We start from the raw sequence: 91033 nt of genomic DNA, 5'->3' as shown, positions 1-91033 counted from the left end.
GGGGAAGCAAGAAGTCGAAGAATTTTTGACAGCTCGCCTGAGAACCGGAAACATCTTCCATCGCAAGGGACACGGATCATACCATGGCTTGCGGGCACATCGTCAAAGTTGCCACTTGGCCAGCAATTTTTCCGGACTCAGATTGTCATAAGCCTCGAAGGGCTGGTGGATCCAGGGGTTGGTCGGCAGGAACTCCACCGTGTAGTCCGGCGTGAACGAAGACACCCCTTTGGTCCAGATCACTGCACTGCGCAACTCCGTGATCGGTGCATAGTTGTTCTTGAGCATGTCAATCACCGCATGCAGCGTGTGCCCGCTGTCTGCCAGGTCATCAACAAGCAGTACGCGCCCTGCAATCTCACCTTTGGGGGTCGTGATGAACCGCGCGATGTCCAAGTGCCCGCGCACTGTGCCAGCCTCGGCACGGTAGGAACTGGTGGACATGATGGCCAAAGGCTTGTCAAAGATGCGGCTGAGGATATCCCCCGGGCGCATACCACCACGCGCCAGGCACAGGATGGTGTCGAACTCCCACCCAGATTGGTACACCCGCAGCGCCAGTTTTTCAATCAGGTTGTGGTACTCGTCGTAGCTCACGTAGAGGTGCTTGCCGTCTTCAGTCAACATGGTTACTCCTTTATTAATAGCACACAGCGCTTTTTAAACGCGGGAGATAGCCTCTTCACGACTGAAACGGATGCTGCATCACGATGGTGTGATCGCGATCCGGGCTGGTGGAGATGAGGGCCACAGGCACTCCGGTCACCTTCTCGATGCGTTGCAAATAAAGGCGTGCATTGGCAGGCAGGGAACCATACTCCGTTACCCCGACCGTGGACTCGCTCCAACCTTCCATGCGCTCATACACAGGCGTGCACCGTGCAATCTCATCGGCTCCCATAGGCAACAAATCGATGTATTCACCATCGAGCATGTAGCCGGTGCAAAGCTGCAGTTCTTCCAGGCCGTCCAGAACATCCAGCTTGGTGATGCACAAGCCGCTCAATCCATTGACCTGAGCGCTGCGCTTGAGTAAAGCAGCGTCAAACCAGCCGCAGCGTCGGCTGCGCCCGGTGGTCACGCCCTTCTCTGCACCCACCGTGCTCATGTGGTAGCCCGGGGTTCCAGGGGTTTGCCAATCCAGCTCCGTAGGGAAAGGCCCGCCACCGACGCGCGTGCAATAGGCCTTGGTGATCCCCAGGATGTAATGCAGCAAACCCGGTCCTACGCCCGCACCAGCCGCCGCGTTACCCGCGACGCAGTTGCTGGAGGTCACATAGGGATAGGTTCCATGATCCACATCCAGCAGTGTTCCCTGCGCACCCTCGAACAGCAGGTTCTGACCGCCGAGATGTGCCTCGTTGAGCTCGCGCGACACATCCGCCATCATCGGCAGGAGTTGCTGGGCATGCCGCATGGCCTCATCGAAGACGGGTTGGAACTGAATCCTGCCCTCTTGCACATAAGGCTGCAGTGTGGGACCAAAATCGAACTGAGTGGAGTGCAGGTAGGTCGCCAGTACGTGGTTGTGCAGGTCAAGCAGCTCCCGCAGCTTGGTGGCAAAGCGTTCTGGCGATTTGAGGTCCTGCACGCGCAGGGCGCGGCGCGCGATCTTGTCCTCGTAGGCTGGCCCGATACCCCTTCCGGTCGTACCGATTTTCTCGGTACCCCCCTTCTCTCGCGCCGCCTCGCGCGCCAGATCCAGCGCCACATGGAACGGCAGGATCAGAGGACAAGCCTCACTGACGCGCAGGCGCGAGCGCACCTCGACACCCGCACGTTCCAGCCCTTCGATTTCCTCGAACAGTTTGGCCGCAGAGAGCACCACACCGTTGCCGATGTAGCACTTGACGCCGGGGCGCATGATGCCGCTGGGGATCAGATGCAAGGCCGTCTTCACGCCATTGATCACCAAGGTGTGCCCTGCATTGTGGCCGCCCTGGAAACGGACCACGCCCTGCGCACTCTCCGTCAGCCAATCAACCAGTTTGCCCTTGCCCTCGTCGCCCCATTGGGTTCCCACCACGACAACGTTGCGACCTTTGGAAATGTTCATTTTCAACCCGTTTTGCAATTTCAATCCGTTCAACCCATAGGGCGCACAAGCCACCGGCCATCGACCTGCACCAGCTCACGATCGCACTGGAATTCGTCCACTTCGCTCTCGTGCCCCGGAAATACGCACACGACGGTCTGCCCTTGCGCCCGGAGATCGGCCACGGCCTGCCTCCATTCCACTGCATCCCCCCAGTACGCGCGGATCGCCGGCTGCAAGGGGCGTGACGGCGTGGCCATGGCGAGCTGCTTGACGTCCAGGCTGAAGCCTGCCGCAGGACGATTGCGCCCAAATGCGGAACCGACCTCGTCGTAGCGCCCGCCGCGAACCAGTGCGTCGCAGGCAGCATTGGCATAAATGGCGAATCGGGGCCCGCTGTAATAGGCATAACCACGCAAATCTGACAGATCGAAGAGCACCTGGCACCCTCCGATCCGATCGGCCAGCCAGCGCAAGCTGGTCAAGTGCGCTGCAATCCCTGGAATGTGCTGCAACACCCGAGCGGCTTCATCCAGCACGCTTCTGTCACCATAGAGCTGCATCAGCGCCAGCAAACCCTCTCGAACGTGAACAGGAAAGCCGCGCGTGACCGATGCAAGTTCACTGCCATCCTTGGAGGCAAGTGTTGCGTAGACACGGCGCAAGGTTTCGGGATCGGCCATTACGCCAGCGAGCAGGGATCGCACGATGCGTACATCCGCCATGTCCACGGTGTAATCACGAACACCGGCAACATCAAGACATGAACGAGCCAGGCCCAGTGCCTCCAGGTCGGCTTCCAAGCCGGCATGTCCATAAATCTCTGCGCCAAACTGAAGAGGCTCGCGCGTGGCATGCGGGCGGTCTGGCCAGGTATGCAGCACCGGACCGCAATAGCACAGGCGCGCGACACCCTGGCGATTGAGCAAATGCGCGTCGATGCGCGCCACCTGCTGGGTGGTATCGGCACGCAGCCCCAGCATGCGCCCGGAAATCTGATCGACCAGCTTGAAGGTCTGCAGGTCCAACGCCTCGCCAGCACCGGTCAATAAAGACTCCAGATGCTCCAGCAAAGGGGGCATGACAAGCTCATAACCGTAGCTGCGCGCAGTGTCGAGCAAGCTGCGACGCAGTTCTTCGATGTTTCTCGCCTCAGAGGGCAAGACATCGGCAATATGATCCGGCAGGACCCAAGCAGACATGGAAGGTGGAGGCTCTGTGAAAAGAGAGATTCTACCGGCTAGGGCTCAGCGCCCTGGGAGGGCGACAGGCGGCGCTCAGGCGATCAGTAGGATCGCCGCCCCGGCCAGGACACTCAGCAACCCCAGGAACCGGATCTGCCCATCGCGCAGTTCGATCATTTGCCGGAACCAGGCCCGCCAATGCGCCGGAAACGCGAGGGGCAGCACCCCCTCCATCACGAAAAAGAGCGCAAGCGCCAGCCAGATGGAATCTCCCCAGGGCATGGACATGTGCCACGGCTCCGCCACCATCAGCGGGCAGCCGCCCCCGTGGCGCCCGCCCCCCTGAGGGCCTTGAAGAAATCCGACGCTGCGGGATCCAGAACCAGGATATCGTTCTTCTTGCCCAGGCTGGCCTTGTAGGCGTCCAGACTGCGCCAGAACTGGGCAAACTGCGGATCCTTGCCAAAGGCCTCAGCGTAAATCTTCGCAGCCTCGGCGTCGCCTTCCCCCTTGACCTTCTGGGCATCCCGGTAGGCATTGGCGATGGTGATTTCACGCTGGCGATCGGCATCGGCACGGATTTTTTCGCCCTCAGCGGCGCCCGTCGAACGCAGCTCGTTGGCTACCCGCTTGCGTTCCGCCTCCATACGGCGGTAGACGGATTCGGTAATGGTCTCCGCGTAGTCCACACGGGTGATGCGGACATCCACCACGTCCACGCCCCAAGGCTTCGCACCCTTGACCGCCTCCAGCACCTCTCGCTTGACATCCGCCATCAAGGCTTCCCGCTTGAGCGAAATCAACTCCTTGACGGTGCGCTTATTGATCTCTTCCTGGAAAGCATTGCGCACCACACGATTGAGCTGCATGGCCCCTGCACTTTCATCCAGCCCCACATTGCGGATGTAGTCGGAGGGATCCGTGATACGCCAGCGCACATACCAATCGATCACGACACGCTGCTTTTCGGCCGTCAGGACTGGCTCGGTATCCGAGCTGTCGAGCGTGAGCAATCGCTTGTCGATATAGGAAACGTTCTGGAATGGTGGCGGTAGTTTGAAGTTCAACCCCGGCTCGGTGATGACCTCCTTGATCTGCCCCAAGGCATAAACCACACCGAACTGGCGCTGGTCAACCACAAAGACCATGGAGCTGAGCAAGGCCAGCAGCACCAGAATGGATGTCGCGAAAAAACCAAGCTTGTTCACATTGCTCTCCTAGCGGGATTCCCTGTCACGCGCACGTCCCAGGTCGCGCGATCGGGCGTCCGTGGATGAAGGTGTCACGGCAGGCACGGCGCCTGCAGCAGTGCCCGATGGGACGGCTGCAGCCTCCTGCGGAAGGACCGATGGCTGCGATGCGCTTTGCATGATTTTGTCCAACGGCAGGTAGAGAAGATTCCCCCCCTGACGCGAGTCAACCAGAATCTTGGTCACATTGGCGTAGATCTGCTGCATGGTGTCCAGGTACATGCGATCGCGCGTGACCTGCGGAGCCTTCTGGTACTCTGCCAGCACAGCACTGAAGCGCTGCGCATCACCCTGCGCCTGGGCCACGATACGCGCCTTGTAGGCCTCGGATTCCTCTTTGAGGCGTGCCGCAGAACCCACGGCACGGGGCACCACATCATTGGCATAGGCCTGGGCTTCATTCTTGGCACGCTCACGTTCCTGCCCCGCCTTGAGCACATCGTCGAAAGCAGCCTGCACCTGCTCAGGTGGCCGCACGCCTCCCTGCTGCAGGTTGATGCCCACAATCTCAACCCCGACCTTGTAACGGTCCAGAATGGTCTGCATCAGTGCACGCACGCGGGGCGCAATCTGGTCGCGCTCCTCGGCAAGTGCCGAATCCATGCGCATCTTGCCCACCACCTCGCGCACCGCAGTTTCGGCGGCGTGCACGACCGCATCTGCAGGATTGCGGCTCTCGAACAACCAGGCGCGCGCATCGTTGAGCCGGTATTGCACGGCAAATTTGATTTCGACGATATTCTCGTCCTCGGTCAGCATGGCCGAATCCCTCAGACCGGTGGCCTTGATGATGGTGTCGCGACCGACGTCCACCGAACGGATTTGGGTCACGAAGACGAGTTCATGGCGCTGGATCGGATAGGGCAAGCGCCAATTGAAGCCCGCCCCAACGGTTCCCTTGAACTTGCCGAACTGGGTGATCACCGCCTGCTGTCCCTCCTGCACGATGAAAAAGCCCGTGCTCAACCAGATCAGCAGTGCAATCGCGGCAATCAATCCCACACCGACGCCAGCACTCTTCATATCGGGCTGGTATCCATTGCCACCATTGCGCTCGGGGCCACGGCCACCGCCGTTGCGGTTGCCAAAAAAACCGGAGAGCTTGCGGTTGAGATCACGCCAAAGCTCATCCAGATCAGGGGGTTGTGCCCCGGGTCGGGAATCCCGCCCGCCCTTGTCGCCCTGCGATTCTGGCGTAGGTCGCGATCCCTCGGGACGCCCTTCAGCACCCGAACCATCCTCACCCCTGCCCCACCTCGGATCATTGAGGTTGAACATCCCACGCAGGCGTTGAGGCAAGGCAGCCCAGCGACGGACACTCGATTCTGAATTCATGCGCAAGTCTCAGGTTCTCGAATCAATCAATACAGGCGGATTGTGCCGAATCAACGGACATCCCCCTCCAAAGGGGCAATAAACCCTGTGGACATATCCCCGCCCCGCGCCTGGAGCACACGGCGCGCCAATTCCGCGCGCAAGCCATCCAGTCCATCGGATCGGCGAGCGCTGACGTACAAGCGCGTCAACTGCCGGCCCTCCACCTCGTAGGTGTCCCCAAGCACCGCCGGACGCAAGGCCGGCGCAAGTGCATCGAGTTTGTTGAACACCAGAATCTGCGGAATGGCATCAGCGCCGATCTCCTTGAGGACACTTTGCACCTGAGCGATCTGCTCTGGGAAATGGGGGTTGGCAGCATCCACCACATGAAGCAGCAAGTCAGCGTCCACAGCCTCCTGGAGGGTCGCCTGGAACGCCTCAATGAGGCCATGCGGCAGATCGCGGATGAACCCAACGGTATCGGACAGGGAGACTGAACAGCCTGCGGCCGCCAGATATAGCTGGCGTGTCGTGGTGTCCAAAGTCGCAAACAGTTGATCCGCGGCATAGGCACGCGCCTTGACCAGCGCATTGAACAATGTCGACTTGCCGGCGTTGGTGTAACCCACCAGCGAAATGCTGTAGACCGCTCCCCGCTCGCGTTGACGCCGCTGGGTCGCGCGCTGGCGCTTGACTCTGAGCAGCCGCTCCTTGGTGCGCTTGATGGCCTCGTCGATCATGCGCCGATCAAGTTCGATCTGCTTTTCACCCGGCCCACCACGCAGGCCTGTTCCTCCGGCCTGCCGCTCTAGGTGCGACCAACGCCTTACGAGGCGAGTGCTCAGGTACTGCAGTCGCGCAAGCTCGACCTGCAATTTACCTTCATGGCTGCGGGCACGCTGGGCAAAGATCTCCAGGATCAACAGAGTGCGATCATTGACCGGCAGAGATAGATGCCGCTCCAGATTGCGTTGCTGCGCTGGACTCAGGGACTGATCGAACAGAATCTCCTGGGCGCCATGCATTTGCGCCAGCAGACGAATCTCTTCTGCCTTGCCGCTCCCGACAAACAACGCCGCATCCGGCGCCTTCCGCTTGCAGGTCAGACGCGCCACGGGATCCATGCCCGCCGTTTGAGCAAGCAAGCTCAACTCTTCCAGTTCCGCATCGAAATGCGGCAAACCGAAATCCACCCCGACCAAAAGCACCGGCACGGACTGCCGATTGGAAGTCAAAGAGTCGCTCAAATCAGCAGGAAGAAAAATGTCGGCAGCGGCCCCGCGCCTTCGGAGCAATCAACGATGCGCTCACGCACCGCCGCTGGCGGTCTCGGCGCCATCGCTCACCGAAAAATTGACGGCACGGCCCGGCACAATCGTGGAAATGGCGTGCTTGTAGACCATCTGGGTCACGGTGTTGCGCAGCAGCACCACGTATTGATCGAATGACTCGATCTGGCCCTGAAGCTTGATCCCATTGACCAAGTAGATCGAGACCGGCACATGTTCCCTGCGCAAGGCGTTGAGGAACGGATCTTGAAGAAGTTGGCCTTTATTGCTCACGATATTCTCCGTGTTCAAAAATCATTTTTGGATGTACACCTTACCACAGCCCGGGCCCAAGGCACGAAAGTACCGGTGCGCCCCGGACCGCTGATAAGGAAGAATCAGGAACCCGCCCCATCCGCGAACGGATTGTGCGAGGTTTTCAACTCGATGCGTAAGGGGGTGCCGATGAGCTGGAACTCTTTGCGGAAGCGCCCCTCCAGGAAGCGCTTGTAGGCCTCCGAGACATGCTCCAGGGAATTTCCATGGATCACGATCACCGGTGGATTCATGCCTCCCTGGTGCGCATAACGCAGCTTGGGGCGGAACATGCCAGAGCGCTTGGGGCTCTGAAATTGCACTGCCTCCTGCAGCAAGCGGGTCAGCACCGGTGTCGGCATCTTGCACATGGCCGCCCGGTAGGCCTGGATGATTGAACTCCACAGCGGCCCCAGGCCTTGGCGCTTGCTGGCCGAGATGTAGTGCACCGCAGCAAAGCGCAGAAAGGCCAGGCGTGTTTCGATGGAGCGCTCCACCAACTGCTTTTGGTAATCGTCCACCACATCCCATTTGTTTACCGCCACCACCACAGCACGGCCACTCTCCAGGATGTAGCCCGCAATGTGCGCATCCTGGTCCGTGATGCCCTGGGTGGCATCGAGCAGCAGCAGCACCACATGCGCGGATTCGATGGCTTGCAGAGTTTTCACGACCGAAAACTTCTCGATGGCCTCGAACACCTTGCCCTTGCGACGCAAGCCGGCAGTGTCCACCAGCTCAAAGCGCTGGCCTTGGCGTTCAAAAGGCACGCTGATGGCATCGCGTGTGGTTCCGGGCAGGTCGAAGGCCACCAAGCGCTCCTCCCCCAGCCAGGTGTTGATCAAAGTCGACTTGCCGACATTGGGACGGCCAGCCACCGCCAGTCGAATGGCCGTCTTGTCCGATGGCTCCTCGTCGTCGGGGGGGTCCTGCAAATCCAGTTTGTCGAGGGCCATTTCCACCAGGCTGCGGATACCCTGCCCATGCGCTGCAGAAATGGGATAGACCTCTCCCAGCCCCAGTTCGTAGAACTCGCTGAGCTGCGCCCCCTCCTGCATGCCCTCCGCCTTGTTGGCGACGAGGATGCAATGCTTGCCCAGGCGCCGCAAGTAATTGGCGATGTCGTGATCCTGTGCTGAGAGCCCGGCACGGGCATCCACGACAAAAACCACCACATCGGCTTCGGCAACGGCTTGCTGCGTCTGCCGGGCCATTTCCCGGTAGATGCCGCTGGTGGCTTCAGGCTCGAATCCCCCGGTGTCGATGACGATGTACTCATGCTTGCCCAATCGGCCATTGCCGTAATGGCGATCCCGGGTGAGACCGGCAAAATCAGCAACGATGGCGTCGCGGGTCTTGGTCAGGCGATTGAAAAGCGTCGATTTGCCGACGTTGGGGCGACCGACCAGTGCGATAACGGGCTTCATGCGGGGAGAGTTCCGTTCAATCTGGCCGGTAGCCAAAAACATTGCCATTGCGCGTGACCACCACCAGGGTGTCGGCTGCCACGACCGGTTGAGCGGCAATGGCGCTCCCGTCGGGGCTCAGACGGTTCAGTGGCGCACCATCTTCGCGCGACAGCAGGTGCACCCAACCCGTATCGTCGCCTACCACAACCGAGCGACCCAACGCCAGTGGCGCTGTGAGGCGGCGATGCTGCAGACGCTCGGACGTCCACAGGCGCGTGCCATCGCTGCGCCGCCAAGCGATCAGCGTGCCATTGCTCTCGGTGCCATAAACGGCAATGTCATTGCCGCCAAGGCCCTGCCCACCGCCGGCCCTTTGCGCCCACTGCAAGTTTCCGCGCGCAGCGTTCACACACCCCACTGCTGCCTGGAACGCACGGACGCACACCGCATCGTCCATACGGCTGGCCGGTCCAACCAGCTCCACGAGCCGCTCCACGTCGTTCGTTCCGCGCGAACTGGCCACCGGAGCTTCCCATCGCACCACTCCTGTGTCCGGGTTCATGCCCACCAGACGACCGGACTGACCGACGACCAGGGTATCGCCTACGGCGAGCAGGACACCCTGTTGCCGCAGGACCAAGGGATCCCCTGGACGTACCTGGTTCCACAGACGTGTACCGTTCTTGGCATCCCAAGCCGATACGGATCGGTCGGAGCCGAGTACGAACACGCGCGCGCCCGCCACCAACGGAGCCGTGAAGACCTGCGCCCCCAGCCGTTTGCGCCAGATCACCCGGCCGGACTCCAGCACGATGAGTTCATTGTCCCGCGAGACCACGGCAGCATAGCGGCCGTCACTTCCCACCCCCGCGGACAGAGGCACCCCTAACGCAGCGCGCCACACATCACCACCGGTCCGCGCATCCAAGACGGCGACGACCCCATCTGCCGACGCCAGCGCCAGTTGACCGCTCCCGGCGTGAACGGCCAGAGGCATCTCCTGCACGGGACCGATCCTGGCAGTCCAAGCCTGCCGCACACCCAGGACAGGTATATTGGGCCCCAGATCAGCAGGCTTGGGTTTGCCCGAATCGCCACCCCACAGCGAGCACCCTGCGAGGGATGCGCCCAGCGCCAGGATCAGCCAGGCGCGCACCAGGCCGCGCCTCGCGCTCACTTGGCCACCTCCGCGGTGGCAGGCATTTTCGGTTGCTGCCCCAGGGCATTGAGCTTGATTTCCACAAGACGCCGGTATTCCGCAGCGTCCTGGAAGGCGCTCCAGGCGCGCGCGTATTCTTCGGCGGCCTCCTGCGTCTTGCCCTGCTGCAATAGCACGTCACCCTTGCGGTCAGCAACCAGGGCGGTGTACTCGGGTGCCATCGGAGAAGACAACTGCTTGAGCGCTTCGTCGTAGGCCTTTTCTTCCATGAGAAGGGCTGAGAGACGCAACCGGGCCAGGGCCTGGTGTCCGTCATCCCGCGCATTGTCGGCGACCCATGTCAAGGCTGCCTTGGCCAGCGCGGCATTGCCCGCCGCCGAGGCTGCCTTGGCCACCGCCAGGCCTGCCAGGCCTGCCTGCGTCGTCCCGGCAAACTTGCTGCGCATATCGCTGAAGGCCTGCTCCAAACGGGCCGAGTCCTGGGTCACCGTGGCAGCATCAATGGTGTCGAGCAAGGCGGCGGCCTGCCCTGCCTGCCGGCCTTGCCAGAACTGATAGCCATTCCAACCCGCCAGCGCCACGGCAACCGCCAGCGCCACAGAGCTGATGGTATTGCCCCAGGCATTCCAGAAATGCTTGAGCTGATCGAGCTGTTCCTGCTCTTCGAGATCGAGATGATTTGCCATGGCTTGACTATGGGTTTAACGCTGGGATTGTAGGTGGCCCGCCCAGGCAGCCAGATCCTGCAGGGAATACTCGCTCTGCTGGCCTCCCGCGCCGTCGCGCAGCGCCTTGACCAGCACGTTGCCGCGCGCGAGCTCGTCTGCACCAAACACCAAGGCGAACGCCGCTCCGCTGGCGTCGGCTTTCTTGAACTGGGATTTCATGCTGCCCATGCCCTCGGAGGGGCCGGAAGGACTGTGCATCTGCACGCGCACATCCAGGGCACGCAGCCCCTGCAAGGTGCGCATGGCCACAGGCAGGGCGCTGGCATCGGGAATCACTGCATACGCATCCAGAACCGGCGCCCGGAAACCCGTCTCCTGCTCCTTGAGCAACTCGAGCACGCGCTCTACACCCAGCGCCCAGCCGACTGCGGGGGCCGGCTTACCGCCAATCTGCTCGATAAGGTAATCGTAGCGCCCACCACCGCATATCGTGCCTTGCGCACCCAGGCGATCCGTGACGAACTCGAACACCGTGAGGTTGTAGTAGTCCATGCCGCGCACCAGGCGCGGATTGAACCGCCAGGCCACTCCATTGGCATCGAGAATCGCCTTCACGGCGTTGAAATGCGCCAGCGATGCCTCCCCCAGGTAATCCACCAGGCGCGGCGCAGCCTCCACGACGGCCTGCATCGCCGGATTCTTGGTGTCAAGAATGCGCAGCGGGTTGGAATAGAGCCGCCTGCGCGCCTCTTCGTCGAGTTGGGATGCGTTCTGCTCCAGGTAGGCGATCAGCGCCGCACGGTGGGCCTTGCGCTCATCGGGTTGCCCCAGACTGTTGATTTCCAGCCGGACATCAGCCAGCCCCAGCTCCTTCCACAGGGCATCGGCCAGCAGGATCATCTCGGCGTCGATTTCAGCCCCATGAAATCCCAGCGCCTCCGCACCGATCTGGTGAAACTGGCGATAACGCCCGCGCTGCGGCCGCTCATGGCGAAACATCGGGCCCATGTAGTACAGCCGCTTGCCGCCGTCATAGAGCAGCGAATGCTCCACCGTGGCGCGCACCACGCCAGCCGTGGATTCGGGACGCAGTGTCAGTTGCTCTCCATTGAGGCGGTCCTCAAAGGAGTACATCTCCTTCTCCACGATGTCCGTGACTTCGCCCAGTCCGCGCACGAACAATGCCGTGGGCTCGACGATAGGGGTGCGGATGTTGCGGTAGGCATACCGGGCCATCAGCGTACGGACCTTTTCTTCCAGCCACTCCCAGCGGGCCGAATCAGGGGGCAGGATATCGTTCATACCCTTGACCGCGACCAGTTTCTCGGCCTTGGCGACAGGGGCTGCCTTGGTGTTTTCTATATTCACAGCGTCGATTGCTTGGATAGGGGTTGCGTCGGGGTGCCGTCCTGCTGCGGAGCACCGTCCTGGGTGGGCCGGGGCGCATGGCCCACAGCCTGGCTTTAGTGCTGCTCCGTGGTCTGGCCAAACCGCTTTTCGATGTAGTCCTGCACGATCTGGTGGAATTCCTGAGCAATATGGTCGCCGCGCAGGGTCAGGGCCTTTTCGCCGTCGATGTATACCGGCGCCGCGGGGGCTTCGCCCGTGCCGGGCAGGCTGATGCCTATGTCTGCGTGCTTGCTCTCGCCAGGGCCATTGACGATACACCCCATGACCGCGACCCGGAGGCCTTCGACCCCCGGATACTGCTCACGCCAGATGGGCATTTGCGCCCGCAGGAAGTCGTCGATCTGCTTGGCCAGTTCCTGGAACGTGGTACTCGTGGTACGGCCGCATCCAGGGCAGGCCGTCACGCTGGGCACGAACATGCGCAAGCCCAGTGCCTGCAGGATCTCGGAGGCCACCACGACTTCCTGTGTGCGCGCCTCCCCGGGTTGCGGCGTCAGCGAGACACGGATCGTGTCGCCTATGCCTTCCTGCAGCAGCACGGACAACGCCGCCGCAGAGGCCACCGTGCCCTTGGTGCCCATGCCTGCCTCGGTCAGCCCCAGGTGCAAAGAATAGTCACAACGCCGCGCCAGCTCGCGGTAGACGGCAATCAGGTCCTGCACGCCACTGACCTTGCAGGACAGAATGATCTGGCTGCCATCCATCCCCATGTCTTCAGCGCGGTGGGCCGAGCCGATGGCCGAAGCAATGAGCGCCTCATACATCACCTGCCTGGCATCCCAGGGGTTGGCACGCTGGCTGTTGGCGTCCATGAGGCTGGCGAGCAGCTCCTGGTCCAGGCTGCCCCAGTTCACGCCGATGCGTATGCACTTGTTCCAGCGCATGGCCGCCTCGATCATCTGGCCGAACTGGCGGTCGCGCTTGTCGCCCTTGCCGACGTTACCGGGGTTGATGCGGTACTTGGACAGCGCCTGCGCGCAATCCGGGTATTCCGTCAGCAGCTTGTGGCCGTTGTAGTGGAAGTCGCCCACCAGAGGCACATCGACGCCCATGCGGTCGAGCTGCTCCCGGATGTAGGGAACCGCCTGGGCGGCCTCGGGAGTATTGACGGTGATACGCACCAATTCGGAGCCCGCCTGCGCCAGCTCCTTGACCTGAATGGCGGTGGCAATGGCATCGACCGTATCGGTGTTCGTCATGGACTGCACGCGCACGGGCGCGCCGCCCCCCATGGTGACCACGCGTGCGCCCCAGACGGCCCGCGCCTGCCGCGTGATCCTGCGCAGCGGCGCAGCGATGGCAATAGGGTGGTTGTCTTGCGTCAGCATCAGGGTTTGACCTCGAACCGTGCCACATTCTCGCGTGCCACCGCGGCCAGGTCGAAGCGCTGTCCACGGACAAACACCTCAGTGACATCGGCCTTGCCGATGACGACCGCATACGGGGGCTTGCCCTGCACCTTGACGCCTTCTCCGGCCTCCACGATGCGCTGCAGTATGGTCGCACCCGTCGCATCCCGCACCTGGACCCAGGAGGGGCCGCGTGCGCGCACCACCAGCAAATCATCGGCACCCGGGCTGAGCGCCTCGCCCGACGGTGCAGCTGCGGCCGGCGCTGCCAGGGCCTCGGGCGCAGGTACAGCCGCCACCGGCTCTGCCGACAATACCGCCACGGAAGCAGCCCCTTCAGACGCAGCGGGCGCCTGGGCTACCGCGGCCTGCGCCGCCGAGTCCAGCGCTGGCGCCCCCGACTGCACGGGCGCAGACTGCGCCACAGGCTTCTCGGGTGCTCCCGATGTACGGATCAGGCCCGCCATTTCCACCACCAGACCCGGGGAAAAGAAAAGCAGCGCCGCCGCCGCAAGCAGGGTGGCGACCGCCAAGGTCACCGGACGCCTGAGCAGACCAGCGACAGGCTGCCAGCGCGAGGGCTCGGAGCCATCCCGGAAGGCCGCATTCACCGGCGTGACCTCCGGTTCAAGGCGTGGTGCCTTGCTCGTGGGCATCAGGGCGAGCACAGGTGCGGCGTCGATCTTGAGCGAGCGGCACAGACTTGCAGCCAGGGCACGGGCAAACACCGCATCGGGTAACGCTGCGTAGTCGTCGGATTCAAGGGCCCGCAAACGGCTGACGGGCACCTTCAGCGCCACGGCCAACGCTTCGATGTGCACGCCCGAAGCTTCGCGCGCCGCCCGCAGCAAAGCGCCCGGAGAAGATGCCGGCGCCCCGCCGCCCCCCACAGAAGCCAAGTCCTGGGGCAAAGATGCGCTCGCCTCATTCATTGAATGCCCCCCGGTCCAGTGCGGCCGCTTCCCGTGATTGCGGATAACGCTTGCGCAACTGATCGGCCAGTTGGCGCATCGCCACGGTCTCACCCAAGGCGCGCTCCACCTTGATGCCCAGCCACAGCGACTCGGCATTGGCGAAGTCGTTGTTATTGATGCGGCGGATGTAGAACTGTGCGCGCGTGAACTCACCCTTGCGGAAAAAGAGATCCGCGAGGTTGTAGCCCACCATCGGATTGCCCGCGTCAATCTCGTAGGCACGCAGCAAGGTCTGTTCGGCCTGCGCCGCCTGACCGGCACGCGCCTGGCACAGGCCCTGGGTCATCAGCGTCTTGCTGCGCGCCATGTAGGCAGGATGGGCCAGCGCCTGGGCAAACCGCTGGTCGGCTTCGGCATACCTCTGTTGCTGGCACAGCAACCAGGCCAGGTTGTGCTGCACGTTGGGGTCACCCGACCGCTGGCTCAAGGCCTTGAGAAAGCTCTCCTCCGCCGCCGGCAACTCGTTGAGCTGCATGTAGATGAGCCCGCGCAGGTTGTAGGCATCGGCGAAGCTGGGATCCGCCGCCAGGGCCTGCTTGACCTCATCGAGCGCCACCGCCACCTTACCGGCTTCGAAATAACCCACGGCGAGTTCCAGCCGGATGCGGGCGCGGCGCCGGGCATCGGTTTCATCCGACGGCGTGACGATTTCCGGCCCGGCCCCTGTGACAGGCGCCCGCGCTGCACACCCCTGGAGCCACAGAACGCAGACCCACGACACCAGCGCGAGCGCCAGCCGCCTGCCCCACGGCCCCGCCAGGGCCCTGCCTGCATTCATGTCATGTCTCCTTATGGTTATCGGGTTGCGCCAGCACAGGCGCAATCGGTATGGTGCGCCTCCTCGCCATGCGCTCCGCAGCGCGCGTGCGATCCTGCACTTCTCCGGCAAGCTGTCCGCAGGCAGCATCGATGTCGTCGCCCCGGGTCTTGCGCACAGTGGTGACGATGCCCGCATCGCTCAGGATGCGCGCAAAGGCGGCAACCTGGGCCGCGCCGGAGCGGCGCAGCCCGGAAGCGGGAAAAGGATTGAATGGAATCAGGTTGAACTTGCACCAGACACCCGTGCCGGCGTGCCTGCGCACCAGTTCCACCAATTGCTGCGCATGCTCGGGCTGGTCGTTGACGCCATCGAGCATGCAGTATTCAAAGGTAATGAAATCGCGGGGCGCATGCACGAGGTAGCGGTTGCAGGCGTCCATGAGCTCATCGATCGGGTACTTGCGATTGAGCGGCACCAGCACATCGCGCAAGGCATCGCTGGGGGCATGCAGCGACACCGCCAGGGCGACCGGACAATCCGCCGCCAGCCGGTCCATCATGGGAACCACCCCCGAAGTGGAGACCGTCAGGCGCCGGCGCGAGATGCCGTAGCCATGGTCGTCGAGCATGACGCGCAAGGCCGGCACCAGCGCCGAGTAGTTCTGCAGCGGCTCACCCATGCCCATCATCACCACGTTGGAGATGACGCGCTCCTGAGTATGCAGCCGCTGGCGTAGCGTGTGCTCGGCAAACCAGAGCTGGGAGACGATTTCGCCAGTGCTCAGATTGCGGCTGAAACCCTGGTGGCCCGTGGAGCAGAAGCGGCAGCCGACCGCGCAACCCGCCTGCGAGGAAATGCACAGCGTGCCTCTGTCGTCCTCCGGGATGAACACGGCCTCCACGGCATTGCCGCCCCCCACATCGAACAGCCACTTGACCGTTCCGTCTCCCGACTGATGCTCGCTCAGCACCGGCAGGGACTCGATGCGCGCGCAGGTCTTGAGCTTTTCGCGCAGGGATTTCGCCAGATCGCTCATCTGGTCGAAATCATGGGCGCCGCGCTGGTGTATCCAGCGGAACAGCTGGGTGGCGCGGAAGCGCTTTTCACCCAGCCGCTCGCAGAATGCGGCCAGACCGTCGAGATCGAAATCCAGAAGATTGACCGTCATGCACCCATTTCCGAAGCAGAAAAGAACAGGGCACGCGCGCGCAGGCGCCGGAGCGTGAGGCGCAACGTGCCCGGCGCCATGTCAGCGCGCGTAGATGTTCATGCCGGCGAAGAAAAAGCCCACTTCCACCTGCGCGGTTTCGGCGGCATCGGAGCCGTGCACGGCATTGGCGTCGATGCTGTCGGCGAAGTCGGCGCGGATGGTGCCCGGAGCCGCCTTCTTGGGGTCGGTGGCACCCATCAGCTCGCGGTTCTTCAGGATGGCGTTCTCACCCTCGAGCACCTGGATCATGACCGGGCCGGAGACCATGAAATCGACCAGATCCTTGAAGAAGGGGCGCTCCTTGTGGACGGCGTAGAACTGCTCGGCCTCGCGGCGCGAGAGGTGCTGCATGCGGGCGGCCACGACCTTGAGGCCGGCAGCCTCGAAACGGGCGTAGATCTGACCGATGACGTTCTTGGCAACGGCGTCGGGTTTGATGATGGAGAGGGTGCGTTCGATGGCCATTTTTTGTTCCTGGACGGGTGGTTGATATTTTTTTGCCTTGCTGACAAAACCTTAGATTTTACTCTGACGAAGAAACCCGCACCGCCATCAGCGGCCGCCGCGACGCGCGCCCTGGCCGCGCCCCTCACGCCTTTGGGCCTGCCTCTGGCGCTGCAGGCTGTCCGAGCCGATGTACCCCAGCGAGGTCTTGAGCGGATCGGGCTGCCCGCTGCCTGCCGTGCGCTGGCCTTGCCGGGCGCCGGCGCCCTTGGCGGACCTGCCGGGCTCGCGGGACGCATCGCGCGGACCCTGGCTCCAGCCGCGGGCATTGTCCTTGCCGGGGCGGGCGCGGCGCGCAGCCCCATCACCGCGGGGTGCGGCCGGCGGACGCGCCTGCACACCGGCAGCACGCATCAGGGCGGCGATGTCTGCAGCGTCGAGCTCCATCCAGGTGCCACGCGCCAGGCCCCGGGGCAGCACCATGGCGCCATAGCGTATGCGGATCAGCCGGCTCACTGCATGGCCCACAGCTTCAAACATGCGCCGCACCTCGCGATTGCGGCCTTCGGAGATGGTCACGCGGTACCAGCAGTTGACCCCCTCGCCGCCGCCGTCTTCGATGGAGCCGAACGCGGCCGTGCCATCGTCCAGCGCCACGCCCTCGAGCAGGCGGGCGCGCTCGTCCTCGCTGAGCGCGCCGAGCACGCGCACGGCGTATTCCCGCTCCAGGCCGAAACGCGGGTGCATGAGCTTGTTGGCCAGCTCACCCGAATTGGTGAACAGCAGCAGCCCCTCGGTATTGAGATCCAGGCGCCCCACGGACTGCCATTTGCCCTGCTGCAGGCGCGGCAGACGGCGAAACACCGTGGGCCGGTTCTGCGGGTCGTCGTGCGTGACGACTTCACCCACGGGCTTGTGGTAGGCCACTACGCGCGGCGGCGGCGGGTCGATGCGCACCCGGATGGGCTTGCCGTTGATCTTGATCTGATCGCCGTACTGGATGCGCTGCCCGATGTGCGCCGGCTCGTTGTTCACCGAGATGCGCCCTTCCAGGATCATTTGTTCCATTTCCAAACGCGACCCCAAGCCGGCCTGTGCCAGAACCTTGTGCAGCTTGGGGGTTTCCGCCTGCGGCTGGAGCACGCGCTTGGGCGGCGCCGCGCCTTCGACCGTGGCGCCATCGGCGTCGAACTGGCCGGAGACCACGTCGGCGAATGCATAGCCGGGTACCGCCGGCGGTGCACCGGCATCCGCCCCGGCACCTCCCTGCGGCTTGCGCCGCGCGCGCGCTGGCCGCGCCCCCTCGGGCGGCACGGAAGGCTGGACCGCTGCCTCAGAGGCGGCAGGCTGGGGCGGCAGGGGTTCAGAGGGCGAAGTGTCAATCGTCATGGCAGTGGTTCCGTAAGGCGGGCAGCGGCGGGAGCGTCGTCGGTGGGCGTGTCTGGGTCGGCAGATGGCTGGGGTTCGGCGTCGTCCGGAATGGGCAACGGCACGTCGGCCTGCGCCAGCAGGTCATCGCCCTGCAGGTCCTGCAGCAGGCGCGCCTGCGCCGCGGGATCCTCCAGCATGGGCAGTTGATCGAGCGATGCCAGCCCCAGATCGTCAAGAAACTGGCGCGTCGTCGCCAGCAGCGCCGGGCGCCCCACCGTCTCGCGGTGGCCGATCACCTCGACCCAGCCACGGTCCTCGAGCTGCTTGATGGTGAGACTGTTGACGGTCACGCCACGGATGTCCTCGATGTCGCCGCGTGTGACGGGCTGGCGGTAGGCAATGATGGCCAGCGTCTCCAGCGTGGCGCGCGAATAGCGCGGCGGCTTCTCGGGGTGCAGCCGGTCGAGGTAGACGCGCATCTCCGGCCGGCTCTGGAAGCGCCAGCCCGAAGCCACCTGCACCAGTTCGACACCGCGCTGCGCCCATTCGTGCTGCAGATCCTGGAGCAGCGCCTTGAGCGTATCGGCACCCAGCACGTCGTCAAACAGCGCACGCAGCTCGCGCAGCGGCAGGGGCTGCGGCGCGCAGATCAGGGCAGTTTCAAGGACCCGTTTGGCATCCACCGTGTTCATGGTCAGCGGTATTCGGGAAAAGGGAACTCCCCGTCCGTGCGGGGGCACTCAAGCCACAGAGGGCAAAGAGAAACGGGGGGCTGCGGCCCATGGGGATCAGGCAGCGTCGCCGTGCGGCAAAGGCGCAGACCCGGCAACAAGAACCTGCGCCAAAGCCAGCATGCGCAAGTCGTCGCGGTCATTGTAGCCCAGGGGCATCGCACCGCCACTGGGCGCGGCGGCGCGGCGGCCTAGGACGGGCGTGGCGGCAGCGCCCCCACCGGCACCGCCCCGTCCAGGCCTGCGACGGCCAGCGCCGCGCACAGGTCGGGCGGCAGAGGTGCCAGGAATTCCAGCATCTGTTCCCGCATGGGGTGCGTAAAAGCGAGCCGGAAGGCATGCAGGGCCTGGCGCTGCAGGCCGAAGGCAGGATGCCCGCCGTACAGCGTATCGGCCACGAGCGGGTGCCCGTGATGCGCCATGTGTACGCGGATCTGGTGCGTGCGGCCGGTGTGCAGGGTGCAGCGCACCCAGGACGCCTGGGCGGTGCTGGCCAGCAATTCGAAGTCGGTACGCGCCGGCTTGCCCGCGTGCAGGGCCAGGTCCACGACGGCCATGCGCAGCCGGTTGCGCGGATCGCGCCCGATGGGCGCATCCACGCGCAACTGCCGCTCCCCGCGCCAGGGCCCATGGGCCAAGGCCAGGTACTGGCGCTGCACCTGGCGCTGCGCAATCATGGCGACCAGGGCATCCATGGCAGCGCGCGTCTTGGCCACCACCATGAGGCCGCTGGTGTCCTTGTCCAGCCGGTGCACGATGCCCGCGCGCGGCACGCGGGTGCAGGCCGGGTCGTGGGCCAGCAGGCCGTTGAGCAGCGTGCCGCCCCAATGGCCGGGCGCCGGGTGCACGACCAGGCCGGCGGGCTTGTCGATGACCAGCAGGTGCGCGTCTTCGTACACCACCGCCAGCGCCATGGGTTCGGGACGAAAGGCCTGGCTCTCCTGCGTGGGGCGCAGTTCCAGCCGCAGGCTGTCGCCCGCCTTGACCCGGTGCGCCGCCTTGGTCACCGGCGTGCCGTGCAGCAGCACGGCGCCCTGGTCGATGAGCTGCTGCAGGTAGCTGCGGGAAAACTCCGTCACCGCACCCGCCAGCACGCGATCGAGCCGCTGGCCATGCTCGGCCATGCCGATGGTGAGGCTGCGCCATTCGACCTCGGGCGCCTCCGTTGCCTCGTCTTCGGCCTGATCGCCGGCAGGATCTGGCACGGGGCCAGGCTCCCGGTCTGGCACTGCCGGGACGGGCATGTCAGTGATCCACAGCGCTGCGCGCCCCGGACCACATGGGGCCGCGCTGCAAGCGGCGGGATAAGGCCCGCAGGGTCATACCGGGGTGTTGTTTCATGTCAGCGCGCCGGCAGGAAGCGCGCCGGATCCACGGGCTTGCCCTGGCGGCGGATCTCGAAGTGCAGCTTCACGCGGTCCGCATCGGTGCTGCCCATCTCGGCAATCTTCTGGCCCTTGCGCACGTTCTGGTCTTCCTTGACCAGCAGCGTCTGGTTGTGGGCATAGGCCGTGAGGTAGGTGTTGTTGTGCTTGAGGATGACAAGATTGCCGTAGCCGCGCAGGCCGGCCCCCGCATACACCACCCGCCCGTCCGCCGCGGCATGCACGGGGTCGCCGGCCTTGCCGCCGATGTCCAGCCCCTTGTTGCGGGCCTCGTCGAAACCGGCCAGCACGGAGCCGCTGGCCGGCCAGATGAAGCCCATGGCGTCGTCACCCGTGGCTGCAGGCGCGGCAGCAGGCGCGGGTGCTGCCGCGGGCGCGGCGCTGGCCTCGGCCGGCGCCGAAGCGGCAGGCGCGGGCGCAGGCGCGCTGCCTGCCGCCGCCGGCTTGGACGCCGTGGCCACCGGGGCCACGGCCAGGGTGGAGGAAGCCACAGGCCGGGTCACCACGCCCGAGGGCTCGGCCACTGCCACAGCAGCCCCCACGGGCGCCACGCGCAGCACCTGCCCGACCTCGATGAGGTTGGGGTTCTCCAGGTTGTTCCAACGGGCGATGTCCTTCCAGCTCTGGCCGTTGTCCAGCCCGATACGGATCAGCGTATCCCCGGGCTTGACGGTGTAGTACCCCGGCTTGCCGGCATTCTCGGCGCCCGGCAGGGGCTTGGCCGGAACGACTTCGGCGGTTTGCGGCTGCACCGGAACGGTCAGTGCCGTACCCCGGTCCTCGACCGGCGCCCTGGTCATGCGCGTGCTGCAAGCGGCCAGCGCCATGCTGCAGACCGCGACACCCACCCACAGACCTCGACCACGGGAAAAAAACATATGCGCTTCCAACATCCTTCAGGCAACGCCCGATTTTAGGGGGACAAAATGCACGGGCTCCAGCACGGTTTGTTTCAGCCCCTGTGCCGTCCGGTCCACCACCAGCAGCACCTGCTGTCCGTTCGCGCCGGCCATGGGCGCCACCAGGCGCCCCCCGGGAGCCAATTGCTCGCACCAGGCCTCGGGCAGTTGCGTGCCCCCGGCCGCGGCCACGATGGCTGCATAGGGTGCACCGCGCGCATAGCCCTGCATGCCGTCGCCAAAGAGCAGATGCACATTGGCCAGGCGCAGGGGGCGCAGGTGGGTGCGCGCCTTCTCGTGCAGGCCGCGCAGGCGCTCGATGCTGTAAACCTCGCGCGCCAGGCAGGCCAGCACCGCCGCCTGGTAGCCGCAGCCGGTGCCGATTTCCAGCACCCGGCCCAGGCGGCCGGTGGTGCGCGCGGTCTCCGCGCCCAGCAGCAACTGCGCCATGCGCGCCACGATGCTGGGCTTGGAGATGGTCTGGCCCAGGCCGATGGGCAGGCTGGTGTCCTCGTAGGCCTGGTTGACCAGGGCGCTGTCCACGAAGCGGTGGCGCTCGACGGCGCCCATGGCGGCCAGGACGGCAGGGTCGGTCACGCCGCCCGCTGCCAGGCGCTGCACCATGCGCGCGCGCACTGCGGCCGAGTCCAGTCCCAGGCCCGCAGGTGGGGCCATGGCGACGCTCAGGCGCGCGCTCGGGTAGGGTGCGGCCGGCGCCGCGCCCGGGCGCGCCTTGACCGGGGGCGCGGGTGCGATGCGTGCAGGAAAACCGGGGCGGCGCTGCTGCATGCCTGTGGCGGCCTCAGGCCGAGAGCCGGGCCGCCGTCTGCGCCCAGTAGCCCAGGTTCTGGTGGTCGGTCAGGTCGATCTTCAGCGGCGTGACCGAAACATGGCCCAGCGCCGTGGCATGGAAGTCCGTGCCCTCGCTGGCGTCCAATGCCGCACCGGCACCGCCGATCCAGTACATGGTCTCGCCGCGCGGGCTGACCTGGGTGATGACGCGCTCGGCGGCATGGCGCCGCCCCAGGCGGCAGAGCTTGATGCCGCGCAGGGCTTCCAGGGGCAGGTTGGGAATGTTCACATTGAGCAGCCAGGGCGCCGGGCCGATGAGCTTCTGGGTGGTCATCTGGCGCACCATGTCGGCCGCCTTCTGGGCAGCGGCTTCGAGCTCGCCCCAGCCCTTGTCCACCTGCGAGAAGGCGATGGCGGGAATGCCGAACAGGTAGCCCTCCATGGCGGCGCCCACGGTACCGGAGTAAATGGTGTCGTCGCCCATGTTGGCACCGTTGTTGATGCCCGAGACCACGAGGTCGGGCCGGTAGCCCAGCAGGCCGGTGAGCGCGATGTGGACGCAGTCGGCCGGCGTGCCGTTGACGTAGCGAAAGCCGTTGGCCGCCTGGTGCACGTACAGAGGGGCGTTGAGCGTGAGCGCGTTGGACTTGGCGCTGTTGTTGTGCTCGGGGGCCACCACCTCCACCTCGGCGACCTGCTGCAGGGCGCGGTGCAGGGCCACGATGCCCGGGGCCTGGTAGCCATCGTCGTTGGACAGAAGAATCTTCATGGTTCAGTGCGCAATTCGCGGCGATTGTAGGCGCCCGCTCCCGGCGCGGCGCCGGAGCGGCCTGGTGCCGTCGCCCGAGGGACACGACCGCCCTGGAGCGGCGCCTATGATTTTGTTTTCGATTTTCTTGACCGGAGACAAACCATGCACGCATGGCTATGCACCACCCCCACGGGCGTCGATGCCCTGACCTGGACCGAACTGCCCTCCCCTGCGCCCAAGGCCGGGGAGGTGCTGGTGGAGATCAAGGCCGCGAGCCTGAACTTCCCCGACCTGCTGATCGTGCAGAACAAGTACCAGATGAAGCCCCCGCTGCCCTTCGTGCCGGGCTCGGAATACGCGGGTGTGGTGCAGGCCGTGGGCGAGGGCGTGACCCACCTGCAGCCCGGCCAGAACGTGGCCTGCCTCTCGGGCACCGGCGGCTTCGGCACCCACACCATCGCCCCGGCCGCGCTGTGCATGCCCCTGCCCCCCGGCTTCCCGCATGTGGACGCGGCCGCCTTCATCATGATCTACGCCACCTCGCACCACGCGCTGGTGGACCGTGCCCAGCTCAAAGCCGGCGAGACCGTGCTGATCCTGGGCGCGGCCGGCGGCGTGGGCACGGCGGCCATCCAGATCGCCAAGGCCATGGGCGCCAAAGTGATCGCCGCCGCCTCTACCGACGAGAAATGCGCCCTGTGCACCTCGCTGGGCGCGGACGCCACCATCAATTACGGCAAGGAAGACCTGCGCGAAGCCATCAAGCGCCTGACCGAGGGCAAGGGCCCGGACGTCATCTACGACCCCGTGGGCGGCGACTTCGCCGAGCCGGCCTTCCGCTCCATCGCCTGGCGCGGCCGCTACCTGGTGGTGGGCTTCGCCTCCGGCCCCATCCCGGCGCTGCCGCTGAACCTGCCCCTGCTCAAGGGCGCCTCCATCGTGGGTGTGTTCTGGGGCGAGTTCGCCAAGCGCGAACCCAAGGCCAACGCCGCCATGATGATGGAGCTGGCCCAGTGGTACGCCCAGGGCAAGATCAAGCCCGTGATCGACCGCACCATGCCCATGGCCGAACTGCCCGCGGCCTTTGCCCGCATGGGCTCGCGCAGCGTGCAAGGCAAGCTGGTGCTGGTCAACTGAGCACCCGGCATCGCCGGACGCCATGGCCGGGCGGCCGCTCTGTGCAAGGCATGCCACCTCTGTCACACTAGCGGACTTTGGACAGACCCCTGTCTTCACTCCTGCCCGCCATGGCTGAACGCCTTCCCTCGGATATCGCGCGCGACACCCTCAAGCAGCTCGCCCAGCAGCGCCTGCCGCCCACGCCGGAGCATTTCCGGCAGATCTACGACGAAATTGCGGGCTGCACCTCCCCCACCCCCTTCCCCGAGCTGCCGCTGCGCCAGATCCTGCGCGTCATCCCGGGCCAGACCGCCGCGCAAAAGCGCCTGCTCGAGCAGTTCGAAGCCGCCGTGGGCCAGAAGGACTGGTCCGCACTGCAGGCCGTGCTGGTGGGCTACGCCAAGCTCGGCGGCAGCGCGCCGGTGGCCAGCCTGGACGCCGGCGCCGCGGCAGCGCCCCTGGCGTCCCCGGCCGCTGCTGCTGCGCCCAGCGCCAGCGCCGCGGCGGGCACACGCCCCGGGGTGGTGCCCAAGGAGCTGGCCGAGCAAATGGCGCGGCTCATCGAGCACACCCTGCATGGCCTGAGCAGCGACGACGCGCGCGTGCACCTGCTGGGCGAGCAGCTCGTGCACTTCCTGCGCCAGCCCGAGCCCGCGGCCAGCACCCTGCAGCTCATGCTGGGCAACTTCACCTTCCGGCTCTCGTTCGCCGCCGAAGACCAGGCCGCCATCCGCGCCACGCTGCTGGAGCTGCTGCAGCTGGTGTTCGCCAACATCACCGCGCTGAGCATCGACGACCAGTGGCTGCACGGCCAGGCCGAGGCGCTCATGGCGGCCACGGCGCAGCCGCTCACCCTGCGCCGCCTGGACGATGTGCAGCGCCGCCTCAAGGACGTGATCTTCAAGCAGACCGAGGCCAAGGGCCGCATGGTCGAGGCGCAGGAGCAGATGAAGGAGATGCTGGCCATCTTCGTCGAACGCCTCTCGGCCATGACCGATGCCAGCAGCGGCTACCAGAGCCAGATGGAGCGCTGCGCCGAGCAGATCGCCCAGGCCAGCCGCATCGAGGACATCACCCCCGTGCTGGGCGAGGTGGTGCGCGCCACGCGCGCCATGGCCCTGGACACGCGCCTGACCCATGCCGAGCTGACCGAGCTGCGCGAGCGCACGGCGCAAAAGCAGGCCGAGATGGCGCAACTGCAGCAGGAGCTCGACAAGGCCAGCGCCCAGGCACGCCACGACCCGCTGACCGGCTCGCTCAACCGCAAGGGGCTGGACGAAGTCATCGAGCGCGAAATGGCGCGTGCGCGCCGCACCGAATCGCCCCTGTGCGTGGCCCTGCTGGACGTGGACAACTTCAAGCAGCTCAACGACCGGCTGGGGCACGAGACCGGCGACGCAGCCCTGGTGCACCTGGCCCAGGTCGTGCGCACCGTGATGCGCCCGCAGGACCAGCTGGCCCGCTACGGCGGCGAGGAGTTCGTGCTGCTGCTGCCCGACACCACCCAGGAGCACGGCGTGGAGGCTATGCAGCGCCTGCAGCGCGAGCTGACCACGCGCTTTTTCCTGCGCAACGACGAGCGCATTCTCATCACCTTCAGCGCCGGCGTGGCGCAATGGATGCCCTCCGAGACGGCGACCGAAGCCATACGCCGCGCCGACCAGGGCATGTACCTGGCCAAGCGCTCGGGCAAGAACCGCGTGGTCGGCGCCTGACACGGCACCGCCCGCCATTCGCTCTGTTTTTCATAGCTGCTAGCGCTTGTACAGCAAGCGCTGCATGCCTTTTTCCCTTGGGGTTTGCACGCACCAGGCTTCAGGGCTAGCATGGGCGCCCGCCCTTTGCAAAAGACGCCCATGACCTCTTTGCCTGCCTCCCGCCTGGGTGCGCTCGCGCTGGCCGCCTGGCTCGCGGGCTGCGCCCACACTAGCGCCCCGTTCAGCTACACGGTGCCCGAGCAGCCCGAGGGCAGCTCGGGCTACAGCGCCAAGCCCGGCTGGACCACGAGCCGCTTCGCCGTGGCCGCGGCCAATCCGCTGGCCACGGACGCGGGCTACCAGATCCTCAAGGCCGGAGGTTCGGCGGTGGATGCCGCCATCGCCGTGCAAATGGTGCTCACGCTGGTGGAGCCGCAGTCCAGCGGCATCGGCGGCGGCGCCTTTCTGCTGCACTACGACGGCCAGCGCATGCAGGCCTTCGACGGGCGCGAGACGGCGCCCGCGGCCGCGGACGAAAAGCTCTTCCTCGGTCCCGACGGCAAGCCCCTGCCTTTCCCCACCGCCGTGGTCGGCGGGCGCTCGGTGGGCGTGCCCGGCACCGTGCGCATGCTCGAGCAGGCCCACCGCCAGCACGGCCGGCTGCCCTGGGCCACGCTGTTCCAGCCGGCCATCACCCTGGCGGAGCAGGGCTTCAAGGTCAGCCCCCGCTTGCACACCCTGGTGCGGAGCGACAAGTACCTCAAGCTCGACCCGGTGGCCGCGGCCTATTTCTTCGACAGCCGGGGCGAAGCCTGGCCCGTGGGCCATGTGCTGCGCAACCCCACGCTGGCCGCCGTGCTGCGCCAGATCGCCGCGCAGGGCAGCCGCGCGCTGCACGAGGGCGAGGTGGCGCAGGCCATCGTGCAGAAGGTGCAGAACCACCCCACCAACCCCGGCCGCATGACGCTGCAGGACCTGGCGGGCTACCAGCCGCGCGAGCGCGACGCCCTGTGCCACGACTGGCGCGTGCACGAACGCGCGCTGCGCCTGTGCGGCTTCCCGCCGCCGAGTTCGGGCGCCATCGCGGTGGGGCAGATCCTGGGCATCCTGGACCACACGCCGGCCGCCAGCCTGCCGCTGCAGGACAGCCCGCAAGGCCCGCTGCCCAGCGCCGACTGGCTGCACCTGTACACCGAGGCCGCGCGCCTGGCCTTTGCCGACCGCGCCCAGTATGTCGCCGACCCCGATTTCGTGCCCGCGCCGGGCGGCGACTGGATGAGCCTGCTCGATCCGGCCTACCTCGCCAGCCGCGCCCGCCTCATCGGCCCGCAAAGCCTCCAGACCGCACCCGCCGGCCAGCCCGGCGGCGCGCAGCGCACCAGCTTTGCACCCATGCCGCAGCAGCCCGAATACGGCACCAGCCACATCAGCATCATTGACGCCCAGGGCCACGCCCTGGCCATGACCACGACCATCGAGGACGCCTTTGGCGCACGCCAGATGGTGCAGGGCTTCTTGCTCAACAACGAGCTGACCGACTTCAGCTTCGCGCCGCAGGACGCACAGGGCCGCAAGATCGCCAACCGCGTGGAGCCGGGCAAGCGCCCACGTTCGTCCATGGCGCCCACGCTGGTGCTGGACCAGGCCACGGGCCAGGTGCTGATGAGCGCGGGCAGCCCCGGCGGCGCGCTCATCATCCACTACACGGCCAAGACGCTGTACGGCGTGCTGCAGTGGGGCCTGACGCCGCAGCAGGCCATCGCCCTGCCCAACTTCGGCTCGCTGGGTGGCCCCACGCTGCTGGAGGAGCAGCGCTTTCCCGCCGCCACGGTGCAGGCCTTGCGCACGCGCGGCGCCGAGGTGCGCGAGATGAACATGACCAGCGGCCTGCAGGCCATCACGCGCGGCCAGGCCCAGGGCCAGCCCGCATGGCTGGGCGGCGCCGACCCGCGGCGCGAAGGCGTGGTCATGGGCGACTAAAAAACGCCCCCAGCGCCCTGCCGGCAAGCGCAGGCAGCTATTGAAAAAATAGCACCCGCACCCTCACTCGCCGCCGCGCTGCTTCTTGCTGCGGTACATGGCCGCGTCGGCGCTGGCCAGCAGGGTGTGCGCGTCCTGCGCGTCCTGCGGGTAGCGGCTCACGCCCATGCTGGCGCGCACGGCCAGGGGCCGGCCATCGATGGGCAGCGGCTCCTCGAAGGCGCGGCGCAGCTTGGCCAGCACGCGCTGCGCGTCCGCCTCGGTGTCCACGTTCTCGCACAGCACGGTGAACTCGTCGCCCGCCAGGCGCGCCACCGTGTCCACCTGGCGCACGGCGCCGCGGATGGTGCGCGCCGCCGCCTGCAGCACGGCGTCGCCCACGGCGTGGCCGAGCTTGTCGTTCACGGCCTTGAAATCGTCGAGGTCGACGAACACCACCATGCAGGAGCGCCCGCTGCGCTGCGCGCGCTCGAGCGCCTCCTGCAGGCGCTGCTCGAACATGCGGCGGTTGGGCAGGCCGGTGAGCGGATCGTGGTGGGCCAGGTGCGCCATGGCATCGCGGCTGCGGTTGAGCTCGTGCATCTGGCGGCGGATCTGCTCCTCCATGTCGGCAAAGCTGCGCGCCAGCTCGCCCAGCTCGTCCTGGCGCGCCACCGGCAAATCCCCATGCGAGCGGCCCTGCGAGAAGGCCTCGGCGGCGCGCATCACGGAGCGCAGCGGCCCGGTGACCACGCGCGACACCCCGGCCGCCAGCAGCAGCGCCGCCAGCGCCACCACGGCCAGCATCTGCAGCATGCTGCGCCCCAGTTGCTGCACATCGGCCTGCACGGCCGCCATGGGCTCGGACAGGCCCATCACCAGGAAGCGCCCGCTCTCGGGCACGCCCTGGGGCACGCGCAGGAAGGCGTAGGCCTCGTCCATGCCCTGCGCGTCGGGCTGGGCAAAACCCTGCTCCGCCGCAGCGCCGTCGAGCAGGGCGGCGGTGGAGGGAAACTCCTCCTGCACCAGCACGCGCTCGCCGCGCTCGAAGCCGAAGGCCTTGCTGCGCTCGGGGTGCACCAGGTAGTCGCCCCAGCGGTTGGCCAGGTAGAAACCATAGGGTTCGGGCAGGCCCGCGCTCACGCGCGCGAGAAAGACCGAGGCATCCACGCGCACCTCGACCACGCCCACCACGTCCGTGCCGGCCACCACGGGGGCGGCGACGCTGAACACCGCCTCCCCCGGCAGGCCCTGGGCCTCGTCCAGGCTGGTGCCGAAGTCGCCCAGATACACCTGCCCCGGCGCCAGGCGCCGGGTCTCGAAGACGAAGGGGAAGTGCGCCTTCTCCTGCAATTGCGCATCGGGCGTGCGCGCAACGCGGCCATCGGCCTGCCGGTGCACGCGCACCAGCTCCAGGCCATGGTCCTGCATGCCGACGAAGCGCACCTGCAGGTAGGCCGGCCGCGCCAGCAGCAGGGACTGGAAGGCATCGGCCAGCACCTGCCGGTGCGCTGCCGCCTGCTGCACCGTGGGGCTGGCGGCCAGGTGCGCCAGCACGGTCGCATCGCGCCCCACGCTGTCAAAGCCCGACTGCAACTGGGCTGCCAGCACGCGCGCCGTGCGCTGCAGGGTGCGCTGGGCGCGCTGCTCAAGCATGTCGCGCGCCGCCGTGTAGGTGAGGTAGCCCAGCACCAGCGCCGCCAGCACGCTGAAGCTGGCAAGCAGCAGGCCCAGCCGTTGTCCTATGTTCCAGCGCATTCAGAAGGTCTCCAGCCGGTCACCGGCGATGATGCGCCGCCACAGGCGCTCGCGCCGCGCGCCGTCCTCGACGGGCTCCAGCCAGGCCAGCGGCCCCAGCAGATGGGCCGCATCCAGCGCCGTGGGCTCTTCCAGCGTATTGGCCAGACCCTGGCGGCGCGTGAACTCGCGGCTGGCGGCGGGCTCGAGCAGGTGGTCTATCCAGCGCGCTGCCAGCGCCTGCTGCGGCGAGCGGCGCAAAATGGCCCAGCAGTCCAGCCAGGCCAGCGCACCCTCGCGCGGCACCACGTAGCCCACATCGAGCCCGGCATCGCGCAGCAGCTTGAGCTGCTGCTGGCCGTAGTTGGCATGCATCACGGCGACCTGGTGGCGGCGAAACAGCTCCACCGCCTCCTCGGGCAGCGCGTAGAACGACAGCAGGTTGCGCCGCAAAGCGACCAGGCGGCGCGCCAGCGCGGCGAACTGCCCGCCGGCGATCTGGAACGGGGGCAGGCCCTGCGCCATGGCGGCCAGCGAAAAACCGTGGCTGCTGCCGTCGAAGGCCAGCACCTTGCCCTGCCAGCGCGCGTCCCACAGCGCCGCGAGCGACGAGGGCGCCGTGGGGACCTGCCGCCGGTCGTAGATCAGGCCCATCTCGGAGTAGGTGTAGGGCACGGCGTAGACCTGCCCGTCATGGACGATGCCGGGGATGGGGCTGCGAAAACGCGGCAACTGGCGCGCCATCTGGGGAATGTCCGCGGGCGTGAGCGCCGCCAGCGCGCCCTGCGCCCGCAGGGCCGCCAGCTCCACGGTGTTGGCGGCCACCACGTCGTAGCCGCCGCCGCGCTCGTCCGCCAGGCGCGCGCGCAGCACGTCGTCGGAGCCGACGACGGTGAGCTCCACCTGCACGCCATGGCGCGCCTCGAAGGCCTTGACGGCGTCGGCATCGGCGTAGCCGGGCCAGGCGAGCACGCGCAGCACGGGCTTGGCCGCCCAGGCCACGCCGCCCGGCAGCAGCAGGGCCTGCGCGGCTCCGGCCAGCAGCATGCGCCGGCGCACCATGCCCCTGCGGCGCTGCCCGGGCGCGTCTGCCGCGCCCTCCTCCGGGGCGGCGCCCTCCGATCCTGTGCTCTTTTTTTCCACCCCTTGTTCCCCCGCCCCCCCTGACCGTGCCATCGCGCCTCCATCCTGTTCTGCCGACGGGAGCCATGATCGCACGCCGCCCCTGGGCCCACAATGGCGTTTGCACTCACGCCCTGCACTCCGATGGACTCTCTTCGCCGCCAATGGCTGCTGCGCGCTGCGCTGGCCGCCGCCACGCCCTGGCCGCACAGCGGCTGGGGGCGCACGCCGCCGCTGCGCGACGACCCCTTCACCCTGGGCGTGGCCAGCGGCGACCCCACGCCCGACGGCGTGGTGCTGTGGACGCGCCTGGTGCCCGGCGCCGATGCGCCGCCCGCCGCCCTCACCGTGCACTGGGAGCTGGCGGAGGACGCGCACTTTCGCCGCCCGGTGCAGCGCGGCCAGGCCCTGGCCCTGCCCGCCTGGGGCTACAGCGTGCACGTGGAGCTGCAGGGGCTGGCGCCGGGGCGCTGGTACCACTACCGCTTCCGCTGCGGCGACGCCGTGAGCCGCACCGGCCGCACGCGCACCGCACCCGCCCCCGGCGCCCTGCCCGCGCGCCTGCGCCTGGCCTTTGCCTCCTGCCAGCGCTGGGAGCACGGCCACTACGCCGCCTGGGGCCATGTGGCGGCGCAGGCGCCCGACCTGGTGCTCTTCCTGGGCGACTACATCTACGAATACGCCAGCCCGCGCGACACCACGGGCCTGGCGCGCGTGCACGGCCTGCGCCATGCCCGCACCCTGCAGGACTACCGCGACCGCTACGCCCTGCACAAGAGCGACCCGCAACTGCAGGAGGCGCACGCCGCCTGCCCCTGGAGCGTGACCTGGGACGACCACGAGGTGCAGAACGACTGGGCCGGCACGCTGGGGCGCGAGGCCGACCCGCTGGCCTTCCTGGAGCAGCGCCTGGCGGCCTGGCAGGCCTTTGGCGAGAACATGCCGCTGCGCGCGGCGCGCCGGGCGCAGGGCGGGCAGGCGCTGGGGCTCTACCGCAGCCTGGACTGGGGGCGGCTGGCGCGCATCCACCTGCTGGACACGCGCCAGTACCGCGACTGGCAGGCCTGCCGCGCCCCGGGCAGCAGCGGCGCGGCCAGCGTGCACCCGCACGCCTGCCCTGCCTGGCACGAGCCAGAGCGCACGCTGCTGGGCGCGGCGCAGGAGCAGTGGCTGGCGCGCCAGCTCGCCCGGCAGGCGCCGTGCTGGAGCGTGCTCGCGCAGCAGACGCTGTTTGCCCCGCGCCACTACCCCTCGGGCCTGCGCAGCACCGACACCTGGGACGGCTACCCCGGCGCCCGCGTGCGCCTGCTGCAGGCCCTGGAGCGCCACCCGCAGCGCAACACCGTGCTGCTGGGCGGCGACATCCACCAGAACTATGTCTGCCGCGTGCACGCCGACCCCGGCGACCCCGCCTCGCCCGTGCTGGCCAGCGAGTTCTGCGGCACCTCGATCAGCTCGCGCGCGGGCACCACGCAGGAGCGGCTGGACGCCATCGCGCGCCACAACCCGCATGTGCTGCTGGCGCGCTGCGCCGAGCGCGGCTGGGCCCTGGCGGAGCTCACGCCCCGGCTCTGGACGACCACGCTGCACGCCGTGGACGACCCGCTGCGCGCCGACAGCGGCGCCCAGGTGCTGGCGCGCTTCGTGGTCGAGGACGGCCGCGCCGGGCCGCAGCGCGCCTGAGAGCCGGCTCACGATCTTTGGGGCAAAATAGGCCGTTCGCGCACTACCGACCTGCGCAAGCAGCTATCAAATCATGAGCACACCCCGCTCTGCCGGGCGTTCGCACGCCCCCGTCGCCGCTACCGCGCGCGGCAGTTTCACCTCCGGTTTCGGCGTGCTCGCCGCCACCCTGGGCTCCGCCGTGGGCCTGGGCAATATCTGGAAGTTCCCCTCACTCACCGGCGCCAACGGCGGCGCGGGCTTTCTGCTCGTGTACCTGCTGGCCACGCTGCTCATCGGCCTGCCGCTGATGGTGGCCGAGATCAGCATCGGCCGCCAGGCGCGCGCCAACCCCATCACGGCGCTGCGCCAGCTCGCACCCGCGGGCCAGCCCTGGTGGCTGCTGGGCGTGGCGGGCATGCTGGCGGCCTTTCTGATCCTGTCGTTCTACTCCGAGGTGGTGGCCTGGGTGTTCGCCTACGTGGCCAAGGCGCTGGGCGGGCAACTGCTCAGCAGCGACCCGGCGGTGACGCAGGCGGCCTTCGAGGCGCTGATCGGCGACCCCGTGTCCGCGCTGCTGTGGCAATGGGGCGTGCTGGGCTTCATCGGCGCCATCCTGCTCCTGGGCGTGGCCAAAGGCATCGAGGCGCTGACCAAGAAGCTCATGCCGCTGCTGTTCCTGCTCCTGCTGCTGCTGTGCGCCTACAGCCTGACGCTGCCCGGCGCGGCGCAGGCGCTGGCCTTTCTGTTCCTGCCCGAGTGGCACAAGATCAGCGCGCCCGTGGTGCTCACGGCCATGGGGCTGGCGTTCTTCAAGCTGTCCATCGGCATGGGCACCATGCTGACCTACGGCAGCTATTTCGGCGCGCAGCAGAACATCCCGGCCACGGCCGCGCGCGTCATGGCGGCCGACCTGTGCGTGTCGCTGCTGGCGGGCATGGCCATTTTCCCGGCGGTGTTCAGCTTCGGCTTTGCGCCATCGGCCGGGCCTTCGCTGGTGTTCATCACCATCCCGGCGGTGTTCGCGCAGATGCCGGCGGGCCAGGTGCTGATGGCGGCGTTCTTCGTGCTCACGGCCATCGCCGCCACGGGCGCCATGCTCTCGCTCATGGAGGTGCCGGTGGCCACGCTGCACGAGCGCTGGGGCCTGTCGCGCGCGCGGGCCACGCTGCTCACGCTGCTCGCCCTCGTGGTGCCGGGCGCGGGCTGCGCGCTCAGCCAGAGCACGCTGGCGCATTTCAAACCCGGCGGGCGCTCGCTGTTCGACTGGGCGGACTTCCTCTCGTCCAACCTGCTGCTGCCCGCGGGCGGCATCGGCATCGCGCTGTTCGTGGGCTGGGCCTGGGGCGCGCAGGCCCTGCGCGCGGCCCTGCGCGGGGAGGGCCCGCCCTCCCATGCCCGCCTGGCCGGCCCCATCGCCTGGCTGCTGCGCTGGGTCACGCCGCCGCTCATCCTGCTGGTGATGCTGGGCGGGCTCGGCGTTTTTGGATGAAATCGGGCTGCAGCGCTTATCCAAAAAGCGCCAGCAGCTACTGATTCAATAGCATTCAGACGTCGATGGCCGCGGCCGAGCCGGCCTGCTTGCGCAGCTCGAACTTCTGGATCTTGCCGGTGCTGGTCTTGGGCAGTTCGCCAAAGACCACGGCGCGCGGCACCTTGAAGCCGGCCAGGTGCTTCCTGCAGTGCGCCACGATGTCCTCGGGCGTGGTCTGGGCACCGGCCTTGAGCTCGACGAAGGCACAGGGCGTCTCGCCCCACTTGGCGTCGGGCTTGGCGACCACGGCGGCGGCGAGCACGTCGGGGTGGCGGTAGAGCACGTCCTCGACCTCGATGGACGAGATGTTCTCGCCGCCCGAGATGATGATGTCCTTGCTGCGGTCCTTGATCTTGATGTAGCCGTCGGGGTACTGCACCGCCAGGTCGCCGCTGTGGAACCAGCCGCCGCGGAAGGCCTCTTCGGTGGCCTTGGGGTTCTTGAGGTAGCCCTTCATGGCGATGTTGCCCTGGAACATGATCTCGCCCATGGTCTCGCCGTCCCAGGGCACGGGCTGCATCGTCTCGGGGTCGAGCACGCGCGCCGCGCGCTGCAGGTGGTAGCGCACGCCCTGGCGCGCGTTCAGGCGCGCGCGCTCGCCGATGTCGAGCGCGTTCCACGCCTCGTGCTGGGCGCACACGGTGGCCGGGCCGTAGACCTCGGTCAGGCCGTACACATGGGTCAGGTCAAAGCCCATCTTCTCCATGCCCTCGATCATCGAGGCCGGCGGCGCCGCCCCCGCCACCATGGCCTTGACGCCGGCGGGCACGCCCTCCTTCAGCGCGGCCGGGGCGTTGACCAGCAGGCCGTGCACGATGGGCGCGCCGCAGTAGTGCGTGACGCCGTGCTGGCGGATGGCATCGAAGATGGCCTGCGCCTCCACGCGGCGCAGGCACACGTTGACGCCCGCGCGCGCCGCCACCGTCCAGGGAAAGCACCAGCCGTTGCAGTGGAACATGGGCAGCGTCCACAGGTACACGGCGTGCTTGGGCATGTCCCATTCCAGCACGTTGCTGATGGCGTTGGTGTAGGCGCCGCGGTGGTGGTAGACCACGCCCTTGGGGTTGCCCGTGGTGCCTGAGGTGTAGTTGAGCGCGATGGCGTCCCACTCGTCGCCCGGCAGCTCCCAGGCGAACTGCGCATCGCCCTGGGCCAGGAAGTCCTCGTAGGTCTGCGTGCCCAGGCGCTGCGCGGCCGGGCCGTAGACGGCGTCCTCCACGTCGATGAGCAGCAGCGGCGCCTGCGACTGGCGCAGCGCCAGCGCCTTGGCCATGGTGGGCGCGAACTCCGGGTCCACGATCACGGCCTTGGCCTCGCCATGGTCGAGCATGAAGGCGATGGCCTCGGGGTCCAGGCGCGTGTTCAGCGCATTGAGCACGGCACCGGCCATGGGCACGCCGAAATGCGCCTCCACCATGGGTGGGGTGTTGGGCAGCATCACGGCCACGGTGTCGTTCTTGCCTATGCCGGCGCGCTGCAGGGCGCTGGCGAGCCGGCGGCAGCGCGCGTAGGTCTGGGCCCAGGTCTGGCGCAGGCTGCCGTGCACGATGGCCAGGCGCTCGGGGTAGACCTCGGCTGTGCGCTCGATGAACGCCAGCGGCGAGAGCGGCGCATGGTTGGCTTCGGTGCGGGGCAGGTGCTGGTCAAAAATGCTGGTCACGGCGGGCTCCTCGGGCTTTTTCGGGTGCGGGGAAAACAGAACTTTTCATTACAACAGAGACGACTGACGCCAGCCTGAAAACCCGCCCCCGCGCGCCCTTGGGCGAAAATACCCGCGTGTCCATCCCCCAGCCATTCATCCAGGAGCTGCTCGCGCGCACCGACGTCGTCGAGGTCGTCGGGCGCTACGTGCAGCTCAAGAAGGGCGGGGCCAACTACATGGGCCTGTGCCCTTTCCACGGCGAGAAGTCGCCCTCGTTCAGCGTCAGCCCGTCCAAGCAGTTCTACCACTGCTTCGGCTGCGGCCGCAACGGCAACGCCATCGGCTTTCTCATGGAGCACGCGGGCATGGGCTTCATCGAGGCGGTGCAGGATCTGGCGCAGGCCGCGGGCCTGGTGGTGCCGCAGGAGGAGGTTTCGCCGCTGGAGCGCGAGCGCGCCGCCGCCGCGCGCAAAAAGCAGGCCACGCTCAGCGAGGTGCTGGAGACCGCCGCCGCAGCCTACCGCAAGCACCTCAAGGCCGGGCCGCGCGCCATCGCCTACCTGCAGGGGCGCGGCGTATCGGGCGCCGTGGCCAAGCACTACGGCCTGGGCTATGCCCCGGAGGGCTGGCGCAGCCTCGCCAGCGTGTTCCCGGAGTACGACAGCCCCCTGCTGCAGGAGGCCGGGCTGGTGATCGTGAACGAGGACGACGGCAAGCGCTACGACCGCTTTCGCGACCGCATCATGTTCCCCATCCGCAACGTCAAGGGCGAGTGCATAGGCTTTGGCGGGCGCGTGCTGGGCGACGACAAGCCCAAGTACCTCAACTCGCCCGAGACCCCGGTCTTTCACAAGGGCCGCGAGCTCTACGGCCTGTACGAGGCGCGCGCCGCCATCCGCGAGCAGGGCTACGCGCTGGTCACCGAGGGCTACATGGACGTGGTGGCACTGGCCCAGCTCGGCTTTCCCAACGCCGTGGCCACGCTGGGCACGGCCTGCACGCCCGAGCACGTGCACAAGCTGTTCCGCTTCACGGACCAGGTGGTCTTCAGCTTCGACGGCGACGCCGCGGGCCGGCGCGCGGCGCGCAAGGCGCTCGAAGGCGCCCTGCCCTACGCCAGCGACACGCGCGCCATCAAGTTCCTGTTCCTGCCCGCCGAGCACGACCCCGACAGCTTCATCCGCGCCTTCGGCGCCGACGCCTTCGCGCGCCACGTGGGCGACGCGCTGCCGCTCAGCCGCTTCCTCGTGGAGGCCGCCAGCGAAGGCTGCGACCTGGGCACGGGCGAGGGGCGCGCACTCATGGCCAGCCACGCCCGCCCGCTCTGGAGCCTGCTGCCCGACGGCGCACTCAAGCGCCAGTTGCTGGGCGAGCTCGCCGGTCTGACCCAGCTCGACGCGCGCGACCTGCTCGACCTGTGGCAGCGCGCCAATGCCCGCGAGACGCCGCACGCCCCGGGCCCGGCCCCCGCGGCGCCGCGCACAGGCCCGGGCGCACGCGGCGCCGGCGCCGCTCCGGCGGGCGCGCACCGGCCGCCCGGGCGGTCGCGCACGGCCCCCGTGTGGAGCCCGCCGGCCCGCCTGCCGCGCAACCTACCCAGCGCACGCATCGACCACGCGGCGCGCCTGCTGCTGTCGCACATGGACTTCCTGGAGCACCTGGACCATGAGGACCACGCCGTGCTGTGCGCCCAGGAGGCGCCGCACGGGCCGCTGTTCGCCTGGATCGAGGAGCAGTTCCACGCCCACGGCGCCCAGCCCTGGGCCGTGCTGCGCGAGCGCCTGCGCACGCACCCCTGCGAGGCGCTGGCGCTGCACGTGATGACCGGCGCCCACGCCCAGACCGAGGGCGACCTGCCCGAACTGCAGCGCGAGCTGCGCGGCCTGCTCGACCGCATGCTGATCGAGGACATCCAGGCGCGCCAGCGCGCGCTCATCGCGCGCGCGGCGCAGGACCCCCAGGCCCTGGAGCACTACCGCGCCCTGGAGCAAAAACGCAACGCTCTGCTGGGCCGCATCGCAGCGCAGGGCCCCAACCCCTGAAAACCCCTTGAAAAATGCCGCTAACGGTATAATGTAGAGTTTCTCGCGGCAAGAGCGACAGCAGCACCTCCGGACCGGGCCCCCGTGACACCCACGCATATTGCAGGCACTGCAATGGCCCACCCCACCGCAAGGACTGCACACCAAATGATCGCCCACCCATCTTGCCCAGGGGTTTTACCCCCGAACCGCGAAGCCCTGACTTCGCCGTGCCTCCCGCGCCGGGAATAGTGGCGCTTGTGTTCTCTTTGTCTTCTTTTTGAATCTGAGGTCGTCCATGCCCGCTCAAAAGTCCGCGAAGTCGCCCAAGTCCACCACCGGCAGCACGGCTTCCCCTGCAACCGCCAAGAAGGCGCCCGCCCAGGCCGCCGCCCCTAAAAAGGCCCCTGCCAGCGCCGCAGCGCCCGAGAAGAAACGTTCCGTGACCGTGACCAAGCCCGCATCCAAGACCCCCGCCGCCGCCGAAGAAAAGACCAAGGCCCGCGCCAAAGCCGTCGCCGAGACCGAGGTGGCCGACGAAGCCGAAGCCCCCAAGAAGCGCCCCGGCCGCCCTGCCAAGGCCGCAGGCGCCGCCGCCAAGGCCCCCGCCAAGCGCGGCCGCAAGCCTGCCAAGGGCAAGGAAGAGGTCGCTGACGACGCCGACATGTCGGACATCGAGGCCGAGCTCGAAGGCGAGCCCGAGGAAATCCCCGAGGTGGCGGACACGGTCGAGAAGGTCAAGCCCCTGCGCATGAAGATCAGCAAGGCCAAGGAACGCGCCTTGATGAAGGAATTCGGCCTGGACGAGACCGTGCTCTCCGAGGAAGACCTGGCCAAGCGCCGCTCGCGCCTGAAGACCCTGATCAAGCTGGGCAAGACGCGCGGCTACCTCACGCACGGCGAAATCTCCGACCACCTGCCCGACAAGCTGATCGACGCCGAGACGCTGGAGGTCGTGATCTCCATGCTCAACGACATGGGCGTGGCCGTGTACGAGCAGACCCCCGATGCCGAGACCCTGCTGCTGACCAACACCGCGCAGACCGCCGCCACCGAGGAAGAGGCCGAGGAAGCCGCCGAGGCCGCCCTGTCCACCGTGGACTCGGAATTCGGCCGCACCACCGACCCGGTGCGCATGTACATGCGCGAGATGGGCACGGTGGAGCTGCTCACGCGCGAGGGCGAAATCGAGATCGCCAAGCGCATCGAAGGCGGCCTGCAGGCCATGATGGAGGCCATCAGCGCTTCGCCCGCGACCATTGCCGAGATCCTCAACATGGGTGAGGAGATCCGCGAGGGCAAGATCGTCATCTCCACCGTGGTGGACGGCTTCGTGGACGCCGACGAGAACGACGACTACGTGGCCGAGGAAGACTTCGACGAATACGACGAAGCCGACGACGACGACGGCAAGGGCGGCTCCAAGGCCCTGACCAAGAAGCTCGAAGAGCTCAAGAACGAGGCGCTGCGCCGCTTCGACCGCATCCGCGAGATGTTCGAGAAGGTGCACAAGGCCTACGACAAGGAAGGCTACGGCTCGCCCACCTACATGAAGGCGCAGCACGCCCTCTCGGCCGAGCTCATGACCATCCGCTTCACGGCCAAGACCATCGAGAAGCTGTGCGACATGGTGCGCGGCCAGGTGGACGACGTGCGCAAGAAGGAGCGCGAGCTGCGCCGCATCATCGTGGACAAGTGCGGCATGCCGCAGGAGACCTTCATCAAGGAATTCCCGCCCAACCTGCTCAACCTCAAGTGGGTGGAAAAGCAGGCTGCTGCCGGCAAGCCCTGGAGCACCGTCATGGGGCGCAACATTCCGCCCATCCAGGACCTGCAGCAAAAGCTCATGGACCTGCAGGCGCGCGTGGTGGTGCCGCTGGCCGAGCTCAAGGACATCAACAAGCGCATGAACGAGGGCGAGGCCGCCTCGCGCGACGCCAAGAAGGAGATGATCGAGGCCAACCTGCGCCTGGTGATCTCCATCGCCAAGAAGTACACCAACCGCGGCCTGCAGTTCCTGGACCTGATCCAGGAAGGCAACATCGGCCTGATGAAGGCGGTCGATAAATTCGAATACCGCCGCGGCTACAAGTTCTCGACCTACGCCACCTGGTGGATCCGCCAGGCCATCACGCGCTCGATCGCCGACCAGGCGCGCACCATCCGCATCCCGGTGCACATGATCGAGACCATCAACAAGATGAACCGCATCTCGCGCCAGCACCTGCAGGAGTTCGGCTTCGAGCCCGACGCCAGCGTCCTGGCCGAGAAGATGGAGATCCCCGAGGACAAGATCCGCAAGATCATGAAGATCGCCAAGGAGCCGATCTCCATGGAAACGCCCATCGGCGACGACGACGACAGCCACCTGGGCGACTTCATCGAGGACAGCGCCAACACCGCGCCCGTGGACGCCGCCATGCAGGCCGGCCTGCGCGACGTGGTCAAGGACATCCTCGACGGCCTCACGCCGCGCGAGGCCAAGGTGCTGCGCATGCGCTTCGGCATCGAGATGTCCACCGACCACACGCTGGAGGAAGTGGGCAAGCAGTTCGACGTGACGCGCGAACGCATCCGCCAGATCGAGGCCAAGGCGCTGCGCAAGTTGAAGCACCCCAGCCGCAGCGACAAGCTGCGCAGCTTCATCGACTCGCTGTAAGAAGCCCCGCCCCAGGCGCCTGTCCCCGCAAGGAGACAGGCGCCTTTTTCATGGAATGTTCGGCATTTTCGGCCTGCAGCGCTCATCCAGAAAGCGCTACCAGCTATCGCATTCGTAGCAAACGAACACCCCTCAGGCCACCGCCCCGGCCTCCCGCAGCGCCTGCACCTGCGCCGGGCCGTAGCCCAAACCGGCCAGCAGCTCCTGCGTGTGCTCACCGCGCCGCGGCGGGTCCAGGCGCACGCCCAGGCGCTGGCCGTCCATGCGCAGGGGGAACAGCGTGGTGCGCACGGTCTGGCCCGCCAGGTCGCCGTCGGGCAGGGTGATCTCGGCCAGGCCGCCCGTGGCATTGAGGTGCGGGTCGTCGTAGAGCTGCTCGGGCCGCCGGATGGGCGCATAGGGCAGGCCGTTGCGCTCGAACAGGTCGGACAGCTCGGCCGCCGAGCGCGAAGCCAGCCTCTGGCGCAGCTCGGGCAGCAGGGTGGCGCGGGCCCGCACGCGGTCGTTGTTGGTGGCGAGCTGCGGGTCGGCCTGGAGGTCGGCAAAGCCCAGGGCGTCGCAGAAGGTGTTCCACTGCGCATCGCTCACGGCGGCGAGGAAGATCTGCTCGCCGTCCTTCACGCTGAACACGTCGTACAGGCCCCAGGACGAAATGCGCTCGGGCATGGGCGCGGCGGGCTGGCCGGTGATGGCGTACTGCAGCATGTGCTGGCCGACGAGAAAGACGTTGTTCTCGTACAGGGCCGAGTCGATCTCCTGCCCGCGCCCGGTGATGCCGCGCTGCATCAGCGCCGCCATGGCGCCGATGGCGCCGAACATGCCGCCCATGATGTCGTTCACGCTGGAGCCCGCGCGCAGCGGGTCGCCCGGGCGGCCGGTCATGTAGGCCAGGCCGCCCATCATCTGCACCACCTCGTCCAGCGCCGTGCGGTGCTCGTAGGGGCCGGGCAGAAAGCCCGTGTGGTTGACGTAGATGAGGCGCAGGTTCTCCGCACTGAGGGCGGCGTAGTCCAGCCCGTACTTGGCCAGCGCGCCGGGCTTGAAGTTCTGCAGCACCACGTCGGCCGAGAGCGCCAGCTTGCGCGCCGCCGCCTGGCCCTCGGGGTGGCGCAGGTCGATGGCGATGCTTTTCTTGTTGCGGTTGAACAGCGGGAAGAAGCCCGCCCCCGCGCCCAGCAGGTGGCGCGTGCGGTCGCCCTCGATGGGCTCGACCTTGATGACCTCAGCGCCCAGGTCGCCCAGCACCATGCCGCAGGTGGGCCCCATGACCATGTGGGAGAACTCGACCACGCGCAGCCCGGCAAGCGGCAGCGGTCGGTCAGGGGAAGCGGCGTCGGCGGATGTCGTCATGGCGAAACAGTTGTCGGGACTTTTTTAACTCAAAGCAGGTCTGCCGTGCGTTTCGAGCTAGCAAACTTGTAGCAACGGCAATTCCACGCTACTATAGTGCTATCGTTTTTCAGTCACTTTAGCGCAGGAGAACACGCATGAGCTCCAAGGAAAACGCAGCCATCCACCAGCTCTTCGAGAAACTCGAATGCCGTTACGCACTGCGCGTACTTTGGGCGCTGCGCGACGGACATCCGCAAACCTTCCGTCTGCTGCAGGACAGCGTGGGCGGCATCACCCCCAATACGCTGAACACGCGCATCAAGGAGCTGCGCGAGGCCGGCCTCATCGACCACGGCAGCGAAGGCTACGCTGTGACCGCCTCCGGGGCCGACCTGCTCAAGCGCCTCTCGGACGTGCAGGCCTTTGCCAACCGCTGGGCCGCCGGGCGCGCGCGCAAGTAAGCTCCCGCGCCCCGCCCGGGTTTCAGAGTTTTTCGCTTCCAGCGCCCTGTTCATCAGTGCTGGAAGCTATTTTTTTTGATAGCACCAGGAATACCACCATGGCCATGACCACCACCCCCTCGGGCCTGCAGTACGAAGACACCGTGGCCGGCACCGGCGCCGAGGCCGCGCGCGGCATGCAGGTCGCCGTGCACTACACGGGCTGGCTCTACAACGACGGCCAGCAGGGCGCCAAGTTCGACTCCAGCCGCGACCGCAACGACCCCTTCATCTTCGGCCTGGGCATGGGCATGGTCATCCAGGGCTGGGACGAAGGCGTGCAAGGCATGAAGGTGGGTGGCCAGCGCACGCTGATCATTCCCCCCGGCCTGGGTTACGGCGCGCGCGGCGCGGGCGGCGTGATTCCGCCCAACGCCACGCTCAAGTTCGACGTCGAGCTGCTCAACGTGGGGCGCTGAGACAGCGCGCTCACATCTCCAGGCGCACCGGCGGCCGCGGCGGCGCCGGGCGCGTGACCCAGCTCACCAGCACGGCCGCCGCCAGGCCCGCGGGCACGCCGAACACGCCGGCCGAGATGGGCTGGATGGCAAACCAGTGGCCGTCGGCCAGCAGCCAGCCGGGCAGCACGGCGCGCACGCCCGCCACGTGCGAGAGCATGTAGTACATGGTCACGCCCAGGCCGCACAGCATGCCCGCCACGGCGCCCTGGCGCGTGGTGCCGCGCCAGAAGATGCCCAGCACCATGACCGGCACGAAGGCCGAGGCCGCGAGCGAGAACGAGGCCGAGACCAGCGGCAGGATGTCCGAGGCCTTGAGGGCCGCGACGAAGGCCGCCGCCAGGGCCACGGCCAGCAGGGTGAATTTGCTCAGGATCACGCGCTGCTCGGACGAGGTCTTGCGCGGGCGGGACTGGAAGTACAGGTCGCGCACCAGCGCATTGCTGATGGTCAGCAGCAGGCCGTCGGCCGTGGAGAGCGCCGCCGCCAGCCCGCCGGCGGCCACCAGGCCGGAGATGACGTAGGGCAGCCCCCCGAGCTCGGGCGTGGCCAGCATGATGAGGTCGGCGCCCAGGCGGATCTCGCCGAACTGCACCAGGCCGTCGTGGTTGACGTCCTCGATGGACAGCAGCGAGGCATCGACCCGCGCCCACTGCGCGATCCAGTTGGGCAACTGGTCGAAGCGGCTGCCGACCAGGTTGTTCATGACCTCGAACTTCACGAGCACGGCGAGCGCCGGCGCGCTCAGGTACAGCAGCGCGATGAAGAACAGCGACCAGGCCACCGACGCACGCGCCCCGGCCACCGAGGGCGCGGTGTAGTAGCGCGTGAGCAGGTGCGGCATGCCGGCCGTGCCCACCATGAGGCAGAACATCAGCGCAAGGAAGTTGCGCCGCGAGTCGGAATAGGCCTGCTGCTCCTCGGGCGTGCCGTCGGGGTAGCCGGCAAACGCCCGGCTGTGCGGCGGCAGGCCGCCCAGGGGCTGGGCGCGGGCGTAGTTCTCGCGCATCAGGCGCGTCCAGCGCTCGCGCGCCACCTCGGCATCGCGCGGCAGGGCCGCGAGCTCGCGGCTGGCGGCGATGATCAGGCCCACGTCGGCGTTGTGCGAGCGCAGCTTGCGGATGCGGTCCTGGATGGCGCGGCGCTCCTCCTCGAGCGCATGCTCCACGTTCTGCAGGCGCGCCTCGTAGTCGCGCGCACGCTGCAGGTAGACGGCGACGACCTGCTCCTCGGCGGGCGAGGCGAGCAGTTGCACCTCCAGGTCGGCGATCTTGCCGATCTGCTGGCCGTAGACCAGCGGCGCCACGGGGTTGCCGAGCTGCTTGTACGCCAGCCAGGAGACGGGGATGAGAAAGGCCAGCAGCAGCACCACGTACTGCGCCACCTGCGTCCAGGTGATGGCGCGCATGCCGCCCAGGAAGGAGCACAGCAGCACGCCGCCCAGGCCCAGCATGATGCCGATCTCGAACTGCACGCCCGTCAGGCGCGAGGCGATCAGGCCCACGCCGTAGATTTGCGCGACCACGTAGGTGAACGAGGTGAGCACCGCCGCCAGCGCGGCGATGACGCGCGGCCAGCGCCCGCCAAAGCGCACGTGGAAGAAGTCCGGAATGGTGTACAGCCCCATGGCGCGCAGGTGCGGCGCCACGAGGATGGCGACCAGGCAGAAGCCCCCCGTCCAGCCCAGCAGGTAGGCCAGGCCCCCGGCGCTGTCGGTGGTGCCGCCGAAGCCCTGCAGGTACAGCGCGCCCGAGAGGCTGATGAATGAGGCGGCGCTCATCCAGTCGGCGGCGGCGGCCATGCCGTTGTAGACCGGCGGGATGCGCCGGCCGGCGACGTAGTACTCGTCGGCATCGGTGGTGCGGCCGTAGACGCCGATGCCCGCGTACACCATGACCGAGAGGAACAGGAAGATCGGCCCGATCCAGTGGCGCGCCAGCCCCTGCGCCTCGGCCCAGGCCATGAGGGCGAGAAAGCACAGCACCCCGCCCACGTACAGCGCCAGGATGCGGTGCAGCCGCCACTGGTAGCTGCGCGCGTCCTGGTCCTCAGCCATGGCGCCGTGCACCGGACTCCGGGCCCTGCGGGGTTTGCGTCTGGGCGTCGATGCGTTCGAGCCGATTCATGGCCCAGCCGTAGGCCACCACGATGGCGATGAACACCAGCACCCCGCCCTGCGCCGCGATCCAGTAGCCCAGCGGCCAGCCCGCCACCACGATGCTGCCGAGCTCGCGCGCAAAGTACATGGCGACGAAGGACACCAGCATCCACAGCAGCAGCAGCGCCCCCTTGAGCTGCAGGTGGCGCACGTCGTGCAGGTCGGGCGGGAACAGCACGCCCTGCGGGGCTTCGGGTGCAGGTGGGGGCGCGGGCGGCATGCGGGGACCGGAGACGGGTTCTCGCGGGGCGGCGCGCTCAGCCCGCCAGTTGCTGCCAGGTGGCCATCACGCTGTCGGGGTTGAGCGAGATGGACGTGATGCCCTCCCGGGCCAGCCACTGGGCGAAGTCCGGGTGGTCGCTGGGGCCCTGGCCGCAGATGCCGATGTACTTGCCCTGCGCGCGGCAGGCCTGGATGGCCAGGTGGATCAGCGCCTCCACGGCCGGGTCGCGCTCGTCGAAGTCAGCGGCCAGCAGTTCCAGACCCGAGTCGCGGTCCAGGCCCAGGGTGAGCTGGGTCAGGTCGTTGGAGCCGATGGAGAAGCCGTCGAAGAACTCCAGGAAGCGCTCGGCCAGGATGGCGTTGCTCGGGATCTCGCACATCATGATGAGCTTGAGCTCGTTCTCGCCGCGCTGCAGGCCATGCTGCGCCAGCAGCTTGGTCACGCGCTCGGCCTGGCCCAGCGTGCGCACAAAGGGCACCATGACCTGCACGTTGGTCAGGCCCATGTCGTTGCGCACGCGCTTCAAGGCCTCGCACTCCATGGCAAAGGCTTCGCCGAAGTCCGCGCTCACGTAGCGCGCCGCGCCGCGGAAGCCCAGCATGGGGTTCTCTTCCTCGGGCTCGTAGCGGCTGCCGCCGATGAGCTTGCGGTACTCGTTGCTCTTGAAGTCGGACAGGCGCACGATGACCGGCTTGGGCCAGAAGGCCGCAGCGATGGTGGCCACGCCCTCGGCCACCTTGTCGACGTAGAAGGCACGGGGCGAGGCGTGGCCGCGCGCCACGGATTCCACGGCCTTCTTCAGGTCGGCATCGACGGCCGGGTAGTCCAGGATGGCCTTGGGGTGCACGCCGATGTTGTTGTTGATGATGAACTCCAGCCGCGCCAGGCCCACGCCCTCGTTGGGCAACTGAGCGAAGTCGAAGGCGAGCTGCGGGTTGCCCACGTTCATCATGATCTTGGTGGCAATCTTGGGCATGGTGCCGCGCTGCACCTCGGTGACCTCGGTTTCCAGCAGGCCGTCGTAGATCTTGCCGGTGTCGCCCTCGGCGCAGCTCACGGTGACCAGGGTGCCGTCGCTCAGCTTGTCGGTGGCGTTGCCGCAGCCCACCACGGCCGGAATACCCAGTTCGCGCGCGATGATGGCCGCGTGGCAGGTGCGCCCGCCGCGGTTGGTGACGATGGCGCTGGCGCGCTTCATCACCGGCTCCCAGTTGGGGTCGGTCATGTCGGTGACGAGCACGTCGCCGGGCTGCACCTTGTCCATCTCGGAAATGTTGTGCACCAGGCGCACCGGGCCCGTGCCGATCTTCTGGCCGATGGCGCGGCCCTCGGCCAGCACCGTGCCCGTGCCCTTGAGCTTGTAGCGCAGCTCGGCCTGGCCCTGCACCTGGCTCTTCACCGTCTCGGGGCGCGCCTGCAGGATGTAGAGTTGGCCGTCCTCGCCGTCCTTGCCCCATTCGATGTCCATGGGGCGGCCGTAGTGCTGCTCGATGACCAGCGCGTAGTGCGCCAGTTGCGCCACCTCGGCGTCGGTGAGCGAATAGCGGTTGCGCTGCTCGGCCGGCACGTCGATGGTCTTGACCAGCTTGCCCGTGGCCTTCTTCTCGTCGGGCGTGGAGAACACCATCTGGATCAGCTTGCTGCCGAGGTTGCGGCGGATCACCGCCTGCTTGCCCGCCTTGAGCATGGGCTTGTGCACGTAGAACTCGTCGGGGTTCACGGCGCCCTGCACCACCGTCTCGCCCAGGCCGTAGCTGCTGGTGATGAACACCACGTCCTCAAAGCCGCTCTCGGTGTCGATGGTGAACATCACGCCCGCCGCGCCCAGGTCGGAGCGCACCATGCGCTGCACGCCCGCCGACAGGGCCACCACATCGTGCGCAAAGCCCTTGTGCACGCGGTAGCTGATGGCGCGGTCGTTGTAGAGGGAGGCGAACACCTCCTTCATCTTGTGCAGCACCTCGTCGATGCCGTGCACGTTCAAAAAGGTTTCCTGCTGGCCGGCGAAGGAGGCGTCGGGCAGGTCCTCGGCCGTGGCGGACGAGCGCACGGCGAAGCTGGCGTGCGGGGTGCCCGCGCTCAGTTGCGCAAAGGCATCGCGCACGGCCTTTTCCAGGTCTGCGGGGAAGGGCTGGGCCTCGACCCAGCCGCGGATCTCGGCGCCAGCGGCGGCCAGGGCGCGCACGTCTTCGGTGTCGAGCGCGGCCAGGCGCTGGCTGATGCGCTCGTGCAGCCCCTCGTGCTTGAGGAACTCGCGGAAGGCATGCGCCGTGGTGGCAAAGCCCGTGGGCACGCGCACGCCCTGCGGCAGTTGCGAGATCATCTCGCCGAGGCTGGCGTTCTTGCCGCCAACGACCTCGACGTCGCTCATTCTCAGGTTCTCAAACGGTACGACCAGGGCGGTCGCGTCAAAGAGTGCAGACATGGGAAAGCTCCAGAAGTTGAAACCGGGTCTGCGCCCAGGCCCGTGCAGGGCTGCGGGCGGGTGTCCAGGCGTGGCGCACGGCTTTGTCGTTGTATGTGTGGGCCCACGGCACGCCTGGATGGAATTTGGGAATAATGGGCGCCATTGTAGGGCCCCGCTCCGGGCGGCGGCCTGCTGCTTCCCCCAAGGCCCTGGCATGCACTCCCGCACCGTCTTCTTCGTCTCCGATGGCACCGGCATCACCGCCGAGACCTTCGGCAACGCCATCCTGGCGCAATTTGAAATGATGCCCCGGCGCGTGCGCCTGCCCTTCATCGACACGGTGGACAAGGCGCACCAGGCCGTGCGCCAGATCAACCACACGGCCGAACTCGAAGGGCGCAAGTCCATCGTCTTCACCACGCTGGTGAACATGGAAGTGCTCAAGGTGCTGCAGGACGGCTGCAAGGGCATGCTGCTGGACATGTTCGGCACCTTCGTGCACCCGCTGGAGGTGGAGCTGGGCATCAAGTCGCACCACCGCGTGGGGCGCTTCTCCGACATCAGCAAGAGCAAGGAATACCACGACCGCATCGAGGCCATCAATTACAGCCTGGCGCACGACGACGGCCAGAGCCACAGGAACCTCGAGGAGGCGGACGTGATCCTGGTGGGCGTCTCGCGCAGCGGCAAGACGCCCACCAGCCTGTACCTGGCCATGCAGCATGGCCTGAAGGCGGCCAACTACCCGCTGATCCCCGAGGACTTCGAGCGCCGCCAACTGCCGCCCGCGCTGGTGCCCCACAAGAAGAAGATCTTCGGCCTGACCATCAGCCCCGAGCGCCTGTCCGAGATCCGCAGCGAACGCCGCCCCGGCTCCCGCTACGCCAGCCTGGAGAGCTGCCGCCACGAAGTGCAGGAGGCCGAGGCCATGATGCGCCGCTCGGGCATACGCTGGCTGTCGTCCACCACCAAGTCCATCGAGGAAATCGCCACCACCATCCTGCAGGAGGTGCGGCCGGAGCGGTTGAGCTATTGAGGGTGGCGCGCACCAGGCCAGGGCGTTTTTGAATGAAATATGGCACAAAGGCGCATATAGCAAGTGCTAAAAGCTACTTGTTTGATAGCAAACTGGCGACCCTCTGCCCATCGATGTGGCCTCTGGGGACTGCGGACCAGCGCTCACCGATGCCGCCCACGACCACCCACCAGGGCATGCCTTCTGCGCATCTGTGGGCGTGTTGTGGCCCCCTCGAATTCCTGATCGCAGTATTGTTCCCCCCTGCGCATGAGCACCGACCTGCCTGCGGCTGAAAACGGAATTGTTCAGGGCGGACTGTTTACATGTTGCTTACCCCGTGGCGCCTCAAGTCAGCAAGCGGCACCTTTTGCAGCCTTGCTAAAAAAAGGCGTGCGGATGGCCAAGTTCTGAGAAAAATCCCCATTGCCAGAAGATTTTTCTGCCCTCCGGGGGCTTGAATGTGCAGTCCACACGCCCTCCGACTGAGAAAAACATCGAGTGTCTCTTCATTTTTGAAGAAAATTCCCGCACACTGAACTTTTTCCCGCCCCTCACCACCCCACTGACATGAGCACCGCTGTTGGCTACGCCTGGATTCAGGACGCGCTCCAGGCCCCGGACTTTCTGGGCGCCCACAAGGCGCGGCTGGCGGCTGTGCAAAGCCTGCAGCGGCTGCCCGAGGGGGCGCTGCTGGTACCTGCCAAGCTGGCGCCCGGCGCGCGCTGGCTGGACCATGCCCTGTTTGCCATCAAGCACGAAGGGGTGCGGCTGGACTATCTGACGGCGGCGCTGCGCCAGGTCGGCCAGGAAGAGATGGAGGCCGAATTTCTGCGCACGCCCAACGGCGCCTATGTGCGCAAGCTGTGCCTGCTGTGGGAGGCCGCCCACCAGTGCCCGCTGCAGGCGGTGGAGCAGCACCCCGTGGCGGCTGCCTATGTGCCCATGTTCGACCCGGCGGCCTACTTGACCGGCGCCTCGCGGCGCAATGCGCGCTGGCGCGTGGATTTCAACGGGCTGGGCGACCTGGCCTTTTGCCCGGTGGTGCGCAAGACCGATGCGGTGCTGCAGGGCTTGCAGCACGATGTGCTGGCCCATGCCAAGGCGTTCGCGGCCTCCATCGGCCCGCAGATGCTGGAGCGCGCCCTGTCCTGGGCGTATCTGAGCGAGACCGAGGGCTCGTTCGCCATCGAGGGCGAGACGCCCAGCGAGGACAAGGCCAGCCGGTTTGCCGCGCTGCTCAAGCGGGCGCACGACCCACGCCCCTTGACCGAGGACTATCTGATCGAGTTGCAGAACGCCACCGTCAGCAACCCGTTCGACAAGGCGATGCAGTTCCGCACCGAGCAAAACCGCCTGCAGGGCAATGCCCTGGGCGCGGCGGGTGTGACCTATGTGCCGCCCCCGCCCGAGCTGTGCGCCGAGCTGATGGAGCAACTGATGGCGCTGTCGAACCAGCGCCCCGCGGGGCTGGACCCACTGGTGCATGCCGGCGTGGTGTCGTTCGCCTTTGTCTTTCTGCACCCGTTCATGGATGGCAACGGGCGCCTGTCGCGCTTTCTGATTCACCACTGCCTGGGGCAGTCGGGTGGTCTGCCTGCGGGCTTTTTGCTGCCCGTGTCGGTGGCCATGAAAAAACACGAAGAGCAATACTGGCAGGCGCTGACGGCTTTCAGCAGGCCCGCCCGGGAGCTGTGCCAGGTGCTGTGGTCGGGCGATGACCAGTACAGCTATGCATGGCAGAGCGGCGAGGATGTGTGGTTTCGCTACATGGATGTGACCGAGGGCGTGGCCTTCATACTGGCCATGGCCCAGGCGTCATTGGAGACCCACCTCCGGCAGGAGGTGGGTTTTCTGGGGCTGTTTGACGACGTCGCCCGTTACATCAACGACCGCTACGACCTGCGCAGCACCGACTTGGCCACGCTGATCGTCACCAGCCACCAGAACGGCGGCAAACTATCGAACAACCGGCGCAAGCGCTTTGCGGATCGCGTGCAGGAGCATGTGCTCGATGCTATTGAGGCAGCGGTAGCCCAGCGTATGCAGGGCCAGTCGCTTAGCAGCACAGAAGACCAAGACTAAACACCGAGGGAAGAGCTTTGCCGTGATTGCCGACGAAGCGCACAGCAGCCAGCCCCTGCTTGACGGCCACGCCAAGGCCATGGTGGTGGGCAGCCGCCCTGACCGACGCCATCATCGACGCCTTTGATGCCTACACCACCATGAGCAAACAGGCGCTGAACAGCGAGCGCGTGCGTGCAGGGTTCAAGGCCATCTTGCTGGGGCCGGCGCAGTGGTATGAGGCGTTGCGGGAGCGGGGCTCTGCAGCGCCGCAGAGCAGCCCGCGTTGAAAACCCCAGCGGGTGGAGATGGCCCGCGACGGCCTGCAAAACGCAAGCGGCGGGGCTGTGGGGACAGCACCGCCGCTTTCATTTTGATAGCTTCGCGCGCTTACTCCACAAGCGCCAGAGCCCGATTTGGCTTGAAACTCAAGCCGGCGCCGACGTACGGATCAGGTGATCGAACGCGCTCAGCGCGGCCGTGGCGCCCGCGCCGGCGGCGATGATGATCTGCTTGTACGGCACCGTGGTGCAGTCGCCCGCGGCAAACACGCCGGGCACGCTGGTCTGACCCTTGGCGTCGATCACGATCTCGCCGAAGCGGGAGAGCTCCACCGTGCCCTTGAGCCAGTCGGTGTTGGGCAGCAGGCCGATCTGCACGAAGATGCCTTCGAGCTCCACGCGCTTTTCCTCGCCGGTGGTGCGGTCCTTGTAGGCCAAGGCGTTGACCTTGCTGCCGTCGCCCAGCACTTCGGTGGTCTGGGCGTTGAGCACCACGTCCACGTTGGGCAGGCTGGCGAGCTTTTTCTGCAGCACGGCGTCGGCCTTGAGCTGGGGCATGAACTCGAACACGGTGACATGCGCCACCACGCCGGCCAGGTCGATGGCGGCCTCGATGCCGGAGTTGCCGCCGCCGATCACGGCCACGCGCTTGCCCTTGTACAGCGGGCCGTCGCAGTGCGGGCAGTAGGCCACGCCCTTGGTGCGGTACTGGTCCTCGCCGGGCACGTTCATGTTGCGCCAGCGCGCGCCGGTGCTGAGAATGACGCTGCGGGCCTTGAGCACGGCGCCGTTGTCCATCTCCACCTCGATCAGGCCGCCCGGCGCAGCGGCGGGCTTGAGGGCCTTGGCGCGCTGCAGGTTCATCACGTCCACCTCGTACGCGCGCACGTGGCGCTCCAGGGCGGCGGAGAACTGCGGGCCTTCGGTGTGCGGGATGGAGATGTAGTTCTCGATGTCCAGGGTGTCGTTCACCTGGCCGCCGAAGCGCTCGGCGGCGACGCCGGTGCGTATACCCTTGCGCGCGGCGTACACCGCCGCGGCCGCGCCGGCGGGGCCGCCGCCGACGATGAGCACGTCAAACGCTTCCTTGGCCGAGAGCTTGGCGGCTTCGCGCGCGGCGGCGCCGGTATCGAGCTTGGCGACGATCTCGGCCAGCTCCATGCGGCCTGCGCCGAACACCTCACCGTTGAGGTAGACCATGGGCACGGCCATGATTTCGCGCTCGGTCACTTCCTGCTGGAAGGCGCCGCCTTCGATCACGGTGGTCTTGACCTGGGGGTTGAGCACGGCCATGAGCGAGAGCGCCTGCACCACGTCGGGGCAGTTGTGGCAGCTCAGGCTCATGTAGACCTCGAAGTGGAAGTCGCCGCGCAGCGCGCGCACCTGCTCGATCAGGTCCTGCTCCACCTTGGGCGGGTGGCCGCCCGTCCACAGCAGGGCCAGCACCAGCGAGGTGAATTCATGGCCCAGCGGCAGGCCGGCAAAGCGCAGGTGCTGCTGGCCGTCCGGGCGCTGCAGGGCGAACGAGGGGCGGCGCGCGTCCTGGCCGTCAAAGCGGGCGCTGATCTTGTCGCTGCGCAGGCTCTGGATGGTGGTGAGCAGCTCGCGCATCTGCGCCGCGGTGTCGCTGTCGTCCAGCGAGGCCACCAGCTCGAACGGTTGCTGCACGCGCTCCAGGTAAGCGGCGAGTTGGGATTTCAGTTGGTCGTCGAGCATGGGCTTCTCTCCTAAACAAAACAGCAAGATACGGGCGTGAAAAAGCCGGACGGCAGGGCGGCTGGGCCCTGCGTCTGTCCGGCTCTGGAGTGGGGGCGGGGAGCCGAGACTTAGATCTTGCCCACCAGGTCCAGCGACGGCGTCAGGGTCTTGGCGCCTTCCTTCCACTTGGCGGGGCACACCTGGTCAGGATGCGCTGCCGTGAACTGGGCGGCCTTGAGCTTGCGCAAGGTTTCCGACACGTCGCGGGCGATCTCGTTGGAGTGCACTTCCATGGTCTTGATCACGCCATCGGGGTTGATCACAAAGGTGCCGCGCAGCGCCAGGCCTTCTTCGGGGATGTGCACGCCGAAGGCGTTGGTGAGCTGGTGCGTGGGATCGCCGACCAGGGGGAACTTGGCCTTGCCCACGGCGTCGGAGGTCTCGTGCCACACCTTGTGCGAGAAATGCGTGTCGGTGGTCACGATGTAGACCTCGGCACCGGCCTTCTGGAACTCGGCGTAGTGCTCGGCAGCGTCCTCGATCTCGGTGGGGCAGTTGAAGGTGAAGGCGGCCGGCATGAAGATCAGCACGGACCACTTGCCCTTGAGGCTGGCTTCCGTCACTTCAATGAACTCTCCCTTGCCGCCGCGGTTGACGAAAGCGGTGGTCTTGAAGGGTTGCACTTGCGTATTGATCAGGGACATGGTGGTTACCTCAGGTGGGTGGAATTGAACACAGGGGCAAGTCTAGGCCGTATCGTCCAATCAATCCAATTAATTGAATGAATGTTGTGAATTGCGTATGGCTATTCTTCGCCTTCTGACGGGCCGGCGTCGGGGGCATAAGAGCCCGCATGCTGCCAGTAGCGCACGCGCTCCTGGCGCTCGCAGCGCAGCCCTGCGCCAGGTGCGGAGCTCCACCGCGCCGCGCCGCAGCGGGCCGTCTCCACCACCTGCACGCCACGCACCTGCAGGCGTTCACGCACCTGCGGCGCGGGGTGGCCGTAGCGGTTGCGGTAGCCCGCCTGCACCAGGGCGGTGCGCGGCTGCACGGCGTCGAGGAAGGCCGGGCTGGACGAGCTCCTGCTGCCATGGTGCGGCAGCAGCAGCACATCGGCCTGCAGGGGCGCGGCCTGGGCCAGGAGCTGCGCCTCCTGCGCCGCCTCGATGTCGCCCGTGAGCAGCGCCGCCGCGCCCGAGGGCGCCTGCACGCGCAGCACGCAACTGTGCGCATTGCTCTGCCCGCCCTGCCCCGGCGCCGCGCCGGACGGCGGGTGCAGCACGGCAAAGCGCACGCCGTCCCACTCCCAGGCCTGGCCGGCCGCGCAGGGCGCATGGGGGCGCAGCGCCTGCAGCGCCGCATCGCCCGCGATGGAGCCCACGAGCCGCGCCTGCGGCTGCTGCGCGAGCACGGCGGCTGCGCCGCCGGTGTGGTCGCTGTCGCGGTGGCTGAGCATGAGCAGGTCCAGCCGCTCGCCATGCGCGCGCAGCAGCGGCACGAGCACGCGCGCCCCCGCGTCGGCCTGCAGGCCGTAGCGCGGGCCGGCGTCGAACAGCAGGGCGTGCGTGGCCGTGCGCACCCACACGGCCGAGCCCTGCCCCACGTCGGCCGCCAGCAGCTCGAACTGCCCGGGCGCCGGGCGCGGGTACTGCCACAGCAGCACGGGCAGCACCAGCGGCAGGCCCAGCCCGCGCCAGGCCCAGGGCAGGCGCAGCACCAGCCACAGGCCGCCGAGCACGGCCGCCACCCCCACGCCCCAGGGGGCCACCGGCAGCCACAGCGAGGCCCAGGGCCAGGCGGCCAGCCACTGCAGCACCGCGACCAGCACCTGCGCCGCCGCCAGCGCCGCGTGCCACAGGGGCGCCCACAGCACCCCGCCCAGGGCCAGCGGCGTGAGCACCAGCGTGACCCAGGGGATGGCCAGCAGATTGGCCGCCAGGCCCACGAGCGAGAGCTGCCCGAAGAACAGCACGCCCAGCGGGGTGAGCGCCAGCGTGACCACGCCCTGCTCGCGCAGCAAGGCCTTTAAAAAGCCACCAACGCCCGTGGATGCTGCGCCACCAGCTACCAAACTGCTAGCAAACAAGGCCGCCACGGCGACGAAGCTGAGCCAGAACCCGGGCTGCAACAGGGCCCAGGGGTCGGCCAGCACCGCCACCGCGCCCGCCAGCAGCCAGACCTGCGGCCAGGGCCAGCGCCGCCCTGTGAGGCGCAGCAGCACGACGGTGGCGAGCATGGTCACCGTGCGCTGCGCGGGCACGCCCCAGCCGCTGAACAGCGCATAGCCCGCGGCCAGCAGCACACCGCCCGCCAAGGCCACCGAGGGCGCGGGCCAGGCCAGGCACAGGCGCGCCGAGCGCCGCCACAGGCGGCCCACGCAGGCCGAGGCCAGCCAGGCGAACATGGTGATGTGCAGGCCCGAGATGCTCATGAGGTGCGACACCCCGGTGGTGCGGAACACATCCCAGTCGGCGCGCTCGATGGCGCGCTGGTCGCCCGTCACCAGCGCGGCGACCACGCCCGCCAGGCGCTGGCGCTGCGCGTCGCCCGCGTCCGGCGCCAGGGTGTCGAAGACGGCATCGCGCACCCGCTGGCGCAGGCGCTCCACGGGGTGCCAGGCCGTCTGCGCCAGGCGCTGGGGCGCGTCGCCGGGCGCGCGCGCGCGCACCGTGCCGGTGGCGCCCACGCCCTGCTCCCACAGCCACAGCTCGTAGTCAAAGCCCTGCGGGTTGCGCGCGCCGTGCGGCGCCTTCAGGCGCACCATCAGCGCCCAACGCTCGCCCGCCCGCGGCAGGCCCGCGTAGCGGCTGTACGGCGCGTCCGCGGCTTCCGGCGCCGCCGGGCCGTCGTACCAGCCCAGGTCGATGTGCTCGGGCAGGCGCACCGGCTGGCCCGCCAGCAAGGCCGACTCGACCGCCACGCGCAGGCGCACACCAGCCTCCAGCGGCTGGGGCATGGCGGCCACGGTGGCGACGATGCGCAGGTCGCGCCCCTCCAGCGCCGGGTCCAGCACCTGGGCCTGGCGCTGCAGGGCGCGCAGCCCCGTGGCCGAGAACACCAGCAGCGCCGCCGCCAGGGCCACCCCCGCGGGCCAGACGGCCCGGCCCCGGCGCCCGCGCCGCCAGGCATGCCACCCGGCCAGCAGCGCCAGCAGGCCCAGCGCCGCGTAGGCGGCGCCGCTCCACAGGCGCGGCTGCTGCACCTGCAGCGCAGCACCCAGCAGGGCGCCGGCACACCACCAGCCGCCCAGCCAGGCACGCGGCGCAGCCGCTGGCGCGCAAGCGGCCGGCGCGGCCGCGCCCGGTGTGCCCGTGGGGTGTTCCATGCGCGCATGCTAATGCGCCATGAAACCGCAGCCCCGGCCCCTGGCCCCGGGGCCCAGGCTGTGTACCATGCCGGCTCCGGCGGCCCGCGCGCCGCGCCCTCTCCACTTCCTTCGAGGTATCCCATGAGCGTTTACGACAAGCTTGCCGCCCTGAACATCACGCTGCCCCCGGTCAGCGTGCCCGCCGCCGCCTACGTGCCCTATGTGCAGACGGGCAACCTGGTCTTCCTGAGCGGCCACATCGCGCGCAAGGACGGCAAGCCCTGGGTGGCGCAGTTCGGCAAGAACATCAGCACCGAGGAAGGCCAGCAGGCGGCGCGCGCCGTGGCCATCGACCTGCTGGGCACGCTGCAGGCGGCCTGCGGCGGCGACCTCAACCGCGTCAAGCGCATCGTCAAGGTGATGAGCCTGGTCAACTCCACGGGCGACTACACCGAGCAGCACCTGGTGACCAACGGCGCGAGCGAGCTGCTCGGCGCGGTGTTCGGCGACGCGGGCAAGCACGCGCGCAGCGCCTTCGGCGTGGCCCAGATCCCGCTGGGCGCCTGCGTGGAGATCGAGCTGATCGCCGAGCTCGCCTGACGCGCCCGCCCCCCCGCGGCCCAGGGGCTGCGGGGCCGGCTCAGTGCCGGAACATGCGCTGGTGCAGACGGCGCAGGGACCACCACACGGCCAGCGCCACCGCCGGGATGGCGATGGCCGCCGAACTCTCGGCCGACAGCGGCCAGCCCAGTTGCTGCGCGCCCTTGGCCAGGTAGCTCACCAGGCCCACGATGTAGTAGGTGATGGCCGCCACCGACAGCCCCTCCACCGTGGACTGCAGCTTGAGCTGCAGGTCCTGGCGCTGGTTCATGCTCGCCAGCAGCGCCTGGCTGCTTTGCTGCTGCTCGATGTCCACGCGCGTGCGCAGCAACTGGCTGATGCGCGAGACGCGGCGCGAGAGCGCCTCCTGGCGCCGCGCGGCCCACTCGCAGGTGCCGCGCGCGGGCGTGAGGCGCCGGTCCATGAACTCGCGGATAGTCTGCAGGCCCGCCAGGCGCGATTCGCCGATCTCGGCGATGCGCCGGTCCACCAGCTCGAAGTAGGCCGTGCTCGCGGAAAAGCGCGAGTGCGTGGCGGCGTACTGGCTCTCCACCTGCCCGGCCAGACGCGTGAGGCGGTCGAGCAGGGCCGGCTCGTCGTGTCGGTTGGCCGAGCGGATGGCGTCGGCCAGCTCGGCCAGGCCGCGCTCGGCGCCGGCGAGCACGCGCGTGGCTTCGCGCGCGGCCGGCAGGCCCAGCAGCGCGGCCATGCGGTAGGTCTCGATCTCCTGCAGGCGCTGCACCAGGCGGCCGAGGCGGCGCGGCGTCATGCTGCCCGCGAGCAGCACCATGCGCGAGTAGCCGTCGGGGTGCACGGCAAAGTCGGTATAGACCTCGCCATGGCCGTCGGCCACGGTGGAGGCGACGAGCGCGTCCTCGTTGAGCACGTGGCGCACCAGCGAGCCCGAGCCGAACTCGCGCGTGGGCAGCACCCACAGGTTGAGCCCGCACAGGCACTGGCCCGGCAGCGCGGCCAGCCAGTCGTGCGGCACGCTGGCGGCCGCGCCCACGGGCTCGCTCTGGCCGAAGCCCTCGGTGTGCAGGGGCACGGTGAAGGTCCAGGCGACGAATTCGGTGTGCACCTCCCAGCGGATGCGCACGGGCCCCAGGTCCACGCGCAGGTGGGTGGTGTCCGCGTCCGGCGGCGGGCGGTGGTGGTTGCGCAGCAGCAGCGCCAGGTGCGCACGGCTGGCCTCGCGCGCGGCGGCGTCGGCCCACATCACGATGTGGGTGCTCGCCACGGGCGCGGCAATGGCCTCGGGCGGGCGGGCATGCACTTCGTTGTGCAGGAGCTCGCGCAGCGGGTGCGGCGCCGGCAGGGGCTGCAGGGGGGCGACGTGGTTCATCGAGGGCGGAGGGTCGGGGGGCGGGGCGGCGCCGTCAGAAGGTGTGAATGAATCCGGCGTGCCCGAGCAGGCCGTCACAACGCGGCCGATCAAGGCGCAAAGCGCAGCCATAGCGCGGGCTATGGCGCGCATTTGCAACGCCGAGCGAGTGTGTGGTGGCGGGATGAGCGGGCATGGTGGGTTCGTTCACACCTTCTCAGTGCGCGGCGGGGGTGGGCGTGGCGGCAATCACTTCGTCCAGCGTGGTCATGCCCTGGGCGGCGCGCAAGGCACCGGCCATGCGCAGCGGGCGCATGCCGTCGTGCACGGCCTGGCGGCGCAGCGCGTCGATGGAGGGCTCGGCCGTGATGCCCTGCTTGAGCGTCTCGGTCACCGTGAGCAGCTCGTACAGGCCGGAGCGGCCGCGGTAGCCCGTCATGCGGCATTCGATGCAGCCCACGGGCTTGTAGGGGCGCACGCTGCCGCTGAACTTCCAGGGCTTGACGGCTTCGGCAAAGGTCTCGGCGGTGGCCTCGGTGTCGGGCTGGCGGCACTCCTTGCACAGCTTGCGCACCAGGCGCTGGGCCAGCACGCCCAGCAGCGTGGCGCTGATGAGGTAGGCCGGCACGCCCAGCTCCAGCAGGCGCGTGATGGCGCTGGGCGCGTCGTTGGTGTGCAGGGTGGAGAACACCAGGTGGCCGGTGAGCGCGGCCTGCACGGCCATCTCGGCCGTCTCCAGGTCGCGGATCTCGCCGACCATGATGATGTCCGGGTCCTGGCGCATGAGGGCGCGCACGCCCTCGGCGAAGCTGAAGTCAAGCTGCGGCTGCACCTGCGTCTGGTTGAAGCTGGGCTCGATCATCTCGATCGGGTCCTCCACGGTGCTGACGTTCACCTCTTCGGTGGCCACGCGCTTGAGCGTGGAGTACAGCGTGGTGGTCTTGCCCGAGCCCGTGGGCCCGGTCACGAGGATGATGCCGTGCGGGCGCTTGATGAGCTCCTCCCAGCGGCGCGCGTCGTGCGTGCCAAAGCCCAGCGCGTCGAGGTTCTTGACGGCGGTGTCGGGGTCGAAGATGCGCATCACCATCTTCTCGCCAAAGGCCGTGGGCAGCGTGGCCAGGCGCATCTCGACCTCGTCGCCGCGCTGGTTGCGCGTCTTGATGCGGCCGTCCTGCGGGCGGCGCTTTTCCACCACGTCCATGCGCCCGAGCAGCTTGACGCGCGCCACCATGGCGGCCATCACGCCCAGGGGCATCTGGTAGACGGGGTGCAGCACGCCGTCGATGCGAAAGCGGATCACGCCCTGCTCGCGCCGCGGTTCAAGGTGGATGTCGCTGGCGCGCTGGTCAAAGGCGTACTGCCAGAGCCAATCCACCACGCGGATCACGCCCTGGTCGTTGGCGTCGAGCTGCTTGTTGCTCTTGCCCAGCTCGACGAGCTGCTCGAAGCTGTTGTTGGCCATGGTGCCGCCGGCCTTTTGCGCGGCGCGCACGGATTTGGCCAGCGCGAAGAATTCGGCCGTGTAGCGGTGGATGTCCAGCGGGTTGGCGATGACGCGGCGCACCGGGCGCTTGGCCTGGCGCTCGACCTCGGCCACCCAGTCGGTGATGAAGGGCTCGGCCGTGGCCACCACCACCTCCTTGGCCGTGACCTGCACGGGCAGCACCTTGTGGCGCTCGGCGTAGCTGGCGCTCATGGCGTCGGCCACCTTGCCCACATCGACCTTGAGCGGATCGATGCGCAGGTACTCCATGCCGCAGCGCTGGGCGAGGTATTCCGTGAGCATGTCGATGTCCAGCGGCTTGCCGTCGCGCGCGCGCTCCATGGCCACGTTGGCCAGGCGCACCAGCGGGTGCTGGTGGCTCTCGGCCTGCGAGCAGCGTGCGATGGTGCGCTGGGCCTCCTCGGCGCTGATGACGCCGTCGTGGCTCAGCCAATCGACGATGCGCCGCCAGGCCAGCGGCCCCGCAGGGGTGTGGGCCGGCGCGGGCTGGGAGGAGGTCGCGGCAGAGGTCATGGTGGGAATTCCGTCAGGACAGGGAAGGTCTCAGAAGGCCAGCGGCTTGAAGCCGCGCACCCATTTGGCGGTGGGAATACCCCAGCGCTCCTGGATGTCGGCGCAGCGCGCGGCCTGCTCGCCGCGCTTGAACCGGCTGGGCGTGCGCTGCGCGAGCACCACGGTGTTGCCCTCGCGCGTGGGCTTGAAGGCCCAGAGCGCGTCCTCGCCGAAGGCGGCGGCGATCTGCTCCACGCTGCGCGCAAAGCTCGATGCGCGGCCGAACAGGTTGACCGTCATGCAGCCGTTCTCGCTCAGCAGGGCGCGGCAGTCGGCATAGAAGGCGGCGCTGTCGAGCACGGGCGCGGCGGCCTCGTGGTCGTACAGGTCCACGCACAGCGCGTCCACCGTGCCCTGCCACATGGGGTTCTTGATCTCCTGCGCCGCATCGGCCAGCACCACGCGCAGCTTGGGGCCATCGGGCGGCAGCTTGAACCAGGCGCGGCACACGGCCAGGACCTGCGGGTTCAGCTCGATGGCGGTGGCGCACATGCGCAGCTTCTTGTGGCAGAACTTGGTGATGGCGCCGGCCCCCAGGCCCAACTGCATGGCGTGGCCCTGGCGCACGGCCTCGGGCTCCATGAACAGCAGCCAGGCCATCATGCGCTGGATGTACTCCAGCTCCAGGTCGAAGGGCGCGGCGATGCGCATGGAGCCCTGGATCCAGGGCGTGCCCAGGTGCAGGTGGCGCACCTCGCCATCGTCGGAGACGCTGACTTCGGGCAGTTCGGCGGTGTTGCTTTTCTTGCGGGCCATTCGGTGTTCTTCAAAGGAGCCCCTGCGCGGCCAGGGCTTCGCCCCAGGCGGCGCGCTTGCGCTCGAAGCTCCACGAGGCATTCGCCGGGCTGGTGGACGGCAGCCGGAGCACGGGCACGCCCAACTGCGCCGTGGCGCGCGCGTGGCGAAAGCTCTCGCCGCCATTGTGGACGATGGCCGCCAGGCGCGGGCAGTGCGCGCGCAGGCGGGCAAAGTCGTTCACCTGGGCGTTGCGGATGTGGGCATCCGGGCTGCCCGCGCGCTCGCAGGCGGCGTACACGTCCCACAGGCCCAGGCCGCGCGCGAGCAGCCAGGCGCAGCGCGCGGCGTAGTCCTCGGGCCCCGGCAAGGGGTGCTGCGGCCACAGCGCCTGCAGGATGCGCCAGAAGTGGTTTTGCGGGTGCGCGTAGTACTGCTGCGCGCGCAGCGATGCCGCGCCCGGGAAGCTGCCCAGCACCAGCACCACCGTGCCCGCGCCCACCACCGGCGGCAGGCCGGCAAGGCGTGCCGCCGCCGGTGGCATGGCCCGGTGCGTCGCGGTGTGGTGCGTGTTTGGCAAATCAGTCACTATCAAAACAATAGCTGCTGGCGCTTGATTCTAAAGCGTATAAGCCCATTTTGACTGATTATTCTGCGCTTGCGCGCAGACGCGGCAGCGCCTGCAGGGCGTTGGCCCGGGTCTGTTGCGCCAGCGCCTGCAGCGGCATGCCGCGCAGATCGGCCAGCACCTGTGCGATGCGCGGCAGCTCGGCCGGCGTGTTGCGCCCCTGCGGCTGGCCGGCGGCGCGCTCGGCGGCGGTGCGGTAGAGCCAGTGCGGCGGCATGTCGGGTGCATCGGTCTCCAGCACCAGGGCCTCGATGGGCAGCGCAGTGGCCAGGCGGCGCAATTGCAGCGCGCGCTCGTAGCTCAGCGCGCCGCCAAAGCCCAGCTTGAAGCCCAGCGCCATGAAGGCGCGCGCCTGCTGCAGGCTGCCGTTGAAGGCGTGGGCGATGCCGCCTGGCACCGGCAACTCGCGCAGGCCCTTGAACAGCGCGTCGGCCGAGCGGCGCACGTGCAGGATCACGGGCAGGTCCAGGCGCCGCGCGAGTTGCAGTTGCGCGCGGTAGAAGCGCGTCTGCCGCTCGGCGTCCAGCCCGGGCACGAAGAAGTCCAGGCCGATCTCGCCCACGGCGACGAGGTGCGGGTCGCCGCGCTGCTGCTCCAGCAGCTCTGCCAGGCGCTCCAGGTCATCGTCCGCCGCCTGCGGGGTGTAGAGCGGGTGGATGCCCAGGGCATAGCTGTCGCCATGGCGGTGGGCCAGGCTGCGCGCCGCAGCGGCATGGGCCACCTGCACCGCCGGGATGACGAGGTGCTGCACGCCGGCGGCGCGCGCCTGGGCGCGCACGGCGTCCACGTCCGGGGCGAACTCCGGGGCGTCGAGGTGGCAGTGGGTGTCGATCCAGGTGGGCATGGCGGCCATCATGCCGCACGAGCGGGCGGCCTGTGTCACACTGTTTTCACGCACCGCCTCCACCGCCATGCTCCACCGTTTGCTCCATGCCCTTGGCCAGGCGCTGGCACGCTACCTGTCGCGCCCCCGCCCCAGCGCGCAGAACGGGGTGCCGACAGACCGGCGCGCACTGGCGCAGTGCCTGCGCCCCGGCGATGTACTGCTGATGGAAGGCAGCAGCCGGGTTTCCAGCGCCATCAAGTACCTGACCCAGTCCACCTGGTCGCACGCGGCGTTCTATGTGGGCCCGCAACTGGGCGGGGAGGATGCGCAAGGCCGGCCCTACCTGCTGATCGAGGCCGATATGCTGCAGGGCGTGTGCAAGCGCCCCCTGGAGCACTACCAGACCTACCCCACGCGCATCTGCCGACCCACGGGCCTGAGCGCCACCGAACTGCAGAACCTGCTGGACGAGATCACCGGCAAGCTCGGCGAACAGTACGACCTGAAAAATGTATTCGACCTGGCGCGCTACCTGCTGCCCAACCCGCCCGTCCCGGCCCGCTGGCGCAGGCAGATGATTGCGCTGGGCAGTGGCGACCCGACCCGGGCCATTTGCTCGTCGCTGATTGCCGAGGCCTTCCAGAGCGTGCACTACCCCGTGCTGCCGGTCATCACGAAGGAGCGCCACGAAGACCCGGTGCGTCACCAGGCGGTGCGCGAGGAAATTTTCCACATCCGCGACCGCAGCCTGTACGCCCCGCGCGACTTCGACGTGTCGCCGTACTTCGACATCGTCAAGCCCACGCTGGCACAGGGCTTTGACTTTCACCACATCCGCTGGGGCTGAGCAAGGGCTGCAGCGGTGCTGCGGTGCGGTGGTGATGCACCTTTCAGGTCAACCGCCCGGCCACCAACCGCAGCACCCGGTCACACCGCGCCGCCAGCGTCTCGTCGTGCGTCACCATGACAAACGCCGTCCCCTGCTCGCGCGCCAGTTGCAGCATGAGCTGGAACACGCCCTCGGCCGTGGCGCGGTCGAGGTTGCCCGTGGGCTCGTCGGCCAGCACGCAGGCCGGTTGGGTGACCAGAGCGCGGGCAATGGCCACGCGCTGGCGCTCGCCGCCCGACAGCTCGGCCGGGCGGTGCTGCACGCGCCCGGCCAGGCCCACGTGTGCGAGCATCTGCGCGGCGCGGCGCGTGCATTCCTCGTACGGCAGGCGCCGGATGCGCAGCGGCATGGCCACGTTGTCCAGCGCGCTGAACTCGGGCAGCAGGTGGTGGAACTGGTAGACGAAACCCAGGTGCTGGTTGCGCAGCGCGCCCTGCTGCGCCGCCGAGAGCTGCGCCAGGTGCTGGCCCTGCAGGTGCACGCTGCCCGCAGTGGGCGCGTCCAGCGCGCCCAGCAGGTGCAAGAGCGTGCTCTTGCCCGAGCCCGAGGCACCGACGATGGCCAGCGTCTCGCCTGCGTGCACTTCCAGGTCCACGCCCTGCAGCACGCTCACGTCCAGGCGCCCCTCGGTGAAGCGCTTGGTCAGGCCGCGGGCCTGCAGCACCACCTGGTTTTTGAAGGCATTTTGGCGAAACCCCACGTCCGGGCCTCCAGCGCTTGCTGGATGAGCGCCACCAGCTACATTATTCATAGCGCAAGGCCTCCGCAGGGTTGACGCGGCTGGCGCGCCAGCTCGGGTACAGCGTGGCCACGAAGGCCAGCACCAGCGAGATCACGCCCACGGGCACGATGTCGGCGCTCTGCGGGTCGCTGGGCATGCGGCTGATGAGGTAGATGTCCTTGGGCAGGAAGCTGGCGCTCAGCAGGCGCTCGATGGCGGGCACGATCACGTCGATGTTGAAGGCGATGGAAAGGCCCAGCACCAGCCCGGCCAGCGTGCCGATGACGCCCACCATCGCCCCCTGCACCACGAACACGCCCATGATGCTGCGCGGGCTCGCGCCCAGGGTGCGCAGGATGGCGATGTCGGCGCGCTTGTCCTGCACCGTCATCACCAGCGTGGAGACGAGGTTGAACGCCGCCACGGCCACGATGAGCGTGAGGATGATGAACATCATGCGTTTTTCGAGCTGCACGGCGGCGAACCAGGTGCGGTTCTGCTGCGTCCAGTCGCGGATGCGCAGGTCGCCGCTCAGCGAGTGGGCCAGCTCCTGCGCCACGGCGTGCGCCTGGTGCAGGTCGCGCAGCTTCAGGCGAATGCCCGTGGGGCCTTCGAGGCGGAAGATGCGCTCGGCGTCCTCGTGGTGCAGCAGCACCAGCGTGGAGTCGTATTCATAGTGGCCCGAGTCGAAGGTGCCGGCCACCTGCATCTGCTTGAGGCGCGGCACCACACCCGCCGGCGTGACCTGGCCGGTGGGCGCGATCAGCGTCACCACGTCGCCCGCGCGCACGCCCAGCATGCGCGCCAGCTCACCGCCCAGCACCACGCGGAATGCGCCGGGCACGAGCTGGGCCAGCGTGTCGCCCTGGGCGCCTGCCAGCAGATCGGTGACCTCGGGCTCGCGCGCCGGGTCGATGCCGCGCACCAGCGCGCCCTTCATGTCCTCGCCGCGCGCCAAGAGCGCCTGCGCCGCCACAAAGGGCGCGGCAGCCACCACGGCCGGGTTGGCACGCGCCTCCTGCAGGGTGCGCGCCACGTCGGGCAGGGCCGCGCCGCCGGGGGCGAAGATTTCGATGTGCGAGACCACGCTGAGCATGCGGTCGCGCACCTCTTTCTGGAAGCCGTTCATCACCGACAGCACGATGATGAGCGCCGCCACCCCGAGCGCAATGCCCAGCATGGACACGCCCGAGATGAACGAGATGAAGCCATTGCGCCGCGTGGCGCGGCCCGCGCGCGTGTAGCGCCAGCCCAGGGCCAGTTCGTAGGGGATCTGCATGAGAGCGCGATTGTGGCATCCCGCAAAATACCGGGCATGCCGGACACCCCGCACCTCATCCTCCCCAGCGCCGCCCACCCCGGCGACGCCTGCCGCCAGGCCCTGCAGGCCCTGCGCCTGCCGCACCTGGACGCCCTGCTCCAGCGCCTGAGCCTGCAAGACAACACCCAGACCCCCGAAGACGCGCTGAGCGCCCCGCACGAGCGCGTGCTGGCGCGCGCCCTGGGTCTGCCCGAGGACGACGGTCGCACCCCCTGGGCCGCCTGGGAGGTCTACTTGCGCGGCCGCACGCCAGACGCCCTGCACAGCGCCTGGGCCTGGATCACGCCCTGCCACTGGCAGGTGCGCACCGACCACGTGACCCTGGCCGACCCGGCCGCGCTGCAGTTGGACGAAGCCGCCGCGCGCGCGCTGCTGGAAGTGCTGGCGCCCTGGTTTGCACAGGACGGCATCACCCTGCACTACGACCGCCCCACGCGCTGGCTGGCCCAAGGCGAGGTGCTGGCCGGCCTGGCCACGGCGTCGGTCGAGCGCGTGCTGCACCGCGACGTCTCGCACTGGCTGCCCGGCGAGCACAAGGCCCACCCGCTGCGCCGCCTGCACAGCGAGATGCAGATGCTGCTCTACACCCACCCCCTGAACGACGCGCGCGAGGCCCAGGGCCTGCCGCCCGTCAACGCCTTCTGGGTGCACGGCGCGGGCCGTCTGGACGCACCGCCCCCCGCCACCGGCGCAGCGCCCCAGGTCGATACCACCCTGCAGGACGCCGCGCTGCGCGAGGACTGGCCCGCCTGGGCCGCCGCCTGGCAGGCGCTGGACGCCGGCCCCCTGGCCCGGCTGCACGCCCAGGCCACGCAGGGCCAGGCCGTGCGGCTCACCCTGTGCGGCGAGCGCGGCGCGCTCACCTGGCACACGGCACCGCGCAGCCTGGGGCAGAAGCTTCAAAGCTTTTTGCGGCCCCAGCGCTTTGCAGACGTGCGCGAGCAGCTATGAAAATAATAGCGAGAGACATCCCCCCGCGCGCCGTCTGGGCGCTGGAGCAGGCGGGCCTGCACCCGCTGCTGGCGCGCCTGTATGCCGCGCGCGGCGTGCAGGCGCCGGGCGAGCTGGATGACAGCCTGGCCCAGCTGCTGCCGCCCGGCGGACTGCAGGGCGTGCAAGAGGCCGCGCGCCTGCTGGCCGACGCCATCGCGCGCGACCAGCGCCTGTGCATCGTGGCCGACTACGACTGCGACGGCGCCACCGCCTGCGCCGTGGCCGTGCGCGGCCTGCGCCTGCTGGGCGCACGCCATGTGGACTACCTGGTGCCCGACCGCGTGGTCGATGGCTACGGCCTCACCCCGCCCATCGCCCGGCGCGTGCACGAGCGCGGCGCCGACCTGCTCATCACCGTGGACAACGGCATCGCCAGCGTGGAGGGCGTGGCCCAGGCTCGCGCTCTGGGCCTGGCCGTGCTCATCACCGACCACCACCTGCCCGGCGCCGAGCTGCCGCCGGCCCAGGCCATCGTCAACCCCAACCAGCCGGGCTGCCACTTTGCGAGCAAGTCCCTGGCCGGGGTGGGCGTGATGTTCTACGTGCTCATGCAACTGCGCGCCGAACTGCGCCAGCGCGGCGTGTTCGATGCCGCCCAGCAGCCGCGCCTGGAGCCCCTGCTGCCCCTGGTCGCCCTGGGCACGGTGGCCGACGTGGTGCGTCTGGACGCCAACAACCGCCGCCTGGTGGCTCAGGGCTTGAAGCGCATCCGCGCCGGGCAGATGCCGCCGGGCATTGCCGCCCTGCTGCGCGTAGCCGGGCGCCAGCCGCCCCTGGCCACCACTTTCGACTTCGGCTTTGCGCTGGGTCCGCGCATCAACGCCGCCGGGCGCCTGGCCGACATGACGCTGGGCATCGAATGCCTGCTCACCGACGACGCCGCGCGCGCCGAGCACCTGGCGCAGCAGCTCGACGCCATCAACCGCGAACGCCGCGAGATCGAGGGCGGCATGCGCGAACAGGCCCTGCTGCTGGCCGAAGACCGGTTTGGCGCGCAGGACGAGCCCCCGCCCGCCGTCAGCGTGTTCGACCCCGACTTCCACGAAGGCGTGGTGGGCATCGTCGCCTCGCGCATCAAGGACAAGCTGCACCGCCCCACCTTCGTCTTTGCCGCCAGCGGCGCGCCGGGCAAGGCGCATGAGCTCAAGGGCTCGGGCCGCTCCATTCCCGGCTTTCACCTGCGCGACGCGCTGGACCTGGTGGCCAAGCGCCACCCCGGCGTGCTGCTGCGCTTTGGCGGCCACGCCATGGCCGCGGGCTGCACCGTGCCCGCCGAGCGCTTTGCCGAGTTCGAGCAGGCCCTGGCCCAGGTCGCCCGCGAATGGCTGGACGCCGCCACCCTCACACGCCGCCTGGAGACCGACGGCCCCCTGGCCCCCGAATGGCGCCGCGCCGACCTGGCCGACACGCTGCAGCGCGAAGTCTGGGGCCAGGGCTTTGCGCCGCCCCTGTTCAGCGAGGAGGTGGAGGTGCTGGGCCAGCGCCTGGTGGGCGAGCGCCACCTCTCGCTCAAGCTGCGCCACCAGGGCGCGCCCGTGGACGGCATCTGGTTCGGCCGCACCGAGCCCCTGCCCGCGCGCGCCCTGCTCGCCTGGCGCCTGGACGTCAACGAATGGCGCGGCGAGCGCAAGGTGCAGTTCGTGATCGAGGGGGCGCAGGAATAGGCCACCCCTGGCGTGCGGCGCTCAGTGGTCGGCGTCGTGCGCGGAGTGGCCCATCAGGCGGTCGGTCAGCGCAATGGCCAGCGCGGACAGCAGGAACACGCTGTGGATGATGGTCTGCCACATCAGCACCTTCACGTCGTAGTTGGCGGCGTTGATGAAGCTCTTGAGCAGGTGGATCGAACTGATGCCGATGATGGCCATGCCCAGCTTGACCTTGAGCACCGAGGCGTTCACGTGGTTGAGCCATTCGGGCTGGTCGGGGTGGCCTTCGAGGTTCATGCGGCTGACGAAAGTCTCGTACCCGCCCACGATGACCATGATGAGCAGGTTGGAGATCATCACCACGTCGATCAGGCCCAGCACCACCAGCATGGTGATGGTCTCGTTGAGTCGGGTGACCTGCACATCGGCCTTGTAGCCCAGGTTGGCGACCAGCGCCTGCAGCGCCTCGGCATTGCCGAAAGCGGCCTCCAGCAAATGCACCAGCTCCACCCAGAAATGGAACACGTACACGGCCTGCGCAGCGATCAACCCCAGGTAGAGCGGCAACTGCAGCCAACGGCTGGCAAAAATGAGGGACGGCAAGGGGCGCAAGGCGGCGCTCGGGCGGTATTTTTCGGTCATGGGCAGCGGCTGAATGCAAAAACGGGCCGCAAATTGTAGAGGAGCCCCGGACCGGCGCACGCCCTGCCGCGCCCGAAACGGCGTGGCCTTGCCATGTTGCATGGTGGGCCCCCGGGGAGTCGAACCCCGCACCAACGGATTATGAGTCCGCTGCTCTAACCAAGCATGAGCTAGAGGCCCGCAGCACCCGCACCCAGGGCAAAGCCGGGTGGCGTGCTGAAAAACAGGCCTGGATTCTAACCGCGCCCCCGGCCCTCGCCGGGCCGGCCGCAGCGCACCCCTCAGCGCTGGTGGCTCAGGGCGTTGGAGACCAGCCGCGAGGTGATGTCCACGATCTGGATCATGCGGTCGTAGGGCATGCGCGTGGGGCCGATCACGCCCAGCGTGCCCACGACCTGGCCGTCGACCTCGTAGGGCGCGCTCACGACCGAGAGGTCCTCGAACGGCACGACCTGGCTCTCGCCGCCGATGAAGATGCGCACCCCCTGCGCCTGGCTGGAGACGTCGAGCAGGCGCAGGATCTGGGTCTTCTGCTCGAACAGCTCGAACGCGCGCCGCAGGTTGCCCATGTCGCGCGAGAACTCGCTCACGGCCAGCAGCTTGCTCTCGCCGGCAATCACCACCTCCTCCTGGGCCTGGTGCAGCGCCTCGGAGCTGACGTTCACGGCCGCCTGCATGAGCGCGGCGATCTCGCCCTGCAGCGACTCGACCTCGGTGCGCAGGCGCTCGCGCACCTTCTCCATGGCCATGCCGGCGTAGTGCGTGTTGAGGTAGTTGGCCGTCTCGGTCAGTTGCGACTGGGTGTAGTCGGTCTCCGAGACGATCACGCGGTTCTGCACGTCGCCATCGGGCGAGACGATGATGACCAGGAAGCGCTGCTGCGACAGGCGCAGGAACTCGATCTGGCGAAACACCGAGGTGCGCCGCGGCGCCATGACCACGCCCACGAACTGCGAGAGGTTGGAGAGCATCTGCGCAGCGTTGGCGATGACCTTCTGCGGCTGCTCGGGCGCCAGGGGGAGCGAGGGAATCTGCTCGCGCTGCACGGTGAGCATGGTGTCCACGAACAGGCGGTAGCCCCGGGCGGTGGGGATGCGCCCGGCCGAGGTGTGCGGACTGGCGATCAGGCCCAGCTCCTCCAGGTCGGCCATCACATTGCGGATGGTGGCGGGGGACAGGTCCAGCCCCGAGGCCCGCGACAGCGTGCGCGAGCCCACGGGTTGGCCCTCGTCGATATAGCGCTCCACCAGCGTCTTGAGCAACAACTTGGCACGGTCGTCGAGCATCGCTTCATTTTAATGATGTAATTTCGGCATGAAACTCCACTTCCGCCATGTGGCCTTGATCGGCAAGTACCAGAACCCGGCGGCGAACGCAGCCGCCCGCGGTGCGCGCAAGGTGCTGGACGACATCGCCCACTTCCTGCACGCCCAGGGCTGCGAGGTGGCGCTGGAGGCGCAGACCGCAGACCTGGCCGGCATGACGCAGTACGACACGCTGGACGCCGACGCCATTGGCGCACAGTGCGACCTGGGGCTGGTGGTGGGCGGAGACGGCACCATGCTGAGCATCGGGCGCCAGCTCGCGCGCCACGGCACGCCGCTCATCGGCATCAACCAGGGGCGGCTGGGCTTCGTCACCGACATCCCGCTGGAGAACTACCGCGCCACCCTCATGCCCATGCTGCACGGCGAGTTCGAGGAGGACCACCGCCCCCTGATGCAGGCCCAGGTGCTGCGCGAGGGGCGCGTGGTGTTCAACGCCCTGGCCATGAACGACGTGGTGGTCAACCGCGGCGCGACCTCGGGCATGGTGGAATTGCGCGTGGAGGTGGACGGCCATTTCGTGGCCAACCAGCGCGCCGACGGCCTGATCATCGCCTCGCCCACGGGCTCCACGGCCTATGCCCTGTCGGCCGGTGGCCCCATGCTGCACCCCTCCATCCCGGGCTGGGTGCTGGTGCCGATCGCGCCGCACACGCTGTCCAACCGACCCATCGTGCTGGCCGACATCTCCGAGATCGCCATCGAACTGGTCAGCGGGCGCGACGCCAGCGCCAATTTCGACATGCAGTCGCTCGCCTCGCTGCTGCACGGCGACCGCGTCATCGTGCGCCGCTCGGAGCACTGCGTGCGCTTTCTGCACCCGCGCGGGTGGAACTATTTCGACACCCTGCGCCGAAAGCTGCGCTGGAACGAAGGGGGATCCTGAGCATGGCGCTCAAACGCATCGTGCTGCACGACTTTGTCATCGTGCAGGCGCTGGAACTCGATCTGCACGAAGGCTTCACGGCCTTGACCGGCGAGACCGGCGCAGGCAAGTCCATCCTGGTGGAGGCGCTGCAGCTCATCCTGGGCGCGCGGGCGGATGCGGCCTGCGTGCGCGAAGGCGCCGCACGCGCCGACCTGTGCGCGGAATTCGATCTGCCGCCCCACCTCGCCCCCTGGCTGGAGGAAGCCGGCTTCGAGGCCACGCCGGAATTGCTGCTGCGCCGCACCATCGACGCGGCGGGCAAGAGCCGGGCATGGATCAACGGCCTGCCCGCCACGGCCACGCAGTTGCGCCACCTGGGCGAGCAGTTGCTCGACATCCACGGCCAGCATGCGTGGCAAAGCCTGATGCGCGCAGGCGCCATCCGCGACCTGCTCGACGCCTACGCGGGTACCTCGTGCGCGGCGGTGACCGCCTGCTGGACGCGCTGGCAAGCGGCCCTGAAGGCCTGCGCGGACGCCCGCGCCGCCCAGGACCAGTTGCAGCAGGAACGTGAGCGCCTGCAATGGCAACTGGCCGAGATGGACAAGCTCGACCCGGGCGCCGGCGAGTGGGCCGAGCTCAACACCCAGCACACCCGGCTCACGCACGCGCAGTCGCTGCTGGAGGCGGCCCACGCCGCACGCGAATGGCTGGACGCCGAAGACGGCGGCGCACGCAACCACCTGGCGCGCGCGCTCGACGTGCTGCAGCGGCAGGAGCACCTCGAACCCGCCTTCCAGGACCTGGCCGCCGCCCTGGCCTCCATCCTGGCGCAGACCGATGACGCGCTGCGCAGCCTGCACGCCTACCTGGCCCACACCGACATCGACCCCGCGCGCCTGGAACAGCTCGACGCCCGCGTGGCCGAGTGGATCGCGCTGGCGCGCCGCTACAAGCGGCCGCCCGAGGAGCTGCCGGCGCTGCGCCAATCCTGGCAGCAGGCCCTGCAGCGCCTGGACGCCGCCAGCGACCTGGCCGCACTGGAGCAGGAGGCGCGCGCCCAGGCCCAGGCCTACGAGGCCGCAGCGCAGGCGCTCTCGCAGGCCCGCGCCCAGACCGCCCCCCGGCTCTCGCAGCAAATCACCGCCGCCATGCAGGATCTGGGCATGGCCGGCGGGCGCTTCGTGGTGCAATTGCGCAAGGCGGCTGCGCCCGCTGCCCACGGCATCGACGATATCGACTTCCTCGTGGCGGGCCACCCCGGCGCCACGCCCCGGCCCATCGGCAAGATCGCCTCGGGCGGCGAGCTCTCGCGCATCTCGCTGGCCATTGCCGTGGCCACCAGCACCCTGGGCCGCGCGGGCACCCTGATCTTCGACGAGGTGGACGCCGGCGTGGGCGGCGCCGTGGCCGCCAGCGTGGGCCGCCTGATGCGCCAGATCGGCCAGGACCGGCAGGTGCTGGCCGTCACCCACCTGCCGCAGGTGGCAGCCTGCGCGCACCACCACCTGGTGGTCACCAAGCGCCGGGGCGAACCGACCACCAGCAGCGTGACGGCCGTGCAGGACGAGGCGCGCGTCGCCGAAGTGGCGCGCATGCTCGGTGGCGAGCGCCCCACCGCCCATTCCCTGGCCCACGCGCGCGAGATGCTGGGCGCACCAGCGCACGAGCGCGGCTGAACCATGATGGAAATCGTTCTCATCACCGGCATGTCGGGCTCGGGCAAGTCCATTGCCCTGCGGGCGCTGGAGGACGCGGGCTATTTCTGCGTGGACAACCTCCCGCCCGAACTGCTGCAGCCCTTCGTCGCCCTGGAGCACCAGCACCACGGCAACCGCCTGGCCATCGCCATGGACGTGCGCAGCGCCACGTCCCTGCCGCAGGTGCCTGCGCGGCTGGCGCAACTGCGCCAGCAGGGCTGCTCGGTGCTGTGCATTTTCCTGGACGCCTCCACCGGCACGCTGGTGCGCCGGTTTTCCGAGACCCGCAGGCGCCACCCGCTGTTCGGCGCCGAGCAGGCCAAGGGGCGGCAGGCGCTGGCGCTTGTCATCGAACTCGAGCGCGAGCTCCTGGCCGAGCTGCGCGAACAGGCCCATGTGATAGACACCAGCAACCTGCGCGCCTCCCAGTTGCAGGCCTACATCAAGGATCTGATCGGCACGGACAAGGGCACGCTGTCGCTGGTGTTCCAGTCCTTCGCCTTCAAGCGCGGCGTCCCGGTCGATGCGGACTACGTCTTCGACGTGCGCATGCTGCCCAATCCGTACTACGAGAGCGAGCTGCGCGAACTCACCGGCCTGGACGCGCCCGTCATCGGTTTTCTGGAGCAGGAACCCGAGGTCGCCACCATGCAGCAGCACATCACGGCCTTCCTGGACCACTGGCTGCCCGCCATGGCGCGCAACCACCGCAGCTACGTGACCGTGGCCGTGGGCTGCACCGGCGGCCAGCATCGCTCGGTCTACCTGGTGGAGCAGTTGGCGCAGCATTTTCGCCCCCACTGGCCCACGCTGCGCCGCCACCGTGAACTCGACGGCCGCTGAGCAGCGTCTTCTTCAGGCTTCCTGCAGCAGCCTGCGCACCGGTGCCGGCAGGCCCAGTGCGGCGAGCTCCTGCGGATGGTGCCAGCCGCCGCCCTGCATGCCGGGCGGCGGCTGCGGCACACGGGCCGTCACGCGGTGCAGGTGCAGATCGCGGTGGGTGAGCACGTGCAGCAGCGCCGGGTACTCGATTCCCAGGCTGCCTCCCGCCTGGGCCACCCCATCGAGCAAGGCCGCGCGGCTGCCGAAAACCGGCAGGCAGTGCAAGCCTGCCCAGATGCCGCGCTCGGGGCGGCGCTCGAACCAGATGCGGCCCGCACCATCCTCCAGTTGCAGCAGCCACCACGCCTGGGCCTTGCGCGCCAGCTTGCACGTGCGCACCGGGTAACGCTCAGGCTCGCCCTCGGCACGCGCCACGCAGTGCGCCTGCAAGGGGCAGGCCGCGCACTGCGGGTTGCGCGGCAGGCAGACCAGGGCTCCCAGGTCCATCAGCCCCTGCGTGTAGCGCGGCATGCTCTGCTGCAGATGGGTGCGCGGCAGCAAGGCCTCGGCATGCTGCCAGAGCGTGCGCTCCTGCGCCGCCTGCGCCAGGTCGCCGCCAAAACCGAGCAGCCGCGTGAGCACGCGCTTGACGTTGGCATCCAGAATGGGCGCACGCTGACCGAAACAGAACGCCGCAATGGCCCCCGCCGTGGAACGGCCTATGCCCGGCAAGTCCGCCAGCGCTTCGGCGGTGCGCGGGAACTGGCCGCCGTGCACCTGCACCACCTGCTGCGCGCAGCGGTGCAGGTTGCGCGCCCGGCTGTAGTAGCCCAGCCCGCTCCACAGGGCCAGCACCTCATCGCTGGAGGCAGCGGCCAGGGTCTGCACGTCGGGAAAGCGTGCAAGAAAACGCGCGTAGTAATCGAGCACCGTGGCCACCTGCGTCTGCTGCAGCATGATCTCGGACAGCCAGACGCGGTAGGGGTCGCGTGTTTGCTGCCAGGGCAGCTCCGAGCGCCCATGCTGCGCCTGCCAGCGCACGACCAGACCGGCCACCGGCGCTGCACTCATGCGACGGAGAAGATGTCGTGGTGTTCGACTTCGGCGGGGTCTGCCGCCAGCGCCAGCAACTGGTCGGCCTGCTGCTGCAGGTGGGCGTCGAGCCGCCGCAGATCGGCCTCGCCCTCCTCGATTTCGGCGATGCGCTCCTCCAGGCCGGTGGCCGCCTGCTGGATGCGATCGACCGCCTCGATGCGCCGCGCAAAGCTGCGCTTGCGCTCGCGCAATTGCGCATCGAGCTGCGCCGTGGCCGACTTGCTCCACAGTTCCAGATCATTGGCCACCGACTCGAACACGGCGCGCACGCGGATGGACAGCGCCCGGCCCAGCCGCTCGGCAAACTCCATCTGCAGCAGCTTGAGGGCATTGCCCACGCCCAGGTACTGCAGGTGGCCGTGCTCGATATCGGCGAGTTCGCGGACGAAGCCGTCCAGGGAGGGCACGGGAGGAACCTGCAGCGAGAACCCGAATTCGGCATTGAGCTGGCGGAAACTCCCTTCGAGCATGGCCTGGATCTCGGTCGCCGCGGCCTGCACCGCGTCAAGCGTTCCCCGCAACTGCAGAAAGGTGTCTTCGTACTGCTTGCGCACGCCGAGCTTGATGCCTTTTTGCTGCAAGCCAGTCATCAGCGGCGCCAACTGCTCCTTCAGGGCCTTGGAGCCCAGCCGCTGGAACACGTCGCGCAGCAGCTTGTGGTGCACGGCGCGCACGGCATGGATGCGCGAGCTGCTGCGGTCGAACTCGTGCTGCTCCTGCTCGATGCGGTTGCGCATGGCGTGGATGACCGAGGCATTCTTGCCCCGCAGGCTGCGCAGTTCCAGCATCTGCTCGTCCAGGTCGCGCCTGCGGATGTTGAGCACGCGCGTGGTCTCGGTGCGCAGGCTGGCGATGCCCCCGGCGATGGCGGCGCGCAATATGCCTTGGCGCTGCCCCATGATGCCGTGCGCCAGCGCGTCCTCCAGCGCGGGCAGGCCGCTGGCTTCGAGCATCACGTCGTCGCACTGGATCTTGGCCACCAGCCCCTTTTGCGCCGAGACGGGGATGACCTGGTCGAGCCGCACGCCCAGCATTTCGGCGGAAGTCTGGCGCTGGCGCTGGAGCTGCTCCTGGATCTGCTGCATGGAATTGAGCGAATCCCACAGCACGTCGATCTTGTTGAGCACCACCAGGCGTGCATCCGCCGTCTGCGACGTGGCCGCCAGGTGCTCGCGCCAGATGGCCAGATCCGAGCGCGTGACACCCGCGTCCGCCGCCAGCATGAACACCACCGCGTGCGCCTGCGGGATCAGATTGACCGTGAGTTCGGGCTCGGCGCCGACGGCGTTGAGGCCCGGCGTATCCAGAATCACCAGGCCCTGCTTGAGCAAGGGATGGGGCAGGTTGATGATGGCATGGCGCCACATGGGCACCTCGACCAGGCCGGCCGCATCCTGGGCGGGGTTTTCCTCGGGCATGTCGTCATGCCAGAAACCCATGGCGCGGGCGTCGTCCACGCTCACCTTGCGCACTTGCGCGACCTTCTCCAGGGCGCGCGCGATCTGGTCGGCGTCGCCCACCTGGAGCGGCGCCTCAACCCAGCGCTCGGGCTTGAGGCGCCACTCGGCCAGGCTCTGCATCTGCATGCGCGTCTCTATGGGCAGCAAGCGCAGCCCGTGCGGCACATCGGGGTCATAGCCCAGCTCGGTGGGGCACATGGTGGTGCGCCCGGCGCTGGCCGGCATGATGCGCCGCCCATAGTCGGCAAAGAACAGGGCGTTGATCAACTCGGACTTGCCGCGCGAGAACTCGGCGACGAACGCGACCACGATGCGGTCCGTGCGCAATTGCCCCTCCAGCCGCTGCAGGCGCTCCTGCACAGCGGCGTCCATGAGCTCATTGGCAGCCAGCCATTCGCCCAATTGCTGGAGCTGGCGCGCAAACGCACGGCGCCAGGCGCCATGCTGCTCGAACTGCTCGTTGAATGAGGGTCCCACTTTGCTCCCGATGGTCTATGGGTCATCCACCCTGAATAGACGCAAAATATAGCACCGGCGACCACCAGCATGCGCCTTGCGGCCCGCAAACGTGGTTTCGCTGCCTCAGACCGGGTCCACGTCAGGCACGCTGGCAGTGCGGACAGTAATAGCTGCTGCGCTGGCCCTGGCGCAGCATGCGCACCGGGGTGCCGCAGGTGCGACAGGGCTGGCCCTCGCGCCCGTACACCTGGGCATATTCCTGGAAATGCCCGGCATCCCCGCCCGCCCCCGAGAAATTGCGCAGCGTGGTGCCACCACAATCCACCGCCTCGCCCAGCACGGCGCGCAGGGCATCGTACAGCCGCCGCGCCCGCACCGGGCCGATGCGCGCGGCCGGCGTGGTCGGCCGGATGCCTGCGCGAAACAGCGCCTCGCAGGCGTAGATATTGCCCGCCCCCACCACCACCCGCCCGGACAGCAGCAAGGGCTTGATGGCCTGGCGGCTCTGGCGCAAGGCGGCGAACCAGTCCTCGAACCGGAAGCCCTCGGACAGGGGCTCGGCCCCCAGCCGCCCCAGGAGCTTGCGTGCCTGCGGGTCCTGCAGGCCCTGCACGTACACGACGGCGCCGAAGCGCCGCGGATCATGCAGGCGCAGCGTGCCGCGCGCGGTGACCAGATCGAAGTGGTCGTGCGGCCCGGGCGGCAGCGGCGGCCCGGGCCGCCAACGCAGGCTGCCCGACATGCCCAGGTGCACCAGCAGCATCCCGGCATCGAGCACCAGCAGCAGGTACTTGCCGCGCCGCTGCACATCGGTCACCGTGCATCCGGCCAGGGCCTGCGGCTCGACCCCCAGGGGCCAGCGCAGCGGCTTGCCCAGCACCACCGCCTCGATCCGCAGCCCCTGCAGCACGGACGCAATTCCGCGCCGGGTCACTTCCACTTCAGGTAACTCAGGCATGGACACCCTTCCCCGCCCCACGATGGGCATGAATTATCATGATCCGATGGTTCATTTCCTTCGTATTCTGGCCGTATTGCTGCCCGGTATCGCGGCGGCCAGCCCGGCGCTTGCGGCCTCGCAGGCCGCCGTGCAGAGACCGGCAGCCTCCGCCCCGGCCACCGCGCTCTCGCCGGCCTTGCTGGATGCGACGCTCTTCTATGAAATCCTGATCGGGGAGCTGGCCACGCGCGAAGGTGACATGGCCTCGGGCTACGCGCTGCTGCTGGAGGCCGCGCGGCGCAGCGGGGACGAGCGCCTGTACCGCCGCGCCACCGACATCGCCCTGCAGGCGCGCGCCGGCGAGCAGGCGCTGGCCGCGGCCCAGGCCTGGCAGCAGGCCTGGCCCGGATCGCGCGAGGCGAGCCGCTACACCCTGCAAATCCTCGTGGCCCTCAACCGCGTGGACGATATCGCCGTGCCGCTGCGCGCCATGCTCGACCAGACGCCGACCGCCGACAAACCCGCCCTGCTGCTGGCCATTGCGCAGCTCCTGCGCGGCTTGTCCGACAAGCAGCAGGCCGCCCGCATGCTGCAGACCGCCCTGGATGCGGAGCTGCGCAGCGCCGATACCGCGGCCGCCGCCTGGACGGCCATAGGCCGCATGCGCCTGCTGGCCCAGGATGCCCCGGGTGCACTCGAGGCGGCGCGCCTGGCCCAGGCGCAGGACGCGCGCAGCGATGGCCCGGCCCTGCTGGCCCTCGAACTCATGGAAAGCGGGCAGCTCCAGGCCGAGGAGCTGCTGGCGCCCTATCTGCAGGCCCAGCCCAACCCGGACCTGCGCATGGCCTATGCGCGCCTGCTGCTGGAGCAGCAGCGCTACGCCGAGGCACGGACACAGTTGCAGGCCGTGACGCGCGAGAAACCCGACATGCCCCAGGCCTGGCTGGCCCAGGCGGCCTTGCAGGTGCAGGAGGACGCGCTCGACGATGCCGAGCGCTCCCTGGCCCAGCTCACGCGCCTGGCGCAGCAGAACCCGGACAGCGAAGCGGGCCGCGCCCTGCTGAACCAGACCTATCTGCTGCATGCCCAGGTGGCGGAAAAGCGTGCCGACTTCGCCGCAGCGGACCAGTGGCTGCGGCGCATCGACACCGACAAGGACCTGCCGGCCGCACAGATCCGGCGCGCATCGCTGCTCGCGCGCCAGGGCAAGCTCAAGGAAGCGCGCGCACTGCTGCACAGCCTGCCGGCCGACACCGAGGAAGCCCGGCGCATGAACCTGCGCGCCGAAGTGCAGTTGCTGCGCGACGCACATGCCTGGCGCGACGCCTACGCCCTGCAGGAAAAGCTGGTAGCGGCGCAACCCGACGACGACGACCTCGAGTACGAGCTGGCCATGCTCGCCGAGAAGGTCGGCAAGCACGACTTCATGGAGCAGCTGTTGCGCAAGGTGATTGCGCGAAACCCCTCCTACCAGCATGCGCTCAATGCCCTGGGCTACACGCTGGCCGATCGCGGCATCCAGCTCGACGAAGCCAAGCGCCTGATCGAGCAGGCCCTGGGGCTGTCGCCCAACGACCCCTTCATCACCGACAGCCTGGGCTGGGTGGAGTTCCGCCTGGGCAATCTGCAGGAGGCCCGCCGCCTGCTGGAGAAAGCCTACGGCATGCGCCCGGACGTCGAGATCGCAGCGCACCTGGGCGAGGTGCTGTGGGTGCTGGGCGAGCAGGAGCGTGCGCGCGCCATCTGGAAGGAAAGCGCCCGGCTCAACGCCGACAACGAGGTGCTGCGCGCAACACTCAAACGCCTGGGTGTGCAGCCGTGACCCCTGTCGACGGGCGGCGCCGCTTTTGCCGCGCCTGGCTGGGAGGCATGCCGCTGGCGCTGCTGGCCGCGTGCGCTCAGCCGGAACGCCGGCCGGGCGCGGGTGCAGCGCACTGGAGCGGCCGCATCCAGTTGCGCGTGCAGGATCCGGACGCACCCCAGTCGTTTGCCGCCCACTTCGAGCTGCACGGCTCGGCGCAGCAAGGCACGCTGGACCTCTCCTCCCCTTGGGGCACCACGCTGGCCCGCCTGCAATGGCACCCAGGGCAAGCCCGGCTGGAGACCTCCGGCGGGCAACGCACCGCGGCCTCGCTCCAGGCCTTGCTGCAGGAAGTGACGCCAGCCCCCCTGCCCGTCGAAGCCTTGTTCGACTGGCTGGCGGGCGTGGCCACGGCCGCCAGCGGCTGGGAGGTGGACCTGCAGGCGCTGAACCAGGGGCGCCTGAGCGCCCAGCGCACCGCACCTGCTCCGGCGGCTCTGCTGCGCATTCTTCTGGACTGAGTGCGCGGGCCCGCGCCCCTCCCCATGCAAGCCCTCTACGACGTTCCCGCACCCGCCAAGCTCAACCTGTTCCTGCACGTCACCGGCCGCAGGGCGGACGGCTACCACCTGCTGCAGTCGGTGTTCATGCTGATCGACTGGTGCGACACGCTGCATTTTTCCGTGCGGACGGACGGCGCCATCAGCCGCGAGGACCTGGCCGGCGCCCTGCCCGCGCAGGACCTCACCGTGCGCGCCGCACAGGCACTGCGACAGGCCACGGGATGCCCCCTGGGCGTGCACATCGGCGTGCACAAGCGCATTCCCACGCAGGCAGGCCTGGGCGGAGGCTCCTCGGACGCCGCCAGCACCCTGCTGGCGCTCAACCAGCTCTGGCGCCTGCGGCTGACGCGCACGCAGTTGCAGGACATCGCCCTGCGCCTGGGCGCCGATGTGCCATTTTTTCTTTGCGGCCACCATGCCTGGGTGGAAGGTATCGGCGAGCGCATCACCCCGCTGACCGGCGCGCATGCCTTGCCGCGCGCGCGGTTTGCCGTCGTCAAGCCCGCCGCCGGACTCGATACCGGAAAGATTTTTTCGGCGCCGACTTTGAAACGCGATTCAAACAGTGCTACAATCTTAGGCTTTGCTGCAGAGCACTTCGATTTCGGTCGAAACGACTTGCAGAGTGTCGCGCAGGCGCTGTGTCCGGATGTGAAAAAAGCTATCGATTGGCTGCAAACACGCGGATTACGTGGCAGAATGACGGGCTCTGGAAGTGCAGTGTTTGCACCAATACCGCACACCGCGGATCTCGAAGGCGCACCCGGCGCCTGGCAGATCAGGGTGTGTGAAAATCTGGCGCAGCACCCTCTGGCAGGGTGGGCAGCAGATGAGAGTTGCGGTTGAGGGTTCTGGCTGAACCATCGACCTGTGTAGGGGAGTCGCCAAGTTGGTCAAGGCACCGGATTTTGATTCCGGCATGCGAGGGTTCGAGTCCTTCCTCCCCTGCCAAAACCCTGTTGCGCGCAGGTAAGCCGCAGGTCAATATTTCCGATTGCTGGGACGCTCATGCAAGCCAATCACCCCGACTTCATGGTTTTCACCGGCAATGCCAACCCCGTGCTGGCATCTGAAATCGCCGATTACCTGCGCATCTCCCTCGGCGCCGCCCATGTGGGACGCTTCTCCGACGGCGAAGTCACGGTCGAGATCAACCAGAACGTGCGTGCGCGCGACGTGTTCGTCGTGCAGTCCACCTGCGCGCCGACCAACGATAACCTCATGGAACTGCTGATCATGGTCGACGCGCTCAAGCGCGCCTCGGCCGAACGCATCAGCGCCGTGATCCCCTATTTCGGCTACGCCCGCCAGGACCGCCGCCCGCGCTCGACGCGCGTGCCCATCACGGCCAAGGTGGTCGCCAACATGCTGCAGGCCGTGGGCGTCGCCCGCGTGCTGACCATGGACCTGCATGCCGACCAGATCCAGGGCTTCTTCGATATTCCGGTCGACAACATCTACGCCTCCCCCGTGCTGCTGGGCGACCTGATCCAGAAGAAGTACGAAGACCTGATCGTCGTCTCCCCCGACGTGGGCGGCGTGGTGCGCGCGCGCGCACTGGCCAAGCAGCTCGGCTGCGACCTGGCCATCATCGACAAGCGCCGCCCCAAGGCCAATGTCTCGGAGGTCATGCACGTGATCGGCGAGATCGAGGGCCGCAACTGCGTCATCATGGACGACATGATCGACACCGCCGGCACGCTGGTGAAGGCGGCCGAGGTGCTCAAGGAGCGTGGCGCCAAGAACGTGTACGCCTACTGCACGCACCCGATCTTCTCCGGCCCGGCCATCGAGCGCATCGCGCAGGGCACGGCGCTCGACGAGGTCGTCGTCACCAACACCATTCCCCTGAGCGCGGCCGCACGCGGCTGCGCCAAGATCCGCCAGCTTTCCGTGGCGCCGCTGATCGCCGAGACGATACAGCGCATCGCCCGCGGGGACTCGGTGATGAGTTTGTTCGCGGACCAGGACAAGCTGTTCTGATCCCTTGCAAGAAGCCGGGCGCCCTGCGAGGCGCCCTTTTTACCCAACCGAAGACGACACTGGTCGCGGTGCGTCTTTTACGGAGAATCTCATGAATTTCGTCGCTTTTGAGCGCGCCAAGCAAGGCACGGGTGCGAGCCGCCGCCTGCGCAACTCGGGCCGTACGCCCGCCATCGTCTACGGCGCGGGCGCCCAGCCCCTGGCCATCGAAGTGGACCACAACGCCCTGTGGCACGCCCTGAAGAAGGAAGCCTTCCACTCCAGCGTGCTCGACATGGAGTACAACGGCCAGGTCAGCAAGGTGCTGCTGCGCGATGTGCAGTACCACCCCTACAAGCAGCTGGTGCTGCACGTGGACTTCCAGCGCGTGGACGACAAGACCAAGCTGCACATGAAGGTGCCCCTGCACTACAGCGGCGCCGAAGAATCGCCCGCCGTGAAGGTGGACAAGTGCATGGTCACGCCCGTGGTGACCGAACTGGACGTGACCTGCATGCCCTCGGACCTGCCCGAGTTCATCGCCGTGGACCTCTCCGGCCTGCAGAAGAACGTCTCGCTGCACCTCAAGGACATCAAGCTGCCCAAGGGCGTGGCCGCCAAGACCCGCGGTGCGCAGAACAACCCCGTGCTGGTGTCCGTGGTGGCACCGGTGGCCGAGGTCGAGGCGCCTGCCGCCGACGCTGCCGCACCCGCCAAGGGCAAGGGCAAGGGCAAGAAGTAATCCCCCGCCGGGCTTGCTGAAGGCTCTCCGACGGCCCACCAGTGTGTGGGCCGTTTTTGTTTCCGCTGCTGAAATGGCCAACCCATGATCAAGCTGTTTGTGGGCCTGGGCAACCCCGGGCCGGAATACGAGGCCACGCGCCACAACGCGGGTTTCTGGTGGATAGACGCCCTGGCGCGCGAACTCAACGTGCACCTGCAGCCCGAGCGCAGCTACTGGGGCCTGGCGGCGCGTGCCACGGTGCAGGGCCAGGCCGTGTGGCTGCTGCAGCCGCAGACCTTCATGAATCTCTCGGGCAAGGCCGTGGCCGCGCTGGCGCGCTTCTTCAAGATCGCGCCCGGGGAAATCCTGGTGGTGCACGACGAACTCGACCTCCCGCCCGGCCAGGCCAAGCTCAAGTTCGGCGGCGGCCATGCGGGGCACAACGGGCTGCGCGACATCCATGCGCAGCTCGGCTCGGCCGACTACTGGCGCCTGCGCATCGGCATCGGCCACCCGGGGCACAAGGCCGAGGTCGCCCACTGGGTGCTCAAGAAGCCCCCGGCCGAGCAGCGCACGCTGATCGAGGACAGCATCGCCCACAGCCTCAAGGCCTGGCCCGCGCTGCTGGCGGGCGACATGGAGAAGGCCACGCTGCTGGTGCACACCACCAAGCCGCCGCGCCCCAAACCGCCCCGGCCGGCCGCACCGCCCGCAGAGGCCTCCTGAGTGCTATTGATTCAATAGCTGCCAGCGCTTTGCCACAGGGCGCTGGAGCCCGATTTACCCATTAATCGATGCGCACGGACTGCTGCAGGCGCTGGAACTTCTGCCACAGGGTTTCGCGGCTTTCGACATGGTGGGGATCGACGGGAATGCAGGAGACGGGGCAGACCTGCATGCACTGGGGCTCGTCGAAATGCCCCACGCACTCGGTGCACTTGGCGGGGTCGATCTCGTAGATCTTCTCGCCCAGCGAGATGGCCTGGTTCGGGCATTCGGGCTCACAGACATCACAGTTGATGCATTCGTCGGTGATCATCAAGGCCATCGCACGCACTCCACGCAACCGGGCCTCGCGCATGCCAGCCATGACGCCTGCGGCCCGGGGCGCCCATTATCGTCGGCACGCGATATCCCCCCTGGTGTCAGGGGAGGCTGCACGGCCCGGTGCAGCGCTGCGCCGTTCAGTACCAAAAATGGCTCCAGGCCCATGGGAGCATGCGCAGACAGCTCCTGAAAAGAGAGCGGGCTAGGTGCGGCTCACGGTCGCCAGGCGCACGGCCAGCCCGAGGAAGACCAGCCCGGCCACGCGGTTGAGCACGGTCTGGGCGCGCGCCGAGCGCTGCAGCAGCGTGCCGAACACCCCGGAAAAGCAGGCGATGGCACCGAACACCAGCGCCGTGGCCAGCATGAACACCAGGCCCAGCACCAGGATCTGCACGGCCACGCTGCCGCGCGCCGGGTCGGCAAACTGCGGCAGAAAGGCCAGGAAGAAGATCAGCACCTTGGGGTTGGTGAGGTTCATGACGACGCCGCGCCCCACCATCCTCCAGCCGCCGGGCGCCTGCGCCGCCGCGGCGGTGCTGCCGGGCTCGGCCGCCACCGTGGCCGGGGCGCGCAGCGCCTGCCAGGCCAGCCAGGCCAGGTAGGCCGCGCCGCAGAACTTGAGCACGGTGAAGGCCATGGCCGATGCGGCAAACACCGCGGCCAGGCCCAGCGCCACAGCGACCGTGTGCCCGGTGATGCCCAGGCACAGGCCCAGCACCACGGCCAGCCCCAGGCGCCAGCCACGCTGGATGGACTGGACCAGGACGAACAGGTTGTCAGGGCCGGGCGTGAGCGCCAGCACGACGGCGACGCCGAAAAATGCGATCAGGGTTTCGAGGGCGGGCATACAGGGGGTCCGAACGGTGAAGGCAGCCGGCCGCGGAGCCGGCCGCAAGCCGGCATGGTACCCGACGGAGTGCCCGCGCCTACCGCGCGGGCAGCACGAACACGCGGCGCCGCGGCTGGCACAGCGGCCCCTCGAACGGGCCGCTGTCGCGCTCCCAGCCCGTGCCCGGAGAGACCTGGGCGCACAGGCGGTGGCCGTCGATCTTGCTGCGCCACCAGTACCAGGGGGCCGGCGCGGCCAGCGCCGCGCCGCACAGGGCCAGGCCCGCGAACGCCGCGCAGGCGCCGCGCCACCGCCAGCGTGCGCCCGGCCGCGGCATGGGCCCCCTCAGGCGCGGCCGATGATGCAGGCCGTGGCCATGAGCTCTTCGAGCAGCGCGAACGACACGCGGCCGGAGACGGCGTAGGGGTCGAGCTCGGGCTTCTCGGAGTATTTGAGCAGGATGGAGTGGTTGATCTTGCTGAGGTTGACCTGGCCCATGGTCCAGCCGCCGAAGCGCCGCTCGGTGATCTCCTCGAAGTGCAGCAGCTCCACGTCCTTGTGGCGCGGGTCGCGCTGGATGTGGCCGTAGAGCTCGCTGACGGCACTGCGCCCGCCCTCGATGGCCTGCAGGAAGATGCCGCCGCCGTAGCACAGCACGCCGGTGATGCCGCAGGCCGGGTTGTGCTGGCGCGACTGGGTGAGAATGGCTTCGATGGCCGCGGGCGAGGTGTCCACCGCGCGGCTGGCATAGAGCAGGCGTACCAGCATGGTCGGCTCACTTTCCGGGGATGAGGGAGAGGAATTCGCGGCGCAGCGCGCTGTCCTTGAGGAACACGCCGCGCATCACGGAGTTGATCATCTTGCTGTCCATCTCGCGCACGCCGCGCCAGGACATGCAGAAGTGGCTGGCCTCCATGACCACGGCCAGGCCGTCGGGCTGGGTCTTCTCCATGATCAGGTCAGCGAGCTGCACCACGGCCTCTTCCTGAATCTGCGGGCGGCCCATGATCCAGTCCACCAGGCGCGCGTACTTGGACAGGCCGATCACGTTGGTGTGCTCGTTGGGCATGATGCCGATCCAGATCTTGCCGATGACGGGGCAGAAATGGTGGCTGCAGGCGCTGCGCACCGTCAGCGGGCCGACGATCATCAGCTCGTTGAGGTGCTCGGCGTTGGGAAACTCGGTGATGGTGGGCGGCTCGGCGTAGCGGCCCTTGAACACCTCGTTGACATACATCTTGGCCACACGGCGCGCGGTGTTCTGGGTGTTGTGGTCGCCCACGGTGTCGATCACCAGGCTGTCGAGCACGCCCTGCATCTTCGCCTCGACCTCGTCGAGCAGCATTTCCAGCTCACCGGGCCGGATGAAGTCGGCGATGTTGTCGTTGGCGTTGAAGCGCTTGCGCGCCGCCTTGAGCCGCTCGCGGATTTTCACGGAGACGGGCACGCCTTCGGCCTGGGCCTGGGCGTCCGATGGGGCGGGGGTGGAAGAGAACATGCTGGCATGGTACCAGCGATTGCGAAAGCCGGTTTTGCGTGTGTTTTTTGGCTCCAGCGCCCATCCAGAAAGCGCAAGCAGCTATCAATTCAGTAGCGATTGCCGGTCAGCCAGAGCAAGGCGCGCATCAGGCCGAAGGCCACGCGGTCGAGCACGCGCTCGCGCCAGGGGCGCTGGGCATATTCCTGCGCGTCGAGCATGCCGGCGCCGCTGGCCATGGCCTGCACCAGGCGCGCACGCAGCTCGCGCGCGAACTGGGCATCGCGCACCATCACATTGGCCTCGCGCGCCAGCAGCAGGCTCAGGGGGTCGAGGTTGGACGAGCCGACCGTGGCCCAGGGCTGCTCGCCCAGCGCGTCGATGACGGCCACCTTGGCGTGCAGAAAGCTGGGCGCGTACTCGTAGATCTCGACGCCGGCTGCCAGCAGCACGCCGTACACCGGCCGCGCGGCGTGGTACTGCATGAAGTACTCGTAGCGCCCCTGCAGCAGCAGTTGCACGCGCACTCCGCGCCGCGCCGCCAGCACCAGCGCGCGCCGCAGCTTGCGCCCAGGGACGAAGTAGGCGTTGGCGATGATGATCTCGTGGCGCGCGCGGGCGATGGCGCGGCGGTAGGCGCGCTCGATGCGCCCGCGGTGGCGCAGGTTGTCGCGCAGCATGAAGGAGGCGCGCATGCCCGGCCCGGCCTGCTCCGTGCGGCGCAGGCCGGCCTGCGCGGCGCTTGCCGCACGCAGGTCGGCCAGCGCCAGCGACAGGCGCCGGCGCTGCACGTCGCGCAGCGCGCGCATGCGCCACCACAACTGCTCCATCACGTCGCTGGCGTAGCGCACCAGCGTGCCCTCGACGCGCACGGCAAAGTCCAGGCGCGGGGCGGGCAGCGTGCCGTGGTTCGGGTCGTGGAAGTCGTCCAGCACATTGATGCCGCCGCAGAACAGCACCCGCCCATCGACCACGCACAGCTTGCGGTGCAGGCGCCGCCAGCGCCGCGGCAGCAGCAGGCCCAGCGGCCCCAGCGGCGAGTACACCTGCACGCGCACGCCGGCCTGCGCCAGGCGGTCGGCCCAGGGCTGGGGCAGGCGCCCCGTGCCCACCCCATCGACGACCAGGTGCACGCGCACCCCGCGCGCGGCGGCGCGGATTAGCGCCTCGGCCACCGTGGCCCCGGCGCCCGCGCAGTTGAAGATGTAGGTTTCGAGCTGGATGTCGGACAGCGCCCCATCCATCTCGGCCACCATGGCCGGGAACAGCTCCTGCGCGCCCTGCAGCAGCAGGATCTGGTGGTCCGAGCCGACGAAGCGGGACATGGGCATCTCAGCCCCCTGCCCTGGCGCAGACAGGCCGCGGCGCCATCAGAGCCGGAACTCCGCGATCAGCGGCAGGTGGTCCGACATGCGCCACCAGATGCGCCCGCGCGGCACGTGCAGGCCCAGGGGTTCGAGGCCGCGCACGTACACGTGGTCGAGCTGCGCCAGCGGCAGGCGCGCCGGGTAGGTCAGGGCCGGGCGCGCGTCCGTGTATTCGCGCAGGCCGAAGCTGGCGAGCATGCGCTGGATCTGCGTGCCCCAGTCGTTGAAGTCGCCCGCCACCACCAGGGGTGCGCCGCGCGGCACCTCGCGCTCGATGAAGCGCTGCAACTGCCCGACCTGGCGCACGCGGCTGCCGGGGACCAGCCCCAGGTGCACGACGATGGCGTGCACGCGCCGCCCGTGCACCTCCACCTCCACATGCAGCAGGCCGCGCTGCTCGAAGCGGTGGTCCGAGATGTCCTCGTGCTGGTGCGCGACCACGGGCCAGCGCGTGAGCAGCGCATTGCCGTGCTCGCCGTGGCGCGTGTAGGCATTGGTGCGGTAGACGGCCTCGTAGCCCTCGGGGGCCAGGTACTCGGCCTGCGGCACGGCGGGCCAGCGCTCGAAGTAGCGCGCTTCGCGCCGGTTGAGCCGGCGCACCTCCTGCAGGCAGACGATGTCGGCGTCGAGCTGCTCCACGGCCAGGCCCAGGTTGTGGATCTCCAGGCGGCGCGCGGGGCCCAGGCCCTGCACGCCCTTGTGGATGTTGTAGGTGGCCACGCGCAGCAGACCTGGGTGCGCTGCGGGCCGGTCGGCGGTAGGGGTCATCATGGGCGGGCAAATCTCGGAAGCCAGAGTATGGCCTCGGCGTTGGAGGGAGAAAAGCAGCGGTCGGCCGCGGCACGCCAGTCCAGCCAGGTATATGCCGTGTGTTCGCGCGGATTCAAGGTCACAGGCACGGCGTGCGGCACCTCCAGGGCGAACACCCGTTCCGTGTTCAGGTACACGCCCGGTGCGTAGCGGTGGCGCCACTGGGGGTAGATGGCGTACACGTTCTCCAGCTGCCAGTCGCGCAGCACGGCGCCGGGCGCGCGCGCGTCGATGCCCGTCTCCTCGCGCACCTCACGCACTGCCGCGGCCTCAAAGCTCTCATGCGGGTGGTCCTTGCTGCCGGTGACCGACTGCCAGAACGCCTCGGCGGCATCGGCGCGGCGGATCAGCAGCACCTGCAGGGCGCGGGTGTGCACGACCACCAGCACGGATTCAGGGATCTTGTACACGCCTGCGCTCCGGCTTGTGCGCGAGCCCCTGCGCGTTCAGCGCACCGGCACGGCCGGTGGCAGCGCCTTGGCCTGCAGCGCGCGCACCTGCACCACGAGCTGGTTGTGCGCGTCCAGGAAGGCCGCGGCGATGACCTTGCCTTCGTTGGTGTTGCTCCAGCCCGCACCGGCGGCGCCGCCGAGCCGGCCGAACGCGATGCCGGCCACCCCCAGGTCGGTGGTGCGCGCCGCGCCCGTGGCGGCGGCCACCTGCTCCGTGGTTTCGTTGTCCGACAGCAGCAAGGCCGTCTGCGCCTCCTTGAGCTTGACCTGCTCGGCCAGCCCGATGAGGCCGGCCATGTCGCGCAGCACGGGAATCATGCCCAGCAGGCCCGCCAGGCCGCGCCCCGCATCCTGCTCGCTGAAGGTCAGGCTAGGGGTCAGCGTGTACTGCGCCTCGTAGCCCTTGCCCTTGGCCACGGTGGTGTTCTGGCGCAGCACGCCCGATTCGCGCAGCTCCTGCTCCTGCAGCGTGCCGCGCAGGCCGGCTGCGCGGTCCACCACTCGAAAGCAGCCGCTCTGCTGCGCCAGCAGCTTGACCAGGGGCACGGGCGAGGCCGGCAGCTGGTAGGCGCCGCCCATGACGTAGCCTTGCGGGTTCTCGGCCAGCGCCACGGTGGCCACGGGCGCCTCGCAGCGCAGCAGCTCGCGCGCCGCGTTCTGCGCGCCCTGCGGCCCGGCCGAGCCGGTGACGACCGAGCCGCCCTGGCCGAGTTCGGTTTTCTTTTCGCCGCAGCCCGCCAGGGCCAGCACGGCCAGCAAGGCAGCACACGTCGTGTTCGTGAAATGTCGGGCCACATTCATCCCCGGTTCGATGCACAGGGCGCACACCGCGCCACGGAAAAGGGCGCCCTCAGGCGCCCTTGATTCTGCCCTACCGGCGGGTCTCAGCCGGCGGCCTTGACCGCGTCCGGGTTGCGCAGGCGGATGTGCAGCTCGCGCAGCTGCTTCTCGTCCACGGGCGAGGGGGCCTGGGTGAGCAGGTCCTGGGCGCGCTGGGTCTTGGGGAAGGCGATCACGTCGCGGATCGACTCGGCGCCGGTCATCAGCGTGATCAGGCGGTCCAGGCCGAAGGCCAGGCCGCCGTGCGGGGGCGCGCCGTACTGCAGGGCGTCGAGCAGATAGCCGAACTTGGCGCGCTGGTCCTCGGGGCCGATGTTGAGTGCGGCAAACACCTTGGCCTGCACGTCGGCGCGGTGGATACGCACCGAGCCGCCGCCCAGCTCCCAGCCGTTGAGCACCATGTCGTAGGCCTTGGCCAGGCAGGCGCCCGGGTCGGTGTCCATCAAGTTCTCGTGGCCGTCCTTGGGCGAGGTGAAGGGGTGGTGCACGGCCACCCAGCGGTTGTCTTCCTCGTCGTGCTCGAACATGGGGAAGTCCACCACCCACAGCGGCGCCCAGCGGTCCTCGAACAGGCCGTTTTTCTTGCCGAATTCGCTGTGGCCGATCTTCAGGCGCAACGCGCCGATGGCGTCGTTGACGATCTTCGCCTTGTCGGCGCCGAAGAACAGCAGGTCGCCGTCCTGGGCGCCCGAGCGCTTGAGCACTTCGGCCAGGGCGGCGTCATGGATGTTCTTGACGATGGGCGACTGCAGACCGTCGCGCCCCTTGGCCAGCTCGTTGACGCGGATATAGGCCAGACCCTTGGCGCCGTAGATCTTCACGAACTCGGTGTAGGCATCGATTTCGCCCCGGCTGATGCCGCCGCCCTCCACCGAACCGCCGGGCACACGCAGGGCCACCACACGGCCGCCCTTCATGTTGGCAGCGCCGGCGAAGACCTTGAAGTCCACGTCCTTCATCACGTCGGTCAGCTCGGTGAACTCGATCTTCACGCGCAGATCGGGCTTGTCGGAGCCGAAACGGTGCATGGCCTCCTGGTAGGTCATGGTGGGGAATTCACCCAGGTCCACACCGAGCTGCTGCTGGAACACTTCCTTGATCATGCGCTGGAAGATGGCGCGGATTTCTTCCTCGTTCAGGAACGAGGTCTCGCAGTCGATCTGCGTGAACTCGGGCTGGCGGTCGGCGCGCAGGTCCTCGTCGCGGAAGCACTTGGTGATCTGGTAGTAGCGGTCGTAGCCGGCCACCATGAGCATCTGCTTGTAGAGCTGGGGCGACTGGGGCAGCGCGAAGAACTGGCCGTCGTGCACGCGGCTGGGCACGAGGTAGTCGCGCGCGCCTTCGGGCGTGCTCTTGCCCAGCATGGGGGTTTCGATGTCGACGAAGCCTTCCTGGTCGAGGAAGTTGCGCACCTGGATGGCCGTCTTGTAGCGCAGCATGAGGTTGCGCTGCATGTAGGGGCGGCGCAGGTCCATCACGCGGTGCGTCAGGCGCGTGGTCTCCGAGAGGTTCTCGTCGTCCATCTGGAAGGGCGGCGTGACGGAGGGGTTGAGCACCACGAGCTCGTGGCACAGCACCTCGACCTGGCCGCTCTTGAGCTTGTCGTTGGTCGTGCCGGCGGGGCGCGCGCGCACCAGGCCCTGGACCTGCACGCAGAACTCGTTGCGGATGTGCTCGGCCGCCTGGAACATTTCCGGGCGGTCGGGGTCGCAGACGACCTGCACGTAGCCTTCGCGGTCGCGCAGGTCGATGAAGATCACGCCGCCATGGTCACGGCGGCGGTTCACCCAGCCGCACAGGGTGACGGTTTGGCCCAGCAGGGCTTCGGTGACGAGACCGCAGTAATGGGAGCGCATGGCCATGGCAGAACTTCCGGCGCCGTTGCGGCGCGATCAAGGTTTAGGGGAGTGAGGAGGCAGCAGGCTCGTTGGGCACGACCACCCCCATGGAGACGATGTAGCGCAGCGCCGCATCGACGCTCATGTCGAGCTCGATGCAGTCGCTCCTGCGCAGCATCACGAAATAGCCGCCCGTGGGGTTGGGCGTGGTGGGAACATAGACGCTGACGTAGTCGTCGCGCAGCAGGCCCGCCACCTCGCCACCGGGCGCTCCGGTGATGAAGGCCACCGTCCAGACGCCCTCGCGCGGCCACTGCACGAGCACCGCGGTGCGAAAGGCATTGCCGCTCTCGGAAAACAGTGTGTCGGAGACCTGCTTGACGCTGGAGTAGATCGAGCGCACCACCGGAATGCGGGTGACCACCTGGTCGCCCCATTGCACGAGCTTGCGGCCGACGAAGTTGCTCGCCGTGGCGCCCACCACGAGCAGGATGACCAGCGTGAGCACCACGCCGAAGCCCGGGATGTGAAAGCCCAGCAGCCGGTCCGGATGCCAGGCCTGGGGCAGGATGAGCAGGGTCTGGTCCAGCAGCCCGACGATCCAGTGCAGCACCGAGATGGTGATCGCCCCGGGGACGATCACCAGCAAGCCGGTGAAGAACCATTTGCGCACGGGCAGCATGCGGGACGCGCCTCAGTCCGGGGCAGCCGCTGCCGGGCAGCTGGCGCAGGCAGCCGGGGCGTCGCCCGTGCTGGCGCCCTCGGGCTTGCCGGCTTGGGGCGCGGAGCCGCCGCGAAAGTCGGTGGCGTACCAGCCCGAGCCCTTGAGCTGGAAGCCCGCTGCCGTCAATTGCTTGGCAAAGCTCTCGGCGCCGCAGGCCGGGCAGACGGTCAGGATCGGGTCAGAGATTTTTTGCAGCACATCCTTGGCATGGCCGCAGGAGCCGCATTTGTAGGCGTAGATTGGCATGTCGAGAGTGATGGGGAATTTGCAAAA

At 68.3% G+C, this 91033-nt stretch carries 83 protein-coding genes and 2 tRNA genes; 27 read left to right on the top strand and 58 right to left on the bottom strand.

Annotated elements, in window-relative coordinates:
- Positions 1 to 102 precede the first annotated feature (102 nt).
- From CGR01S_RS12905 to surE, 23 genes are all read right to left on the bottom strand, one after another.
- On the bottom strand, positions 103 to 627 hold the full coding sequence (locus CGR01S_RS12905) for a phosphoribosyltransferase (protein WP_042427814.1): 525 nt from the start codon (positions 625 to 627) through the stop codon (positions 103 to 105).
- 55 nt (positions 628 to 682) lie between these two features.
- Positions 683 to 2056: an adenylosuccinate synthase gene (locus tag CGR01S_RS12900; protein ID WP_042427812.1), complete on the bottom strand. Its 1374-nt coding sequence runs from the start codon at positions 2054 to 2056 to the stop codon at positions 683 to 685.
- Between the two features lie 29 nt (positions 2057 to 2085).
- Complete coding sequence (locus CGR01S_RS12895; protein WP_042427810.1) at positions 2086 to 3237, bottom strand: ATP phosphoribosyltransferase regulatory subunit; 1152 nt, start codon at positions 3235 to 3237, stop codon at positions 2086 to 2088.
- A 75-nt stretch (positions 3238 to 3312) separates the two neighbouring features.
- Positions 3313 to 3507, bottom strand: a complete 195-nt coding sequence (locus tag CGR01S_RS12890) for a DUF2065 domain-containing protein (protein ID WP_369345553.1) — start codon at positions 3505 to 3507, stop codon at positions 3313 to 3315.
- A 20-nt stretch (positions 3508 to 3527) separates the two neighbouring features.
- Positions 3528 to 4427 (bottom strand): protease modulator HflC, encoded by a 900-nt coding sequence (hflC, locus tag CGR01S_RS12885; RefSeq protein WP_042427807.1) that lies wholly within the window; start codon positions 4425 to 4427, stop codon positions 3528 to 3530.
- Between the two features lie 9 nt (positions 4428 to 4436).
- Positions 4437 to 5804 carry an FtsH protease activity modulator HflK gene (hflK, locus tag CGR01S_RS12880; RefSeq protein WP_042427804.1) on the bottom strand — a complete coding sequence of 456 codons (1368 nt, stop codon included), beginning with the start codon at positions 5802 to 5804 and terminating at the stop codon, positions 4437 to 4439.
- 50 nt (positions 5805 to 5854) lie between these two features.
- Positions 5855 to 7033, bottom strand: a complete 1179-nt coding sequence (gene hflX, locus CGR01S_RS12875) for a GTPase HflX (protein WP_042427801.1) — start codon at positions 7031 to 7033, stop codon at positions 5855 to 5857.
- A gap of 60 nt (positions 7034 to 7093) precedes the next feature.
- Positions 7094 to 7348, bottom strand: coding sequence for an RNA chaperone Hfq (hfq, locus tag CGR01S_RS12870; protein WP_042427843.1), 255 nt, complete (start codon positions 7346 to 7348; stop codon positions 7094 to 7096).
- Between the two features lie 104 nt (positions 7349 to 7452).
- Positions 7453 to 8796, bottom strand: coding sequence for a ribosome biogenesis GTPase Der (der, locus tag CGR01S_RS12865; protein ID WP_042427798.1), 1344 nt, complete (start codon positions 8794 to 8796; stop codon positions 7453 to 7455).
- A gap of 16 nt (positions 8797 to 8812) precedes the next feature.
- On the bottom strand, positions 8813 to 9934 hold the full coding sequence (bamB, locus tag CGR01S_RS12860) for an outer membrane protein assembly factor BamB (protein WP_245616808.1): 1122 nt from the start codon (positions 9932 to 9934) through the stop codon (positions 8813 to 8815).
- A gap of 17 nt (positions 9935 to 9951) precedes the next feature.
- Positions 9952 to 10623 (bottom strand): YfgM family protein, encoded by a 672-nt coding sequence (locus CGR01S_RS12855; RefSeq protein ID WP_042427792.1) that lies wholly within the window; start codon positions 10621 to 10623, stop codon positions 9952 to 9954.
- A 15-nt stretch (positions 10624 to 10638) separates the two neighbouring features.
- Complete coding sequence (gene hisS / locus CGR01S_RS12850) at positions 10639 to 11907, bottom strand: histidine--tRNA ligase (protein ID WP_042427841.1); 1269 nt, start codon at positions 11905 to 11907, stop codon at positions 10639 to 10641.
- Between the two features lie 161 nt (positions 11908 to 12068).
- Positions 12069 to 13343, bottom strand: a complete 1275-nt coding sequence (gene ispG / locus CGR01S_RS12845; protein WP_042427789.1) for a flavodoxin-dependent (E)-4-hydroxy-3-methylbut-2-enyl-diphosphate synthase — start codon at positions 13341 to 13343, stop codon at positions 12069 to 12071.
- On the bottom strand, positions 13343 to 14296 hold the full coding sequence (locus CGR01S_RS12840) for a helix-turn-helix domain-containing protein (protein ID WP_042427786.1): 954 nt from the start codon (positions 14294 to 14296) through the stop codon (positions 13343 to 13345). The genes ispG and CGR01S_RS12840 overlap by 1 nt, the downstream gene beginning before the upstream one ends.
- Positions 14289 to 15116, bottom strand: a complete 828-nt coding sequence (pilW, locus tag CGR01S_RS12835; protein WP_042427783.1) for a type IV pilus biogenesis/stability protein PilW — start codon at positions 15114 to 15116, stop codon at positions 14289 to 14291. Before pilW ends, CGR01S_RS12840 begins: the two co-directional genes overlap by 8 nt.
- Before the next feature lies 1 nt (position 15117).
- A complete protein-coding gene (gene rlmN / locus CGR01S_RS12830; RefSeq protein WP_042427779.1) occupies positions 15118 to 16266 on the bottom strand; it encodes a dual-specificity RNA methyltransferase RlmN in 1149 nt (382 codons plus the stop codon).
- Positions 16267 to 16347: 81 nt separating this feature from the next.
- Positions 16348 to 16773, bottom strand: coding sequence for a nucleoside-diphosphate kinase (gene ndk, locus CGR01S_RS12825; RefSeq protein ID WP_042427776.1), 426 nt, complete (start codon positions 16771 to 16773; stop codon positions 16348 to 16350).
- 87 nt (positions 16774 to 16860) lie between these two features.
- Entirely contained in the window at positions 16861 to 18141 is a 1281-nt protein-coding gene (locus tag CGR01S_RS12820; RefSeq protein ID WP_084690676.1) for a pseudouridine synthase, read from the bottom strand.
- Positions 18138 to 18815: an SMC-Scp complex subunit ScpB gene (scpB, locus tag CGR01S_RS12815; RefSeq protein ID WP_042427773.1), complete on the bottom strand. Its 678-nt coding sequence runs from the start codon at positions 18813 to 18815 to the stop codon at positions 18138 to 18140. Before scpB ends, CGR01S_RS12820 begins: the two co-directional genes overlap by 4 nt.
- Before the next feature lie 230 nt (positions 18816 to 19045).
- The gene (locus tag CGR01S_RS12810; RefSeq protein ID WP_042427770.1) at positions 19046 to 20098 is read right to left on the bottom strand and encodes an RluA family pseudouridine synthase; all 1053 of its coding nucleotides are present in this window, start codon (positions 20096 to 20098) and stop codon (positions 19046 to 19048) included.
- Between the two features lie 98 nt (positions 20099 to 20196).
- On the bottom strand, positions 20197 to 21117 hold the full coding sequence (locus CGR01S_RS12805) for a peptidoglycan DD-metalloendopeptidase family protein (protein ID WP_042427835.1): 921 nt from the start codon (positions 21115 to 21117) through the stop codon (positions 20197 to 20199).
- An 18-nt stretch (positions 21118 to 21135) separates the two neighbouring features.
- Positions 21136 to 21927, bottom strand: a complete 792-nt coding sequence (locus CGR01S_RS12800) for a protein-L-isoaspartate(D-aspartate) O-methyltransferase (protein WP_042427767.1) — start codon at positions 21925 to 21927, stop codon at positions 21136 to 21138.
- A 13-nt stretch (positions 21928 to 21940) separates the two neighbouring features.
- On the bottom strand, positions 21941 to 22699 hold the full coding sequence (surE, locus tag CGR01S_RS12795; protein WP_042427764.1) for a 5'/3'-nucleotidase SurE: 759 nt from the start codon (positions 22697 to 22699) through the stop codon (positions 21941 to 21943).
- 144 nt (positions 22700 to 22843) lie between these two features.
- Here surE and CGR01S_RS12790 point away from each other — a divergent pair, with 144 nt between their 5' ends.
- From CGR01S_RS12790 to CGR01S_RS12780, 3 genes are all read left to right on the top strand, one after another.
- On the top strand, positions 22844 to 23818 hold the full coding sequence (locus CGR01S_RS12790) for an NADPH:quinone oxidoreductase family protein (RefSeq protein ID WP_042427762.1): 975 nt from the start codon (positions 22844 to 22846) through the stop codon (positions 23816 to 23818).
- A 110-nt stretch (positions 23819 to 23928) separates the two neighbouring features.
- Positions 23929 to 25515 (top strand): GGDEF domain-containing protein, encoded by a 1587-nt coding sequence (locus CGR01S_RS12785; RefSeq protein WP_042427759.1) that lies wholly within the window; start codon positions 23929 to 23931, stop codon positions 25513 to 25515.
- Between the two features lie 141 nt (positions 25516 to 25656).
- Positions 25657 to 27477, top strand: a complete 1821-nt coding sequence (locus tag CGR01S_RS12780) for a gamma-glutamyltransferase family protein (RefSeq protein WP_156967572.1) — start codon at positions 25657 to 25659, stop codon at positions 27475 to 27477.
- Between the two features lie 63 nt (positions 27478 to 27540).
- Here the strand turns inward: CGR01S_RS12780 and CGR01S_RS12775 are convergent, their stop codons facing one another.
- On the bottom strand, positions 27541 to 29214 hold the full coding sequence (locus CGR01S_RS12775; protein WP_042427753.1) for a GGDEF domain-containing protein: 1674 nt from the start codon (positions 29212 to 29214) through the stop codon (positions 27541 to 27543).
- A complete protein-coding gene (locus CGR01S_RS12770) occupies positions 29215 to 30240 on the bottom strand; it encodes an extracellular solute-binding protein (protein ID WP_156967571.1) in 1026 nt (341 codons plus the stop codon).
- Between the two features lie 219 nt (positions 30241 to 30459).
- On the opposite strand from CGR01S_RS12770, the gene CGR01S_RS12765 reads away from it, so the two are divergent.
- A complete protein-coding gene (locus CGR01S_RS12765; RefSeq protein WP_042427748.1) occupies positions 30460 to 31998 on the top strand; it encodes an alkaline phosphatase D family protein in 1539 nt (512 codons plus the stop codon).
- A gap of 73 nt (positions 31999 to 32071) precedes the next feature.
- Complete coding sequence (locus CGR01S_RS12760; RefSeq protein WP_042427746.1) at positions 32072 to 33469, top strand: sodium-dependent transporter; 1398 nt, start codon at positions 32072 to 32074, stop codon at positions 33467 to 33469.
- A gap of 55 nt (positions 33470 to 33524) precedes the next feature.
- Here CGR01S_RS12760 and CGR01S_RS12755 read toward each other — a convergent pair whose 3' ends face one another.
- A complete protein-coding gene (locus CGR01S_RS12755) occupies positions 33525 to 35171 on the bottom strand; it encodes an acyl-CoA synthetase (protein WP_042427743.1) in 1647 nt (548 codons plus the stop codon).
- Between the two features lie 116 nt (positions 35172 to 35287).
- Between CGR01S_RS12755 and dnaG the strand changes: the two genes are divergently transcribed.
- Positions 35288 to 37195: a DNA primase gene (dnaG, locus tag CGR01S_RS12750; protein WP_042427832.1), complete on the top strand. Its 1908-nt coding sequence runs from the start codon at positions 35288 to 35290 to the stop codon at positions 37193 to 37195.
- A 277-nt stretch (positions 37196 to 37472) separates the two neighbouring features.
- The gene (rpoD, locus tag CGR01S_RS12745; protein WP_042427740.1) at positions 37473 to 39833 is read left to right on the top strand and encodes an RNA polymerase sigma factor RpoD; all 2361 of its coding nucleotides are present in this window, start codon (positions 37473 to 37475) and stop codon (positions 39831 to 39833) included.
- Positions 39834 to 39965: 132 nt separating this feature from the next.
- Here the strand turns inward: rpoD and CGR01S_RS12740 are convergent, their stop codons facing one another.
- The gene (locus CGR01S_RS12740) at positions 39966 to 41183 is read right to left on the bottom strand and encodes a CaiB/BaiF CoA transferase family protein (RefSeq protein ID WP_042427737.1); all 1218 of its coding nucleotides are present in this window, start codon (positions 41181 to 41183) and stop codon (positions 39966 to 39968) included.
- A gap of 137 nt (positions 41184 to 41320) precedes the next feature.
- On the opposite strand from CGR01S_RS12740, the gene CGR01S_RS12735 reads away from it, so the two are divergent.
- Positions 41321 to 41626, top strand: a complete 306-nt coding sequence (locus CGR01S_RS12735; protein ID WP_042427733.1) for a winged helix-turn-helix transcriptional regulator — start codon at positions 41321 to 41323, stop codon at positions 41624 to 41626.
- Positions 41627 to 41724: 98 nt separating this feature from the next.
- Positions 41725 to 42084, top strand: coding sequence for an FKBP-type peptidyl-prolyl cis-trans isomerase (locus CGR01S_RS12730; RefSeq protein ID WP_042427730.1), 360 nt, complete (start codon positions 41725 to 41727; stop codon positions 42082 to 42084).
- Positions 42085 to 42094: 10 nt separating this feature from the next.
- Here the strand turns inward: CGR01S_RS12730 and CGR01S_RS12725 are convergent, their stop codons facing one another.
- Genes CGR01S_RS12725 through ppsA form a run of 3 tightly spaced genes read right to left on the bottom strand, consistent with a single transcriptional unit; the run spans position 42095 to position 46929 of the window.
- Entirely contained in the window at positions 42095 to 44179 is a 2085-nt protein-coding gene (locus CGR01S_RS12725; RefSeq protein WP_042427828.1) for a VC_2705 family sodium/solute symporter, read from the bottom strand.
- Positions 44172 to 44501: a DUF4212 domain-containing protein gene (locus tag CGR01S_RS12720; protein WP_042427727.1), complete on the bottom strand. Its 330-nt coding sequence runs from the start codon at positions 44499 to 44501 to the stop codon at positions 44172 to 44174. The genes CGR01S_RS12725 and CGR01S_RS12720 overlap by 8 nt, the downstream gene beginning before the upstream one ends.
- Before the next feature lie 37 nt (positions 44502 to 44538).
- Positions 44539 to 46929, bottom strand: a complete 2391-nt coding sequence (ppsA, locus tag CGR01S_RS12715) for a phosphoenolpyruvate synthase (protein ID WP_042427724.1) — start codon at positions 46927 to 46929, stop codon at positions 44539 to 44541.
- A gap of 196 nt (positions 46930 to 47125) precedes the next feature.
- Here ppsA and ppsR point away from each other — a divergent pair, with 196 nt between their 5' ends.
- The 4 genes from ppsR to CGR01S_RS12700 all read left to right on the top strand — a co-directional run bounded on the left by ppsR (position 47126) and on the right by CGR01S_RS12700 (position 50280).
- Positions 47126 to 47947, top strand: coding sequence for a posphoenolpyruvate synthetase regulatory kinase/phosphorylase PpsR (ppsR, locus tag CGR01S_RS12710; RefSeq protein ID WP_042427723.1), 822 nt, complete (start codon positions 47126 to 47128; stop codon positions 47945 to 47947).
- A 249-nt stretch (positions 47948 to 48196) separates the two neighbouring features.
- Positions 48197 to 48340 (top strand): hypothetical protein, encoded by a 144-nt coding sequence (locus CGR01S_RS16740; RefSeq protein WP_156967570.1) that lies wholly within the window; start codon positions 48197 to 48199, stop codon positions 48338 to 48340.
- 156 nt (positions 48341 to 48496) lie between these two features.
- A complete protein-coding gene (locus tag CGR01S_RS12705) occupies positions 48497 to 50011 on the top strand; it encodes a Fic family protein (RefSeq protein WP_042427720.1) in 1515 nt (504 codons plus the stop codon).
- 59 nt (positions 50012 to 50070) lie between these two features.
- Complete coding sequence (locus CGR01S_RS12700; RefSeq protein ID WP_042427718.1) at positions 50071 to 50280, top strand: hypothetical protein; 210 nt, start codon at positions 50071 to 50073, stop codon at positions 50278 to 50280.
- 138 nt (positions 50281 to 50418) lie between these two features.
- Here the strand turns inward: CGR01S_RS12700 and ahpF are convergent, their stop codons facing one another.
- The 3 genes from ahpF to CGR01S_RS12685 form a co-directional block, all read right to left on the bottom strand.
- Positions 50419 to 51987 carry an alkyl hydroperoxide reductase subunit F gene (gene ahpF, locus CGR01S_RS12695; RefSeq protein ID WP_042427715.1) on the bottom strand — a complete coding sequence of 523 codons (1569 nt, stop codon included), beginning with the start codon at positions 51985 to 51987 and terminating at the stop codon, positions 50419 to 50421.
- Between the two features lie 110 nt (positions 51988 to 52097).
- Complete coding sequence (gene ahpC, locus CGR01S_RS12690) at positions 52098 to 52673, bottom strand: alkyl hydroperoxide reductase subunit C (RefSeq protein WP_042427713.1); 576 nt, start codon at positions 52671 to 52673, stop codon at positions 52098 to 52100.
- Positions 52674 to 52774: 101 nt separating this feature from the next.
- Positions 52775 to 55294: a DNA internalization-related competence protein ComEC/Rec2 gene (locus CGR01S_RS12685; protein ID WP_084690674.1), complete on the bottom strand. Its 2520-nt coding sequence runs from the start codon at positions 55292 to 55294 to the stop codon at positions 52775 to 52777.
- Between the two features lie 123 nt (positions 55295 to 55417).
- On the opposite strand from CGR01S_RS12685, the gene CGR01S_RS12680 reads away from it, so the two are divergent.
- Entirely contained in the window at positions 55418 to 55876 is a 459-nt protein-coding gene (locus CGR01S_RS12680) for a RidA family protein (RefSeq protein WP_042427710.1), read from the top strand.
- Positions 55877 to 55916: 40 nt separating this feature from the next.
- Here CGR01S_RS12680 and CGR01S_RS12675 read toward each other — a convergent pair whose 3' ends face one another.
- From CGR01S_RS12675 to CGR01S_RS12655, 5 genes are all read right to left on the bottom strand, one after another.
- Complete coding sequence (locus tag CGR01S_RS12675; RefSeq protein ID WP_042427708.1) at positions 55917 to 57221, bottom strand: DUF3422 family protein; 1305 nt, start codon at positions 57219 to 57221, stop codon at positions 55917 to 55919.
- A gap of 196 nt (positions 57222 to 57417) precedes the next feature.
- Positions 57418 to 59217, bottom strand: coding sequence for a type IV pilus assembly ATPase TfpB (tfpB, locus tag CGR01S_RS12670; protein WP_042427706.1), 1800 nt, complete (start codon positions 59215 to 59217; stop codon positions 57418 to 57420).
- Positions 59218 to 59247: 30 nt separating this feature from the next.
- On the bottom strand, positions 59248 to 60012 hold the full coding sequence (locus tag CGR01S_RS12665) for a class I SAM-dependent methyltransferase (protein ID WP_042427704.1): 765 nt from the start codon (positions 60010 to 60012) through the stop codon (positions 59248 to 59250).
- A 10-nt stretch (positions 60013 to 60022) separates the two neighbouring features.
- A complete protein-coding gene (locus CGR01S_RS12660; RefSeq protein WP_042427701.1) occupies positions 60023 to 60535 on the bottom strand; it encodes a DNA-deoxyinosine glycosylase in 513 nt (170 codons plus the stop codon).
- A 103-nt stretch (positions 60536 to 60638) separates the two neighbouring features.
- Positions 60639 to 61463, bottom strand: coding sequence for a TatD family hydrolase (locus CGR01S_RS12655; RefSeq protein WP_174435704.1), 825 nt, complete (start codon positions 61461 to 61463; stop codon positions 60639 to 60641).
- Positions 61464 to 61530: 67 nt separating this feature from the next.
- Here CGR01S_RS12655 and CGR01S_RS12650 point away from each other — a divergent pair, with 67 nt between their 5' ends.
- On the top strand, positions 61531 to 62292 hold the full coding sequence (locus CGR01S_RS12650) for a C40 family peptidase (RefSeq protein WP_042427698.1): 762 nt from the start codon (positions 61531 to 61533) through the stop codon (positions 62290 to 62292).
- A gap of 43 nt (positions 62293 to 62335) precedes the next feature.
- Here the strand turns inward: CGR01S_RS12650 and lolD are convergent, their stop codons facing one another.
- A complete protein-coding gene (gene lolD, locus CGR01S_RS12645) occupies positions 62336 to 62998 on the bottom strand; it encodes a lipoprotein-releasing ABC transporter ATP-binding protein LolD (RefSeq protein ID WP_439644746.1) in 663 nt (220 codons plus the stop codon).
- Positions 62999 to 63077: 79 nt separating this feature from the next.
- Complete coding sequence (locus CGR01S_RS12640; RefSeq protein ID WP_042427692.1) at positions 63078 to 64334, bottom strand: lipoprotein-releasing ABC transporter permease subunit; 1257 nt, start codon at positions 64332 to 64334, stop codon at positions 63078 to 63080.
- 36 nt (positions 64335 to 64370) lie between these two features.
- On the opposite strand from CGR01S_RS12640, the gene CGR01S_RS12635 reads away from it, so the two are divergent.
- Together CGR01S_RS12635 and recJ are read left to right on the top strand one after the other, a co-directional pair.
- The gene (locus tag CGR01S_RS12635; RefSeq protein WP_042427690.1) at positions 64371 to 65327 is read left to right on the top strand and encodes a phosphoglycerate mutase; all 957 of its coding nucleotides are present in this window, start codon (positions 64371 to 64373) and stop codon (positions 65325 to 65327) included.
- On the top strand, positions 65324 to 67033 hold the full coding sequence (recJ, locus tag CGR01S_RS12630) for a single-stranded-DNA-specific exonuclease RecJ (RefSeq protein ID WP_042427687.1): 1710 nt from the start codon (positions 65324 to 65326) through the stop codon (positions 67031 to 67033). Before CGR01S_RS12635 ends, recJ begins: the two co-directional genes overlap by 4 nt.
- 21 nt (positions 67034 to 67054) lie before the next feature.
- Here the strand turns inward: recJ and CGR01S_RS12625 are convergent, their stop codons facing one another.
- The 3 genes from CGR01S_RS12625 to hrcA form a co-directional block, all read right to left on the bottom strand.
- Complete coding sequence (locus CGR01S_RS12625) at positions 67055 to 67657, bottom strand: YqhA family protein (RefSeq protein ID WP_042427684.1); 603 nt, start codon at positions 67655 to 67657, stop codon at positions 67055 to 67057.
- 101 nt (positions 67658 to 67758) lie between these two features.
- Positions 67759 to 67837: transfer RNA gene (locus CGR01S_RS12620), tRNA-Ile, on the bottom strand.
- 101 nt (positions 67838 to 67938) lie between these two features.
- On the bottom strand, positions 67939 to 68943 hold the full coding sequence (gene hrcA, locus CGR01S_RS12615; protein ID WP_042427681.1) for a heat-inducible transcriptional repressor HrcA: 1005 nt from the start codon (positions 68941 to 68943) through the stop codon (positions 67939 to 67941).
- A 28-nt stretch (positions 68944 to 68971) separates the two neighbouring features.
- On the opposite strand from hrcA, the gene CGR01S_RS12610 reads away from it, so the two are divergent.
- The 3 genes from CGR01S_RS12610 to rapZ are packed head-to-tail and all read left to right on the top strand — an operon-like array spanning position 68972 to position 72393.
- Positions 68972 to 69868 carry an NAD kinase gene (locus tag CGR01S_RS12610; RefSeq protein ID WP_042427678.1) on the top strand — a complete coding sequence of 299 codons (897 nt, stop codon included), beginning with the start codon at positions 68972 to 68974 and terminating at the stop codon, positions 69866 to 69868.
- 2 nt (positions 69869 to 69870) lie between these two features.
- On the top strand, positions 69871 to 71529 hold the full coding sequence (gene recN, locus CGR01S_RS12605) for a DNA repair protein RecN (protein ID WP_042427675.1): 1659 nt from the start codon (positions 69871 to 69873) through the stop codon (positions 71527 to 71529).
- A gap of 3 nt (positions 71530 to 71532) precedes the next feature.
- Positions 71533 to 72393, top strand: coding sequence for an RNase adapter RapZ (rapZ, locus tag CGR01S_RS12600; protein WP_042427673.1), 861 nt, complete (start codon positions 71533 to 71535; stop codon positions 72391 to 72393).
- Between the two features lie 12 nt (positions 72394 to 72405).
- Here the strand turns inward: rapZ and mutY are convergent, their stop codons facing one another.
- The 3 genes from mutY to mutM form a co-directional block, all read right to left on the bottom strand.
- Positions 72406 to 73443: an A/G-specific adenine glycosylase gene (gene mutY / locus CGR01S_RS12595; RefSeq protein ID WP_042427669.1), complete on the bottom strand. Its 1038-nt coding sequence runs from the start codon at positions 73441 to 73443 to the stop codon at positions 72406 to 72408.
- Entirely contained in the window at positions 73440 to 75404 is a 1965-nt protein-coding gene (locus CGR01S_RS12590; RefSeq protein ID WP_042427666.1) for a dynamin family protein, read from the bottom strand. The genes mutY and CGR01S_RS12590 overlap by 4 nt, the downstream gene beginning before the upstream one ends.
- A 121-nt stretch (positions 75405 to 75525) precedes the next feature.
- Entirely contained in the window at positions 75526 to 76344 is an 819-nt protein-coding gene (gene mutM, locus CGR01S_RS12585; RefSeq protein WP_042427663.1) for a bifunctional DNA-formamidopyrimidine glycosylase/DNA-(apurinic or apyrimidinic site) lyase, read from the bottom strand.
- Between the two features lie 46 nt (positions 76345 to 76390).
- On the opposite strand from mutM, the gene CGR01S_RS12580 reads away from it, so the two are divergent.
- The 7 genes from CGR01S_RS12580 (at position 76391) to pth (ending at position 82102) form a co-directional block, all read left to right on the top strand.
- Complete coding sequence (locus tag CGR01S_RS12580; protein WP_245616807.1) at positions 76391 to 78148, top strand: tetratricopeptide repeat protein; 1758 nt, start codon at positions 76391 to 76393, stop codon at positions 78146 to 78148.
- The gene (locus tag CGR01S_RS12575) at positions 78145 to 78648 is read left to right on the top strand and encodes an outer membrane lipoprotein LolB (RefSeq protein WP_245616806.1); all 504 of its coding nucleotides are present in this window, start codon (positions 78145 to 78147) and stop codon (positions 78646 to 78648) included. The genes CGR01S_RS12580 and CGR01S_RS12575 overlap by 4 nt, the downstream gene beginning before the upstream one ends.
- Positions 78649 to 78672: 24 nt before the next feature.
- Complete coding sequence (gene ispE, locus CGR01S_RS12570) at positions 78673 to 79536, top strand: 4-(cytidine 5'-diphospho)-2-C-methyl-D-erythritol kinase (RefSeq protein WP_042427657.1); 864 nt, start codon at positions 78673 to 78675, stop codon at positions 79534 to 79536.
- Between the two features lie 28 nt (positions 79537 to 79564).
- Positions 79565 to 79641: transfer RNA gene (locus tag CGR01S_RS12565), tRNA-Gln, on the top strand.
- 57 nt (positions 79642 to 79698) lie between these two features.
- Entirely contained in the window at positions 79699 to 80673 is a 975-nt protein-coding gene (locus tag CGR01S_RS12560) for a ribose-phosphate pyrophosphokinase (protein WP_042427654.1), read from the top strand.
- Positions 80674 to 80764: 91 nt separating this feature from the next.
- Positions 80765 to 81394, top strand: coding sequence for a 50S ribosomal protein L25/general stress protein Ctc (locus CGR01S_RS12555; RefSeq protein ID WP_042427651.1), 630 nt, complete (start codon positions 80765 to 80767; stop codon positions 81392 to 81394).
- Between the two features lie 84 nt (positions 81395 to 81478).
- Positions 81479 to 82102: an aminoacyl-tRNA hydrolase gene (gene pth / locus CGR01S_RS12550; RefSeq protein WP_042427649.1), complete on the top strand. Its 624-nt coding sequence runs from the start codon at positions 81479 to 81481 to the stop codon at positions 82100 to 82102.
- A 61-nt stretch (positions 82103 to 82163) separates the two neighbouring features.
- Here the strand turns inward: pth and CGR01S_RS12545 are convergent, their stop codons facing one another.
- From CGR01S_RS12545 to CGR01S_RS12490, 12 genes are all read right to left on the bottom strand, one after another.
- Positions 82164 to 82424 (bottom strand): YfhL family 4Fe-4S dicluster ferredoxin, encoded by a 261-nt coding sequence (locus tag CGR01S_RS12545; protein WP_042427646.1) that lies wholly within the window; start codon positions 82422 to 82424, stop codon positions 82164 to 82166.
- A 201-nt stretch (positions 82425 to 82625) separates the two neighbouring features.
- Positions 82626 to 83270, bottom strand: a complete 645-nt coding sequence (locus CGR01S_RS12540; RefSeq protein ID WP_042427642.1) for a LysE family translocator — start codon at positions 83268 to 83270, stop codon at positions 82626 to 82628.
- 79 nt (positions 83271 to 83349) lie between these two features.
- Positions 83350 to 83589, bottom strand: a complete 240-nt coding sequence (locus tag CGR01S_RS12535) for a hypothetical protein (protein ID WP_042427638.1) — start codon at positions 83587 to 83589, stop codon at positions 83350 to 83352.
- A gap of 8 nt (positions 83590 to 83597) precedes the next feature.
- On the bottom strand, positions 83598 to 84020 hold the full coding sequence (locus CGR01S_RS12530; RefSeq protein WP_042427636.1) for a BLUF domain-containing protein: 423 nt from the start codon (positions 84018 to 84020) through the stop codon (positions 83598 to 83600).
- Positions 84021 to 84027: 7 nt separating this feature from the next.
- On the bottom strand, positions 84028 to 84750 hold the full coding sequence (gene folE, locus CGR01S_RS12525; protein WP_042427633.1) for a GTP cyclohydrolase I: 723 nt from the start codon (positions 84748 to 84750) through the stop codon (positions 84028 to 84030).
- 89 nt (positions 84751 to 84839) lie between these two features.
- The gene (clsB, locus tag CGR01S_RS12520; RefSeq protein WP_245616805.1) at positions 84840 to 86054 is read right to left on the bottom strand and encodes a cardiolipin synthase ClsB; all 1215 of its coding nucleotides are present in this window, start codon (positions 86052 to 86054) and stop codon (positions 84840 to 84842) included.
- Positions 86055 to 86099: 45 nt separating this feature from the next.
- The gene (locus CGR01S_RS12515) at positions 86100 to 86864 is read right to left on the bottom strand and encodes an endonuclease/exonuclease/phosphatase family protein (RefSeq protein ID WP_042427628.1); all 765 of its coding nucleotides are present in this window, start codon (positions 86862 to 86864) and stop codon (positions 86100 to 86102) included.
- The gene (gene nudB, locus CGR01S_RS12510) at positions 86864 to 87316 is read right to left on the bottom strand and encodes a dihydroneopterin triphosphate diphosphatase (protein WP_042427625.1); all 453 of its coding nucleotides are present in this window, start codon (positions 87314 to 87316) and stop codon (positions 86864 to 86866) included. The genes CGR01S_RS12515 and nudB overlap by 1 nt, the downstream gene beginning before the upstream one ends.
- A 36-nt stretch (positions 87317 to 87352) precedes the next feature.
- Entirely contained in the window at positions 87353 to 88153 is an 801-nt protein-coding gene (locus CGR01S_RS12505; RefSeq protein ID WP_245616804.1) for a CsgG/HfaB family protein, read from the bottom strand.
- Positions 88154 to 88242: 89 nt separating this feature from the next.
- Positions 88243 to 90060: an aspartate--tRNA ligase gene (gene aspS, locus CGR01S_RS12500; RefSeq protein ID WP_042427618.1), complete on the bottom strand. Its 1818-nt coding sequence runs from the start codon at positions 90058 to 90060 to the stop codon at positions 88243 to 88245.
- A gap of 37 nt (positions 90061 to 90097) precedes the next feature.
- Positions 90098 to 90718: a DUF502 domain-containing protein gene (locus tag CGR01S_RS12495; RefSeq protein WP_042427615.1), complete on the bottom strand. Its 621-nt coding sequence runs from the start codon at positions 90716 to 90718 to the stop codon at positions 90098 to 90100.
- Positions 90719 to 90730: 12 nt separating this feature from the next.
- Positions 90731 to 91006 carry an FmdB family zinc ribbon protein gene (locus tag CGR01S_RS12490; protein WP_042427816.1) on the bottom strand — a complete coding sequence of 92 codons (276 nt, stop codon included), beginning with the start codon at positions 91004 to 91006 and terminating at the stop codon, positions 90731 to 90733.
- Between the last annotated feature and the right edge of the window lie 27 nt (positions 91007 to 91033).

It is taken from the genome of Comamonas granuli NBRC 101663 (genome assembly GCF_000739995.1).
GTDB classification, from domain to species: Bacteria; Pseudomonadota; Gammaproteobacteria; order Burkholderiales; family Burkholderiaceae_C; genus Simplicispira; species Simplicispira granuli.
Note: the sequence above shows the minus strand (reverse complement) of the source record. Positions and strands in the feature narration are given on the sequence as shown.

Bases quoted from the DNA above. Each gene is read 5' to 3' on its own strand.
- CGR01S_RS12905 (WP_042427814.1), bottom strand. From the start codon at position 627: ATGTTGACTGAAGACGGCAAGCACCTCTACGTGAGCTACGACGAGTAC.
- CGR01S_RS12900 (WP_042427812.1), bottom strand. From the start codon at position 2,056: ATGAACATTTCCAAAGGTCGCAACGTTGTCGTGGTGGGAACCCAATGG.
- CGR01S_RS12895 (WP_042427810.1), bottom strand. From the start codon at position 3,237: ATGTCTGCTTGGGTCCTGCCGGATCATATTGCCGATGTCTTGCCCTCT.
- CGR01S_RS12890 (WP_369345553.1), bottom strand. From the start codon at position 3,507: ATGTCCATGCCCTGGGGAGATTCCATCTGGCTGGCGCTTGCGCTCTTT.
- hflK (WP_042427804.1), bottom strand. From the start codon at position 5,804: ATGAATTCAGAATCGAGTGTCCGTCGCTGGGCTGCCTTGCCTCAACGC.
- der (WP_042427798.1), bottom strand. From the start codon at position 8,796: ATGAAGCCCGTTATCGCACTGGTCGGTCGCCCCAACGTCGGCAAATCG.
- CGR01S_RS12855 (WP_042427792.1), bottom strand. From the start codon at position 10,623: ATGGCAAATCATCTCGATCTCGAAGAGCAGGAACAGCTCGATCAGCTC.
- hisS (WP_042427841.1), bottom strand. From the start codon at position 11,907: ATGAACGATATCCTGCCCCCTGATTCGGCCCGCTGGGAGTGGCTGGAA.
- ispG (WP_042427789.1), bottom strand. From the start codon at position 13,343: ATGCTGACGCAAGACAACCACCCTATTGCCATCGCTGCGCCGCTGCGC.
- CGR01S_RS12840 (WP_042427786.1), bottom strand. From the start codon at position 14,296: ATGAATGAGGCGAGCGCATCTTTGCCCCAGGACTTGGCTTCTGTGGGG.
- pilW (WP_042427783.1), bottom strand. From the start codon at position 15,116: ATGAATGCAGGCAGGGCCCTGGCGGGGCCGTGGGGCAGGCGGCTGGCG.
- rlmN (WP_042427779.1), bottom strand. From the start codon at position 16,266: ATGACGGTCAATCTTCTGGATTTCGATCTCGACGGTCTGGCCGCATTC.
- ndk (WP_042427776.1), bottom strand. From the start codon at position 16,773: ATGGCCATCGAACGCACCCTCTCCATCATCAAACCCGACGCCGTTGCC.
- CGR01S_RS12820 (WP_084690676.1), bottom strand. From the start codon at position 18,141: ATGACGATTGACACTTCGCCCTCTGAACCCCTGCCGCCCCAGCCTGCC.
- scpB (WP_042427773.1), bottom strand. From the start codon at position 18,815: ATGAACACGGTGGATGCCAAACGGGTCCTTGAAACTGCCCTGATCTGC.
- CGR01S_RS12810 (WP_042427770.1), bottom strand. From the start codon at position 20,098: ATGCCCGTCCCGGCAGTGCCAGACCGGGAGCCTGGCCCCGTGCCAGAT.
- CGR01S_RS12805 (WP_042427835.1), bottom strand. From the start codon at position 21,117: ATGTTTTTTTCCCGTGGTCGAGGTCTGTGGGTGGGTGTCGCGGTCTGC.
- CGR01S_RS12800 (WP_042427767.1), bottom strand. From the start codon at position 21,927: ATGCAGCAGCGCCGCCCCGGTTTTCCTGCACGCATCGCACCCGCGCCC.
- surE (WP_042427764.1), bottom strand. From the start codon at position 22,699: ATGAAGATTCTTCTGTCCAACGACGATGGCTACCAGGCCCCGGGCATC.
- CGR01S_RS12790 (WP_042427762.1), top strand. From the start codon at position 22,844: ATGCACGCATGGCTATGCACCACCCCCACGGGCGTCGATGCCCTGACC.
- CGR01S_RS12785 (WP_042427759.1), top strand. From the start codon at position 23,929: ATGGCTGAACGCCTTCCCTCGGATATCGCGCGCGACACCCTCAAGCAG.
- CGR01S_RS12780 (WP_156967572.1), top strand. From the start codon at position 25,657: ATGACCTCTTTGCCTGCCTCCCGCCTGGGTGCGCTCGCGCTGGCCGCC.
- CGR01S_RS12775 (WP_042427753.1), bottom strand. From the start codon at position 29,214: ATGCGCTGGAACATAGGACAACGGCTGGGCCTGCTGCTTGCCAGCTTC.
- CGR01S_RS12770 (WP_156967571.1), bottom strand. From the start codon at position 30,240: ATGCTGCTGGCCGGAGCCGCGCAGGCCCTGCTGCTGCCGGGCGGCGTG.
- CGR01S_RS12765 (WP_042427748.1), top strand. From the start codon at position 30,460: ATGGACTCTCTTCGCCGCCAATGGCTGCTGCGCGCTGCGCTGGCCGCC.
- CGR01S_RS12760 (WP_042427746.1), top strand. From the start codon at position 32,072: ATGAGCACACCCCGCTCTGCCGGGCGTTCGCACGCCCCCGTCGCCGCT.
- rpoD (WP_042427740.1), top strand. From the start codon at position 37,473: ATGCCCGCTCAAAAGTCCGCGAAGTCGCCCAAGTCCACCACCGGCAGC.
- CGR01S_RS12740 (WP_042427737.1), bottom strand. From the start codon at position 41,183: ATGACGACATCCGCCGACGCCGCTTCCCCTGACCGACCGCTGCCGCTT.
- CGR01S_RS12735 (WP_042427733.1), top strand. From the start codon at position 41,321: ATGAGCTCCAAGGAAAACGCAGCCATCCACCAGCTCTTCGAGAAACTC.
- CGR01S_RS12730 (WP_042427730.1), top strand. From the start codon at position 41,725: ATGGCCATGACCACCACCCCCTCGGGCCTGCAGTACGAAGACACCGTG.
- CGR01S_RS12725 (WP_042427828.1), bottom strand. From the start codon at position 44,179: ATGGCTGAGGACCAGGACGCGCGCAGCTACCAGTGGCGGCTGCACCGC.
- CGR01S_RS12720 (WP_042427727.1), bottom strand. From the start codon at position 44,501: ATGCCGCCCGCGCCCCCACCTGCACCCGAAGCCCCGCAGGGCGTGCTG.
- ppsA (WP_042427724.1), bottom strand. From the start codon at position 46,929: ATGTCTGCACTCTTTGACGCGACCGCCCTGGTCGTACCGTTTGAGAAC.
- ppsR (WP_042427723.1), top strand. From the start codon at position 47,126: ATGCACTCCCGCACCGTCTTCTTCGTCTCCGATGGCACCGGCATCACC.
- CGR01S_RS16740 (WP_156967570.1), top strand. From the start codon at position 48,197: ATGAGCACCGACCTGCCTGCGGCTGAAAACGGAATTGTTCAGGGCGGA.
- CGR01S_RS12705 (WP_042427720.1), top strand. From the start codon at position 48,497: ATGAGCACCGCTGTTGGCTACGCCTGGATTCAGGACGCGCTCCAGGCC.
- ahpF (WP_042427715.1), bottom strand. From the start codon at position 51,987: ATGCTCGACGACCAACTGAAATCCCAACTCGCCGCTTACCTGGAGCGC.
- ahpC (WP_042427713.1), bottom strand. From the start codon at position 52,673: ATGTCCCTGATCAATACGCAAGTGCAACCCTTCAAGACCACCGCTTTC.
- CGR01S_RS12685 (WP_084690674.1), bottom strand. From the start codon at position 55,294: ATGGAACACCCCACGGGCACACCGGGCGCGGCCGCGCCGGCCGCTTGC.
- CGR01S_RS12680 (WP_042427710.1), top strand. From the start codon at position 55,418: ATGAGCGTTTACGACAAGCTTGCCGCCCTGAACATCACGCTGCCCCCG.
- CGR01S_RS12675 (WP_042427708.1), bottom strand. From the start codon at position 57,221: ATGAACCACGTCGCCCCCCTGCAGCCCCTGCCGGCGCCGCACCCGCTG.
- tfpB (WP_042427706.1), bottom strand. From the start codon at position 59,217: ATGACCTCTGCCGCGACCTCCTCCCAGCCCGCGCCGGCCCACACCCCT.
- CGR01S_RS12665 (WP_042427704.1), bottom strand. From the start codon at position 60,012: ATGGCCCGCAAGAAAAGCAACACCGCCGAACTGCCCGAAGTCAGCGTC.
- CGR01S_RS12660 (WP_042427701.1), bottom strand. From the start codon at position 60,535: ATGCCACCGGCGGCGGCACGCCTTGCCGGCCTGCCGCCGGTGGTGGGC.
- CGR01S_RS12655 (WP_174435704.1), bottom strand. From the start codon at position 61,463: ATGCCCACCTGGATCGACACCCACTGCCACCTCGACGCCCCGGAGTTC.
- CGR01S_RS12650 (WP_042427698.1), top strand. From the start codon at position 61,531: ATGCTCCACCGTTTGCTCCATGCCCTTGGCCAGGCGCTGGCACGCTAC.
- CGR01S_RS12640 (WP_042427692.1), bottom strand. From the start codon at position 64,334: ATGCAGATCCCCTACGAACTGGCCCTGGGCTGGCGCTACACGCGCGCG.
- CGR01S_RS12635 (WP_042427690.1), top strand. From the start codon at position 64,371: ATGCCGGACACCCCGCACCTCATCCTCCCCAGCGCCGCCCACCCCGGC.
- recJ (WP_042427687.1), top strand. From the start codon at position 65,324: ATGAAAATAATAGCGAGAGACATCCCCCCGCGCGCCGTCTGGGCGCTG.
- CGR01S_RS12625 (WP_042427684.1), bottom strand. From the start codon at position 67,657: ATGACCGAAAAATACCGCCCGAGCGCCGCCTTGCGCCCCTTGCCGTCC.
- hrcA (WP_042427681.1), bottom strand. From the start codon at position 68,943: ATGCTCGACGACCGTGCCAAGTTGTTGCTCAAGACGCTGGTGGAGCGC.
- CGR01S_RS12610 (WP_042427678.1), top strand. From the start codon at position 68,972: ATGAAACTCCACTTCCGCCATGTGGCCTTGATCGGCAAGTACCAGAAC.
- recN (WP_042427675.1), top strand. From the start codon at position 69,871: ATGGCGCTCAAACGCATCGTGCTGCACGACTTTGTCATCGTGCAGGCG.
- rapZ (WP_042427673.1), top strand. From the start codon at position 71,533: ATGATGGAAATCGTTCTCATCACCGGCATGTCGGGCTCGGGCAAGTCC.
- mutY (WP_042427669.1), bottom strand. From the start codon at position 73,443: ATGAGTGCAGCGCCGGTGGCCGGTCTGGTCGTGCGCTGGCAGGCGCAG.
- mutM (WP_042427663.1), bottom strand. From the start codon at position 76,344: ATGCCTGAGTTACCTGAAGTGGAAGTGACCCGGCGCGGAATTGCGTCC.
- CGR01S_RS12580 (WP_245616807.1), top strand. From the start codon at position 76,391: ATGGTTCATTTCCTTCGTATTCTGGCCGTATTGCTGCCCGGTATCGCG.
- ispE (WP_042427657.1), top strand. From the start codon at position 78,673: ATGCAAGCCCTCTACGACGTTCCCGCACCCGCCAAGCTCAACCTGTTC.
- CGR01S_RS12560 (WP_042427654.1), top strand. From the start codon at position 79,699: ATGCAAGCCAATCACCCCGACTTCATGGTTTTCACCGGCAATGCCAAC.
- CGR01S_RS12555 (WP_042427651.1), top strand. From the start codon at position 80,765: ATGAATTTCGTCGCTTTTGAGCGCGCCAAGCAAGGCACGGGTGCGAGC.
- pth (WP_042427649.1), top strand. From the start codon at position 81,479: ATGATCAAGCTGTTTGTGGGCCTGGGCAACCCCGGGCCGGAATACGAG.
- CGR01S_RS12545 (WP_042427646.1), bottom strand. From the start codon at position 82,424: ATGGCCTTGATGATCACCGACGAATGCATCAACTGTGATGTCTGTGAG.
- CGR01S_RS12540 (WP_042427642.1), bottom strand. From the start codon at position 83,270: ATGCCCGCCCTCGAAACCCTGATCGCATTTTTCGGCGTCGCCGTCGTG.
- CGR01S_RS12535 (WP_042427638.1), bottom strand. From the start codon at position 83,589: ATGCCGCGGCCGGGCGCACGCTGGCGGTGGCGCGGCGCCTGCGCGGCG.
- CGR01S_RS12530 (WP_042427636.1), bottom strand. From the start codon at position 84,020: ATGCTGGTACGCCTGCTCTATGCCAGCCGCGCGGTGGACACCTCGCCC.
- folE (WP_042427633.1), bottom strand. From the start codon at position 84,750: ATGTTCTCTTCCACCCCCGCCCCATCGGACGCCCAGGCCCAGGCCGAA.
- clsB (WP_245616805.1), bottom strand. From the start codon at position 86,054: ATGTCCCGCTTCGTCGGCTCGGACCACCAGATCCTGCTGCTGCAGGGC.
- CGR01S_RS12515 (WP_042427628.1), bottom strand. From the start codon at position 86,864: ATGACCCCTACCGCCGACCGGCCCGCAGCGCACCCAGGTCTGCTGCGC.
- aspS (WP_042427618.1), bottom strand. From the start codon at position 90,060: ATGGCCATGCGCTCCCATTACTGCGGTCTCGTCACCGAAGCCCTGCTG.
- CGR01S_RS12495 (WP_042427615.1), bottom strand. From the start codon at position 90,718: ATGCTGCCCGTGCGCAAATGGTTCTTCACCGGCTTGCTGGTGATCGTC.
- CGR01S_RS12490 (WP_042427816.1), bottom strand. From the start codon at position 91,006: ATGCCAATCTACGCCTACAAATGCGGCTCCTGCGGCCATGCCAAGGAT.